We start from the raw sequence: 111,204 nt of genomic DNA, 5'->3' as shown, positions 1-111,204 counted from the left end.
CCTTGTTGCCATGACGAGCGATGTGAATTATGACATCGAAATGGTAAAAGGAATCAAAACAGCACTATTTGGCGGTGAAGGACTATTCTTCGCAACGCTTAGAGGACCAGGTACTGTTTGGATCCAATCACTTCCATTCAGCCGCCTTGCCAGCAGAGTATTTGCCGCCGCTCCACAAGGTGGAGGGCAGAACAAAGGCGAAGGCAGCGTCCTCGGCGGAGTCTTCAGAATGCTTGATGGTGAATGATCAATACAAAAAGGGATGGAATCTGTAAAAACAGAACCATCCCATTTTTATGTTCAGAAAGGCTAAGGTTCTGACTTGGCAGCCCAATGATTTCACTAATCTAGCAATCTGCTTTTACCGTTTTCACCCGTTAAGCACTTTTTCGGGCAATGCAGCGCCCCTGCTTTTACCGTTTTCACCTTCTGGGCACTATTTCGGGCAATGTTTCCAGTTCACTTATTGCCTTGCCCTTCCAATGGAATATATCCAATTTCCTCAACCAGCTTTTGGCCCTGAGTCCCCTGCATCCATTCAAGCATAGGCTGCACCGATTTTTTCGGATTATCCTTCACGGTGATGGCATATAGGTTGACTACGTAAGGATATTTTTCGGACGCGATATTTTCAGGTGTTGGCTCAATTCCATCCAGTGAGACTAACTTGATTTTTTCATTTGGATTCATGCCGGTTGTGAAAAAGCGGAATGAGTAGCCGAGTGAGTTATTGTAGTTGCGGTAACTGGCAACCTCCTCCATCAAATCACCCATTCCGGCCACTTCTTCTTTCAGCGCCGGCATCAATGGTGTATTTCCCATGAATTTTTCCATGATCGTTTGACTTCCGGAGTCTGCCGGCCGCTGGAAAGCGATAATCTTATTATTCTCCCCGCCCACTTTATTCCAATTGGTGATTTTACCTGAGTAAATTGATTTTAGTTCTTCTGAAGTCAGGTTTTCGACAGGATTTTTCTTATTTACAAAAAAAACAAATGCTTCTTTTCCAATTGGAGTTAGCACGAGCTCCTTACCCTTGCTTTCTGCCAGGCTTTGTTGCGAAGCAGAAGGCTGGGCGCCAAAAAATATATCCACCTCTCCTGACACCAGTCTTTCAAAGGCATAAATTGTGTTCGTAAAACTAACAATCTCTTCACCAGTCGGCAGCGCGTTTTTGTTTCTGATATCCTGGTATGTCGCATTCGCAAATGCCGCATAAACTGGATAAGCAGCTTCCGCTCCATCCAAAATCGGCATTTCACTTTGAGTATCCACACTAAAACTCGCCGGGCCTTCCAGCTTAGGCAATTTATTATTTGGATTCGTCACATAATACGGTTCAAGGTCAACGCTCGAGAAGCCATTGCCATAATCAAACCCATAGGACGGCGGAAGGATATGCTTGCTCCGTTCAATATAGATTGTACCCATCACAGCCAATAGCAGGATTATGACACCCATTCCCGCGAATAGATTCCTTTTTCTGATGATCACTTTCGTCTTGCTTCTCCGTTCAGACACAATGAAACCAATCAAAAAGAATAAATAATAAGCAAAAGGAACAGCAAATGCGTGAATGAATTCCCCCATCAGTGCTGAAATAAAGGAATTGGGTAAAAACGGGAACAGCGCGAATACGAATATTCCCCAAACCTGATGACCGAAAAATCCTTTGGAAATAATCATCCCTATCGCAGCAAGTAGCACCGTCAAAAGCAGCGGTATATATACAGGTAGGTACCTGCTATAAAATGAGGCCGCCTGCGGTCTTTTACCGTAACGAAACCCTATAACCAGTGCCACTAAAGAGATTATGACTAACATTACCAGCGGACCGAACTTCTCAATCGGCAAAACCGCAAACCCCAAAAAAGATAGAAAAAGAGGAACAAGCATTAAGTAAATCGCTAAAAACCCAATATCCTTTTTCATGCCAAAGACCCCCAAGACCCATTATTATTTAGTGTAATTTTACACTAAATGAATAATTTAGTAAATATATAATTATTAATCTTTTTAAAAACAGAAGAAGATGGACAAGAGCATTTTAATATTGACCATTAGCGACATAAATTAAGAGAATAGCTGTAAAACGGATGACAAGAAGCTCTATTGGTGACCTGAATATCCAGATTTTGAGAAAACAAGGCACCAATAAACGCTATTGGAGACCCAAATTTCCAGTTTTTGATAAAACAGGGCACCAATGAGCACTATTGGTCACCTAAATTTCCATTTTTCGAGAAAATAGGGCACCAATGAGCCCTATTGGTGACCTAAATTTCCAGTTTTCGAGAAAATAGGGCACCAATGAGCCCTATTGGTGACCTAAATAATAAGGAAACGAAAAAATTGGTCACCAATGAAACCCCGACCCCACAAAAAAGAGAGGAACCATATAGAATACGCTCCTCCCCCATTATCAAACAGTTCTATTAAGAATTAAATCCTTCCTCCGATATACACTCAGAACGACTCCCATAATAAATACATTAAATATCATCGGAATAAATCCATAACTAATGAATGGCAATGACATGGACGTCAAAGGAAGCAGCCCAACCATCATTCCAACATTATAGATGAATTGGACGAGAAACAAGGTAACCCCGCCAACAAGCAACAGGTGTCCGAAACGTGAGTTGATCTGTAAGGAAATCATGACAATCCTCGCTGCAAACAGCGAAAGGATCACGAAAAGTCCAATTGCGAATAAATAACCGTAGTGATAAGTCAAATTGACAAAGGCGTAATCTGTGTGTTCAAATGGCAAGGCTGCACTTTTAGCTGCAGAACCGAACCAGCCGGCAGAAGCTAAACGTTCTTTCAGCTTCAGGTATGTATATCCCCATGTGGACGGATATTTTTCAGGATGGAGGAAGCCTAATATCCTGGCAAACTGATATACTTGTACAGTTGACCAGGCAAAAATACCAAACAAGGCAGCTCCCAAAACCGATATTACCGTTATTATGGCGGCGGCTTTCCGGCTGATCCTGCTCCACCACATCATGACAAATACCATCACAATATAAATGAAACTAACGACCAAATTCGGTACAGCCATTAATAAAAGCAGGGGTAATGCAAATAAGATGAAGTGCTGCCAGAGCTTGATTTTCGGGTTGTTGAAAAATGAAGCCCAGCCCAGAAACAAAAATGGCAGTGCATAGTAGCTCTCAATCTGGAACGGGCCAATCATAAAATATGGGACTCCATTTATGATTGTATTTGGGATCGTTATTAATAAAAATAAAAATACTACTCCGATTGAATAAAATACCCAGCCTTTGTTTTCATATTTTCGATAATCAATAAACATCATAGCTGCTGCAATCATTACACCTAGTAACACATGAATAGCTTTCATCACTAAATAACCATCTGATAACTCATCACCCAATGTGACCAACGGCAAAAAGCTCAATCCCATCGTTATCGCCAGCAAACCAATCAGCCACCAGTCAATCTTCGGTTTATGAAGTTTATTCATTTCATGTCCAAGCTTGGACGGACTTCCCATTTGGTTTACCGCTTTTTCCTCCGCCTCTGCTTCACTTAAGCCCTTCCCCATCCATTCCTTCTTCACCTGCTCGAGATGATATTCCAACTCAGACGCTACAAATCTCTTCGCTTCCTTAGAGCGGATGTGATTCGTCACTTCACTTAAAAAATGGTTCCATCTATTATTCATAGCACTGTCACTCCTCCAGCAATCCTTTCATGACGATTCGACCGGCAGCCGAAGTTTTCTCCTGCTTACGAAGATACTTCCTCCCTTTGTCGATGATCTGGTAAAATTTTGTTCCTTCACTATCCCAGCAGGAAGCAATCAACCGTTTTTGTTCCAGCATATGGAGAATGGTATATAAGGAACCTTCATTGTCCTCAAACTTTTTGAAGCCTCTGGACCTTAGCAGCCCGGTCAATTCATAGCCAGTTTTTTCTTGAAGAAGCAGTTGAAGGATGGCTAATGTGATTACCTCATCACCCTCAGCTGGCATGTTAATTTGTTTATGAATCTCTTTTCTCATTCTTTCTGAAAAACTTAATTCTTTAAAAGTAGACTTCTCCATGGATTTTCGGAGCTTACTCAACCGGTTTTCCATTTACATTTCCTCCAATCTTTCCTTCAGGAGTTCTTTTGCCCGTTTCAAACGGGTTTTAATGGTATTTTCTTTCACCTCTGTCACGAGGGAAATTTCCCTGATTGACATCTCTTCAAAATAGAACAGGTAAATCACTTCCCGATAATTTACCGGCAGCTCCATGACCGCTGATGCCAGCTGATCATCTTCTTCATCCTGAATGACGGTTTGCTCGACACTATCACTCTGGATGGAATCATAGAGAGGCTGATAATCGGTCGTGAAAACATTCTTGTTATACCAGCTCTTCAAATAGTCCTTGCAATGATTAGAAGCTATTCTCCAGAGCCAGGTGCGGAACTTCGATTTCCCGCTGTATGTATGAAGCGATTTATAACATTTTACGAAAATCTCCTGAGTTAAATCTTCAGCGATTTGCTTATTTTTCACATAAGAAAACGAGAGCTGCAGAATCTCTTGCCCGTATCTATTCATAATTTCATCTATTGCCTCTGCACCATTCTCGATTACGTTGATCTCTGCTGTTATTTCATCCACAACCGTTCCCCCTTCGTAGTTATAGACGACACTCCGTTAAAAAGGTTTTAGGAATATAATACAGGATAAAAGTTCTAATTTTTAAAAATTTGCAATAATATTCGTTCCAAATCTCTTTCATCTTGTAAAATAAAGAGAGGATTTCAATACCAAATACATATTTTACAGAATTAATAGTTAGGGAGGCTTTTTTATGATAAAGGAAGAAACTCAACAAGCCTATGCCCCAGAAATAAACGAAATACATGATATAAGCTTAGCACTGACCAACGCAAATGATTTTCTCTCCAGTCATTTTCTGGATGGAACCTTTACCTATGCGGCCCCATCCTGCGAGACTCTTTTAGGTTACACATCGGCCGAGCTCCATGGAAAATCCATTTTCAGCTTTTGCCATCCATTGGATCAGGATAAGCTGGAACAGTACTTTTCTTCTTATCAGTCTGGAGAGATTTTGTTTCGATTCAGAAGAAAAGAAGGGGATTATCTCTGGCTGGAATCGAGCAGCACGAGGGGTCCTTCTCAGTCCGAATTAGTACTTATTTCTAGAAATGTTACCCAGCGTGTAAATCGAGAGGGGAAATTAAAAGAACATCAAAGGAGAGATCGGTTATTCCTTGAACATTCCAAGGATACGATGGGGATCATTACTAAAAATGGAGTATGGACTTACATTAATGTGCAGGGAAAGAAATTGATGGGCGCGACCAGTTTTGATGAAATCATTGGTACATCTTTATATGATTACATTGACCCGCAAGATTATAAGCTGCTGAAAGAAAGCTTGGATTCAAGAAACTCCAGCGACTTTGAAATCAGTTTGATCCGAAAAGATAATGATTCGAAGAGGGCTGAGGTGCAGCTCATTCCGACAGTCTTCAAGAACAGGGACGTTTCCCTTATCATCATCAAGGATATTACAGAACAAAGGAAAACGGAGGACCAGCTGCAGGTAGCTGAAAAACTGTCGGTGATTGGCCAGATGGCAGCTGGGATTGCTCATGAAATCAGGAATCCGCTGACTGCTATAAAAGGCTTTACCCAGCTTTTGAGCGAGCATCCAGCAGAAGAAGCAGAAGATTATGCCGAAATCATCCTTGATGAGCTGGCCCGCATAGAGTCAATTGTCGGAGACTTACTTGTGCTAGCAAAACCACAGGCTTCCAATCTATCTCATGTAGATTTGATTTCGCTTGTAAATGGCGTTGTGAATTTGCTTAATCCCCAGGCAACACTGTCAGATGCCTTCATTAAGATTCAAACGGATACACCTGAATTATACCTGGAGTGTGAACCCGATAAAATAAAACAGGTGTTAATCAATCTTATACAGAATTCACTCGAGGCCATGACAAAATCAGGAGAAATTCTCGTTGACATCTCAAAAGATTGTGGACATGCTTCGATAAAGGTCATCGACCAGGGCACTGGAATTCCGGAAGACCGGCTGAACAAACTAGGTGAACCCTTTTATAGCACAAAGGAAAAGGGCACCGGACTCGGCTTGATGATTTGCCAGAAAATCATCAAAAACCATGGCGGCAAAATCGAGTTCACAAGCATCGTCGATGAAGGAACAACCGTTATGATTACTTTGCCAATTAAAGATAACCCCTTCGGCCACGAGGAGCCAGCCGAATTTGAAGATACCTTGTAAACTGTATAATAAAAGCCAAAACGAGTTCGGCTTTTAAGAAAAAAAGGCGACTAGCGGAATGTTTGATCTTCCCTTAAACTTTCCGCTTCGCCTTTTACCATGTCTATGTAATGCTCCTTTTTAAAAGGGTGAGTGTACTTACGAATCCTTCTAAGGCTCCCTCTTGTTACTGTTTTATTATTATGAATATCCACGATAACAGTTAAATAGATTTCCCCGTCATGTTTTACTATTCCCGTGACTTGGCTCTTTTCCATGTCCACTTTATATTCAGGGATAATTTTTAATGGGGCAAAAGAAGTCCAGCCTGCACTATTCGGTTTTATTCTAAACAACCTGAATCGGAAACTCCTATAGAATTCTTTAAGTTTGTTCATATAAATCCACCTTGTATTCCTCTTTTATACTCATAAAGAAACAGTCCAATTCTTTTTCGAATGAGGACTGCTTTTTGTTAGGATCAGTTAATTTTCTGTTCTGAACAGCTAAAGGATTTACTTTTCTCAAACGATTCTGCGGCCGCTTTTACCAAGGGCATAGTAAATGCCATGCTGAAGAGTTTGCATGCATTCATATTTTTTCAGGTGAGTCAGTGTGTGGGATATTGTCATGGCCAATTCTGCCGATATTCCGACCAGGATGACTTCTACACCGAGGAGGCGTGCAGCTGATCCCAATTTATCGATTAATTCTGCCGTGTAACTAGAAATGTCTTTATTCAACCCTGTTAAATCGAGAAGAACGTATCTTGCCTGGTATGTCGGCAAATGGTTCAATGTGTTCTGAATCAGGTCTTCCGCTCGATCTTCATCATATCTTCCAATCAAAGGAACCACGACGATTCCATCAAGTACCGGGATTAGCGGTGAAGAAAGCTCTTTTACCAGATTTTGAAGTGCTCTCGTTTTTTCTTCTACCAGTGCCTCAAGCTGCATAATTTGTTCAGCCTCTTGCTTCCTGGCCATGTTCCGGATATTTTGCTGAATATCGACCTCAGATGGGAAGTATTCGACAATTGTATATTCATTATTGGCACTTTGATGCTGAATTATTTTATACCAAAACTTCATCCCAAATAGACCTGTAAATACACCAGCATAATGTGCGGGCACAAAAATACCGTCTTTGGGCTGTTCACTCAGATTATTCATTTTATATTCCCAGTCATCCTTGATATATAAAGTGAATGCATTATTTTCCTGATCGATTTCATTAACTTTCACATATCCCCAACCAGCAGGAACATACGTGTTTGACAGCCAATCGACTACATTGGAGGTATCAATATTTTTCATTTCCTTGAACCCTTCGCCCACTATGATTCCCTGACGGAAACCTGTGGCTTCAAGAACAAGGTTCGTAGCTTCTTCACCAGAAATTTCATTAATTGTATCGAAGAAGGTTTTCATGGCAGACACCCAGAAAAATACGACATCCCCTCCTTCAAACAATACCTTTCCACTCGCTAAATCCCACTTCAATTCCACACCGCCAACAACAAGACTCTTTTGCATCTCCATTTCATTCACCTACTAGTAATAGAATTATGTAAAAAAGAAAATTGAGATTTATTATCAATCATTTATTCGACTTATTATCTTTCAATTCCTCCCAAATTCCTCAATTTTGCCGGAGTATGTATGAAACGCAACCATCAAAGCGTAAATAACTTTTGAAATAAAAAAGCATGAGATGGATTCCCATGCTTACGTCACGATCCTGTTACCTGTCCCCCATTTACATGGAGTGTCTGCCCCGTGACGAAACGCGAATCGTCGGATGCCAGGTATACGAAGGTCGGTGCAATTTCGAATGGCTGGCCTTGACGTTCCATCGGATTTCCGGCAAGAGCTACCTGGTCTGCCGAAAAGCTTGATGGAATCAATGGCGTCCAGAACCTTCCTGGTGCAACAGAATTAACTCGAATGCCCCTATCAACCAGGTTATTGGCCAATGCTCTCGTAAAACCGACATTCGCAGCTTTTGTTGCACTGTAATCAATCAGCTGGTCGTGACCGTAATAGGCAACGACCGAAGCCGTGTTAATGATGGAACTTCCTGCTTTTAAATGGGGCAGAGCAGCCCTGGTCGTATAAAAATGAGAGTAGATATTGACCTTGAAGGTATCATCGAACTGTTCATCTGTTATATCCAGAAGACTCATCTGTTGAAATTGGATGCCAACATGGTTGCAGAGAATATCCAGCTGATTGAATGTCTCAACTGTTTTCTCAACAATGTCGATACATTGCTGTTTGTTCCGCAAATCACCTGGCAAAAGCAAGCAGCGCTGGCCGACCTCTTCAATTCTTGTCTTCGTGCGGCTGGCATCTTCATGTTCATCCAAGTAGGCAATTGCCACATCAGCCCCCTCTTTCGCAAAAGCGATCGCGACTGCCGCCCCCATTCCACTGTCCCCACCGGTAATCAGCGCGACCTTTCCTTTTAGTTTCCCGCTCCCTTTGTAATGGGGATTTTCAACAATCGGCCGTGGAATCATCAGACTCTCCACACCAGGCTGACGCAGCTGCCTCTGTTCAGGAACCGTAAGGGCCACTTCCACATATTGAGTAATCTTGCCGTAATTCGGATGCATCGGGTAGGTTTGCTTTTCATCGTTCGACATCAGTAACCTCCTGAGACTTTACATTCTGAATCAGGATATGTTGGGCAGATGCCTATCGTGCTTGGCAATGAAAGGTGTCAAACTTGCTGTTGCTGAATAATGTGAAGTGAAGCTGTAGCGAGGAGGAGAATGATATGCAGAACTCACAATACACTCCGGAGGTAAAATTGTTGTTACTCAATCAGTCCAACGAGAAGGTGAAAGTCCTTTATAATGACAATAGTGTAAGGTTCGAGATGCCCAAAATTGGATTGCGGCCGCCTTATTATGCCTACCCACGATATGAACAGTATTATCCGATTATTTAATGAGGCAGAATCCCTTTTAAGAAATTTAAATGAAAAAGCTGCACAGAGATATAACTCTATGCAGCCTTTTTACATTAGTAAGGGCCCGTTTCGCGGCTTTTCTTCACAGCATCTTTTGTTGCTTCGTTGGCTGATAATGATCCTTGTCCACCTTGTCCATACTTCGAGTTGCCAGATTCCCGGCCTGGAACATTGTCTTCCTTGGCCATTTCTTTCAGTTCCTTCACACGCATTTCAATCCCTTCCTTCACGCGGCGGCCATAATCTTCATCCGCTTGAGTGAAGTGCTCGATCATTGCGTCCTGGATTTTCTTGTTGCATGCCGCCAGGGCTTCAGAGAGGTTTTTGATCACTCGTCACGCTCCCAATCATCAAAACTGCGATATGTGTGACCAGCTTGTCCGTAGTTGATTGGACGATCAATTGGCTCACTAACTACCGCTGCATTGTAAGATGGCTGATGTGGCGGATGCCCTTCATTACCCGTTTCCTCGAAGCCTCCGAGCATGGATGGTTCATAGTTGATATGTGGATTGTCCCCAGACTCTTTCGGGTCGCGTGTATCCATCTGGCCGCGATGCTGGTTCGTACGTACAGGCGCTTTCGGTGCATTCACCGGCAATTTCAGATAGTTGGCACCAATGCGGTATCGCTGTGTATCTGAGTAAGAGAAGGTACGGCCCTGCAGCATTTTATCATCCGAGAAGTCCATTCCATCAACCAGCACTCCAGTACCAAAGGCAGCTTGCTCAATTTCAGAATGAAAGTCAACTGGATTGCGATCAAGAACCATACGTCCGACTGGAAGCCATGGGAACTGATCCTCTGGCCATAGTTTCGTGTCATCGAGCGGATCGAAATCAAGTTCTGGATGGTAATTATCCTCCATGATCTGGACAAAGAGCTCCCATTCCGGATAGTCGCCGCGTTCAATCGCTTCATATAGATCCTGGGTTGCATGGCCGACATTTTTCGCCTGGATTTCATTGGCTTCTTCCTGAGTCAGGTTCCGGATCCCTTGCTTCGGCTCCCAGTGATACTTTACGAGCACAGCCTCGCCTTTCTCATTTACCCATTTATAAGTATTTACACCAGAACCCTGCATATGGCGATATGTAGCTGGAATACCCCATGGCGAGAATACGAAGGTAATCATATGTGTAGCTTCAGGTTTTCTTGAGACAAAATCAAACATCCGCTCAGGATTCGGCACATTGGATGCTGGATCAGCCTTAAAGGCGTGAATCATGTCGGGAAATTTCATCGCATCACGGATGAAGAAAATCTTAAGGTTATTGCCGACTAAATCCCAGTTTCCATCTTCTGTATACATTTTAGCGGCAAAGCCACGAGGATCACGTGCTGTTTCCGGTGAATCCTTTGCTCCTGCAACGGTTGAGAAACGGACCATAAGAGGAGTCTTTTTCCCCGCACCTGAAAAAACTTTCGCACGAGTATACTTCTCAACTGGCTCATTTCCCACTTTTCCGTAGGTCTCAAAATAACCGAATGCACCAGAACCACGTGCATGCACCACACGTTCAGGTACTTCCTCGCGATCAAAATGAGAAATTTTTTCGATAAAATGATAATTCTCAAGAGTCGCCGGACCACGATTGCCAACAGTACGGATGTTTTGGTTATCTCTAACAGGATGTCCCTGGCGTGTCGTCAACTTCTCACGCTTCATTTCTTCACCGTTCGAAGTGTTTTTATCCTTGCTCTCAGCCAAATTGAAAAACCTCCTTAAATTCGTCACCCTTATCGTATCTCCCGTTGGGAAATTTATACAGTCACTGTTTCATTTTAATAAAATGAATTCATTGATTGAAAATTGTGTTCCAGGTATTATGTATGAATCAATCGTTATAAGTCATTAAATGAAACTGCCATATTTTCCTATTACATTACCCTTAAGTGTACTAACTAAACTAGCCCCAAAAATAAAAAACGCGCTGACTCCGCAGAATCAACGCGCTCACCTAATCTATGATCATTCACCAAGAATCTTCATTTCTTTTAGCGGATAAAAAACAAACTTTGTCGTCCCCACTATACTATCAATTGGGACCGCTCCAATATGGCGGCTATCCCTGCTATTTCTTCTGTTATCCCCTAGCACAAAAACATGTCCCTCTGGAACAACTTCACTGCCAACAGGTGTTTCGCTTAAGGTAAAAGAACCCGTGAGCAGTCCATAAGGAATTTGCTTTTTACTTTCATTTAGATATGGTTCGTCATATGGCTTTCCATTTATATATAACACATCATCTTTGTATTCAACCCGATCGCCAGGAAGCCCGATGACCCGTTTGATATAATCCTTGTCCTCGGTTGCATGGAAAACAACGATATCAAACCGTTTCGGTTCACCGATTTTTGTTACGAACATCCTTTCCTGACTATGTAAAGTTGGCTCCATAGAGGCACCTTTTACCTCGATTGGCGTCATTAAAAAGCTTCTAACAACAAAAGCTAATACAATCGCGATAAGAAAGGCCTTCATCCATTCCCACATCTCACTGCGCTCTTTTACCATATGGCACATCCTTTCCAAACTATTCTATTGGATTCTATTTCCACATAGAACATTGGAAATCCTTCTTCTTTAAAAGTCAAAACAAAAAAGAGGCAGAAGCCTCTTTTTAATAAGATGGATTATTTTTTCACATACTCCATCAGCGTATCCGGATCAAAACCAAGAACCCAGTTGCCATTCACCTTCGTTTGCGGCACACCCAACTGGCCAGTTTCTTCAACCAGTTTTTGCGCAGCATCTTGATCGTATTGTACATTTACCTCTTTGTAGTTTAATCCTTGACCCTCAAGGAATTGTTTCATCATTGTGCAGTAAGGTCAAGTATTGGTGGTGTAAACCGTGATATCGTTCATTATAAATGCCTCCTTATAGTTTATATACCCTATAATGTATTATCCCAGAACTGCTAAATTTATGCAAAAGAGAAGTTCCGGGATACGTATGTTTTTCCCTATTTTACTGAAAAAAAACAGGATGGGAGGTATACATGCAGATCCAATCTACTGTATTTCTTTTTCAACTTCCTCTCCCCCCTTTACTGCCTTGGAGCAAACAGCATGACCGAAACACCTATTATACATATCCCTGCGCCAAGCCAATCGTATAGATCCGGTGTTTTCTTATCAATGCCCCATCCCCATAGTACAGACAAAACGATGAAGACACCACCGTAGGCAGCGTAAACCCTGCCAAATGACGGAAAGGATTGAAACGTTGCGATCACCCCGTAGATGGCAAGTGCCAGTCCTCCTCCAATTCCCCAATAAACGGGTTTTCCCTCCCTAAGCCACAGCCAGACCATATAACCCCCGCCAATCTCAGCAATTCCAGCTAAAATGAATAACATAATCGCACTAAAGATGACCATCACTTCCCTATATTGTTATGTAACTGCATTATATCGTAATTATAAGATATCAATTAAGGTGCTCAGCCTATTGCGTGCCTGTTTTAATTCATTTACGATAACGGAAAAATTTTATATAGCGGAAAGTTTATTATTATAGCGAGTTTCTCGTTTTTATAGCGACATTTTGATTTTTATAGCGAGTTTCCCTTTTATATAGCGATTTTTTCATTTTTATAGCGAATTGGAAATTTTCGAGGTTTTTTTCCAGTTGGATTTGATAGAATAAAGAAAATGGTTATGTCAGGCGGTATGGAAATATGTTGAATTGGCAATATGTCAGAAGTGTCAGTCTTAAAAGAGAGGAAGTGCCCTCCTTTCAGGAATATCCGTTCAATCTCCCTAGCTTCAAAGCTTTGGACGAGTTGACGCTGCATCCAAAGGTCACTTTTTTGATAGGCGAAAATGGGATGGGCAAATCGACTTTACTTGAAGCGATTGCAGTTGGACTCGGTTTTAACCCTGAAGGCGGTTCATATAATTTCAATTTCTCGACCTATGACTCTCATTCCGATTTAGGGAATTATTTGCGGATCGTAAAAGGAATAGAAAGGCCACAGGATGGATTTTTCCTGCGTGCTGAAAGTTTTTACAATGTTGCTTCGAATATAGAAGAGTTGGATCGCGAGGGATTCGGCCCAAGGATCATTGACTCATTCGGCGGAGAATCCTTACACGAACAGTCGCACGGTGAAGCCTTTTTCTCCACTTTCCTGCATCGATTTCGGGGCAATGGTATTTATATTTTGGATGAACCTGAAGCAGCGCTTTCCCCTTTGAGGCAGATGTCGATGCTGACTCGGATCCATGATCTTATCAATGACAACTCCCAGCTGATCATCGCCACGCACTCCCCGATCATCATGGCCTATCCAGATGCAGCGATCTATGAATTCAGTAATGAAGGCATTTTTAAAAGAAAGCTGGAAGAAACGAACCATTATCGCATCATGAAGCAATTTTTCGAAAACACGCCAAGGATGATTCATCATTTATTGGAGGACTAAGAGGGCATCAGTAGTTGTAGGAGCGCGAATATCAGGTTTTATTTTTCCACAAAAGCATTTCCGACGCGCAGCTCCCTAACTAACAGGAAGACACCAGAGAGAATACTTTTTTACAATCATAACTTTAAATAATCTGCATACTCTGTGATAGACTATTTTTATAGAAACCAACATGAGAATGATAGAAATAGATATAAGGGGGAGTTGTCGTGTTTAGCAGTGGTCTGATTCTTGAAGGTGGAGGCATGAGAGGTGTCTACACTGCGGGGGTACTTGAGTATTTTTTGGAAAATGAACTATTTTTCCCGTATGTCATCGGGGTTTCCGCTGGTGCATGCCAGGGATCTTCCTATGTTGCCAGGCAGCCGGGCCGCAACAGGCAAGTTACGATCGATTATGTTCAGCATCGTGATTACATATCCTATCGGAACTTATTTTTAAAAAAGGAATTATTCGGGATGGACTTCATTTTCGATAAGCTGCCAAATGAGATTGTTCCATTTGATTTTGAGACATTCAACAACGCGACGGAAAGGTTTCTTGTCGGCACAACGGATTGCATCACCGGTGAACCCATTTACTTTGATAAAAACGTTGTTCCTGAAGATTTCCTCAAAATTATCAGAGCCTCAAGTACATTGCCATTCATGGCGCCGGCCATCGAGTTCCAGGGAAGGACGCTTATGGATGGCGGCATCGCCGATCCAATACCTGTAAGGAAAGCAAAGGCTGATGGTGTGCTAAAAAATGTCATTGTCCTGACTAAACCAAAAGGATATCGCAAGAAAAAATCATCCTTTTCCTGGCTTCCGAGGTATATGTATAAGGAATTCACAGGGCTTCACACTGCACTCGAAACCCGCTATAAGATGTATAATGAAACGCTTGATTATATCGAGGAACTAGAAGCCAAAGAAGAAGTTTTCGTCATCAGGCCTTCCAAAGATCTTAAAGTAGGACGAGTTGAACGCAATCCTGAAAAACTGACCAAATTGTACGAGGTTGGATATGAGGATACGAGGGACAGTTTTGAGGCACTGAAGAACTGGTTGGGAGAGTAAATGATGCTGGTAAATGATGCACTGCAAGTTTTATCGAACAGCCTTAAACAAGATAAAAGAGTACAAGCTATTTTTGTAAAAGGATCTGTCGGACGCGGTGAACAGGACGAACATTCCGATTTAGATTTATACTGCCTTGTTGATGAAAAAGATCTGGATGATTTCCTTCAGAGTCGGATCGGCCATCTGGAGTCATATGGGAAATTGCTCTTTCATGATGACATCTTCATCGTTGCACCTCAGATTCTCGCCGTTTATGAAGATATGCTTCATGTGGATTTGTTCACAGTAACAGTGGAGACGTTCATTGAGAAAGACTTCTTCAAAGTCATTTATGACCCTAAGGATTTACTGTCAAAATTCATGACTACCCAAAACCTCAGGTTATCAGAAAGCGAATTTCAGGATGCAGTTGACGACATTGCCTGGTTTCTTTTTCAGTTTAAAAAAATGGCTACCCGAGGCAACGACTTATGGTCAGTGAATATGCTCAATCATGTCATGTTGAATCTCTCAAGAGTAATGCTGCATAAATATAACCCAGGACGAGCTCAATTAGGATTGAAGACAGCTGCAGCCTCACTGTCCGAAGAAGTCCTTAAAGAGTTGAGCGGTATCCAGGAACATATCACTCCAAGCAAGCATAGTATCGCCGCTGAGCTTCTTAGTGGTCTTATGAAACGCGAATCTGGCTGGATTCTTAGCGAAGTGGCAAATCCTGATAAGATTATATCTTTATGGAACAAGGTGTTAGATCAATAGTTGAAATTTGTACGACATAAAAAAGTGCGGCAATCCATTATGATTGCACGCACTTTTTGCTTATTCTAAAGAATTTTCTTCACTCTTCGTTTTTTTTGCCGGAGCAAACCATCCGACTAGGGCAATTGTTATCAATACCCCATAGAAGATTGTTGTCCAAAGTGTACTATGCGGGAAATCGTGATGTAAGACCGCGATGTCTTCATGCGCAAGTGTAATAACTGCGAGCTTCACACCGACCCATGCGACGATAGCATACGCAGTTGTTTCCAATGCTGGTCGCTGATCAAGCAGCTTGACGAACCATGTAGCTGCGTATTTAATCAGGATCAGACCGGCTATTCCGCCTAGAAGAACGACCAGGAATTTACCGCCGTCCATGCCGCCGAAATCTCCTAGTGGTGAATCTGGAAGGCCAAGAGCAAGAGCAACTGCTGCCAGAATGGAATCAATCGCAAACGCAAGGTCAGCTAAACCGATTTTACCAACTGTCGGCCAGAAACCCATTCCTCTAGCTTCCTTCTCTTCTTCCTTACGGATATTTTCATTTTCCTTACCAAACTTAGCCTGGATGACATGCTTCAGACCAAGATAGAGCAAGTACGCCGCACCAATGGCCTGTACCTGCCAGACGTTTGCAATGAATGAAATAGCAAATAACGCCCCAAACCTGAATACAAACGCCATGAGTATTCCATAATTGATTGCCTTTTTCTTTTGATCATCAGGTAAATGTTTTGCAATGATTGCCAGGACAAGTGCATTGTCAGCCGATAGCAAACCTTCAAGACCGATCAATATCAATAATGCCCAGGCATATTCGAGCCAAATGGACTCCATCAACCTCTCTCCTTCCTCTTCCATAACGCTTATGTAAATTTCTCATTAACAATAGAATTACCCATTAAGCCCTACACAATCCACATGAATATTGCGTATTTTTCTGAGTGTCATTCTATGTCCATACATCTCCATATACCTTTTACAGTCAAAAGATAAACTTACCAATATGTAAATGATAGAGACTATAATACTCTATATTTTTTCGTGAAAATATTCAACATTTTTGTTTTTCAGAATCAAAAAATAAACAGACAATTTGTCCGTTTACTACGGCCTGGCAATGTATAACCCCGACCTTTCCCCTGCTTTTCATGAAGAATATCGTAAGGATATCAATGGCTATAAAGGCAATGGCAGAAAGCGAGGCTTGGTGCATACGCTTTCCCTATTACTACTCTTTTTTCACACTTCCCAATTATACCACTTTTTCTCGAAAGTATAGAAATAAACTGCCAAGCTTGGCAGCTCAACCTGTAGTGATTTCTTGTTTTCTTGACAACTTTTCTCCATTTACAGCCAAACCTGTCATGATTCCTTTGTTTTCTTGACAGCTTTTCTTCATTTGCATTCAAACCTGTCAAGATTCCTTTGTTTTCTTGACAGCCTTTTCTTTAATCACCACAATGTTGTCTGAATTCAGCGCTTCTTCTAACAGCTTTTCCTCGGATCCCAGCAAAGTTGTCTGAAGTCATTACTTCTTCTGGCAGTTACCTCATCGCCCTAACACAATACTGTCCGAACTCTGGTCTAATTCTCCTCAACAAAAACAGCTGCCACTTCTGACAGCTGTCTGAGAAAAAACATCATTAATACTCATCTTGTGCTTGATAAGCCTGCCTATTTTTGAGTTTTGTTAACCTGTGGTTATGGTTGTAGCCTTTTAATGTTGATGTATGGGAGTGGGAAATATTGTGTTTTCTTTCTTTTTTCCAGTCATGATCGTCTTCGTCAAATTCATGGAGTAAATGGGCGGACCTCATTTCTTTTTTTGCAGTAATCACACGTTTCGATGGACGTTTTTTTCCTGATTGACCTCTTGAAACCATCACTGCACCCCCTGAATTCACAGTTTCTCTCTATTATTTTACCATGGTTAAAATTGTCCTATTATGAACAACAGATTATATTTTCTTGAATTTTTTATATTTTTTTCCTAAAAAACCCTTTTATTTAGTGTAAATTTACACTATATTGTATGTATGGTAAATAAATCAGAAAATTTCCAAAGGGGGAGCACTATGAATAAAAAAAAATCCCTAATAGGAGCCATAACTATAGTTGCTTTGATGTTGATATCAAGTATCAGCTATCTGTTATTGAGTGATCGGGATTCGTACAAGTATTATACAGGACTTGGGAGTGGTCTGGCGGTATCAGATGATGATCAGCGCATCGCCTTTTCCTATTTCAATAATGGGAGTTCAGCGATTTTTACAGCGAGACAGGATGGATCAGATGTTAAAAGAATAAGCAATCCGAATGAGGTTTATCACACTAACCCGAAGTTCTCACCAGACAGTAGCAGGATCTTATATTTATCACGAAACAAAGATCGAGTTCAGTCCCTATACACTGCCCATGTCGACGGGACCAATCCTAAAAAACTTTCAGATGGCGCACAGCATGTATCCGAGGCCGTTTTTTCTGATGACAACGAAACGATTTTCTTTTCGAGCACGCCAGCAGAAGAATTGCATAAGTCTGAGGGAGAGTCTCAGGAAGGCTATGACCTTTTTTCTGTAAAAATCGATGGAACCTCGATGCAGCAGTTGACTGACAGAGACTTCAATACAATGGAGAGCCTTGTCTATGCTGCTGAAAAAAAGAAAATCATCTTCAAGGATTTTGAAGATTTAAATGCTTTTGACCTGGAAGATCAAAGGGTGTATGCAGCGGATTTCAATGGGAAGTTGCCAAATGATATTTTCTATTTAACTTTATCACCTGAAAAAAATGCTGTTGCTTTTACGACAATAGCTGAAGAATCAAAAGACACTTCCCTGTTTGAATACGATTTATTTTTCAAGGATTTGCAAACTGGGGATACCGAAAGGCTCACCAACATGAATTCATCTGTCGTTTCACCGGTGTTTTTTAACCAGAAAAATGAAATTCTCTTCCTGGAGTATTTCAATTGGCCAAAAGAGCCAGAGAAATATAAATTACGGACAGTGAGCCTCGAAACGCAGAAGGTAAAAGAGGTTAAACTTGAAATGCCCGAACTTGAAACCAGCAACTTTGCGGTGAAAGCCGTGGATTACACGGTCAATAGCTGGACGGTTGGTATGTTGTATACGGTGCTATTAATGCTGGTCACAGTTTACGTTTTTCCTGGGAAAGTGTTTTTGCCGTCAATCATCAGCCTGTCTATCGGAATGCTCACCATAGCCGCCAGCTTTGTTGTTGCTGCCATGTACGATCCGTGGGCAGGAATTGGCGTAGGCATGCTGGCCACCGGAATTTTGGTCTGCACCATTATTGTATTTCTCTTCGCCCTTGCTCTTAAATTTTTCCGAAAAGGGGTGAGAAAATAATGTCCGATGCTGTTGGAACCGTCTTGACCCTTTTGTTGAACATTGCCCTTTTTGGCATTACGAATTATTTCGCCGTTAAACACTCCGTCAGGAATATAAAAAAACGGATTATTGCCGGATTCCTCTTTCTCATGTGCACCCCAGTCATATTTTTCAGCACCCTTTACTTTTGTTTTACATGGGACGACAGCGGCTGGGGTGCCGGAATCCTGGCCGTGATATTTACTGGGCTGTATCTGCTGAATGGATTGATCCTGTTGTTGTCCGCGCTTCATATTTATTTCAGAAAATAATCTCAGGCTGTTCGGTTGTTAGCTGCCGGACAGCTTTTCCCCGCAAAAATCAAAAAAGCTGCCAATGGCAGCTTTGATCAACTCTTCTTATCTTGGTCGTTTTCCCTGATTTCCTTTTTTATGTCATCAGTCAGTCCACTTGTTGCGTTCTTGAATTCTCTCATCGACTTGCCGACTGCTCGTCCGATTTCCGGCAGTTTGTTAGGCCCAAAGATGATCAGTGCAATCACGAGAATCAAGATTAACCCTGGAAATCCTATATTTGAAAGCATTGTATCTCTCCTATTGAAAAAAGTTACGTCTATTATATCGAATAACCATAGCAAATTAAACCCATATCCGTTTTTAGTATTAAATTCCCTTCTATGAAAATAATAAGGTTGACCATTTTTCAAAAGGAGTGTTTTTACAATGAAATTAAAATTAATGAGTGTAGTTGCATTCATGTTTCTCTTCATCAGTTTTTCCGGTCCAGCACAGGCACAAACAGAGCTGCCTGCTGACTTCGGTGCCAAGGGTGCTTTAAAGGATAATTCAATCACATTCGATGAAGCTTTAGTATACGCCATCCAGGACGAATACCTCGCCCAGGCCCGTTACGATGCAGTCATCGGGAAATTCGGCAACATCCGGCCATTCAGCAATATAAAGGCAGCCGAACAGCAGCATATCAGTGCCCTTGTTGCTTTATTTCAGAAATACAACAAACCGATTCCCGAAGACAACGCAAAACAATACGTTACAGCACCAGGTACATTGAAGGAAGCATTTAATGACGGAGTCCAGGCCGAGATCGACAATATTGCCATGTATGATAAGTTAAAAACCATCCCTGCCCTGCCTGAGGATGCAAAAATGGTTTTTACCCAATTAGGAAATGCTTCGAAAAACCACCTGAGAGCTTTTCAGAGAGGCGCCGGGCGGAATTAATAAAAGAGATTGGATCAAAGTCCAATCTCTTTTCCTTTTTCTAAAAACCTACAAATTTTTCGGTGGCAACTTCCCTGGCGGAGGTGTGCCATGCATATGAGTTGGTGCCGGAGCCAATTCCGGGATTTGTCCCATCGCTTCAGGATTTTCGATATATTCGAATTGTGCTTTTCCGTCTGGTGTGGCACCGGAAGCCCATTTTCCTTCAGCACTTTCCGTACCCTTTGAGAAGTTCATGAAAGAGTGGCTCACTTCCTGCTTTTCATACTGCTGGTTGAAGGTGCTTGGAACGACAAGCCCTTCTTTTTCCTCAAGCTCTGAAATGGCCGCAATCCATTGTAGCTGATGCATATGGTCTCTCGCTATCAGGAAGGAAAGCATGTCCCTGACTCCCGGATCATCAGTCATTTCATACAATCTAACCGCTTGAAGCCTTCCCTGCGTCTCAGCATTTAAATTCGCACGGAAATCCGCCAGCATATTGCCGCTTGCGATCGTATAACGTGCATTCCACGGATAGCCCTGGCTGTCATCCGGCCTTGCGCCAAGCCCGCCGACAATTGCATGCTGAGGATTCATGCCGCCCATGGCTGCAAGAATAATTGGGTCCTTCGCAGCAGCTTCTTGTTCCTCCACAGGTGCACCATCGAGCAGCTGGGCAATCATCGTCGCAAGCATCTCTACATGAGCAATTTCCTCCGTACCGATATCCAACAGCATATCGCGATATTTCTTTTCACCACGACAATTCCAACCTTGGAAAAGGTATTGGATCATGACGCTCATTTCTCCATATTGCCCACCGAGGATTTCCTGGAGCTTCTTCGCATAAACAGGATCGGGACGGTCCGGCCTGGCATTATATTGCAACTCTTTTATATGATAGAACATCTGCTAACCTCCAATGATTTTTTTCAATCGTGGTTAACATTTCCTTTCCAGAACAAAAATATGTACGTACCAAAAAGAGCAGTGCCCAACGGGACTGCCCTTTAACTAACTATGAAGCTTTCCTCTCAGCTTCCGTTTTATAATCTTCTTTCTTGACAAACTCCAGTTTGAAACCGAATAATGCAAAGATTATCGATAAAATTGGTACTGTGAAATTGAGCACAGCGTATGGCGCATATTCGAATGGATGGACAGAAAGCGCGGAGATAATGAACACGGCACATGTATTCCATGGTACCAGTGGCGATGTCACGGTTCCGCCATCCTCAATTGCGCGCGATAGATTTTTAGAATGAAGACCTTTGTCTTCATATGCTTTTTTGTACATTCGTCCTGGTAAAAGGACAGACAAGTATTGCTCCCCTGCAGCCACATTTGTTAAAAACGAGGTTGCGATCGTAGAGACAACCAGGCTTCGTGCTGTCCTGGCAAGCTTGAGAATTTTCTCTACTATTGACTGAAGCATTCCAGTCTGCTCCATGACTCCAGCAAAAGCCATTGCAATCAAAGCAAGGGAAACGGTATACATCATATCCTGAATCCCGCCTCTGCTGAATAATTCGTCTACAGAAGCGTTCCCAGTTTCAAGCGTAAAACCGTTTTGAAGTGTATTAACTGCATCTGCTATTGCGCCGCCTTGCACGGTAAATTGGGCGATCCACCCCATGAACACCCCAACGATAAGAGCTGGAAGTGCTGGTACCTTAAAGGCAACCAGTAGAATTACTGCTGCTGGAACTAAAAGCAGCCAAGGTGATACGATAAAATTTGATTGAATCACATTCATGATTTCAAGGATTTCTTGATTATCGACTCCGGCATTGCTAAAGTCTCTTCCAAGATACCAGTAGACTCCCAGTGCAATCACAAATGCGGGAATGGTTGTGTAAATCATATGGCGGATATGGGCGAACAGATCCGTTCCCGTTATCCCTGCCGCAAGATTTGTCGTATCAGATAATGGCGACATTTTATCACCAAAGCAAGAGCCTGAAATGATCGCTCCTGCTACCATTGGTGCTGGGATTCCCATGCTCATGCCAATTCCCATGCCTGCAACGCCGATCGTCCCCATTGTGGACCATGAACTTCCTATTGCCAGAGTGATCAAAGCTGTAATCACACTAATCGATACAAGGAACATGGATGGACTCATGATTTTAAGGCCATAGTATACCATTGTCGCGACAATTCCGCCGCCAATCCACGATCCGATGATCATTCCAACTGTAATAATGATTAGAATAGCTGGCAACGCCATTTTAATCCCTTTATAAATTCCTTCTTCAATGAAATTCCATTTAAAGCCTGCGAACCAGGCAACAAGACCTGCCACCACCGTTCCGATAATCAAAGGTATATGAGGGTCTCCTTCAAACTTCACTATCGTTACTGCCATTGCTACTACCATAACGAACAAAGGGATAATGGCAAGTCCAAATGGCACCTTTCTCTCGATACTTCTACCCATTTGTTTTCCTCCTTGCTGTCTCGTTAGCTGTCTTTACCCTAAAATCCATACAGTTAGACAAGCAAGAATTTGGAAACTAGAAGGATTCTGCATCTTATGTAGCTAATTAAGTATTATAAAAAGGAGGTAGACACCTTGAATCCATTTGTTTTTGCATGTATTGCCCCCCATGGAGGTGAAATCATTCCTGAATTGCAAGGATCCATTCCCGAGCGTATGGACTCCACCAGAAAAAGCATGGAGCTGCTCGGACAAAAAATGGCAGCTGCCAGCCCTGATTGTATCGTCGTGCTCAGTCCTCACGGTACAAGGATCAATGGACGATTTTCGATAACCGATTCTGAACGTCTGGAAGGAAGTTGGACTGAGAACGAGGCAACTATTAAAATGAAAAAAAGAGTAGAACAAGACTTAGCGCGAAAAATTAACGATGAAGCGATAAAAAACGGACTCCCATCGTCTATCATAAATTTCGGAACTGCAGCAGGCCCAATCTCATGCCTGCAATTGGACTGGGGTGCTATTGTCCCTCTCCGTTTCATGCCGGATGTTCCAGTCGTAGTGATTACACCATCAAGAGATCTTTCCTTCCAGGAGCATCTTGAATTCGGTGAATCTCTTCGTTCGGCAGTCGCTCAATACGACAAGAAAGTCGGATTAATTGCGAGCTGTGACTGGGCTCATGCTCATGACGAACAAGGTCCATATGGGTTTGACCCAGCGGCCAAAGAACTGGATGAACAAGCAGTACAGTTGATAAAAACCAATGAACTCGAAAAAATGGCGAACTTTGACGCAGATTTCATCGAAGCCGCTAAACCAGACGGAATCTGGCAAACACTCATCCTTGCTGGTGCAATACCACCCGAAGAGAGGCATATAGAATTCCTCTCCTACGAAGCACCAACATACTTCGGGCTAATCTGTGCAGAGGTTTTAACAAAAAGAAAAATCTAGTCATGAACTAGATTTTCTTTTTGATGTCTTCTTTTATAGAATTCAACAGATTCTCAGAAAGATTAGCCGGCAATGTGGTTCCATCCTCCACACTCCAGGCATTCATCAATTCCAAGTCTGACTTTTGAAAAGTGATGATATAATTCTGTTGCCCCAATGTCAATTCAACTGTTACATGTTCCTCACCATAAGATTCATCATCAATTATCATATTTGTCACTTCATATGATTTCATAGACTAACTCCTTTACTTATTATTTCTTGTTATAATAATCTAAAAGTAAAAATTTATTCTGGTTAACATAATATTTTTACGTACTACTAAATCAATGCAAAACGTGCCAAAATAACTCTGGGACGTAACTTCATAATTCTGTTATAGCCTTTATGAAAAATTCTAAACTACTACACTTTTACATGATCGGTTTACAATAAAATGCTTCTTCTCGACACAATTGAGGAATACTTCATGCGAGGATGTTTTTGAGGTGCAGTGGAATTCATTCTTAAGGTAAGGTTATCTAAAAACAGGACAGTATCTTGACGAAGTCATTTTTTCTATAAAAAACCTAATGGTAGTTAACATAATAATATTATTAATAACGTACGGGTTTAATCGCAAAAGATGAATCCTTCTGCCCTCTTTCCGTAATGAATTTTAAATGAACTCATATACTAGATTAATAGTCTCTCCAAAGGAGTAATCTCATGAAAAAATGGAAGAAACCTTTGTTTGTTTTGCTGCTCTCAACTGTCGGTCTGCTGGTGGTGTTGGTCGCTGGAGCGGTAATGTATGCTAATTTTTATGTGAATGATGAGGATATCACTGTTTCAGAGGAACTTTTTCCTGAAGGTGACCCGAAAAAGATTATGGCAATCTTTGCTCATCCGGATGATGAAATCATGATTGCGGGGACATACCACAAATTGAATAAGGATAAAGATGTTACCTCTGTCCTCGCTACTTTTACCAGAGGTGAAGCTGGCGGAACTGGCGGGCTTGTGCCTAAGGAAAAACTGGGCGAAACACGGACGAAGGAACTGGAGAAATCAGCGGGCATCCTCAATATTGATCATCTTGAAGTTTATGATTATCCTGACAGCGGCCTGGCTGATGCGGATCATGAGGACATCAAGAAAACAATTAAAAAACTAATTGATCAATATAAGCCTACAACTGTCATTACCTACGATGATGTAGTCGGTTTATACGGACATCCTGATCATGTAGTGATGAGCAAGTTGACAAGAGAAGTCGTGACGGAGGAAATGGAAAAAGAAGATTCCTCCGTGAAGAGGCTATATTTCGCCACACTTCCACAGCCAATGATTGACCTTGCACTCAAGCTATCCCCTACTTTCAAAGAGCGTTACCCACGGGATAAAGGCTTGCCTGAACCAACAATCGCCTTCCCGATGGCTTCCGAGGCATCTGCACGCAAACATGTACTGCTTGCACATGAAACACAATGGAAAACCGTTGCAAGCGTACAGCCGTACCATGACAAAGTCCCTTCATGGATTTATTACCGAATCTTCGACCGCGAGTATTATCATTTGGTCAAATCTAAATAATTTCAGAAATTGAATTAGGCATTTTTGAAAACTACTATGTTATAGAAATTGATAACATCTAAAAAACCTCTCATTTAAGCTTGGAGTCTAAAAAAGCTCCAAGCTTAAGCCCGCTTATTACGCTGCATACAAAAAAAGCGTCAATCCCTTTGGACCAACGCCGCTACTTAGGTAAAGTTAGACCTCAACATCTTCCCATCCACGATACATCTTCAAAACCTTGCATTTCACTTTTCCAGATGGTACTGACATAACCGTTTCGTCACCAATTTTCAGCCCTATCAATTTTTTAGCAACAGGTGTGTCATAGAAGATTTTGTTCTCCTCTACATTCGATTCGCCGTAACCGACGATCTCGTACACTTCTTCTTCGGTAAAATCGGGGTACTCAAACGAGCACTTCACGATTGATCCAATTTCTACTTCTTCAGTATTAGGCTCATCAACCTTAATCAGTTCCGCTGTCTTATACACATGCTGAATCTCCTGAATCCGTTCAACTAATATACGCTCATCCTGCTCCAATTTATGAAAATTAGGGTTAGCAATCTTATCGTCCCCACACGCATTGAAGGCAATATTTTTATCAAACCGCACTTGCTTCAGCTCTTGTTCCAAATTGTCAATTTGCTGGAGAACCAGCTGCTCTCCCTTAGCCGTTATTTTAAATGACATAATACTCTCCCCTATAAGTCAATAGAAATCCCTTTGGATATTTCTAATATACCCTGAAACTGCGTGAAAGAGTAACAATACATTCGTTTTAAGCTAGCTATACTCTTTTATCACATCAAACCTCCTGATTAGTTCATATGGTCTTGCTTTAAATGCTTCATAAGGAATGTAGTTTGCGTCCATTGCGTCAAGAGCCCTGTCCCTAAATTGTTTTCTTGTAATAAATTGTTCTATATTTTCTCTCGTTAATTTAGTGAAAAAGACTTCTGAAGTTTCTCCCTCTGCTGTTCTTACTTCACCAGATTGATACTCACCTCTGAAGACTACACATGTAACCCCGATCGTTACGTTTTGATAAATACCGGTTATTCCAAGTAAATTCACAGTAATTCCCGTTTCTTCGAATACTTCGCGATGAATGGCCGCCTCCAATGTTTCGCCTTCCTCAACCTGGCCGCCAGGCATTTCCATAGTGTCTGAACGGTGAAAATTCCTGACAAGAAGAACTTCTCCATCTTGATTTGTGACATACCCACTAACAGACAATAAATGTTTAGGTGGATGATAAGCCGAAGGGTATGGGGCAGTGGAAGACATGAAATCTTCGTCTGCATCTGTGTAAAAATCCATATCGTAAGGTTTCACACTTTTGAGTAGACTTTCGATTCTTTCATATTGCTCCTTGCTGGTATATTCCCAGATAACCAAAATCTCGTTCTTGGTGTCATTCACCCAGCGACCTATTAATTTTGCTCCATTTTTAATTTGAATCGGATAAATATGTGTATGAAAGAACCTATTAATATCATCTAATCTTTCAGGCTTGGCCTGGTAAGTATATCTTTTAATCATTTTTATCTCTCCTTTCACTTCCTTTAATTTCCACATCGATGAAGAAAAACCCTTCACTTTTTAAAGGGACCGTTCAGTTTTTTAGAAATTTATCAAGAAACCGACAAGGGATTCGCCTATTTTGATATCTTATTTATAGATATTATTTTGAGGTGAGAAAAGTGGAGATCAAGGGTATTAACCATTTATTATTTTCTGTTTCTGATCTAGAAAGATCAATTGCTTTTTACAAGAACGTATTTAATGCAAAATTATTAGTAAAAGGTAAAACTACCGCTTACTTCGATCTTAATGGTATATGGCTTGCCCTGAATGTTGAGAATGACATACCTGGTAAAGAAATTAACCAATCCTATACACATATAGCTTTTTCAATCAATGAAGAAGATTTTGAACCAATGTATAAAAGGTTAAAAGATTTAGAAGTGAACATTTTACCAGGCCGGATAAGAAATGAAAAAGATAAAATGTCTATTTATTTTACGGATCCAGATGGGCATAAATTCGAGTTCCATACGGGGACCTTACAGGATAGAATTGACTATTACAAACAAGAAAAAGGACATATGGAGTTTTTCGATTAGGACATAAAGTATCCTAAGATTGTTCTAGAGGATATCTTCCTATTTTGTTCGAAGTTGCCTGGGGTTCGGAAAAATTCCCGGCTGTTTCCTCCGGTTTTGTCCGAAGTTGCTTGGGGTTCGGAAAAATTTCCGGCTGCTTCCTCTGGTTTTGTCTGAAGTTGCTTTGGGTTCAGACAAAACCAATACAGTTTTCTCTAATCTTGCCTGGTTCACACAACAAGGAATTTCTACTCGCCTACAAATAAACAAAGCCGCCAAGATTGGCGGCTCTAAATGATTAACTATTATTCTGCTTAGCAACCCGTCCTTCAACTGATGCTTTCTTATCGCCGATCGACAGCCAGGTCACGAAGATTAGCATGATCATCGCTCCCATCAGCTGGACGCTTTTGAGCATCGTATCAAACCATATCACTGAAATGACCATTACGGTTAAAGGCTCAACACTTGATAGAATGCTAGTTTCAACAGCGGTTATATAGTTCATGCTGCCTAAGAACAGCAGGAAGGCCAGTGTGCCGAAGAAAATCGAGATCGTCATGATGAAAATAATCTTTGGCTGAGTTAAAATAAGCCATTCATTGCTCATCCAAACTCGGTTGATTACTCCCAGGACAATTCCGCCAAACAACATGCTCCAGCCAACAATCGCCAATACGCTCCATTCCTTCATTAAGCGAGCCGGATAAAGTGTATAGAAAGCAAATGTTAGTCCTACTGCGATTCCCCATAGCAAGGCGGCCGGACTGACCAGCAGATTGCTTAAGGAACCGTTCGTCAATAACAGGAACAGCCCGGCCAATGTACCGGCGATGCCAAGCATCTGATAGCGCGGCGGCCATTTTTTATGATTAAAAGAAACATAGAGTACCACAAAGATTGGAGCGGAAAATTGCAACAAGGTTGCCACGACAGCATTGCTCGCTTCAATGGCCATCGTAAAAGTGTATTGCAATCCGACCATTCCAATAATGCTGAATACGATAAGCTGATTCCGCCAGTATGGCGTTTTCACCACGGTGAAAATATCTTCTTTTTTGATTGCCAGGAACACAAGGATACTGCTTCCTGCAATCATCATCCGGATTGACAGGATAAAAGGTACTGATAATTCAGTATTTGCGAGCATCCACTCCATGATCGACCCCGTCATCCCCCAGAGCATGGCTCCAATGACAATCATAAGTATTCCTTTTAAACGTAACATCGCCAACGCTCCTACATTCTTTGACTTGAAATATGTAAAATCGAAAATCACCATTCAGATTCAAATCCATCTCATTAAATATTATATTACCATAAAAATAACAAAAGCCATTCATAAATAGCCAATTTACTAGACTTGCTGTCCCTTATTTTACCAACCCATAATCAACAGACATTCTATTAGAACGTCATTACTTTGGGTAAATAGTAAAAAACTCAAGGTGGTGGATGAATGAATAATGAGACCCAATTGCAAACATTAAGATCATATCGAACTGGCAAAATATTGCCGATTGCTGCTCTAGGCATTGCTGGGACACTATATGCTGTCAAATGGAATCGCCGGCGCAAGACTGCTGCTTCTTCCCACTCAAGGATGCTTAAAAATATTGAGCAAGCTGCAACACATATTAAGCTTGAATGGAAAGGTGTTGACAGGCCATATCGTGTTTTTCGAAGTAATAAACTCGTATACGAAGGACTGGAACCGAAGCTGGTGGATCAAAACCTTGTTCCGGGGACACTTTACACATACTGTATAGAAACCCTTGATGATCATGGCAATGCAATGGACAGAATGCGAATCCAAACAACTACTGCAGTGGATTTCAAGGAAAGAGAGAATGTTCTCGAGGATTTGCTAATTACCACGATTGTTATTCCTGGTCAAATTAGTTTTGAATGGGAACCGATCGAGGGTGTTTCGGAATATAGTATTTTCAGGAACGGGGTAAAGCTTGGAACAGTAACTTCCTGCGCTTTTACCGATAAAGAAATCGACGATGATAAGGATCATACTTACAGAATCGAAGCCAGGCGGCCTTTGCAGCGTTCCGATCAGGTAAAATGGGAGCTGAAATCGGTTATCGCCAATGCGGTGGGGGTAATCAAGAAAGATTCTTCTACTGAAATGGCGGCTGATGAAGAATTTACTATCACCAAAAGGATTGGACCAATAAACGGATTGTTGAAATCTCCGCAGGAAAGCAAACTTAAGCCAGGAAACTGGCAGCTTAGATACACAACATTTTTAAAAGAAGAATGGCTTAAGAATCCGAATGCCGCTTCACAGGATCAAATTTTTAAAGGCGATCATCGCTCATTCGATCCTGAGTCCTCAGAATTCAGGACAAGGGGCGACATATTTATCGACACTGATAATCCGTCTGCACTTTTAAGCAAGGCTACCGGTAAAACAGAGGCATTCAATAGTGAACAGGAACCAATAGAAACAGCGAGGGCATCTGACGAAGGAATTCAATTGGATAAGGTGCTTACAGACGATGACAGAGTCAAGTTTCACCTGAACCATTCTGTCAGCAATCCGCTCGTCGTTTCCCCTGCCATTGACTACCATGTTTGCGGAACCTTTTATAAAGACAACGAATACGATCTGGTCGGAATCCACGATCAGGCCCCTGAACACGAGGTTTATCTTAAGGAGCCGGGAACAGATGAATGGCAAGTCATCCACCAGGCTCACAGCAAAGGGCTCGAAATGATGGCAGATCCAATGGCCAATCATTACTGGCGCTACTCTACCTTCACTAGCTAAAAAAACGGAAAAGCTGACATTCAGCTTTTCCGTTTTTTACTTTATAAAAATCTCTTCCGCACATTGGGCGGAGGCAGCATACAGCTGTCCTTCTGGCCGAACCATTTGATACGGTTTTTGGCAATTAGGTCATACACCACATTCCTGATTGGAGGCGGAACGATCATAAAAACATATAGAAGCTTCCATGCCCCGCGCAAATGTCGACTAATTCTCAAAGCGGCGGAAGATTTATAATAAACCTTCCCATCCTCAATCAGAATCATGCTGTCCACATCATCAGGCACATTATATTCCTTCAGCAATTCCTGTCCGGCATCACTCTGGAGCGATGCGAAACGGAATAACTCTTTTTCGTCACGGTCTAGAATAAATTGGACACTCGCATCACAAAAGTTACAAACTCCATCGAATAAAATCACTGGCTGCATGGAAATCCCTCCTTACTCTAGCTATCTTTATATTACCATTTATCCTCTTTGATCAAAATGAAACAAAAACCCACTACAAAAAGCTCCCCTATGTTCATTATTCTGCTGGCTCTAATACATAAAACTGGGTTGCTGCCCATTTGTCCCGGGACATCTCCCCCACGAGCCTCATTTTGAATATAGTGTAGAAGCTATTGGAGGTGACTATGATGAATGGCTTGTATACACATGGTTCCTCCTCCCGAGGTGAGTTGCTGGAATGGGAAAAGCAAGCACTTAAAAAATTCTTTCTGAAAATGAGTGATAAAGAAAAACCTTTCCCCTGCATACCTGCAACGATTGGATTTTCAACGAATCAGCTTAGATATGGATTTGTTGGAAATCCAAGGAGGGACACGACGATCAAAGAGCTTGCAAGCTTATTGACTACCTATACAGAACAATCAAGGGAGTTTGGCAATTACACTTCTTTGATTATTTTCTATGAAACACCAGAGTCGATGAAGAATGCGCCTGTCGAGGAATATGAACAAATTTTCTGGGAGCATCTTTCAGGCTTAACTGCATTGGATGCATTTGAATGGCCCAATGATATCCCACAAGACCCGCACGACCCAGTCTGGGAATTCTGCTTCAATGGAGAGAAATATTTTATGTATTGTGCAACCCCTGCACATAAAAACCGCAAGAGCAGACATTTTGACGTGATGATGCTTGCGATTACTCCGCGCTGGGTTCTGCAGGAATTCAATAAATCTCAAAGCTATGCCAAGAGAATTAAGTCTCAGGTAAGAAAAAGGCTAGCGAAATACGATAGCATCTCAATTCATCCTGACCTGAACACATACGGAGCACAGGATAATTTTGAGTGGCGCCAATATTTTCTTCGGGATGACGATACTTCCCTATCGAAATGCCCTTACCATCGGTTCCTGAAACTTTTGGGCAAAAACACTTAAGAAGCGCAGGAAGCTCCTGCGCTTTACTTTTGATTCAGTTGTCTAATCAGGTCATTGGCAGTAACGATCGTAGCAAACTCCTTCTGAAGCATCGCCAATTCATGGTCCTGGATGGAATCCGCAGTGTGCTTCACTCCCTTGTGGTCCGTGATTTCAAAAGCGGCAATTGCGTCAGACACAAGGAAACTATTGAAGCCGAGGTTTCCGCTCATCCTGGTCGTTGTCGAGACACAGTGTTGAGTTGATAATCCGGTAATCACCACTGACTTTATCTTGTTTTGTCTCAAGTACGATTCCAGCTCGGTTCCAATGAAGCCGCTGTTCACGTTTTTCGTAAAAATAACCTCCCCTTCCAAGGGTTTTACGACATCCTTGAATTCAGTACCCTGTGGCTTTCGGTGATGCAAAGGAGAGGCCGGGTCAAGCGAAAGATGCTTCGTATAGATGACATGGCCTTTTCTATTCCGCCATTCTGTCAATAAACTTGCGATATTCCCTTCCGCTTCGGGGTTATTCCGCTTTCCCCAATATGGATCGTCAAACCCCTTTTGAACATCCAAAACAAGCAGTGCAGGAAGTTCCATCATATTCATAGTCATTCCTCCTTAGTCACTGCTCATTTTTTGTCATTCGGGAAGTTTTTACTCATGATAGTAATCTTCCATGGAAATTACTTCAAATCTATTCACGAATCATGTTAAACTCTATGAAGATGTTTTTACATAGGCGAAAACTTGATGAGGAGGATTTTTGTGAAACGGTATTCGCTGTTATTCATGTTATTCACGTCACTCGTTCTTTCTGCGTGCAGCAGTGATGAACCTGATGAGAAAGTGGTAGCCGAACAACCGGCTAAGGAAGTTGTCAAAAAGGAAGAAACAAAGCGGAGTAACCTTGATCACTTGAAGAATATAAGTTTAGAAGTAACAGAAGAAAGCCTTCTAGCCCTGGAGCCCGGCTCGATGATGGTCGACCTGAGCTATGAAAAAGATATAGAGGATATCGGTTTCAATACCCCAGAACTGGATCCAGAGTTGAAAAACAAACTGCCGGCAAAGCTTGAACAGCTTGCTAACGAAACCGATGATTTAGAGACGATTAAAAAAGGACTTGTTTCCCTTTTAGCCAGTCCACACTACAAAAAGATTATCGAGAATGCCAGGGACTATGAACCGCATTTCGAGGAGCCTTTCCTGCCTGACCCGACAAAGTCTGAAAGTACAGATGATGAAACGAAGGCTTCAGATAAAGCGATCATCCTTCTTGATGCAAGCTCAAGTATGCTTCAACAAGTGGATGGGCGGGCAAAAATGGAGATCGCCAAAGACGCTGTAAAAAGCTTCGCCAAAACAATCGGCCAGTCCAGTGAGATTTCACTGCTTGTTTATGGTCATAAAGGAACCGATTCAGATGCCGATAAAGGAGCTTCCTGTTCAGGAATTGAGGAAGTGTATCCTATAGGAAAATACGAAAAAGAAGTTTTCCACGGAGCGGTCGATTCCTTTGACAGCAAAGGCTGGACACCACTTGCAGGTGCCATTCATAAAGCCGCAGAAATGAGCAGCAGCTATGAGGGCAACACGACGATTTACATTGTTAGTGACGGAGCGGAGACCTGTGATGGAGATCCCGTCCAGGCAAGCAAGGACCTGATTGCCAAGAATGCTGAAAGTACGGTCAATATCATTGGGTTTGATGTTGATGGCGAAACAGAGAATCAGTTAAAGGCAGTTGCTGAAGCCGGAAACGGAGAATACTTCAAAGCTGATAGCCCTGAGGAATTGAAAAATACGATCCAGTACGAGTGGCTCCCCTCCACCCTTGACCTGGCATTTGCCTTTACGATGGCACCAGACGGATGGGATATGGTCGCTGAATATAAAGTTGCAGAAAAGTCCCCGCTTGAGTTATGGACCGTTGGAAGAAAGGAAGCACACCGGATCATCGACGCAGCCGCCATCATGTCCGAGAACGGCTGGGTCACAGATGAACAATATTCCGAGTTAAGGGATTGGGGCTTCGAACGCAGCGAGGCCATGAAAGAACTTCATTATGCCATGAGCAAAACCAATCGCGAAAAAGCAGACACAGAAAGCAAGGAAATCAGGCAAAGAGTGGATGACTGGGTCGAGAAAATGAAAGAACTGAAAAAAGAGCGCGGAGATACTTGGTAAAACGCCTCGTTTTAACTGTCATTTTAAACAACTGGCCCTCAGATAGAGGGCCAGTTGTTCCGTTCACATATTATCCTTGTTTTGTTCATTTATCTCTCACTTTTTTGCCAGCCTAAAGCTTCCTTGTGCACGTATAATTAGCCTGTAATCCTCTTCAAGGAGCTGGTAAAAATGCGAGAGAAAACAATAGATTACATTTTAGGCTTCACCCTATTTTGCATCGAATGGACAATCCTGCTTTTACTTTGCGGTAAGGAAAAAGCTTAATATCAATTACCCAAAAACTCTTGCCCAGCAAGAGTTTTTTATTCTATCGCCATTCCATGGCTAGTAATCATAAGTTTTATTTTCCTGTGTTGTTGTGCTCCATCATAAACAGATTTGTTCACAACCATTTTTTCTCCGTTAAGTTGAATCCAGTATTTTCGTTCCTCTGCAAAATTCCCATAGATATTTTTGGTCGATATACTTATCCCTTTATCTTCAACAACTCCCACTGCAGAATCCACCTTAAAATTTACATAGAGATAATCATCATACGCAAATGCCAAAAGAACAATGCAGCAGGCCCAAATCATACAATAGAGTATTTTTTTCATCCTTATCACCTATAGATAGTCTGCGATAAATCAGAGGGATATACTCATAAAATTTGTCCCATAGTATCGGTTAAACTGCCCCTATACTATGGGACAAAATGATTGACACTTTATTTTAAAAATTATTTCTTATCATTCCAAACTCCGGCTCCAAAACCGACAGCCAGGACACTGAAGATACTTCCAATCAATATTATAATTGCAGTCAGTCCAAACTCCTCCTTTGAAAATCACCAGTGCTTTGGCCTTTTTAAATTCGAAGGTAATCTTGTTTCAGCATTTCCTTTCGCTGAGTTTATTTGAGCCTGAGTCAGGTAAAAGCTGCCTTTCAGGTTTGCTCCGCTTAAGTCAGCGTCCCTCAGGTCTGCACCTATAAAATCACACACCCTCATGTCAGCTCCTTTTAGGTCAGCTGCAATCATCATTGCGCCGCGCAAATCGGAACCTCTAAGATCAGCACCTTTTAACCTTGCTCCAAATAGGTTCTTTCCTCTAGGATGCTTTCTGTTTTTTACTTTCGAACGCACCAATTCACTCGTTTTTAAGAACAGCTCGTTTACCTTAACTCGATGTGCAGGAATATCCAAACACAGAATCTCGGCTCCTTCAAGATTTGTTAGCTCCTCTGTTTCTTCATAGACTTCCCTAAGAAGATTGTATAGAGGTTTCGCCTCTTCTAGTGACATCGATTCTTCCAGGTAACACAGCATTTCATGAAGCTGCTGCATAACCGGAAAAACATCAAACATTTCCTTTGCTGTCTCTGGCTGGACTCTCCAGTCTTGTCCCTTATAAGTAATCTGCGAAACCTTCTGCCCAGCACCGAAGCATTCATAAACCGTACATCCTTTGAAGCCTTCATCCCGAAGTTGGTTATGAATCCCACAGCGGTAGTCCTTCTGCAAGTTCTGACAAGGCACCCCGGCATCTTTATCAAAAGCAAAGTCAGCTGAATTTGCATAAGGCAAAGCCACACAGCATAATCCAAAGCAGCTTTCACAATCAGCACTTAATTTATTCTTCAACATATGACCATTCATTTCTCTTAATCTCCCGCAGTAAAATTCCATCTTTTGTTAATTATAGTTTATCACATTATTCCTCAAAAAAAGCAAAAAAGCAGGGGGATTCCCTGCTATCTTGTCACTATCCCATACTTCGCATCAAGCTCTTTCCTTAAAAAACTTGCCAGCTCGAGCATGCCGAACTTCCCTGCCTTTGCTTCGGCATCTGAATTGTAATTGGTATTCGTGTTGATATCATAAGTAAAAATTTCACCAGACTCATTTCTGATAAATTCGATTCCGGCAACATTAATATTGTTTGATTCTAGTACTCTCTTATATTTTTCAATAACAGGGTCGTTGAACCCTTCAATCACCTGGAATTTTGGCTTTTCTTCAACCTCTTCTCCTACAGGGCAGAACAGGTCCCCAATCTGGCAGGCATCTGCCGGGCACAATTCAAATCCCTCCGAAGTATCGACTCTCACTGCATAGACAAATTCGCCGCCGACGAACTCGCATCTAGTAATATAGCTTTCCGGGGACTGAATATATTCTTGAATGAGCGTCACACCATCAACCGGTTCTTCGAAAGAAGGTCCGCTAACATATGATTTCAATGCATCAATCGATTGAAACAGCTGAACCCCCAGACCTTTACCTGCACGATTGTGTTTCGTTATAAATGCCTTCCCGTCAAATTCCTTTGCAGCATCCAACAGCTGTTTTTTACCAACAGTCGCAATTGTTCTCGGAGTCCTTACTCCATGCTTGGTCAGCTCAAGATATTGCTTGACCTTGCTGACTTCCAGTTCCAGCGCACGCGATCCGTTGAAAACTTTGCGGCCGTGAGCCTCCAGCCAGGCTAAAACCTGGGCAGTATATTCCGGAGCGAAACGGTGGCCCCTTGTGTGAGACGAAGCACTCATCCTGCTATAAAAAATCCCTTCTGGCGGTTCCTTCGATAAATCCAGCAGGCCTTCGTCCAGATGCCATTCTTCATATGGGATTCCCTGCTCTTCAAGCCGCTTTGTTAAATGTATTGTCCATTCACTATTTTCATGTATGATGTATACTTTGGTCATTTTAATCCATCTCCTTCATGTAGATCAAGCAATCTCTTGCTTTCTTTTTGCCTCAACAAGCGGCATTACCTGCTTTGCGAAACGTTCCATTTCCTCGAGCTGCGGAGAAAATTGCAATAACAGCAACCCTAGACCTGCTTCTTCGTACTGTAAAATCCGCTCGGCAATTTGCTCTGGAGTGCCAACCAAATTCGGGCGCAATCCCCTGTTGGATACAGAATAATCCTGCAGCTGGATTTGCTGTTCTAACTGGGATTTGCTCGTAAAATCTTTAAAGCCGGCATAGGCACTTGATTCTTTCACAGTCGTGATACGTTCCAATTCTGCAAATGCTTCTTCCACAGTGTCTCTGCAAATCACATAGGCAGCCATTCCGAACTCCGACAGTTCTTGATTAGACGTAGCGGCTCTACGGTCTTTCATGTCTGTTATTTTCCGTTCAATTTCTTCTACTGTCCCGCCATGCATGACATAGGCATCGCATTTTTCAACAATGGTCTGTTTTCCTTTTGGACTTTCCCCGCCGGCATAAAGAACCGGATTCGGCCGCTGAACCGGTTTCGGGAACAGCTTCGTATCCTTGAGCTGATAATATTTGCCTTCATATGAAAAGTTGTCTTCACTCCAAAGGCCCTTGAGTACATCGATGAACTCTGTAGTCCGGTCATAACGCTCATCATGCTCGGTAAAAATCCCGCCGTACTGGCGCGCTTCTTCCTCCCACCATGCTGAAACCACATTAAGAGTGAATCGCCCGTTGCTAAGCTGATCAATGTTCGCTGCCATTTTTGCCGTGATGGCAGGATTGTGGAAGCCCGGTCTTACTGCAGCCATGATTTCAATTTTTTCTGTTACCGAAGCGAGTGCTGCAGCAGTTGTCCAGGCTTCAAGAGAATCGCGCTCTGGACCTTTTATATCATTTAAGTATAATTCTGCAATTAATGTTGTAGAGTAGCCCCATTGCTCTGCTGATTGAATCACTTTCTTTGTATAGTCAAAGGTAGGTGGCATGTTTTCGTCCTCTACATTCCTAAGCCATCCGCCAAAGATTGGCAGCCAAAATCCGTATTTCATCCTGATCTCTCCTCCGCTCAATTAAACTAACTTTTCCAACCCGTTAAGTTGGTATTACACAAAAAACATAGAGACTTATGAATAAGCCTCTTAAAAAAGCTCCCTTCATAAAGAAGAGAGCTCTTGAATACTCTCTCCTCATCTTTCAGACCTTTAGTCCGCAGGAATTGGCACAGTATTCTTTCAGAACCTGTTGCCGAGGTTTCGCAGGGCCTTTCCCTCCACCTCTCTTGATAAGAAGACATTTAGTATTTAATTTTAGTGCGATAAAGTGATAATATTCTAAATTCATTCAAAAGTCAATTCGTTTATCGAAATATTTTATATTCCAACCGGAAACCCAGACAGAAATTTATTTACCCTTTGAGATGCTTCGATCAGTCTTTCTGGCGGCTGAACCATGGCAATTCTTACATAGCCTTCACCTTGTTTGCCAAAAGCATCACCAGGAACGACGACTATTCCTTCCTCATCAATTAGCTTGAAGGCGAAATCGCGTGATTTCCAGCCAGCAGGAATTTTAGCCCATACGAACATCGTTGCCGGAGAATTGGCCACTTGCCATCCGCTGCTCCTAAACCCTGAAACCAAAGCATCTCGTCGCGCCTCATACTGCTTTAGCTGATCCTTCAAAAAAGAATAGTCAGAAGTCAATGCCGCAATCGCTGCTTTTTGGATCGGGTAAAAAATACCGTAATCGATATGCGATTTGAAGGAAGCAAGAATGCTGATCACCTGCGAATTTCCAGCGACATAGCCAATGCGGCAGCCCGCCATATTGAAAGTTTTGGAGAGTGAATTGAACTCAACCCCAACATCCTTTGCACCCGGTACGGATAAGAAACTAATTTGCGGATTCCCATCATAAATCAATTCAGAATATGCGAAATCATGGACGATCAGGATATTATGTACTTTTGCGAATTCGACCACCTGTGCAAAAAAGCTTCGGTCAGCCAGAGCGGTGACAGGATTTCCCGGATAACTCAAAATCATCATCTTCGTCTTTTCTAATATTTCAAGAGGAATCTCATCCAGCTGCGGCAGGAATTTATTTTTCTCCAGTAAAGGCATTGGATAAATAGTCCCGCCTGCAATCGTCACGCTAGCTTCATAGATTGGGTAACCTGGATCTGGAACAAGTACATAATCACCTGGGTCAATGATCGCAGTAGCAAGATGCGCAAGTCCATCCTGTGAGCCCATTAGCTGCAGAACTTCCGATTTTTCATCAAGCTCAACCGAATAACGCTGCTTGTAAAAATACGTAACCGCCTCATTGAATTCACTAATTCCCTTTAATGTGTATCCATATCTCCCTGGATCCATCGAATATCTAGCAAGCTCCTCCATGACAAATGAAGGCGGCCCAAAATCCGGACTCCCTATACTCAGGTCAATCACATCTTTCCCGTTCATCAGGACAGCCTGCTTTCGGTCAACCACTTCCTGAAAGATACTGGACGTCATTTTTCTAATCTTTTCTGATCCGTAGATATTCATGGACATTCCCCTTTACTGTTCATTAATTCATGATGTTTTCATGGAGGTTGATTCCTCTGAATTTTTAAAATATAAATTCGATTATAACAGTTTCGTTTGATCAGTTCTAGAAAAAAATCAAAAATGACTTGCTGGGCCCACTAACCAGCAGCTGTTAATGCTTTTTGCGGGTAATACCAGTTGGCCAAGATTTAATACCAGTTGAAGCACTTTTAATACTAGTTGAAAACTTTTTAATACCAGTTGTCGACGAAATAATACCAGTTGATCATTACTGTTGGAATTGCAAAAAAACTTTATGAAAACTATTAAACAAAAAGAGCTGCCAGTGGCAGCTCTCCATTAAGTCCGTGTAATAATCTTATCAATAATCCCGTATTCCAAAGCTTCCTGGGCACTCATGAAATAATCCCTGTCAGTATCTTTTGCGATTTTATCCACAGGCTGGCCAGTTCTCTCAGATATAATTTGATTCACGTGATCACGTAGCTTAAGGATTCTTTTTGCTGAAATTTCAATTTCCGTCGCCTGGCCCCTTGCCCCGCCCAAAGGCTGGTGAATCATGATCTCACTGTTTGGCAGTGCAAATCTTTTCCCTTTTGTACCGGCAAGCAACAGCATGGCACCAAAAGATGCGGCCATTCCGATACAGATGGTGCTGATATCGGGCTTGATGTATTCCATCGTATCAAAAATCGCGAATCCTGCTGTGGTTGAACCTCCAGGACTATTAATATAGATCGAGATATCCTTTTCAGGATTATCTGCCTCAAGAAACAGAAGCTGAGCAATAACGCTGTTTGCCACCTGGTCATTGATTTCATCTCCAAGCATGATAATCCGATCTTTTAACAGCCGGGAATAAATATCGTATGAACGCTCTCCCCGGTTTGATTGTTCGATGACATAAGGAATTGTACTCACTATGGTCCTCCCTTTCCTGCTTACGCAGCCATTTTGAAAGTAGAGAGAGGGGAACGGGCGTGCAAAGACATCTCCGGTGAACAGGGAGCAAGTGAAGCGATCTCCTGGATGCTTTCAAGCAGCACAGTCGGATCCTCAGACTGAAGTGATTCACAAAGCAAGTCTGACAGCAGCTTTTCTTCATCCTCGTTGAGTTCCTGATCCACTTGTCGAAGGTTTCCATCGCGTTCGAGCCGTTTTCTGGCCCGGTGAAGTGATGCTTTTATGGCCATTTCCGTTGTCTCCATTAGCTCAGCAATTTCCCGTGATTGAAAACGGAATGCTTCCTTCAACACGAAAATAACAGCCTGCTTCGGCGTCAATTTGGACAAAATCATCTCGACTGTATCGATTACGTTGCCATGAGTGAATGAAGCGAGATCTTCCGATATTCCCGTAATCTCACGGCTGCGCTTCCTGACCGTATCAACCCAATGGTTGTAAGCCATCTTTTTCAACAATGCCGAGCTGATCTGTGAAGGCTCATAATGGCGAATCGCCTTAACTGTCACTTCCTGCAGAAGGTCTTCACCATCCCAGCTGCTCTGCGTTAAAAACCGGCAATATCTCTTAAGATTGTCATAATGGTCCATGACACCGGTATCCTCTGCTATATCCATTTTTCTGAGCTTGTCGATCGACATCCTGTTCACTCCTTTGAACCTCTCTGCCCCTTAAACGGATTGAGGGAGGGGAAAGATACGGCCTGCAAAAATTTTTTATTCTTTCTTCAATATATGCTGGGACCGGATTTAGCCAACTTCTTCAGTCGTTTAATTTTTCTCAACCTAAACAGTGCTACAACTATTGCTATTGTGGTAATTGGTATCAAAGCTAAATATAGCCGGGACACTGGCGGATTTTCGGGAAAACGGTCAGGATAAGTTTTCTTTAAATGCTGGATGAGCAATACTTCAAACTCACTAATTGAGATGCCTTCCGTACTGACTCCCCATTCCTCAAAAAGGCGGACTATACCACCAACAGGACGAATGTTATCCCTGGAGGGAGCATATCCTAAATCGAAATTATACTGAACATTGGTAAGAAGATATTCGTCCGGCTTTAACTGTAAAGGTGGAAAGGATTTTGAATAACCAAATTCGACGATTTCATACCTTCCCTCAGATGGTTGAGACACTCTCATTGAACCTATGATTACTCCATTGTATAGTACAGGCGCAATCCACAAATCGATAGGTCTTATCGTCAAATTCAATTTATTGTCGATTACTAATTGGTTTTCAGCAACAAACTGTCCGATTCTCCATTCTTCCCGATTTCCATCGTTGAAAACAAATGAAAGAAATTCTCTATAATTATCCTTTGCAGTCTCGACAACTTCAGGCGGGACATGACGGTCCACTTCAATCGAGCTAAAACCCATCAACACCATACCCACTAGTATAACTAAGCCTCTTTTTATCATGACCATTACTCCTTTTATTGCCAACTGTCTCCTTAAATAGATATAAGACATATGGTTCCAATCCACATTATTAAGCTGTGGCTTTCGATTTCGCAGTATCTTTGGCTCGGCTTATGTGATTCTATCCATTCTCTGACAAGGATGACAATTTCACTCTCTCTTTAAACGTCCAGTTCACCAGGAAAATTCCTGTGAAAATCAGCGCTCCGCCAGCATACACGTACCATTCAACGACTTCATCTAGCAGTACCCAGCCAGTTAGCACACCAAAAAACGGTGCAAGGAACAAGAAAGCACTCGTCTTGCCAGGGTCGCCCTGATTGATCAAGTAAAACCAAATGGCAAACTGGACGATCGAGGCCATGATCGCCAGCCATAGAATAACCGAGATTGAAATTGGAGTAATCGTCAGCTTTGGTGTTTCCAACGTGATCCCCATTATTAAGAGGAGAATCCCTCCGAAGAGCATTTGATAAGCAGTCAGCACCCAGACATTGAAGCGGCTGCCCCATTGTTTGATCAGGATTGTTCCGATTGACCAGAACACAGCTGCCCCCAAGCCGAAAAGTGTACCAACTGTCAGCTGCAGATGGAAACCTAATGTGTTGAATACACCGATGAACCCTATAATCGCTCCAAGCCATTGAAGAAGCCTGTATCGAATCCCCAGGAAAATCGTCCCCATGATCACAACCATTAATGGATTGGTAAAGGTTAATATCGAGGACTCGCCCGCAGTAATGGTACGTAAACTCAAGAAAATACAGCCCATGACCCCGGCAGTCTGCACTAAACCGATGGTGAAAATCCTTCCCCAGTCAGCCAGCTTATTTGGCTTAACCATTTTCCTGACAAGCACCGCCATCAGCAAACCGGCGATCGAAAATCTTAATCCAACCAATAACAATGGAGAGACATAGCTCAAACCAATTTTGCCTACGGTAAAAGAAGAGCCCATTAGAAAAGTAGTGACAATGACTAGGGCAAAGAACATCAACGGATGAAGATTTTGGTTTTTCACAACGGCCCCTCCTTTTTACAGAAATATATTCTGCTTTAGAGCCCAGATATCCTTTAAGACTCTTTCATGAGTTCACATGCTTCATAAGTTGGTATGAGTATTCACAAATCGTTATTAAACGGCTTAAAAAAACTAATACATCAGCTTTTCTTCTACTCGATATGACACAATTTCTTTTACTTTTGCACTTTTTCCAGCGCTCGAAAATTTATAGACTTCACAGAAAGATAGTGTGGAATGATCATCAAATACGAAGATTCCATTTACCGCACCAGTCGAACCATGTGTAATGATGTTTTGAATCTGTAGCTGAATTAACGAATTGATAGTTTTTTGATTCAAAGCATCCTTTAAGGCCTCTTTTCCAAAAAAGCTCTTATGGCCAGCAATCTTCCAGCGAATGTCATCCGCCATATTTTCGCACAGGCCAATATAATCTCTCGTCGCCAGAGCAACCGTGATTTCCTTTAATATCACCTTTTTGGGTGCATTGCCACAATCTTTTGGGCAATCAATCTTAAGACTTAGAGGTATTTCCACGTTCGTCTCTCCTTCACAAAATGCTTCTAATTCGAATAGAGCCTCATCTATTGCCTCACTAGAATAATAGACCCTTAAAAGTGGTTACCCATATGAACATTCTAATCCATTTCATTCAAGTGAAGTGAATTTCGTGGCTAGAGTGCACATCTGCAAACCAGCGCATTGTTCCATTGTGATGGTTGATGATTTGCTGTGCTGTCAATTCTTCATTGGGCCATGTGCTATGTAAATCGGAAACCAAAGTAAGCTTATATCCTTTACTGAATGCGCTTCTGCATGTTGTATCTACACAAATTTCTGTTTGAATGCCAACTAGATAGAGATGTTCAATCCCCTTTTCTTTCAACTTTTTGTCAAGGCTTGTTTTTAAGAAGGAGTCCGATGTGGTTTTTTGAATAATCATGTCTCCCTTTTCTGGGTAAATTTTCGAATGGATTTGCCAACCATATGTTCCGCTTTCCAATGGATATCCTGATGTTTCATTATGTTGGATATATACAACTGGTATTTTGGCAGAACGAGCACGGGCTATCAGATCCTTGATCCCTTTCAGCAGCTCATCTCCATTGAAAACCGATTCCCCTTCCAGAAACATTCCGTTCTGAACGTCAATGATCACTAATGCTTTGTTTACCATTCTCATTCCCCCAGTATTTTCTTCAGCTTCTTTACGGCGTTTTCACTGGCAACACATTGAAAATGATTCAAAAGGTATTCTCTTGCCTTTCCTTTTTCCACAGCCACCACTTCGACTTTATTTTTACTAGACCAGGAATCGTAAGTTTCAAAGGATGTGCTGCTCCAGCCATTCTTTTCACCTTCCGCATTTGTCTTTTCCTTGATTCCTGAAATGACAATATCCATCGTTCCCTGCAGTTCCAATAAAGCATTGTCAAACACCTTTTTGTGCTCTTTCTCTCTTAATCCCGCCAGAGTCCTCAACTCTCTTGTATCTATGACCCCTTGTTCACTAATGGTTCGGTATAGTGTCAAAGCTTCTCTCGATACATTTCCTTTTTGGTATCGTTCTTCAACTTTTTCATAACTGCCTAAAACAGCCTTGAAAAATGGCAGTAAATCACGTGAAATCAGAACGGACTTTTTCTTAATGAACTTTCCATAGCCTGCGACACCCTCAACAGCAAATCTTGTCCGCCAAATCCACGGGTCAAATTCTGTATCTGAATGCCACGACTCAGGAGCAGTAATTGTATTAAGCGCGGGGAATTCAGGTACCAATCGAGCCAGCGGGAGAAAACCAACTTCTTCTATAACCTGAATCGCTTCTTCATATGTTTTTATACTGTAATCCTTCAATTCTGACAGCTCCTTCAAATATTAACCTGCCTTGTATTTCTATAACCTGAATATATCCCTTCAACTAAGAGAAAACGGTACTTCAGCAATCAGAAGCACCGCTAAAAATTCACCTTATTTTTTTAACATGCTCACTATTTTCAATCGTGATCAGCCTTTTCGCCATATTTACATACAAACCATTTACTAACACGTACTTACAGATAGCGAAACGCGGAATTTTGGATCATCATGCGCCCATACAATCCTCGCAGTATTTTTCGCAACAAATGGCTATTCTCGTAAACTTCAAGCTTGGCACAAGCCCGGATAATTTCCTGAGTTTAGTCTTCTGACTTCAATATCCATTAATCCCCCATTTATAAACTTACATTCTGATTGAAATATCTTTCTCTGCAATTGTCCATTCTTTCTTTACCACTTTTGCTTCCTTCATCAGCCAGAACAATGTAATAGAATAAACAATGATAAGTGAAAAAGGAATGAGTGAATAAGCTTGGTCCATCCAGCCGAAACCGATCACAGAGGCAGCCAGGACAGTGGCAACCGTTTGGAATATATATCCCTTGCTTCGGTAAATGGCTACATACGGCAAAAAATGGGCACCCGTTAAAACACCGACAACGAACGGAATCCAATCCGGCTGCTGGTATGCTATAAGAATGATGAGCGGCGCGAAGAAGATTTGGATACCACCCACTAACCCGCCGATAGTTGAAAGCGGATTATGTGTGGCGAGAAAATTTACGTGTACAACTTTTGAAACCAAAATTCCTAGAGGCAATACCAGACCTATGCCGAACAGATAAATCCAAACCATGATTTGATGTGGCACAAAAAGTCCTCCAACTCCCATCAACAGCCAGAAAATAATTCCCGCGATAAACATGGGATACCCTTTGCCAGCCTCCGCTGATAATTCCGTCCTAAGTTTTTCAAAGTTCAAATGAGAAACATCCTGGTTCATAACCGAATAGCCCCCTTCAAAGGAGAATGTTTTAATAACCTATCCTAAATATAAATTACAGAATGTTCTTTTAAAAGAATTATTTTCCATGTCCCTCGATCATCTCCACAGCGACAATATCCTTGAACTTCATGGAAACTGCACTTCCATCATCTGTCACCATTCGTACTTCCTTCCTTATTGGATCAAGATAATGGACATGGCCTTTTTCTTCATATGTAAATCCATCATCCCACTTTGTGATCTGCACTAGGTATGTATATTCCATGGCGCGGCAAATTTCATTTTCCATTTCCTGAATTTCGTATTCGTCGAGCATTGGCCGTGGCTGCCGCAGGTCATCACGTGCTAGTTCCCTTAATAATGCCCGATGTTCCGGCATAAAGTGGGCAGGCATAAATTTCATCTTTCCTCTGTCTCGTATTCTCATGCTGACCATCCTTTCGGGAGTACTTAACATTATTATATCCCGAACAAACGTTCGCAAACTAGATAAATTTATTTTTTCCGTAAAAAAAACCGGCCTGAGCCAGTTATGCAATCACTTCATGATATTTAAAATAAGTCGAGAGTTTGGAATCAACGTGATCCTTCCACCCATCCAATGGTACATTCAAATTCTTAAGTATTTTATAGGCATGGACCCATGCACTCATTTCAGCCGTAATACGATAAGACCAGTCATTCAGCCATTTTTCATAGTCGAGCTCGTCATTGACAAAATCAATACAATGGCCAATTTCGTGAGCAAAGGCATATACATTTTCCAACGTGGTTGATAATGGAATCGTTATGGACATGTTTGGGTTAAAATTGATTTTCTTCTTAGAGTCATAAATCACTTTGCAGTTCAACTTCTCCGCCTCTTCTACTAAAAGTAAAAAAGTGCCGTACGTAACCATACCATTTTCCCCTTTATTCTTTATAGTTTTCTACCTATTATATACGAAATGAGGAAAATGCATACCCCTTTTTCTCAATTTTCAGAATTTGTTACGTTGAAAATAGGACATCTTTTTGCCGCATATGTTGTTAAGAGGTAGTATTACTAAGGGGCTGATTTACTATGAAAATACATGTCGTTAGACAAGGAGATACTCTTTGGAGACTTGTCCAGGGATACCAAACAACCATCAACCAAATCATTCTAGGGAATGAACTCGATAATCCGAATGTGCTGGTGGTAGGTCAATCGCTTGTTATACCTGAAAATAATCGGGAATATATCGTCCAGCAGGGTGATAGCTTATGGTCCATTGCCTCTCGCTACGGAGTCACCGTACAGGAAATTGCAAGCTATAATAATATCTCGGATCCTTCTCTTATTTTTGTCGGACAAATGCTTCAAATGCCGTATCTGCTTCATACCATCCAGTCTGGCGAAACCCTGTGGGCGATTGCCCAGAGATATGGGGTAACTGTGAACCAAATAGAAGCCGCCAATAATATTTCTAATCCAGCTGTCATTTATCCCGGTGGTGTTCTAAGGATTCCAGCGCCTGCAAAGCCTGTAGTTGAAGTGAATGCATATATTACGAGGATGGATGATATAGGCAGAAGAAATGTGCTTTCTCGTGGCCACCTTTTCACCTATCTTGCTCCTTTTTCATATAAAACGGGCGAAGATGGATCACTGATGAATCTACAGGATACAAATGTTCTTCAAGCGGCAACTAGGACCAACACTTCACCATTGCTGACAATTACTAATGAAGCGGATGGCTCTTTCAGCTCGGACCGGGCAGCTGCTATCCTTCGGAATCCAGATGTCCAGGACACACTGTTAACCAATATCCTCGCTAAAATGAAGGAAAAAGGCTATACCGGCTTGAATATCGATTTCGAATACGTCTATCCAGAAGACCGCGAAAACTATAACAACTTTTTAAGAAAAACCGTCGCTCGCTTGCATCCTGAAGGCTATACCGTTTCGACTGCTCTGGCTCCAAAACAAAGAGCCGATCAGGAGGGCCTTCTGTATGAAGCACATGATTATGATGCTCACGGCGAGATTGTCGATTTCGTTGTGATCATGACATATGAATGGGGATGGTCCGGCGGAAGGCCTTGGGCAATCGCACCGCTCAGTGAAGTAAGAAAAGTATTGGACTATGCCGTAACAGCCATTCCGCGAGATAAAATCATGATGGGTGTTCCGCTATACGGGCGTGACTGGCGAATACCATGGGTACAGGGCACCTACGCCAGGACCGTCAGCCCAAAAGGAGCCGTCGAACTGGCTGCACAGCAGGGCGTCAATATCCAATATCACGATACTTATCAGTCACCATTTTTCCGCTACACCGACGCAGACGGCCAGCAGCATGAAGTCTGGTATGAAGACGCAAGAAGCGTCCAGGCCAAATACGATACTGTAAAAGAGTACGGACTTCGCGGTGTAAGCTTCTGGGTGCTAGGACCCTCCTTCCCGCAGAACTGGCCCGTGCTGCACAGCAATTTCAGGGTTAGGAAGCTATAAGTACAGAAAATCCTGCGATTTAGCATCGCAGGATTTTTATATGCCATCAAATATTGACCTCGCAAGGAACCTGAAAAGATAGAAAACCAGTCGGAACGGGAGAACGATCAACTCCGGAATCCAGAATAAAATATCAAAAACCAAATCCCAAAAAGTATAGCTGCCATCATGCTTCTTTTTCCTTCTCTTTTCTGACCGTTTTTCAACAAACATCCCAGGTTCCTCCCGTAAATTTACTTATTCAAGCACACTTCGCAAATTATTTTTCCTTGATACTTGATAAATGCCTTGATCTCCGTCATCCCCTTTGTTTCCGGGTACCTCATTTTCACGAAAATCTCTTCATTCGCTTGAATTTCCTTCTTGCATACCGAGCACTGCGGCGTGATTTTGAACATGCACCTCACCTCGGTTTTTAATACGTTCATAGCTGCAAAAAAGTTTCAACCTTTTGCAAAATTCAAAAAAACATGTCAACCGGTGATAAAATTACTACAACCGTACGTAAATTCTGTCTAACCGGCGAAAAAACTGCCGCAGCCGTTAATATATTCTTCCCAACCGTTAAAAAAAAGCCGCAACCCTTAAATTACCGTTAGATTATCTGCTGAAACAATTCCCTACCCCATAAAATCACCAAAACCCTGGCCAAAAAGGCCAGGGTAAACACATTTTAATATATATCCTGCCTGATAAAGACAGCAAACGAAACAATCAACGCTGCCAATCCCCAAATGGTCAAAATCACTAGCGAAAATCCTAGCGTCATCCCTTCAATTGGCGGTGCCTGCCCGGACAGGTATCCGGTCAGATTCAGGTTGATCATGAACAAGTATTTTGCTTGCTCCCAGGAGGAAACCATATTGCTGAGAATGGCTCCGGATATCAGCGCGGCGAGCATGACGCCCATCCCGGCTGGCGTATTCCGGATCAACACAGATAGCATAAATGTGATCGTCCCGACAATCAGCGCCACAAACCACACTAAGCTGAATTCCATCAACAAATACTGCCACTGAGGGATCATCTGTACAGCGTTTGTATTCAGTTCATTGCCTTCGACATTGAATCCGGTTATAACAGGGGCCGACCATCCTTGGTAGCCAAAAATGAGACCAGATATCAAGTAGGATAGAATCCCAAACAGAAGCACGATGATCGAGACGGATAATACCAAGGTGATGTATTTACTCATCAAGATTCTCCAGCGCTTCACCGGTCGTGTCAGCAAAAGTTTCACTGTGCCCGCACTGCGTTCCGAAGAAACAATGTCGGCTGCGACCACCATGATCATCAATGGCAGGAACAGGTTGATTGAATGCTCAGCAAACACCCTTGCAAAGCTAGGTGCACCCGGCTCCATTGGATTCACATTGTTATCAAGATAATATTGCTGCTGTTGGATTCGCAGCTGCAGTTCGCTTTTCCACTCATCAGAAATTCCGCTGCTTGTGATTCGGTTTTGTGTATCGATGATTTGCTGCTGCAGGGTCGTTCGCCAGTCTATATCTCCAAAACGCTCAAGCCTTCTTTCAATTTCCCTGTATTGTGAGTATGTAAAAAGAGCTACAAGCACTGCAATGATTCCCGCCACCACTAGAATCCTTTTTTTACGGACAATCTTCAGCATTTCATTCCTGACGAGGTTAATCAATTGACTCACCTCCAGTCAGTTCGAGGAAAAGGTCTTCAAGTGCAGGCAGCTTTCTGTTCATTTCGTTCACCTGTACCCCTTTTTCGATCAGCATCCGATTCCAAGTTGCGGCTTCGTTTTCAATATAGGGTGTGACCAATGCATCGTCAGGTCCATCCGAGACTGTCGTCACACCAGCTAAAATCTCTTTTGCCATATCACGTGGTACGGCTTGCCAGATGACTTTTTCCTGCAGGGCCAAAAGGTTTTCAACATAGTCCACTTTGATAACGGAACCCTTTGAAATAATCGCAACCCGGTCGCACATTAATTGTATTTCACTCAATAGATGGCTTGATACCAATACGGTCAATCCTTCTTCTTCCGCCAGGTAACGAATGAAATTACGCATCTCCCTTATCCCCATTGGATCCAATCCGTTAGTCGGCTCATCCAGAATTAGGACCTTTGGTTTCCCCAGCAAAGCTTGGGCAATGCCGAGACGCTGCCTCATTCCAAGCGAATACGTACTGACACGATCATGAATCCGTTCATCCAATCGCACCAGTTCCACAACATAATTCATATGCGCACGATCCACTTCAGGAAGCATCCTCGCAAAATGCTCGAGATTCTCCCATCCTGTCAGATAGGAATAGAGCTCAGGGTTTTCGACGATACATCCCATCTGCGCCATCGCCTTCGTAAAATTCTTCCGGACATTGTAGCCGCCAATCTCAATCGTACCCGAACTAGGTTTGATCAATCCTACAAGCATACGGATTGTTGTCGTTTTTCCTGCACCATTTGGGCCAAGAAATCCGAAGACTTCGCCTCGTTTCAAATCAAAATCGATTCCTTTGATAATCTCCTTTTTGCCGATTGTCTTTTTCAGCCCTTTTACAGACAGCGTAATCTCACTCATACTTCTCCCCCCTTACCATGTAATCAAAGATGCGACCCGTTCCGCGATCAGCTTGTAGCCTTCAGCATTCGGGTGGAATTTATCTGTGTATAAATAATCGTTCACACTGAGCTGGAATAAATCAAAGGTCGGCACATAGACGGCTCTTTCATTCTGGTCAAGCAGCTGATTCGTATCGTAATTCCAATCGCGGACGATTTTCGTTGTCAGTTCGGAATCATTCAAATCAATGAACGGATTGTATAATCCAATATGAAAAATGACAGCCGAATCATTAATGGTCCGCAATTCTTTTAAAATGGATCCAAGGTTATTCAGATAACTTTCTTTCGCCTGGGCAATTTGCTTCTCATCCATTTGCAAAAACGTTTGCCCACTCTGGAACAAATCATTTCCGCCAATTGTTATTAAAATATAATCTGCGTCCTTAATTTTCCTCTGGATTTCTCCTTGTTTCAGCTGGTCTAACAGCTGATTCGAACGGTAGCCTTTAACCCCGTAGTTATGTATCGTGATTTTTTCTTTCGATTTATCCTCTAGCTCTTCAACGAGATAGCCAATATAGCCTTTGCCTGAATCATCCCCTGTTCCGCGGGTCAGCGAATCTCCAAGGGCCACAACTACCTTACTGTCTTTATCACCCTCATTTTCAACTGGCTTTTCCTGCTCGATCGCTCCAGTTGCTCCTTTGCTGAAAAATTGATTTTGGATTGTCCACCCTAGGCCAAACAGCATCAATATCAATGAAAGCATTGAAAAAACCAGAGTCAAACTTACCGAATACTTCTTCACCTGACCACCCTCGTTCCACTAATTGGTAAGCTTTATTTTATAATAATTTCTTCAGGAATAAAAATGATAATACTGTGGCGAATGTGCTGGTTGGGTGTGCAACGTTTAGAACGCAAAAAAGCGCGCAGCTTTCTAGGCTGTACGCGCTTTTAAATGGCAAATGCATGTTTTCCAATCGTTTTTACGACATCACGGGTGAAAATCCACTGGCTTGTCGCTGTATCCGGATTATAAAAATAAAGGCAATCAATATTATTTTCATTCTCAAGGGCATCTTCAACTGCTTCAATTGCTTCCTCACTTGCCGGTTTGTTAATCGCACCATTTTGGACCGGCTGGAATGCATTACGCTGGTAAATGACCTCTTTTACTGAATCAGGAAACTGTTCGTGTTCGACTCGGTTCAGCACGACTTCTGCAACTGCAACCTTGCCTTCATATGGTTCACCTTTTGCTTCCGCATGGACCAGGCGGGCTAGCAGCTTCACTTCTTCTTCCTTGATGAAGCGTTTGTCAGTGACCGAAGACTCCTTCACATCAACATCTACCTTTTTGGCTGTCAAAGTTTCAGCTGGTTTGTTCGTTTTCGTTGATTCAGCATAAACTGTATATGAACCAATTACTAATGTAAGAATTGAAACTAGCATGATAATTTTTTTCATTGTAAACCTCCTGTTTGGTTTATTAGACTGAACAGGCCCATAAGTAGGCTAACAGGTTTACAATTGTACTACACTAGTGAAACATTGGGTTATTCTTAAACTTATACCAAAGCGGGTAAAAACTGTATCTATTATTACGGAAAAAGCTTAGTTCGTAAACTTTGTTACAAAATTAACATGTCATTACTCGATTTTTCCTCGGTTTGTACAGCAAAAAGTGCACTCAAATTTTTCAGTGTGTGGATTCGGGCTGTCAGGATAAACAAGTCTGAATGATGATATTCAACATATTCATCAATGATCCGAAGGCCTTTCGTAAATCTTTCCACCAGCAAAAATGTGTATTTTTCATCCCACTCAAACATGTTGATTCTCGCAAGCTCGTCAGCGAGCTGGTTGAACTTATATTCCTCAACCCAGAGCTTAACCTGATAAAGCTTATCATGATTTAAAATCAACCCTGATTTATTGTTATAACACCCCTGGACAAACACCGCAAACCCCTTGATATTCTCAGCCAGCAGGTTGGCTTTTTGCATGTCGAAATTCATTTGCACCAACTCCTTCTATTAAAAAATATGTTTTAAGAAGGATTTTTAAAACTCCGCCATTTCAGATGGATATTTATGTTAAAATTTACTTAAGGGGGAATTCTTAATGAAGTCCAATTTCCAAACAAGAAGAATCCAAAAGAAGTATCAGGAGAATGTCAGTACTAACTCCCAAAAAGAACGCTCCCCTTTATGGGTCAATTTTATTGCCTTTGTTGTTCTTGTCATTTGGATCCTAAATTTATATATTGACTGGTTATAGACGAAAGGAGGAAAACCGATGCTGTGGTTAGCGATAATGTCCCCATTAATTGTTTTGATTCCCCTTGCTATTTATATGGATAAAAAGAAAGGAACCGGTGACCCGAAACTGGATTCAGAAAATCACCGAATCGAGCAAGATCAAGCACTGCATGACAAGTCTTTCATTTTCCCAGGTGGAAATGGTCCAACTGACGGCCAATAAAAAAAAGCATCGAGCACGATGCTTATCAATCTATATAATCAGCCATTTTCTTAAGCAACTCGTCCGAATCCTCGGCGCTAACAAAATCGCCATTGACGATAGCATACGGAGACAGCCTGCATTCTTTGCATCGGCTCTGGCATTCGAATTCCTTGTAGGCTACATTTTTGCGGCTCAAGAATTCGTTATAGGCCGCATAGTTCTCTTCTTGTAAAAACTGCTCCAAATTTCGCTGGCAGAATTCAATCTTTGCCTTTTTTGGTTTTGAAAAAAGCTTTTGGATGACATTCATTTTGAAACTTCCTTTACTAGTAAAGTCCGTTCTAACTTTAAAATTATAACATTTTTAACTCATATGCTAAACATTTATAAAATCGGGGGAATAAGCATGATCATTCATGAACGGGAGAAAGATTTTATCATGGTTGCCCAACATGACCATGCCCTTGTTTCTCGGGATGCTGCAAAATGCTGGAGAGATGATTATTTTTTCGGAATTGAAAAGAAAGATTCTGTGGTATTAGCCGTACGGGAACACGACCGCTGCTGGATTGAGCCCGATAAAGAACCCTTATGGAATGAAGATACGCAGCAGCCCTACTCCTTTATGGATTACCCGGGTAGTCCGAAGCTTGTATTTTATAAAGAAGGAATTGATGAGGTGGCACAGATGGATTCATATGCCGGCCTTCTTTGCAGTCTCCACTACGCCTCATTTCTTCAAGATGCTACAAGCATGATCGGGAAGAATTTTTGGTCCGCCGAAAAACAAAGGCAGCAGAAGTTGCTGAAGGAATTAGAGATTGAGGATGACAACATCCTTTCTTTCCATTTAAACTTATTGAAATTCTGTGATAACCTGTCATTGTATATTTGCCTGAATGAACCTGGAACGCCAAAGGAACAAGAGCATTATTTTTACAAAAAAGGCTTTCCGCAGAAATTCTCATTCATGAATGATCAAACCATCCATGCAGAGTGGCTCGATCAAGAAACTGTCTCCCTCTCACATTCACCTTTTTCAAAAAAACTTCAAGTCATTTTCCTCTTTAAGGCAGTTGAAAAGCAGCTTATCAATGAAATTGGGTTGGCTCCAGCTTACCTGGATAGCCCAGTTGAATATAGAGAAGTAACTTTTCTCTAACCGTACAGAATGACTCGTTGTACGGTTTTTATTTGTGTTGTAAAGAGAATTTCAAACAATTGTAATCTCATCTACAAGAAGCTGAAATGAAATTATGTGATAATGACCACTTCTGGTAAAAAGGAAAGTTGAGCCCAGGTGGTGTAATAATGAAAGAAAAGAGAGGCAAAAGAGTAAGATGGGGAAGAGTGATCGGCGCCCTGCTGCTCCTTGGAATCTTCATGGTTGGTCTTTTTACCATATTTCAGTACATAGAAGGAACGTACAAAGCAATTAATCAACCATTTCAAAAAGCTGAAGCAGATTCCTTTCAAGGAGAGAAGAGTACCACGGAGGAAGTAAATATTCTGTTACTCGGGAGCGACTCGCGCGGAGAAGAAAGTGCGCGAACAGATTCAATCATGGTCGCCCATTACAACCCGCAAACCCATAAAGTAAAACTGATCTCCCTTATGCGCGATATGTATGTGAATATCCCTGGCCACGGACAGCAAAAACTAAATGCTGCCTATTCCTTTGGCGGCTCCGAATTGCTCAGGGAAACGATCAAATTGAATTTAGGCCTGGACATTCACCACTATGCGATTGTCGACTTTAAAGGCTTTGTAAAAGCAGTCGACCTCCTCGTCCCTGACGGAATTGAAGTAGACATCCCATACGAAATGTCCGATGGAATTGGGATGACATTAGAAAAAGGAACCCAACAGCTCCATGGCGAAGAACTGCTAGGCTACGTCCGCTTCCGCCAGGACCGATTAAGCGATTTCGGACGAGTCCAAAGACAGCAAGAAGTCGTATCAAAGTTGAAAAAAGAAGCCGTATCGCTCAACAGCGTCACCAAGCTCCCAGAACTGTTAGACCTATTAAGTACATACGTCGAAACCAATATCGACACACCCACACTCCTGACAATCGGAAAAGACATACTCACCAACGAAACAGGAGAAATCCAAACCATCCGAATTCCCGAAGACGGCAGCTTTGAGAATGAAACTTATGAAGGAGTTGGGGAGGTTTTGGAGGTGGATTTGGATATTAATAAAGAGGCGTTGAATGAGTTTTTAGGGAAATAAGCAGAAAAAACCGCACCAAGTGTGCGGTTTTACTACTATAGCGATGTGCTGCAAATTACACCCGTTATCTATGCCCTATGCCAGTAGCAGAATCTTTACAATTCATTTTATCAAATGACCGATCTCTTCCATAATAATTGATTTCATATCTTCTTTCGATTGAACGGACTTCACATCTTCAAAAGCCACGTCCACGTAATAGATACTTGAATCCAACAATTCCACCTGAACGCGGTGGATGTTCAGAGTGGATGACTTTAATTTTTGGACCATCTGCCACCATTTCTCCAACCCTTCTTCTGTCACAATGGCTTTATAGTTATCATTTTCGATTCCAATTGCTAAGAATAATATATAATCTTGGCATTCCGTTAGATTGATTCTTTCTAATTCATCATTCTGAAGGTTATTTTCACAAGACAAAAAATGCGCATCATACGAATTCTCATCCCTTTTGAATCCTAAAGACTCAATATCAGTTATCGTATCCTCGAACACCGGATAATCCCTTTTAAAAAAATGCTTCTTAACTAGCGTATCCGTATTCAGTGAACCGTAATAATGGTCATTATGTATGAGATTTTTCAAGTCTGATGCTGAATGGATATCAGCTAAATCATTTCGAACTGGAACCTCTATTTCAAACTTTTGAGCGGAAGAATTATCGTATTCGTACATATTCTTGAACTCAGAGTACTCTTCGCCATTCACAATGATCTTTTCTAAGCTATAATTAGCTGCCGATAGCAATTCTTGAATACTTAGAATAGAAGGCATCGCTTCAAAAAGCATCTGATAATCTGAATCTTGCAATGCAAAACCATCCTCTTTAAAAAGATAAAGCGTTGCCTTCTTTTCGTTTTCATCATAGTCATGAGAATAAAATGTACTATCAACAAGCTTTGAGTGAAGAAATCCCGCGTCCTTAAACTCACCGTACAACGGCGAGTTTTGGTAATCCTTATTCAACTTATTGAATGCTGATTTTTCTTTATAGCTATCGCCTGAAATGCTACTAAAAAACGGACCTATACCAGATTGAAAAAACACTTCAAACTGTAGAGTTGGGTCATCTTTACTTATTACAGTAGTTGAACCAGATGGACTCTTAGCCCCCAAGGTTGGTTCTCGGGGAACCTCCACTTTTATCTCGTGCTCTCTCTGAACATACCGCTTGATATCTCCTTTATCCAGGCCCACCGAACAGCCACTTACCAAAACGCCCAAAACAATGAGCATAACAACCGTACCTCTCCTCATTAACACACCCCTAATTTCTTTTCTATTATTATATCAAGTTGCTGTCGTTTTTCCCTTCATGTATATAAGGTTCCTATAATAAATAAGGTAATGCAAAATTGGCCGTTGAACCATTATATACGATATGGGCCAAACACTCTCCAGCCCCTGTATCTCAGAAGCCAGAGACCTTATGCTTCTTATTAGAAAAAGGCACTTCACTTTGGATCAGCTATTCTTTATACAAAAAACCGCACAGATTGACAACTGTGCGGCAACAAGATGTATTTTGGCGGGGACAGCGTGGAAATCGAACCACCTGACCTTTCTCGCAGGTCACAAGCGGTTTTGAGATTTGCTTGCATCTGCATTAAAGAGTTTTATCATCAACTGTATTCAAATAAGCTTCAATCTCATCAATAACAGATTTCACACACTCATCTTCAAATGGAGAAATTAAGTTCGCTTCTTTGACAAGTTCTGTGAATGACTGGCTTCCACCTTGCTTACAAAGGTGCAGATAATCTTTCCAAGCATCCTCTGTATTTTCCTGCGTACGTTTCCAGAATTGCAACGCACAAATTTGTGCTAGTGTGTAATCAATATAATAGAATGGAACCTTGTAAATATGTCCCTGTTGCTGCCAGAAACCACCGTTTTCCAAGAAGTCATTTCCTTCATAATCGCGATGTGGCAGGTACTTCTTCTCGACTTCTCTCCATGCTTGCTTGCGCTCAGCTGGTGTTGCTTCCGGGTTGGCATACACAAAATGCTGGAATTCATCGACTGCTACACCATAAGGGATAAATAGGACTGCTTCACTTAAATGAGAGAACTTGTATTTATCCGTATCTTCCTCGAAGAAAAGATCCATCCAAGGCCAAGCAAAGAATTCCATACTCATTGAGTGGATTTCACACGCTTCTAGTGTAGGGAACCCGTACTCAGGCACTTCAAACACACGACTTTCAAATACTTGGAACGCATGTCCTACTTCATGCTTCAATACACGCACATCGCCTTTTGTTCCATTAAAGTTTGCGAAAATGTATGGTGACTTATGTTTGCTGATATAGGTGCAATATCCACCGCCAGCCTTACCTGCTTTACTTAATAGGTCCATTAGGTTGTTTTCTACCATATATGTGTAAAACTCATTCGTTTCAGGTGACATTTCTTCGTACATTTTCTTTGCTTGATTGACTATCCACTCCGCATCTCCTTTAGGATCAGGATTTCCTGTCTTAAAGCTGAAGCTGTCATCGTAATATTTAAATGTATCGACACCAATTCGTTCCTGCTGTCTTTTTTTTAGTTTCGTAGCTAAAGGCACGATGTACTCTTTCACCTGGTCACGGAACTTTGCTACCATTTCAGCATCATAATCAGTACGAGAAAGTCGAGCATACGCTAACTCTGTAAAAGAAGAGAATCCTAGCTTCTTAGCAATACTAGTACGTACTTTTACAAGCTTGTCGTATAAATCATCTAATTTATCGGCATGCTCAACGAAAAAGTTGTACTTCGCTTCATTTGATTCCTTCCTAATGGTACGATCAGGTGATTGGTGATAAGGAACTAACTGAGCAAGGTTTTTTACTTCCCCATCAAACGGAATTTTAGCTGAAGCAAGTAAATCAACATACTCACTAACTAGTTTGTTTTCTTCTTGCATGTCTTTCAACACATCAGGAGAGAACGTCTTTAATTGACTGTCTGCTAATGAAAATAATTGTTTACCCCACTTTTCTTCTAACTGAGAACGGAATTTTGAACCTGTAAGTGCCTTGTAATATTTAGTGATTAGACCCTTGTAGGCTGGTCCCACTTCATTGAAAAAATCCTTTTCTTTCTTATAAAACTCATCCGTTGTATCAATCGTCTGACGAATTTGAACAATCTGCCTCATGCTTTCAAACTCAGAGCGCAACTCATTGATTTCTTTCATTACCCCGTTCTGAACCTCAAAGGACTCAGCAGATTGGAACCTCTCTAGTAATTGATTAAAGTTCCCCTCCACCTCTTCAATATTTGGTCTTGTATATGGATAATCGTTAAACTGCATGAAAGAATCCTCCTGTTTTAAAAAAATTTCGTGTATAGAAACTATTTCGACAAATTGAAACAATCTCCTCTTAATTTCAGAAAAAAACTTCGTTATTCGAAATATAAATTTTATTGCGGTTCTAGAGGAGACTTACCATTCAATTCTCATTTCTAATTAGAAAATCTTAATCTTAATTTTTTTCTAATTAAATTGTTCCTTTGCTAACTGAACCCCTGAGGTAAAAACCTTTAGTGAGTAACCTGTCCCCACCCAGTAAAGATATTATCTAGATACAAAAAAACCGCCCAGCATTCTGAGCGGTTACTAAGTAAGGATCCTATTCAATCTTAATCTGTGATTTACTATATAATTATTTTAATATATTACCGGAACCTCCAATAACCATCCATCATTTCAAAGAAGTGGCTTTGATTAGTGTCAATCAGGTTCACTAAAAAAGGAGTCTCCCCTTTTTCTTTTAATACTTTAGCAGCCGGCCCATCTCCAATTGGTGTAAAAAATAATAAATTAGTTCTGTTCAATTTTAAGCTTCTGCAACGGGCATTGAGTTCCGGATCAATATACTCTTCTCCTAGTTTAAGGCCAAACAATTTACTCCAAATTTCTAGTGTTTTTTCCAAATCATCTACGACAAATCCGACACTTTCTAATTTTGGTTGGCCAAATATGTGTGATTCTATGACTCCTTGTTCCTCTAATTCCGAATACCTTTCTTCATCTGATTTTTCCCATTGAATAAAAAACGGTAAAGAAACCTCTTTTCCCGCGTATTCAGGGAATAACAATGACCACCTGATTACTTGACCATCAGCACGAACTCTCTCCCCAGTTAGCGGCCCATATACTGTAAGTCCTTCTGTCTTAAGATTTATTGCAAGTTCTTCTATTTGATTTGTTCGGATCGCTACTGTCGCAGGACCTTCCCGATTTTCTTTTGCCAACTGTTCAACAATTTGGGTAATCAATCGATTTTCATCATGCTTTTCAGCTATTGATAAATTTTCAATTCCTAAAAATTCAATATAACTTAAGCCAAAATAAGTTAGGGTATTATATGTTCCCCAAGACTCATGACGGCCACCCTTCACAACATGTAGTCCTCTCTCGTTTAAGGAAGAAATTGCTTTCTCTGGTTCCTTAAAGAACCAAACAAGGTGATCAAAGAAAAACTGCATTATTGTACCCCTTTCTATAAAAGTAATAAATATTAGTAATATTAGAATAATTCCTCCTATTATACTATAAAGGAAGAAGAGGGACGTACCTTTTGCTTCCAAATAGAAAGAGACGCTTCACCTTTCCAAGTAATAAAAAAACCGCCCAGCAATTCTGAGCGGTTGCGAATTTATGTATTTTGGCGGGACCGCCTGGGAATCGAACCCAGCTAACCTGGCACGCAGGTCACAAGCGGTTTTGAAGACCGTGGGGGACACCAGTACCCCATTCAGCCCCGTTTTGAAGAACAAGGTCTATTATACTTAGAAGCTGTCGATTTTACAAGAGTGTTACTCAAATTGTCACAAGACTTGTCTTCTTCTGACTGCTGGTACTATAATAAGGAAAGATATTAGAAATGCGTGGGTGAAGGGTTAATGTATCAGCTTGAAGGTTGGTTTTTGTGGTTTATTTTGTTCTGGGTCGTTGTTTTGGTTGGTTTATTCGCGATTGGCGGATATTTCATGTTCCGCAAGTTTTTGAAAAAGCTCCCTAAGGACGATGGAAAATCGGATATGGACTGGGAAGAGTATTATGTAAACCAGACGAGGCATCTATGGCCTGATGATCAGAAGGCATTGCTTGAAGATTTGGTGAGTCCTGTTCCTGAATTGTTCAGGGATGTAGCAAGGCATAAGATTGCCGGTAAAATTGGCGAGCTTGCGCTGAACGAAAAAGCGGACAGGATCACACAGGAACTTGTTATCCGCGGCTATATCCTGGCAACGCCAAAACGTGACCATAAATTTTTACGAAAGCGGCTTGCTGAAAAGCAAATCAGCACCGCACCATTTGAGAGTTTGTTCTAAAACTGCCTTTGGTTAAAAGGCAGTTTTTTAATATTAGCCTACCTTTCTTTTCCGCTTTGTGAAAAGCTTGAAGACATCGTCATTTTTAGTGAGTATGATGACTTTGTCTTTGTATGGCTTCATCATCTTGATTGCCTGTACCAGATTGTTCCCGTCATACTGATGATTCCATTTCAGCAAGGCGATCAGCGTCTTCAGATTCTCTTTTCGCGGAGAAGAAACCAGTTTCACTTTTCTAAGGATAAACCTTTTCAGTATTCTCAAGTCACGCACATAGACATTCGTTTTGAGCACGAAAATATAATCTGCCTGATGGAAACTTTCCTCAATCCAGCTATGATATACTCCCTCGATGATCCATTTGTCCTGCGAAATCACTCTCGCCAGCTTTTCAGCCCTTTTTACCGGAGGGGTTTGCGAACCGAAATAATCGGACTCGTAATCCCAAAAGAAGTTGTCCAATTCATGCTTAGGCAGTCCCAGCATTTTTGAAAGTTTAGCTGCTATGTATGATTTCCCGCTACCGGGCCCGCCAATTATATGTATTTTCGTCACTGTCTTTCACCCTGTTATTCAATCTTTATCGAGGTCATTATCAAATACGGAAGGCTTGCGCTCGTCCTTGATTCCCAAATGAGTTTTAATTATCGCCAAATCCTTTAAGATAATCCTCGAATTCAGCCAGGCTCCGATTGTCGCAAGTATGGCAATTACAAGAATCACCGTTACCCAAATATTGATTACTACCAAACTACTCACCTCACTAAAATTTTACCACAATCTAACAGGCATTCTAGATAAAAAAATGATAGAATTCCTTGGGGAGGTTATTTCTATGAATGAAATCTTATTTTGGATCATCTATTATTTATTGTTAATGACAATCTTTGTCAGGGCTATTTATAGTGTGATAAAGAAAAAACAGATTCCCCTGGCCATGATTGCGATCCTAGTCATTATTTCGGTTCCTATGGTCAGTCTTATGAATAGTATCGGCAGGCCTTTGGAGATGAATGAATTCGAATTTTTAGCGAGGGAATTCAAGCAAGGAGCTCTTTGGGCTATTTTCACCATTGCAGGTTACCTTTATTTGCTGGTGTGGTTCATTCTTTCATTAAAAAAATAACGAGTTTCAGTTGCTGAAACTCGTTCCTCATCTCCTAAACCTTCTCCGGCTAACATAAGCGCCGTTCCGCATAGCCTTCGCCTCAAACACATTCCCGACAATCAATAAAACTACTCCAATGGCGATTAAGCTGAACATTACCGCTGGAGAAATGGTTGCAATATATCCCATACCCTTCATGAACATTGGCACCAGGAAAACGGCAAGGCCCGCCGTTTTAAGTAAAATAGCATACACCTTCAATGACATTCCGAATCCTCCTGACTGAATCAAGTGGTTTTTTCATTGTATTCAATCAGGCTTGTCGCAATTCACAAAAAATTCAATATTTTTATATCGGTAAAATAGTATGATTAAGTAGACTACAATCGGAAGGAAGATGGATGTGGCTTTTAAGGAGCGAACCGAACCTATTATTTTATCAAAGCTGCGAATCTTGAATAAAAGAATGCAGTTGTCAGATGAGGAAAAAAGGTATCTTTCAAACCTCGATAAGGGATATAAAGGCGAATTACAATTCGATGCCATGACGGAAACACTGACAAGCAGCTGCTTAATCCTGAACGAACTGCTGCTCGAAGTTGAGAAAACAACCTTTCAAATCGATGCTCTAATTATATTTTCCGGCACTTTATATATTTTCGAAATTAAGAACAACCAGGGAGATTACCTCTACAAACAAGACGCTCTAACCTCGATAACAACCGGAGTAACAATCAAGAATCCCCTCGACCAACTCAACCGTACACGGCTGCTTTTCAAGAAACTAATAAATCAACTAGGCTATAACTTTAAAATCCAAGGCTCCGTCGTTTTTGTTAACCCCGAGTTCACCCTGTATCATGCACAACCAGACCTCCCATTCATTTTCCCTACCCAGATCAAACGACTCCACGAAAACCTTAACAATCAGCCCGGAAGCATATCAACCAATCATTACAAACTCGCAGCAAAACTAGTCTCCCTTCATCAGATTGAGTCATCCAACTCTAAATTGCCTGCCTTCTCTTACGATGAATTAAAGAAAGGTGTTACCTGTTTGGCATGTGAGTCTTTTGAGGTGAGGGTGGATGGGCATAAATTATTTTGTACAATGTGTGGCCATAATGAAAAAGTAGAACTTGCTGTCCTACGAAGTATTTATGAAATTCAATTATTGTTACCAGAGCAACCCCTAACTACTCCTATTGTACAAGAATGGTGCAATGTAATTACGGATGGCAAAAGAATTAGCCGAATACTAGCAAAACATTTCAATTATTCAAATCCAAAAAAAGGAAGAACCTATACAAATCCTAAGTATCCAACTATGTAACAGTCATCTCCCTTCCATATTACTGATCTAAATCATTTAATAGACAATTTGAGCGTGTTTCCTCTCTGAAATGTCTATTAAACCCACTTTCTTAGACATTTTGGCGCTGCTTCCTCTCTGAAATGTCTATTAAACCCACTTTCTTAGACATTTTGAAACTGTTTCATCTCTGAAATGTCCATTAAACCTACTTTCTTAGACATTTTGGCGCTGCTTCCTCTCTGAAATGTCTATTAAACCCACTTTCTTAGACATTTTGGCGCTGCTTCCTCTCTGAAATGTCTATTAAACCCACTTTCTTAGACATTTTGAGCTAATTCCTCTCTGAAATGTCTATTAAATCCACTTTCTTAGACATTTTAGGGCTGCTTCCTCTCTGAAATGTCTATTAAGAACATTCATAGACATTTATGGATGTTTCCTCTAGAAATAATGTCGTCAAACAAAAAAAGCAACCAGCCCCACCTTCGCTGATTGCCTCGATAGCCACACTTGCTATCCTGCCTAGTATTTATATTAATAGAGAAATATAAAGTTCTTTGCCTTGATTTGTTAAGACTTTTTTAAAGTATGTTAAAGCAGATAGAAGTGGGCACATACCAATAAGAAATTTATGATGACTTTTTTAATCATCGCCAACACTCCTTATATTCATAAGTTCCCTTACATCTATACTTTAACACAGTATTGTAAAGATGAAATAAATCAAATTCGGCTATTTTGTAAACTTTTTACCGTTTTTTCTATTAATATGTAGTTAAGTTAGAGGATACCAATTTCAAGGCTTAAACCAGATCCACATCATCTTCCACGATATCAACCCATCTTCCTGCACGACATCATCAGCACCAGCGGAATTCTCATCCTCCGCTCATACTCTTCCCGGCTGGAAAAATTATGGACGCTAGGGGTTCCCTCACTTAAATCCTCAACCATGAACCCAGCTGCCAATAAAAGCTTGAAGTACTCCTCAACGGTCCGATGGTATTTGATCACCTTTTTTCCGATCCACGGCTCGACACGTTCTCCCTGGTTAAAATAATCATCCACAACCCAATCTGTCCTCTTGCCCGAACCTTCTGCACTTTTCGTAGAGGAAGTGAGAACCGGATGCTGAACGCTGAATATTAACTTTCCGCCAGGCACCAACGAGTCATGGACCTTTGTAAAAACGCTGCTTAAATCGGCTAAGTAATGGAGTACAAAACGAGAAATCACAAAGTCATATTGTCCCGGCACTGGCTGCCATTCTTCAATCGAAGAGTGTAAAATCTGACCAGTTGTTCCCTCCAGGTTTCCGGCTGCAGCTTCAACCATCTTCCTTGAGCCTTCCACTCCTAGGTAAGAAGCTCCGCCTCGTTGTAAAAGCTCAACCCCAATTTCCGCATCACCGCATCCTAAATCGAGAATCCTTTGTCCAGCCACATTTCCGAGCAACTCTAGTAAAATTGGCTTCTCAATGATATTGTTTGGACTTTCCGGCCGATTTCTTCGCTTCGTAAAATTTTCATAAAAATCACCCTCGTCGTAAACAGAGGCACCTCTAAACTCCATCCTATCCCCTCCACCTTCTAAAGAAAGACAAATCTAAAATAGATTACCATATACGGAAGAAATTGTCTTAGATTTTCACAGGAATATATATTTCTACTTCTTCTACATCATTTTCCATAGGATGGTAGGTTTCTATAATAAACTCCTTAAAAGTGTCCCTCTCATAACCTTCTTCATCAATCCATTGATCCAGCAGTGAATATAAGCTGCCCATCTCTGATTCTTTTCCCCGAATCATACCATATGAATGTTGGATATCTAGAAATTCCGCTCCTTCGGGTAAGGTATCCACCTCATCATTTACCAATACCCCTACAAAGAAAGTTCCCTCAATATGGCTCTCACTCGCTTTAGGCTCGTACACGGTAACCTCAGTTCCCGCTAGATTTGGCGCACTCCTCAAAAATTGCTGTGCTGCCTTCGGTACCAACTCTGCATAATCTTTGTACAGCCCTGTATGTTTCTTAGCAATGATTTTAAAATCCTTTTTAACAACCTGGCACATATTTAGCCTCCTTAAAAAAACTCATAATTTTATACACTTCCGAGGTACATCCTTGTTCTGGAAGCTTAACGACCTCGATTATCTCACCCAGAATTATGGAAAATAGCTCGACCCTACTGTCCATAATTCTGTTTTGGCCCCCAGCCCCCGCTACTATCCGGCAGTAACTCAAAAAGTGACCAAATACTGCAGTAATCATCTCCGGGTCCGAAAGAAGCTTTAGTGTAGTGTTTGATGTTTCCGTCTTCTTCCTTTAACAGTATCGAAACTCCTGGCCAGAATCCCTCCACATTTTTAAAGCCAAGGTCCTCTTTAAAAGTTGGCCCCATGGTCGAAACGCTTTTGAATGCCCAGCCTCGTTCCATTGAAAAATCCGCTAATGTCTTGTAGTCATCAGGACTTGTCAAAACGAATGCTGCCCTGTTCTCAAGGTGGCTGGTAAAACCGCTGAACCCGTCAGCCCATAGTGTGCAATAGGCACATGACTTTCCCATATTGTGTATAATGATCAATTCTTTTTTATCGTTAAAGAGCTCACTTAACAGCACCTTCCTGCCTTCGGTGTCGGTCAGTTCATAGTTGGCAACTTCAAAAGAAGGATGCTGTTTTCTCAATGTAGCCAATTCCAGTTTTACACGGTTGAGCTCTTTCTCTTTTTCTTGAATTTTTTGTTCTAATAGTTTACTTGATTCCATACGACTCTCCCCCTATCATCATAAATTGAAATAGTCTCTAATTCGTCTGGCAACCTCTGATGCAGTCAAATTCGTGTTATTAATCCGGAAATAGTTGGCTTTTTGGATTTCACCTTCATGCGAATTCAATCGATACTGCTTCATAGACGCAAGCAAATCTCTTTCTGACCGTTTTAGATTCCGCTTGGACGGCTTGTGCTCTAACCGGTGGGCACTTCTGTTTCGTGCCAGCCTTTCTTCCAAATCTGCTTCCAATTCAACAAAATAGACTTTCCCGCCTTCTGACTCGAAAATTCCACAAACTTTTTCTACTTACGCCCAGTCTTCCTTCATATCAAACGCCCATACATATGTGAAGATCATTCCGCCCTGGTCACTTTTGGCCATCGCTTTGAATAATTCTTCTCTAAACAAGCGAACTAGCCTCTTCCCCTCCTTTGTACCGTAGTCAAAAAAAGGATTAACCAGTTCAATCGTCATATGGTTATGAAAAAGCTTTAAATCCGTTATTTTTTCCAGTTCATGCCCGACTGTCATCTTCCCTGTAGCCTGAGGGCCAAATATCAAAACAAACTTCATTCTTCCTCGCCCACGAGCCTTTCTTTATACAGTGGACTCAGCTCACTCCATACATCGAATTTGTTTCCGACGAGATCATAAAATACAAAATTCCTGCCTGCATGACCTCTGTTTTCAATCTCACCGACTTTAATTCCTCTTTCCCTAAACTCATTATGTAATGTTATAAGAGCATCAAGTCCATCCACTTCATAGGTAAGGAGAAACCTTTCCTCTCCATTGAAGTCCGTGAAATTTGAACTCTGTCCTTGGGCCTTCACCAAAAACAGACTGACATCAGCCATATCCATGATTGCCTTGTCTTCATCCAGATAATTCAACTTGGCGTTAAGCTTTTCTTTATACCACTTCGAGGATTCTGTTGGATCCTCTACTGGTATATAAATTGTCCCTACCCTGATTAATTGTTTTTTCAATGTACTCACCTCTGTATAAAGATTCTCTATTTCCTGGAATTCACCTTCTTATTTGTCTATATTTTCCTATCTAAATAAATGTCTGTTCCCAGCTAATAAATGAAGCACCCCCTAGTTCGGGAGTGCTTTATGACGGTCCTTCTTTTCCAACCATAGAATCCACTTGTAAAAACCAAGTAAACAGCATAGAAGAATCGGGTCGATGAGTGCTGAATACCAGATTTTCCACCAGCCATAATGGAAATAGCCCCAGGGCTCCGGAAGCAAGGTCGCCAGTTCATACATTAAGATTGCGACTACAAAGCATATAATAAAAGCAATTTTAATCTTTACACTTTTACCAAAAGGATATAGATTTAAGAAGATGAGATTTACTGGCGGGAGCAATACAGTTCTTGGAATCAGTCCCTCCCAGTCAACTCCCATTCCAAAGTACCAATAGCTGTGGAATTTGAACTCAATGATCAAGTCAAAAAGCATCTGGACGGCGATTGTGAATGTCCAAATTTGCACAATATGGGTAAGGGTAAGCCTTTTATTCATTTTGAATGCAATTATGTTAAAAATAACGACAGACAAAAGCAGTCCAATCATAAGCAAATTCCTTCACTCTTTGTCTTTCCCCTTTATTTTCTCTCTGAGATTTTCTAACTCCTCAATTGAAAGATCACCAAGTGCTTTTGATATTTCCTCTTCAATCTTTTTTCTGTTTCTTTCACGGTATTGGTCCCACCAGTCCCGGAGACCTTCCGTATTGTTGAGCAAATAATCAATATCAATGACCTCAACTTCATCATCGGAAATATAGTTAAGCACTGCTGCCAACATATGATTTAGTTTTTCGATTTCTTCCTTTGATATGTCCTTCTGTGGTATAATATCCAGCTGTTCACTTTCTTTTCCCTCAGGATTATCAGCGGTTTTTCGCGGCAAGGTCTCACCTTCTTTTTTATCTGTTAAATGAATTATTCCCTCAATCGCGATTTTTATTGAAAGAGATTGGCATACATAAATTATCTCCATTGTTACAAGTTAATGATGAGGTGGTACTCTTGCGCAAAAAACAAAGAACATTATCTGTCGGATTTCTTTATACTTTAACAATCATAGGTATTTTCCTATTACCCTTTGCGATCGTAAAACGTTCATTCAAAGATTGGGTCATCGTATATCTTGTCAGCATTATTGGCAACTCATGGGCAGACCGGTACCTCGTCTCCAGAGGCTATCTGAAATACGATATCAGACCCTTTAAGAAAAGTTTCAAGATCCACTTACCTTTTGACTATGTCCATTACCCATTAATGCTTCTTTATTACAACCAATGGACACTTAATAGCAAACCGAGCGGGATCATCCTAAAACTTTTTCCGTTCCTAATTCCTCAAGTATTAGTTGAAACCTTCGCTGCCAAAAAGACAAATTTAATCACCTGGAAAAGAGGATGGAGCTGGCAGCACTCATTGATCAGTTTAGCTATTAAAATGCTGGTGTGCAGGGGAATTATCTCCACCATCCGTATGATCAACAAGGACGATCTATCCGTGGATTAGCACAAAAAGACCAAATCCGAAAATGATTTGGTCTTTTTAACATTAACGATGTCTTGTAAAACCTAGATAAAGTAAACATAAAATCCCCTGGTGCTTCTACCATAATTCATCCACTCCCAATTAAAGCAATTCTGTATCTCTTTACGTTAAGGAATGGGGAAAGATTCAAACTTATCCAATTTATCCTATAGTATCCATAAGTTCAACATCGATATCATGAGAATCTGTCCATGTATGAAACACTTCCAAATGCCCTTTGTCCGTTAGCCTCTTGTATCCATTTTCCTGTATCCATTGATGGAGCTCGCTATATGCTTCCCTGATTTTTTCATTAGAGCCTTTATGCCGCAAAACGGCATATCTTTGTGACGGAATTGTCAGGCTCACCATGTCCGAAGGGATATTCTCATAATCAGATACTTCCACGCAAACCCAATAACCATCATCTTTCTCTGAGTGATTATCCACAACAAATGCCCCGTGCTGCAGTGATCGGTTCACCACGTTTGTTATTTCGTCACTTCGCTCGCTCAACTGCCTGGAGGCTTTCGGGATTTCTTCGAGATACTCATCACCTTGGCATAACATCCGGATGCCTACCAGTTTTATTTCAGTACAATGTTTTATTTCTGGCATTGTCCACTCCTCCTTTTTAAAAATTGCTTTAATCCTGAACTTCATTTAGGAACAGATGATATATATACATTTCTCCTTCTCTTCCCATTGCTCGTCTTCCCTGATCTACAAAACCACCTTTTTTATATACATTTTGCGCAAGGATATTTGAGTGGTTCACAGTCAAGATAATTTCGTCCACTTGAGGGAAATGTTCTTTTACAAAGTTCTTCAATAGCAGGATGGACTTTGAAGCAATTCCCTTTCCCTGAAAAGAAAGATTAATGGAATACGCTCTTAACAGCATTGCATTCTGGTTGTCACTGTAATCCTTCACCCCCGACCTGCCATGAAGTACAAAAAAGCCAGCCGGCTGATTGTCATAAAGAATCACAACAGGGTGCCTCTCCGGATCTTCTTTACATTTTGCCAGTGCATCTTCAGGCAAAGCGGTGAATCTCCTCTGTTCTTCAAGCAAGTCATAATTCAATAAGGCTTTCTTGAATTCAGGTATATAAAACTCCAGGGATACTGTTTCTTTTGACATAAAATACTCCTTCATTCATTTAAGAAAGGTTATGTTTTCTTAATGGAAACCCTGCCTTCTTTATTCATTTCATGGTCCCATGTAACTTGTATTTCAAAAGATCCTTCTTCAAAAAACAATGGAAACCTTCTTCTGACAGAATCCTGCATAGGCAAATGGCATGCGTCTGCTATGTTTACCCAAACAGCCTTTCCTTCTGGACTGTCCTCAAGGAGCTCTCCTTTAAAATCACTTGTTATGTAATTAAAAATCATGTAGCGGTCCCCTACGGCAGGATTGACATATTCATAAAGACCTTTATAGGTTAAATTGTTAACCTCCAGACCCGTTTCTTCTTTTACTTCCCGAACGGCGCTTTCCACTATGCTTTCTGGAAAATCCACTTTGCCTCCTGGAGGTATAAAACCCTTGAAATGATCATGCTGGCGGTCGAGAAGCAACACTTTATTTCCATTTTTATCATGCACATTGTCCAAATTTTATAGTTGACTGGATTGCTCATTTGTTCTCCTTCTGTGAGACTCCTATGTTAAGTTCTTTTTACTTCTGACCGAAATTACCAGGTGCCACTGCGTATTCCCCACTTCATCACCTGCTGCATATACTTTTTATTAGGCCATGAACCTATAAAAAAAGGAGAGATCAGGTTGCAGATTAGAAAGAATGGAACAACGAGTTTACCCGTTCCTTCACGCTGGGGGATTGATGCGCAAATTGCTGGAAAACCGATTATCCGAGGCACCATTACCATCAATGCTTTGTCAGGCAATAGCTTCACTGGAACTGCTAACTTCCGTGGGAACCCCATACCAATCCAGGGGACCTGGGGTGAAAGTGCAAATCAACTGCGCTTCGATTCACCTTATGCTTCGTTCACAGGTCGATTGAGTATTTTTGATGACCCAGGGATACGCGTCCGTCACCACGTTCTAAATGGACAGTTCCTGATGAAGCCACCATCATTGCAAGCAGGCGAATTCGGCAATTGGATTGCCACGACGGATACAGCCCTGATTGGTGCACCAATCAATACTGGATCATTGCCTCCGGTAGGAGTTTTTTTAACTTCCGATATACTCTATAACGGCGGTAGAAGTCGACAATATTGATCGCCACGATCCAATCTTCAGATTCAGTATCTGAAGATTCCCCCTTCTATGCTTAAGACAAGCCTTATTGCTTGCTGACGATTCCTAACAGCAGTTTGAAATTTCTATGGTTCTTATGTACTTTTTTAAAACCTTCCCTGGAATCTAGGATGATTACCGTTTTACGGAACCACAATCGTATATAGACAGAATGAAAAAGTATCGGCCCTTGGATTCCTCGGACCTCATATTCAATTCCGTTCTCTATTTCAATTTCCGTTCTTACCGCCCATGTGTTTCCGATTCCTGCCTCAATGAATTTCAACAGCTGTTGCAACCCCTTTATCCCTTGCTTCCCATGATGGAAGTGATTCTTTCCTGCATTTCTGTCTTATCAATGTATTCAAACAGACCAATTTGATTTCCCCATGGGTCGGAAAACGTCGCCCACTTTACAGGGACTTCCTCTCTTGCAAAAATTTCAAATGATTGAACATCCAGCTCTCTGATTAATCTGATGCGTTCATCTTCTAGCGATCTGATCCCCAATCGCAAGGGACCGCTCCCTTCCGCAGTTGTTCCCTCAGCCAGCTGCAGCCACGCCCCAGGAATCAATTCCCATTCAGCAAACCCCTCATGAGGTGTAAAATCCGGCTCTTTATCCAAGAAAGTTCGATACCATTGCAACCCTTCGTTAAACTGCGGCACCCGCAACTGATAGGTCATTTCGAAAATCAATTTTTTACGCCTCCTTCTGCTCTCGGTAAATATTCATTTTCCCAGCATGAATCTATTCATCAAACTTTTTTCTTTTTCTAAGAGTTCATGTAAAAATAACAGCTGCGGAAAAGGCTTTAAAGTCAATTCCTGGTTCATATCTTTTTTTATTAATACGGAACCGCCATGCTTTATAAACTCTTTCAGTGTCAACCGTTGCTCGCAGATACGTTTGATGTCATCGGGAGTTAACAGGAGCAGGCCATTTGTCTCTGCCGAAGGAACTGGTTCACTTTCTGAGTAAGCAAGATACATTGCTGTAGAACCTTCAGGGTCCGTCCCTTTTATTAGAATAGGTGCAACGTCCTCATTTGTTTTTATTCTTCTTGCCACACCATCCCAATCCTTTTTGAAAAAAGTGATCGGAGAGTGGAAGAAATTTATTTTCATTCTTGCTTCTTCATAGACTTCACGGAATGCAGTATCAAATGCCGTTTCATTTCCTTCCCGATGACCCCCAAGCCTCACCACGCCCAGTTTATCCCCTATTCGGGTTGGCCCGACCTGGAAGGGAAATAATCCGTTATAAAGAATATAAGCCCCGGATGTTCGGACATGTTTTGTATCCATAAATATCCTCCAATTTTTTATAGAAGGATTCTGTATTAACATTGGATAATCCTTCTTTTTAAAAAAAGAATCGTACCTCGTCAAGAAGTACGACTAAATTTATCGTATGATTTTTACACTTCGTACCCAAGGATCCAGTCCAGTCTTTTGATTTTCAACTCATCTGGCATTTTCCGTAACAATTGATTTCTGGCTTTGATTGCCAACGGATTCTCCAGTTGCATCATTCTCGCCATCATTCTGGATCCCCCTACAATTTCATCAACACGCGGAATTCTGACTTGCTCATAATGACTTAATGCTTTCTCGACATCTTGGGGAAATCTCTTGAGATATCGTGCGAGCATTAAAGCGTCCTCCATCGCCTGTGCTCCACCCTGTCCCAGATTAGGCAGCATCGGATGGGCTGCATCTCCCAACAGTGTCACTCTTCCTTTATGCCATTTCTTGATTGTCTTACGATCAAATATTTCATGCACAAGGATATTTTCCTCATCGGTAGATTCAATGACATCAGGAATCTGGCCCCACCAGCTTTTGAAATTCTCTAAAACAACTTGTTTCTTGTTTTTAGCAGCAAGGAGTGTCCCTTGAGGAGCGTTGATCGCAGCGAACCAAAACACGCGGCCTTTTCCTAAATGCGAGAAACCAAATCTCTTTCCCTTGCCCCACGCTTCGAAACCTCCTCCCAACTCAGCAGGAAAACGATTATCTTCAAAGCAGGTGATTCCTCTGAAAGCTGTGAATCCTGAATAACGCAACGGAGTGTCCTCAAAAATATTCTGTCTTACTCGCGAATGAACTCCATCCGCCCCGATTACGATTTTTGATTTTAACGCTTCTCCATCTTCAAACATGCTAGTTATATACTCACTATCCTGTTCCAGCACTATAAACTTTTTATCATGCTTTACAGTATCGGGTTCTAATTTTTCATATAAAATTCTCTGCAAGTAAGGCCGGTATATTAAATAACTGTAGGTGCCATATCGTTCTGCCTGCTTGTGCACCGGCATATTGACAAGAAGTTTGCCATCCGGAGTCCTGATTTCCGCCTTCTTCACAGGCGAACCAGCCTGGCGCACCTGGTCCGCAACCCCCAGCTTTTCCAATGCCTTGATTGCGTTGGCGGACAATACAATACCGGCGCCCATTTCCTTGAGCTCCGAAGCTCTCTCATAAACTTTCACTTTTTGGCCAATCTGCTGCAAGGCAATCGCGGCGGAAAGTCCACCAATGCCAGCACCGATAATGGCTGTATCTGTATTGTCTAATGTCTTGACCAACTGTCCAGCCCCTTTCTATCGGATAGTTATTGTTTTCCACCTTTTTGTTTGTTCGGTAGACTCCTTCTATTGGACATTTTTCTCGGTTCCTGCATTCCATTTGGCCGATAGAGCCCTTCTATCGGACACTTTCCTTGGTCCCTGCCTTCCATTTGGCCGATAGAGCCCTTCTATCGGACACTTTCCTTGGTCCCTGCCTTCCGTTTGGCCAATAGAACACTTCTATCGGCCAATTTTTTCCAATACCAACATCTCATTGTCCGATAGAGTGTTCTAATATTTAAAAATATAGTAAAACCCCTATATTATTAATAGCGAGGTGGATACTTTCTTGACTAGACCAAGAGCATTTGCTGCTATCATCAAAAATAATTATATACTTATGACCAAACATGTCTATCCTGATGGGTCGTTTTGGACGCTTCCAGGCGGAGGGCTTGAAGCAGGCGAAACATTTGAAGACGCAGTTGTCCGGGAAGTAAAAGAAGAAGTGAATTTGGATGTGGAAGTTGTTGACTATCTATTTACCGGTCAATACAGCCGCGGTGAGGAAAGATGTTTTTTAGTCCGCCCATTAAACGACAAGGAAGCCTCGGTCGGTTACGATCCTGAACTTGGCGACAGACAAACATTAAAAGAAGTAAAATGGCATTCACTTAAATCGATGAAGAATGACCTTCATGTTTCAAAAGTATTAGAAGCTTTGAAGCTGGTAGTATAAGAGGGTTAAGTAAGTTTGTAATCGACAGCCACCATGCATCCAATGGCTGGTGGCTGCTCATTCAGTTATTCAAAAGGTTTATTCGTTCACATGATGGGCTATTGTCTCTTTCAATCGTGTAAAGACAATGTATTCCACCAATTCTAAATACTATATTTATGAACAACAAGATGCTGCGGAGCCTCTGGCAATTCCCTCAAAGATGTCCTGATAAACTCAGGGTAAAGTTTGATATCCTCAAGACTGCTGATTGGAACCCACTGATAAATCAAGCGATCCCCCTCTTCTCCAAAAAACTCTTCCGTGTGAAAATTAAACTCACCATTCAGAGGAGAAACTTGATAATACAGTCCAATTTCGTGATAATTTTTATTGTTATAGTCAAAGAAGTTCTCTGTAAACCAGAGCAAACGGTCCACCTTCACATCTATTCCTAACTCTTCTTTTACTTCTCTCACAACGCTTGTTTGTGAATCTTCCAATAGCTCGACTCTGCCACCTGGCAATGCCCAGTGCTCGTCCTTCGCTTGTTTATGGATCAGAACATGGTGGTCAACGATCATAACTGCCGCTACCCGGTAATTAAAAACAGCCTTTTCCATATAAAAAGTTGCATCCATTGTTGGTCCCCCTTATTTTAAAAAGCTATCTAATTCTTTTGCCAATCTAGATCTGCGAAAGCCCTTCTGCCTCTTCAGTTCCTTTATATCTTCTACAGTTTGATATGATAGGCGAACATAATAGTAATTAATATGTTCAATCACAGCAAAAAGAAATAGAAAAACAAACCAATAGAATTCAATTGGCTTGCTGATAATTTGATAAATTGACACAAACACTCCTATTAGAAGCAATCCCTCATTTACTCTTTTAAGATTCGCAAAAGTTCTCAACTGACGATCAGGCAGAAGTACTAATTCATGATTTTGAATTTGTTTTAGTTTCAAATACCAATAGTAGCTTCCTTGCAGCAAAATAAACTCCAGCAGAATGAACGCATATAGAGACGAATAGGAGGTTAAGTAAGGGACAGACCATTCAAAAAGCAGAATATACAGGACCCACATCAGAGCAAAAATAAAGACGGCAAACAATTCCCCTGTATATAGACTGACTAATTTCTTTTTTACTCGTTTTTGCATTTATACTGATACCGTAAATTGCTTCATTAGATTCTTTATCAACGGATTCAGCTTATCAGGTAATTCATTTACACTAAAAAAGCGGGCTTCAGAGGTTTCTACACCATCTGCTTGGAGCTCTCCACCCAGGATATCCCTTGTTACATAGGCCACAGTAACCGGATAAAATTCATCCCCATTCGGCAGTTTTACATGGTGTTGCTTCCCGGAAAAAACACCAATCAGTTCCACCTTTCCGATTTCAAGCCCGGTTTCTTCAAGGACTTCCCTTCTGCCTGCATCCTCCGTAGATTCGCCTAACTCAATAAATCCACCTGGAACTCCCCATTGACCATCCTGGCGTTTCTGCAATAAGAATTGTCCTGTCTCGTTTATAACTGCTACTGCGACCCCCACCAAAATCAGAGGCTGGTGGCCAATGACCTTTCGCAAATCCTCTATGTATCCCATAGTTCCTCCTGATTAGTAAAATTTTCTAGTTAAACAAAATTCGACAGAAGCAGTTCATTTCCTTCTTTTTTCCAAAAACTAAAAGCGTTTCTTTAAAAACCGTTTCCGTGTAATATGACGGACACTTCCTCTCTCATTCCCATTCTTTCTGTCCGTCATCACATCAATTTCCAGACCGTTTTCTAATATATATGAAAATCACTATTAAAAAGCTAACCAACGGAAGCCAGATATAGATGTAGCGTATAACTGGGCTTCGTAATTGTTCTCTCAAATCCACTTCCTCAGTTGGCGTCGCCCCTGTTCCCAGTGTCGCTAAATCTTCCCCTGCACTGCTTAACTCCCTGGTTCGGTCACATATATCCGTTGTTAATTCACCCTGGAATTCATGGGCATAAACCAAGTAAGTTTCTCCCTCAAAAAAATCAGTTGAACAGCTGGACCATTCATCTTCCAGTATGATTTCTGTTTGTGATACACCTTTCCACGTATCCTCAACCTCAAATAATATTTTTCTATTATTATTCTCGTTTTTAATCTCTATGACCTTCCCGCTGAATACCGCTTTGGAGCTATCCAATTCATCTTCAACAGTCTTTTCTTCCACACATTTGCAAGCATGGCTGGCTGTTGGGAATGTAGTTAATCCTACTGCCAAAAGAATGACTGCCATAGAAAAAGTTATTAACCTAATTTTCACCATGGATCTGCCTCCATTTTTTCAAAATTGAACAAGCACTGCCTTATAAAAGCAGTGCTAACCCAATCATTTCTTCATAATCTGTATCACTCCGCCACAATGGGAAATAGGAAGGAAGTCCAGTATGCAGCTATCCTCTAAATCAGAACTGATTTCATTGAAAACGAAGTAAAATTCATTATCATCCCAGAATTCTTTGCTGTCATTTTTACAGAATTCGAGCTGCTGTCTCGTTTCAAAGGCAATATCCCCGATTAGGATTTTGCCGCCATCCGTTAGCAAGGACATTAATTCCCTAATAAAAGTAACCTTCTCTGCGTCAGTTAAATGATGCATAGCGTAGGTGCTTACAATGTACTCATACCTTTTCGTTTTTACTTCTGCAGGCAAACCGTTAGCAATATCCCATTCTATTAGATTGGCTTGCGGCATTTTAGGCTGTGCCAGGGCGATCATTCTCTCTGAAAAATCGATTCCATCAATATGATGGCCATTTTCATACAGCTTTGATGTTAAAACACCTGTACCAAAGCCGATATCCAGGACTCTCGCATTTTCTTTTTCCATCACTTCATTAAAAATTCTATTCAAGATGGCACGATACCCCGCAAATGGGTATACACCATTTTCTTCACTAACCTGTACGGTTTTGTCATAGCCTACTGCCCACAAATCAAAACCTTGTTTATTTAACATGAATGTCCCTCCAAATTATTTGAGAACATCGAGCACTCCCTCACAATTCACGCTGCGATGTTCTCCATTATTTTTCTGGTGTCCATAATCATTCTTGCCTTTTCCATCTCAATCGCCACCCTTCATAGAGTTCATTTACCTATAGTAATCAAGTACCTCTTGTTCGAATTCAGCGATCGGCTTTCCAGTGATTTTTTCCAAAACTGTATAAAATCCCTCGGTATCGTTCGTTTTTTGGATTAATTCCACCAATATATCCTTGCCATACACCTGTATCAGATAGCTTACTGACAAATAACTTTGCATATAAGGGTCAGCTGTTTCGATTTGGCGTGCTTCCTTCCAGCCATCTCCCCAGGTGATGCTTTCAAGAGGCAGGATTTTGTATTGGTTTATATCATAATGTACCTCAGTCCGATCGCTCGCAACATATTCTGCAATCCCCTCAATGAACCATTGCGGAAACAAATCAGGAAATGCTCCGGCTTCCTCTATTTTTCTGAAGGTTGCAAAGTGCGCGTATTCATGCAGAATCGGTCTTTGAAAATTATTAAGCGGTGTTTCTAAAATGCTCTCCACATTGTCAGGGTGAACATGAATCCCCATTACTTTATCAAAATTGGAATAAAATCCGGATACACCATCTAAATCAGAAAGTTTTTGCAGGTGCTCTCTATCCATAAAAATTAGATCGGTAGGCCTTTTTTCATAACTACCAAGAATTCCACTGGAAACCTCTTCTGCCCACTCAAGCGTCTCAACTGTCAGCGGAATAAACTTTTCATTTTGTTCCTGATAAAAAATAGAAACATGTTGGTACTCATGCTTCATGCTTTCAGCTTTCAGTTTTCTCTCTAAATCACTGTCATAATTCAAAGTGAAAAAAGCTTTATCTGTTGTATAAAGAGTTTCATTTTTTCCGGTCCTTTCATTCAGCTCCTTTTGGAACACCTTAAGGATTCCGAAAACACTAACCAAAAATATGATTAGTATGAAAGAAAAAATTAGCATCCAAACTCTTATATTCCTCAGACTCATTCCTTCCCTCTTTTCACCATATCCTCAAGCAGGGAAATGATTTGATCATTTTGCTCAATCATTTTCTCATTTTGCTTTCTCAGCTTTGTAAAATCGATCATAAATCCAAACAAAAGAATGGCTATAATGACCGTCACTTCTTTACCCCTCCCTCAATATCCAGCTTATAGCTTCATTTAAATCCTCGGCGATAAAATCTGGATGAACTTGACCCCATCGCCCAAAATACTGCTTGTTTATGTATTTATCGCAGGCTTCCTGGCCGCTGCCCGTTTTGACTAAAATCTTTAAACAGCCAGCATCGTCAGCAGCAAGCAAGTCAGTCCACCGGTCCCCAATCACTGCACATCGGCTTAAATCGAGGGCATTTTCTTCAGCAGCTTTTTTCAGCATGCCAACAGAAGGCTTCCTGCAAATGCAGCCTTCATCATGGCGGTGTGGACATATGTACACTTTATTGAACCCAAATGATTTTAATTCATAATCGAACTGATCAACAGTAGCTTCCCCAATCGCAATACCTGGCTGGTTCGTAAAAGAAAAGACTAATAAATGGTTGGCTTTTAAAAGATTGATTGAATCCTGGACACCGGGAAATAACTCAAAATCCCCAGGATAAATAACTGTGTCACTTCCCCCCAGTGTTCCGTCTCGATCTATAAAAACTGCCTGGATATCTAACACAATATCTCTCCTTTCAAAAACGAACATCTCATTACTCGGCATCTACATTTTTGAAAATTCAATCAGATTCATCATATCATTAAATAAAATACATTTATATCCAAAATTTCCATTACAAACAAAAAGACAAAAAACCCTTGCATTCTGGCAAGGGTTTCTGATTAATTCATATTTGTTCCACTATTCAATTCATTTTGAAGTTTTTTGAACTGCAAATACATTGCTACACGCCAAGGAACGATCATTCCAAAAGCAAGAATCCAGAACATGCCGCCCAGTTCACCTACATCGAATGAGCTGCTTAACACCAGTTTAGCGATTACACGTACGATCAACAGACCGATTAAGATGAAGGCAAATGCCTTGGATCTCTTTAAAAAGATTTCCCTGCCTCGTACTTCAAATTTAGAGGTCTTGATCAGCAGAATCGAAAATAACATTCCAACTGTCAGTGCCTCTATGACCTGTAAGGAATGTACCCGGAACATCGGAAAAATGAACATGAGCGCACCAGTGCTCATGAAGATTGGCGGTAAGATAATTTTCTTGGCTGATGCAGGTTTTTTGGCAGCCTTCATTCTCATGAATGTCACAAAAATGGCCATGCCAATTGCTCCTACGGTTGACGCCAGAACATAATTCATTCGTTATTTCATCCCTTATTATTATTTTCCACATTATTATAATGAAAAAAAGCCATTTAAGATAGACTTAAAGGCTTTTTTTATCTTAATACTCTTGATACGGAATCAACTACCTGTGAATCATCAAATGGCTTAACGATGAAATCCTTCGCTCCGGCCTCGATGGCATCAACCACCATTTTTTGCTGGCCCATGGCTGAGCACATGATGATTTTTGCATCATTATAATCCTTTTTGATTTCTTTTACGGCATCCAGCCCGCTCATTTCCGGCATCGTAATGTCCATTGTGACTAGGTCGGGCTTCAGTTCGCGATACAGCGCGACTGCTTCTCTTCCATTTTCAGCTTCCCCTACGATCTCGTGATTCGCTTTCTTCAGAATATTGGTTAAGGTGATTCTCATAAATTTTGCGTCGTCAACTATCAAAATTCTGGCCATCGCTGTATCCTCCCCGACAATCACAACAAGTATATTAATCTGTTAAATTCTTCCCTCAATTACTATATAACTATATTTAACCATTATTTTCAATGTAAAGATACCGACAAAATTTTCACATCGAAAAAATACCTGTGAGGATCAGCTTATATAGCTCCAGAACTCATTTTAAAAACCTGTAAAATCGCCAAAAAACACGGACAGTACCGAAATAAGCTTCGTCATCCAGTCGAAGAACAACATGATTCCGACTGCTATCATGATATAGCCGCCGATTTTAACAATTTTCACATTATGCTTGCGGATCCACTGCATTTTTCCGATGAAGAAAGAAAGAATGAAGAAAGGAATCGCAAAACCAAGTGTATAGGCAATCATATACAGCATACCTGACCCAGGGTTGGAGCTCGCAAGCAGAATGACCGAAGCAAGGATTGGACCAGTACATGGCGTCCATCCGGCCGCAAATGCCATACCGATCAAAGAGGACCCAAAATAGCCTGATGGCCGGTTCTTGAATTCAATTTTCCGGTCTTTCATCAGAAATTCAGGCTTAAAGAAACCAATGACCATCAACCCGAATGCAACAATGAAAATCGCACCCAGTTGACGGATGAGATCCTGGTACTGAATGAAAAATTGTCCTACAAATGATGTGCCGAAGCCAATCGCAATGAAAATCACCGAAAAGCCCAGAAGGAAAAATAATGTGTGGAGCAGGCTGCGCTTTTGCAGCATTGCATTTTCGCTCTTCAGTTCTCCGACGGACATCCCGGTAATATAAGATAAAAATGCCGGATAAAGGGGCAAGCAGCATGGAGAAATAAAGCTAAGGAAGCCCGCGCCCATAGCAATGAAAATATTTATATCTGTCATCGTTCCATCTCCAGTCCATATTCGTTAGTCCCATTCTAACAAAACCATTTACTATTATTATAGTTTAACTGTGAACAATTTATTAATTTCTATTAAAAAGGTGTTTACCTGCTAAAAAACTGGGTAATAAAAAATGGTGTATATTTTTTACAGGAAAATATTTTACAAATGTTTCTTTTGAAATTTGGCAGTATATGCTATATACTAATATAGCACTTGTAATAATTTCTATATTTATAACGATTTTACATAAGCTTGTTTAATATACTGCCGAGAGATAAAACAAGAAAGGATTTTCACATTGTCTAAAGAGCAACTGATCACCCTCATTGAAAAAAAACGCGAAGAGCTGATCCTAATCGCTTCCCAGAACGGCCTCAATTCTTCCATAGCCATTACTTACAGCCAGGAACTTGATGAACTGCTAAATGAATATAACCGGGTTTATATAAAAAAGATAGCAGCCCACTAAAAAACAGCTAAACGCCCTATGCGTTGTAGCTGTTTTATTTTTGTCTATTCAAGATTTATTCCCTGACAAAACCTAAAACTTTTTCATTACTTTTCCGATTATTTTACCTGCACTCTTTCCCGCTTTCTTTGTTATTTGCTTCTTCACTTGTTTTTTAATTTCCTTCTTGATTATACTCTTCAATCCCATCTTTTTCCCTCTTCCTGAATAACATTAATGGATGATCAATAATAGTACGATTCTTAAGACGAAAAGTTTCATCTGCCCAGATTTTATCATATTGAGCGTTGTGCTCTAAACTTGCCGGTCAACATTTTTAGATTATTCATAAGATAGTATTCACATATTCATATAATAATCATAGCGAATAAAAAATAATGACGATTACCTTTTAGTAATCGCCACTTTACATAATATAATTATTTATCCAACAACATCTTCCAATCGTTCGACTGAACCATTCTGCAGGAGATACATCTTATGGTAAAGCCCCTGTTGGGTAAGCAATTCCTGATGTGTTCCGCGCTCAACGATTTCCCCATGATGAAGGACGATTATCTGGTCTGCGTCCTGGATCGTGGAGAGTCTATGGGCAATGGCGATTGTCGTCCTGCCCTTTCGCATCTTGGCAAGTCCCGTCTGAATGGCCTCTTCGGTTTCGGTATCAATGTTTGCAGTCGCTTCATCGAGAACAAGGATTTTCGGATTAGCTGCAATCGTCCTGGCAAAAGCGATCAATTGCCTCTGCCCGCTCGAAAAAGTCGAGCCTCTCTCCGTCACTTTTTGTACGTATCCATCTTCCAATTTTTCAATGAAAGAATCCGCCTGGACAAATTCTGCTGCCTTTTTTATATCCTCTTCGGTCAGATCGCTGTTGTGCAGCCTGATATTATCTCCGATTGTTCCATAAAACAAAAACGGATCCTGCAGCACCAGCCCCATTTTCTGGCGCAGCTCTTTTACCGGATAGTTTTTTATCGAATGATCATCAATTAAAATATCCCCGCGCTCAAATTCATAAAAACGCATCAGCAGATTGATGATTGAGCTTTTCCCGCTTCCGGTATGGCCGACGAAGGCAAGAGTTTCCCCTGGGTTGACGGTGAAACTGATGTTCTTCAGTACATCCCTTTTGCCATCATATGAAAAACTGACATCTTTGAATTCAATTTTACCTTCATTGATTTTATCCGCCTCCGTCCCAGTTTGGCCAGGAGCCAGTTCCTCTTCATCAAGCAGTTTGAAAACACGTGAGGCAGCAACAATGGCCTGCTGGTACATGGAAAGGCGCATCATCATATTGTTCACCGGCTCGAAAAAGCGATCAAGATAATTGATGAACGCATACAGCACCCCTATCTCAATCGGACTGTCGAAGGAAGTAATCCCAAAAAAGCTCAGTACAATAATAAGAGCTAAAATATAGACAAGGTCAACCGCCGGGCGCAGCAGAAGTCCGTCTGCTTTGATGTTGCGCATCCCCGCATCAAAGTGCTTGTCATTAATATCTCCGAATTCTTTTTTCAGTCTTTCTTCCTGCCGGAACATCTGGATGATCGACATTCCCTGAAGAGATTCACTTAGCTTTGCATTCAGCTGACTCAGACGTTCACGCATATCCTGGTAAAATCTTGAACTAAGCTTGCGGTACAAGCTCATGATGAACACGATGAACGGTAAAATCAGCATCGTGAACAATGCCAGCTTTACATTCAGGATGAACATCGCGACAAAGATCCCGAACAGCAGGAAGCCGCTTTGGATAAATGTCGCAATGACGCTGACGAACATATCCTTGATCGCCTCGGTATCATTCGTAACCCTTGATACAAGTGAACCGGCAGGCGTTTTATCGAAATATTTCAAGCCAAGCTGCTGCACCTTCGTAAATACATCAATCCTCATTTGCTGGATGATTTTCAGCGCAATCTCCTGGAACTTCAACAGCTGAAAATAAGAGACAAGCACATTGAGAATCTGGATTCCAATATAAGCTGCTCCAAGCATCAACAGCGGCTCGAACGGCATGTAGCCTTCCCTCAAGTAATCATCGATGAAGATTTTCACCAAAATCGGACCAAGCACGTCACCCACAGTTGCGAGCAAAAGGAATCCGAAAGCGACAAAAATCATTTTTAAATGCGGCTTTCCATATGCAAGAAGCCGAAACAGCACGGAACGCTGCTCTTTCGCGTTTAATACAGGCGTTTTTTCCATTGGTCACCCTCCCTGCTCGACAAGCTCTTCAAGCTGCTGTCTCAAATACATATCCTTGTACCAGCCGTCATGCTCCATCAATTGATCGTGAGTTCCGCGCTCAGCAATTCGGCCCTCTTCAAGGACGACGATCAGATCAGCATGGTGAATAGCGCTCAACCTGTGTGCCGTGATAATGGTTGTCTTGTCTTTTCGATTTTCTTTCAAAGCTGATAAGATTTGCTCCTCCGTTTTCGCGTCGACCGCCGATAGGGAATCGTCGAGAATGAGGATTTCCGGATTCATCACCAGGGCACGAGCAATCGAGATTCGCTGCTTCTGCCCGCCTGAGAGTGATACCCCTCGTTCTCCTACAACCGTTTGATAGCCTTCCGTAAATTCCAGAATATCATCATGGATGTTTGCCACTCTGGCGGAACTATAGATGACCTCCTCATCGACAGCAGGATCTGCGAAGGCAATGTTATCCCGGACTGTCGCTGAAAAAAGGAAATGATCCTGCGGGACGTATCCAATCGCCTGCCTCAATCGATCCATCTTATAGTCCCTGATGCTTCTTCCTCCAATGCTGATGCTGCCTTCCGAGAGGTCGAATTCACGGATCAGCAGCTTCAATAAAGTCGTTTTCCCCGCACCCGTCTTTCCGACGATTCCGAGCGTTTGCCCTTTCCCAAGCCCAAACTTGATATCTTTCAATAAAGCTTCCTGATCTCCAGGATAAGTGAAAGACGCAATATCATATCTAATGTCACCATTTGGCACCATATCAAGAGCATCCGGTTTATCCTGGATGTCGATTTTTTCATCAAGCAAAGCAGAAACACGATCATAAGAGGCCCTTCCGCGTTCCACGATATTGAAAAACCATCCAAATGCGAGCATCGGCCAAACCAGCAAGCCGAGGTAGGATGTAAAGGATACCAGCTGTCCAATTGTCAATTCCCCATTCAATACATACCTTGCACCAAAAGCAATCGACAAGAAGAATGAAATGCCTACAATGATGGAAATCGTCGGGTCAAATAAAGCATCAACCTTTGCGACAGAAATATTTTTTTTCACAACATCCTCAGATTGTTTGCGAAAATCCTCAATATCTTCTTTTTCCTGGCCAAAGGTTTTAATGACCTTAATTCCCGTGATGCTTTCCTGTGTCTTATCATTCAAATCAGAGAATGCTTCCTGGGCTTTATGGAACCTTTTATGAAGCATCGTTCCGTACCAGCTTGTCAGCATTGCCATGAACGGCATTGGAATCAAAGCGATCAAGGTCAGCTTCCAGCTGATTGTCGCAGCCATCGCGATGATGACGAAGCCGCCGGTTGAGACAGAATCAACGAACGTCAGGACACCGGCACCTGCTGTCTGCTGGATTGCCGATAGATCGTTTGTGGCATGAGCCATCAGGTCCCCTGTCCTTCTCTTTTGGTAAAAAGACTGCGACATACTCGTAAAGTGGGCATAAAGCCGATTCCTTAATAATCGGGACAGCTTTACCGCCGAACCAAAGATCATGATCCTCCAATAATACCGAAGTGAATACATCGCAAGCCCTGAAGCCGTTAACACTAAAATCCATTTCCCTCGTTTACCGGCCGTCAGCGTCCCATTGGTTATCTCATCAACTATTATTCCAATAACGCGCGGCGGCACAAGCTGGAGCAGTGCGACAAATAACAGTAGTGAAATCCCTGTCAAATAAGCCTTTTTCTCCGACTTGAAATACCATAATAAATCCTTGAATACGCTCATATGTATATCCCCCAAACCCCTCAAATGCTTAAATAGTTTATCAAATATTTGTAAAATGGGGAAGATTTTTATTTTTATCAATTAAATAACCAAAGGCGAATAATAAAAATAAAGATGATAATTTCGTTCGGTTTTTTCTGTATTATCTGTTGAATCAAATTAAAATAGTGATATAATATTTATAAATTAAACATTCACTCATATAATCGCGGGGATATGGCCTGCAAGTTTCTACCGGATTACCGTAAATAATCCGACTATGAGTGAGCAGTGCAGGGGTCATCCAAACCTCTATTTGCCAGCAGCTAATTCAACAGCCCAAGGCCATTGCTTCACTCATTTTATGATGTGAATGCAGGGTTTTGGGCTTTTTTATGCTTCAGGGCCCTCATTTATGAGGAGGAATACGATGGAATTGCTTATTGAAAAGATTAAGAATGAAGGAACTGTCCTGTCATCGTCAGTGCTAAAGGTGGATTCATTCCTTAACCACCAGATTGACCCGAGGCTGATGGATGAGATTGGAAAGGAATTTGCCGGGCGGTTTGCTCATTCCGGCATTACTAAAATCCTGACAATTGAATCCTCCGGAATCGCTCCTGCGGTGATGACTGGACTTCGGCTCAATGTGCCAGTTGTTTTCGCCAGAAAAAGAAAATCTTTGACTCTTGTAAATGACTTGATCACAGCATCTGTCTACTCTTTTACCAAGGAAGAGAACAGTGAAATTTCCGTTTCTAGTCATTACCTTTCGGAAGACGATAGGGTGCTAATCATAGACGATTTTCTTGCCAATGGACAAGCGGCACTCGGTCTCGCAGAAATAGCAAACAAGGCAAAAGCCACTGTTGCAGGAATCGGAATTTTGATAGAAAAAGGATTCCAGGATGGTGGTTCCACTCTGAGGGAAAAGGGCTACCGGGTCGAATCATTGGCGATTATCAGCTCTCTGGAAAATGGTTTAGTCAGCTTTGAACAACCTACTACTGAGACAAAGGTGGAATTGACACGATGAAACAGAATCCTTTTAAGATAGCTTCATTAGGAATTCAGCATGTACTTGCGATGTATGCTGGAGCCGTGATTGTTCCTCTGATTGTTGGAGGAGCTCTCGGTTTGACAGGAGAACAGTTGACTTACTTAGTTTCGATTGATATTTTCATGTGCGGTATTGCAACGCTTCTGCAGGTATGGAGAAATCAATTTTTCGGTATCGGTCTTCCAGTCGTTCTTGGCTGCACCTTCACAGCCGTAGGACCTATGATCGCTATTGGCGGACAATATGGTATATCAGCAATTTACGGATCCATCCTTGTTTCAGGGATATTTGTGGTCGCGATTTCAAAATTCTTTGGAAAGCTAGTCAGGTTCTTCCCTCCAGTTGTAACCGGATCTGTTGTAACGATAATTGGGATCACTTTAATCCCTGTTGCGATGAATAACATGGCAGGCGGCCAGGGCAGTCCTGACTTTGGCTCTCTTTCCAATATCGGACTCGCCTTTGGTACTTTGCTGTTCATTATTGTGCTATTCCGTTTCTTTAAAGGATTTGTTCGTTCTATAGCTATTTTGTTAGGATTAGTCGCTGGAACGGCAGTTGCATATTTTATGGGAATGGTGAATTTCACAGCAGTCGCAGACGCTTCCTGGCTTCATATGCCAGCTCCATTCTACTTCGGCCTGCCAACCTTTGAAGTATCAGCAATCCTGACGATGGTCCTGGTTGCCATGGTTAGTCTTGTTGAGTCAACAGGAGTATACTTTGCTCTTGGTGATATTTGTGAAGAAAAGCTGGAAGAGAAAGATCTTGCTAGCGGGTATCGCGCCGAGGGACTTGCGATTATCCTCGGAGCATTCTTTAATGCTTTTCCTTATACCACTTATTCACAAAACGTTGGACTTCTTCAGCTGTCCGGAGTCAAAACAAAGAATGTGATCTACACAGCAGGAGCCTTCCTTGTACTGCTTGGACTTGTGCCGAAAATCGGCGCATTAACCACCATCATACCAACCCCTGTTCTTGGAGGGGCTATGATTGCCATGTTCGGTATGGTCGTTGCATATGGAATTAAGATGCTAAGCAAAGTAGATTTTGCATCACAGGAAAATCTATTGATCATTGCTTGCTCGGTTGGAATGGGACTCGGTGTGACAGCCGTGCCGAAATTATTCTCACAAATGCCTTCAAGCATCAGAATCCTGACAGATAACGGAATCGTTGCAGGGAGCTTAACAGCGATTGCCTTGAATTTAGTGTTCAATGTGTTCAAAGCTAATAAAGCTGCACATAAGGTTTCTTTTGCTGAGCAGAAGGCCTCTTAAAAAGAGGAACATAAATAAGGCACCGGAGGAAAATCCGGTGCCTCTTTTCATTCTCTAATCCTATTGCTGACCTATTTCTCATAAATCTCGGTTTTTTGGTCACCAATAGACTGTATTGGTGACCTATTTTTAGCGAATCTTGTTTTTCAGGGCGCCAATCGGCTGCATTGGTTACCTATTTTTCGCAAATCTCGGTTTTTTGGACGCCAATAGACTGTATTGGTGACCTATTTTTCACAAATCTCGGTTTTTTGGGCGTCAATAGACTGTATTGGTGACCTATTTTTCACAAATCTCGGTTTTTTGGGCGTCAATCGGCTACATTGGTTACCTACTTTACCTAATATCTGGTTTTTCAGCAATCCAATCAGCTTCATTGGTTACCTATTTTGCACACATGGCGCCAATTTGCTCACTCTCTCTATTGCAATGCCTGTTTCAAATCCTCTATCAGGTCTTCTGCATCTTCAATACCGACGGAAATGCGGATTAACCCATTAGTAATGCCCAGTTCCGCTCTGCGCTCAGCAGGTATGGATGCATGGGTCATTTTGGCCGGAACAGATATTAAGCTTTCCACTGCGCCGAGACTCTCAGCAAGTGTGAAGTATTTTACTTTGCATAACACCTCAGCCGCTTTTTCAGCGCTTCCAACGTCAAAGCTGACCATGCCTCCGAATCCTCCTGCCTGTTCTTTTGCGATGGCATGCTGAGGATGCGTTTCCAGACCGGGATAATAGATCTTTTCAACACCTTTGTGATCTGAGAGAAACTCGACAATTTTCTTCGTGTTTGCCTCGTGCGCTTCCATCCGGAGGCCCAAAGTTTTAATACCCCGTATTAGCAGCCAGGAATCCTGCGGCCCAAGAATCCCGCCGGTAGAGTTTTGGACAAAATGCAGGTCCTCAGCCAGCTGGTCATCATTCACGACGACCAATCCTGCCACTACATCACTGTGGCCGCCTAGATACTTAGTCGCAGAATGAAGGACCATATCAGCACCAAGAGTGAGCGGCGTCTGCCAGTATGGCGTGCTGAATGTATTGTCGACAATGGTCAGCAATCCATGTTCTTTTGCCAGCTCTGCACAGGCTTTAATGTCCGTTACTTTTAAAAGCGGATTTGTAGGTGTCTCGATATATAGTGCCTTTGTATTTGGCTGAATCGCAGCCTTTACTGCTTCAAGGTCTGTAGTATCCACAAATGTTGACTCAATGCCAATCCGGTTAAGGACCTTGTTCATCACCCTGTAAGTCCCGCCATAAACATCATCAGTCAAAATGATGTGGTCTCCTGAATTAAAGAGCATCATCACGGCTGTGATTGCCGCCATTCCAGAACCAAAGGCAAATCCTCTTTTCCCTTCCTCCAGATCCTTGATCAACTCCTCTAAAGCAAACCTGGTTGGATTACCTGTCCGTGAATATTCATATCCTTTATGGACTCCTACATCATCTTGTTTGTAAGTACTTACCTGATAAATTGGAAATGAAACCGCGCCTGTCGTTTTATCTCCGGGAATACCGCCGTGTATCATTTTAGTTTTACGTTTCATTTAAATTCCCCCCTCATAGATTTTTTTGCTTAAGTAACGCTCACTGCCGTCCGGAAAGACGGTAACGATGTTTGTGCCAGGAGGGGCTTTTCGTGCTTCTTGTAAAGCTGCGTGAAGAACTGCGCCAGACGAGCTTGCAGCAAGTATTCCCTCTCTAGCCGAGAGCTCCTTCACGGTGTCAAATGCATCTTTATCCGAAATGGTATAGATCTCATTGAATAAAGCAGAGTCCATATATGGCGGAAGGAATTCCATTCCGATTCCTTCTGTTTTATGGGGACCAGACTCTCCTCCATTTAGAATTGATCCTTCTGGTTCAACAATGACGGTCTTTATCATTGGATTTTTCTCTTTTAAAAACTTTGCAGTACCCATAAATGTTCCTCCGGTTCCCGCTCCTGCTATGAAAATATTAATTCTGCCATCCAAGTCTTTCCAAATCTCTGGTCCCAGCGTTTTATAATAAGTTTCTGGATTTGACGGATTGGAAAATTGAGATGGTGAGTAGGAATTAGGGATTTCTGCAAGCAATTGTTCCGTTTTGCGGATTGCTCCTTCCATCCCATCCGATGTAGGTGTATGGATGATGTTTGCACCGAGAGCCCTCATCACCGTTTGTTTTTCAATGCTGAATTTTTCTGGCACTACAAAGATAACATCAATGCCTTTGTTGATTGCTGCCAACGCCAGCCCGATCCCCGTGTTCCCAGCAGTTGGCTCAATCAGAGTGCCGCCTTTTTCCAACTTGCCTGTACGTAATGCCTCGTCGAGCATCTCTACTCCCAGCCGGTCTTTAATGCTGCCTCCTGGGTTTAAGTATTCCAGCTTTGCGTATAAGCGGACATCGTTTGGCAAATGGAATTGGGTAAGTTCAACCATAGGTGTATTGCCTATCAATTCATGGATACTGCGGTAAACCGTCATTGCATTTAACTCTCCTTATTCAGCAAATACCTGGCGCCATTCATCTTTCTTTTCCAGCATTTTTGCTGCAATTTCTTTTGCTCCCTCAAGGCTGTGGCTTGCTGCCCATCCGCACTGGATTTCATTGCAGGCAGGAACCTCATCCGCTTCAAGCACATCTTTAAGAGTTTCTTCTAATACTTCTAAAATATTGTCGTAGTCATCATGGTTGATCACTGACAAATAAAAACCAGTCTGGCAGCCCATTGGACTAATATCAACGACACTTCCATGGTGATTGCGAATGTTTTCTGCCATTAAATGTTCTAGTGAGTGAAGGCCAGGCATCTCCATATGCTCCTTGTTCGGCTGGCAGAAGCGAATATCATATTTGTGGATGACATCGCCATTGGCACCCTGTGTTGTTCCTGCCAAACGGATATATGGTGCAACCACCTTCGTGTGATCTAAATTAAAACTTTCAACATTCATTTTCTTTACCATTACTTCTTCAACTCCTCTAACATTAGTAAAATCAGTTCTGCGGAATTTTTCGCTGCTGTTTCCAAGAATTGGTCAAATGAAATATTCGACTCTTTGCCGGCAATATCGGAGAGCGACCTGATAATGACAAATGGTTTTTCAAATTGATATGCTACCTGCGCGATTGCTGCTGCCTCCATTTCGGCAGCATACAAATCGGGCAGTTTTGTCCTGATGAATTCAACCCTCTCTGGATCATTCATAAAGGAATCGCCAGATGCGATCAATCCATTAACAACCTGGATACCATCAATTTGTTCTGCGCTCTTTACTGCTGCAGCTACAAGCTTATCATCCGGAGCAAAATATGCTGGCATCCTCGGGACCTGGCCATATTCATACCCAAAAATCGTAACATCAACGTCATGGTGTCTCACTTCAGTAGAAATGACCACATCCCCTACATTGAGATCCTTGTGGAAGCCGCCTGCAGATCCAGTATTGATAATGACATTCGGCTCGAATTTCTCAATCAACAATGCCGTTCCCAATGCCGCGTTCACTTTTCCGATGCCAGATTTCAAAAGCACAACTTCTAAACTATCAATCTTCCCTTGATAAAATTCGCTTCCTGCTAGAATCGTATCTTCCCGATCCTCTAGCTTGCTGCGCAGTAAATCAACCTCTTCATCCATTGCTCCGATTATTCCAACTCTCATTGCTGCAACTCTCCAATACCATGTTAAATTTTACTTACTCTAACAGCTTCCATCAGCCAAACATAAGAGTTCATTTTTTCAAAAGAAACCTGAAATCCGTTTTTCTCGAAAAGCCTCTCCAAAATTTCGAGCGTTGTATAGTACTCTCTTTTTAGATCAGCAAACAGATTTTCATATCCCTGCTCTTTTACGATTCGATGCTGTTCTTCCCGGTGTTCTTCATTTACAAAAGCAGTATCAGCAAACACAATTTTCCCTTGGTCACCCAAGAGTGTGCTGTACAACTTGAGGGCTGTATCCTTTTCTTCATCTGTTAAATGATGGAATGCATACGTGCTTACGATCGAATCTACTTTTCCACGAAGCTCCGGGAAGTTTAGGAAATCCCCATCGTATAAATGCAAATCCTTGAAACGTTCTTTTGTTTTTTCTCTCATCACTTTGGAAGGCTCTACTCCATATACAACTCTTCCTAATGAAATCAGCTTTTCGGTCAGATTCCCTGTACCTACTCCAAACTCCAAAACTGTATTGTTAGACTTTATGGCAACTGTTTCTAATATTTTATCATAATTTTCAAATACCTCTCTGTATTCAATATCAAGCCCAGACACTGTGTTCTCGTAAAATTCTGCCCAATCATCAAATAAGGGGATAAATTCCCGACCCATTTTCATTCACTCCGATTTAATTATTATAATTCCTATAAGTATAGTATGAATTAAATCATTATAGGTCACATATTATCACGTTCATTTTTCAAAATCAATTTTTTTATGTGGATTAATTTCCCACGCCATTGAAGAAAACAACTCATCAATAGTGTATACTTACAATTAACAAAGACATTTCAGGGGGAAAACATGGGAAAGAGAGTGCTAGTTGCTGAGGACGAACAAAGAATTAGCCAATTATTAAAAATGTACTTAGAAAGAGAATCGTTTGTGGTTGAAGTTGCAGACAACGGAGAAGCAGCTTTGGAGATCGCGATGAAGGAACCCTTTGACGTCATCATTCTGGACATATTAATGCCTGGAATGAATGGTTTTTCAGTGTTGGAGGAAATCAGGAAGACAAAGGACACACCAGTCATCATGCTTTCTGCTAAAGGAGAAGCCAATGACCTTAAACGAGGAGAAGAATTAGGAGCCAGCGAATACATTTTAAAACCGTTCAGCCCAAAAGATGTTGTTTCGAAAATTAAAGGACTAATCTAGTTTAGACCTCTATCGGACACTTTTTGCGGCTTATGCCTTCTGTTTATCCGATAGAGCTCTTCTATCGGACACTTTTTCCGGCTTATGCCTTCTGTTTGTCCGATAGAGCTCTTCTATCGGACACTTTTTGCGGCTTATGCCTTCTGTTTGTCCGATAGAGCCTTTCTATCGGACATTTTTTACGGCTTATACCTTCTGTTTGTCCGATAGAGCCTTTCTATCGGACATTTTTTACGGCTTATACCTTTTGTTTGTCCGATAGAGCTCTTCTATCGGACATTTTTTACGGCTTATACCTTCTGTTTGTCCTATAGAGCTCTTCTATCGGACATTTTTACTGTCTGATGACCTTTGTTTGTCCGATATACCCCCTCTATCGGTCCCTTTTTTCGGCTTACACCTGATGTTTGTCCAATAGAGCATTGTATATCATCCATTTATAGCCATGCACCTTTTCGGATTTCTTTTATATCACCGTAAAACTCGACCTTGCCTCCATCAATGATAATTCCATCACCATCATTACATGTAAAAATGCTCTCTTCCTGGTAAAGCGAATAGTTGGACAGTGCGTCTTGCTGACCTTTCTCTCTATTCCAATGTGGCATGAATTCAAAATTCACCATTCCTAACCCAGTTAAGTCCGATAGCTGGACTTCATTTTGATCATGGAATTCGGCAATCTTGATACTCTTGGACATAATTATACTTCCGGCACTGACTCCGATTAAGAGCTTCCCTTTTTCCACCATTTCCGTAATAAACGAAACGATTTTCTTTTCCTGCAAGTTTTTCAAAAATAGATACGTATTCCCCCCTGACAGAAAAATGCCGTCACAGTTTTTAAACTCTTCAATCTGAGACCAATCAAACTCTTGGTCAACATCAAAATAAAAGAATTCCGTAATACCCAATTCTTTAAACTCTGGCTTGGCTTTTTCAAAATACCATCTCTCTTTATCCGTTTGCGATGGGATATAAGCCAATTTAAAAGACTTCTGGCTTGTTAATTCATTGATTTTTTTCTTTAAATCGCTATGAAGATATCTTAAATCACTCAAAATCACTAATTTACTCATCAAGACCAACTCTTTCTGCAAATTTTCAACAAAACAAGTTCGGCAAAGGCGATGTAAAAACCTGCAAATTGCCCAAAGAAAAGAGCCTGAAATAATCCAGACCCTTAGCATCATTACATTTATTTTTTATTTGACCATATTACAAATGGTATCAATACTAATGCCAGCACTCCTCCTGCAAGCGACAGAAAGGCAAAGCTTGAATTCGCAACAACCATGCCGGAAAGCATTCCGCCGGATGCCCCTGACAACGCGACTAACACATCAACAGTCCCTTGCATTTTTGCACGGTTCGTCGGATTTGTCGCATCGACAAGAAGAGCAGTTCCGCTGATTAGTCCGAAGTTCCAGCCGAGCCCGAGAAGAATGAGAGCAAGGGTGATCCAGAACATTGATTCACCAGGAGCGACAGCAGCCATAATGCCGGATAACAGCAGTGTGACACCTGAAGCTACCGCCATTGTCGCACGCCCGATTTTATCAACAAGAACACCAGTCAATAAAGACGGCAGATACATTGCACCGATGTGGAATCCAATGACCATACCAACGGCGCTTAAACCATGTCCATGACTGCCCATATGGACTGGAGTCATCGTCATGATCGCTACCATCACCATTTGAGTGAGCACCATAATAAGCGCTGCAACTCCTATTCCACGCTTATCTGTAACGAGGGTTTCTTCTACATAATCAGGCGAACTGGTTTTAGCATTTCGCTCAGCTACTGCAATCGCCCTGGCAACCACAAAAGGATCTGGCCGAAGGAAGACCAATAATACCAAGCCTGCTACAATATAGGCGGCAGCTGCGAGAATGAATGGCCCTGACAGTGCCGGAACTCCTACAGATAGCGCAAATCGCCCCATTGCCTCTACAAGGTTAGGGCCTGCTACAGCACCGAACGTAGTCGAAACCATTGCAATACTGACTGCAGTCGCTCGCTGTTTTGAACTGGCCAGGTCCGTCCCTGCATAGCGTGCCTGTAAATTTGTCGCACTTCCCGCACCATAAACCAATAGTGACGCAAAAAGCAAAAAGATATTATTTGTCACTGCGGCTATGATGACACCAATCGCACCGATTCCACCAGTTAAGAATCCAGAGGCAAGACCAGCTCGCCTGCCATATCGTTGTGACAGGCGTCCGACAATGAGTGCTGCCCCGGCAGAACCTAATGTGAAAAGCGCAGTCGGCAGACCGGCCACTGTGTCAGTGCCAAGCATATCCTTCGCCAATAAGGCCCCGACCGTTATCCCGGCGGCAAGGCCTGCTCCACCGAAAATCTGTGATAAAACCACGATTAATAATGTTCTTTTATATAAGGCTTTTTGTTTTTCTGGTGATTCTACATAAGGCTGCAGCCACCCCTGTTTACTTTCAACCGCAGCTGCCTCATCAGTTTGACGTGTCATATCCAAAACTCACTTTCTGAAATCAAGATGCTCAAATTATACCACATTGGGTATGTTTAATATATTGTTTATATCCATCTTTTTTTAATTAGTACTTCTCCAGCTCCTCTTCAATATCTTCACGCAGCGTATCCACATCCATTACAGCAGAGTCTGTGTCGGTTGGGAAAATGGATGGCTTAACTCCATCAGACTTCATCCCTGGAAGCCACTTTTCAAGGAAATACTCCAATTCAATTTTCTTAGGCCTGCAGCCTTCCCATTCATATTTAGCAAAGGCTTCTGCGAACTGCTCATTAGGGTACAAAGGAATCAGAACATTGCCTTTGTCATCTTGAGCAGATGCCCAACCTTCATTATAAAGCCCCCATATTTCTTCATAATCTACTACCTTTTTGATGAAGTATTCATACCTGATATTTGCTGGCTGCCGTATGACTACTTCAAATTCATGTTGATTCAATGACAGCACTCCTATCTGTGTCCGTCTTTACGTGCTTGGATAAACCCATAATACGCGCAGGTTCCATTTTGAGAAGGATCCTTTACCTCAAAACCGCATTTCTCATAAAAGCTGAAATTATTAGCAGATGTATGGGCAAACCAGTCTCCATGTGGGAGTTTTTGTACGCAAAGCTGTACAAGCTTCTGGCCAATCCCTTTTCCCTGGTAATCTGATAAAACTGCCAGGTCCAAAATGTTCGCAGCCATAATTCTGTCCGAGATGACCCTTACCATCCCGACCATTTCGTTTTGATCCCAGACTGTAAAAGCCCAGGTTGAATTATTGAACATCAGTGAGTACTTTTCTTTTTGCCATACGGGAGTTTTCCGCGCCCACCCTGCGTCTTCAAAAAGTTTCTCCACTTTTTCTGCCGGTACCCCTTCTGTGCCTTCGCGAATGACCAGCCGGTTGAAATATTGATACATTTGAATAATCCCCTTTTTAAAATATCTTTGGTTTCTTATTCTGTATTTGCTAATAGATGTCCTGCCATAGATTAACAAATGGCTAGCGGATTAATTCGGTCTGTGATAACAAAGTCTAAATACAGGAGGTGAGCTTACTATGGTAAGAATCCATAATCCGGTTAAAGGTGATAAAAACAAAGTTGGTGCCGACGGCCAGCTTCATGGAGGCGTAATGGAAACCGCTGACGAATTTTTCGATTCCATCTTCCAGCAAGGTACAAAAGATCAGTCCTCTGATAAAGCGCCCAAGCAAAAATAACGCCCTTTTCCAGCGTTATTTTTTCGATTCGATTTATTGGTTTCTGATAAAATTCTTTTCTCTCCCTCAATACGCTGTAAAATTTCTATTAAAGCCTTCTTCTTAGTCATTTTGATTTTAACCCATAAGTCAAAATGTCTATAGATGTCTGTTTATTAGACATTTTAATCTCACCCATATTTCAAACTGTCTAGTAAAGCCCGTTTATTAGACATTTTAATCTTAGCCATTCTTTAAAATGTCTATTAAAACCTATTTCTTAGACATTTTGAACTCTGCTGCTCTTTAAAATGTCTATTAAAGCCTATTTCTTAGACATTTTGCATTCATCCACACTTCAAAGTGTCCATTAAAGTCCGTTTCTTAGACATTTTGACCCCATCCCCAGCTCAAAATGTCTATTACTTCCTTCTTCAATATCCTGTTCTCCCTAAAACTTTACCCAAAATAAGAAAAGCACTCACATAAAATGAGTGCTTGTCCGTTGTTATTTTCCTGTCTGCTTGTTCATTGCTGACATCATTTGATTGATCTTCTTCTGGGATGGTTTCATTCCCATTTGCATCATCATCATTTTAAGCATTTGTTCGTTGATTGGCGGATTTTTCTTCAAGTAGCTCTCCATGTATTTACGAGCAATGAAAAATCCTAGCGCTACACCGACAATTAGTGCCAGTATACCAACTAGAATATACGTCCACATAAAAACTTCCTCCTTCATGTTGTCTAACATACAGTGTACTAAACCAACAGTTATTATACAATATCTGCAGGTTTTTTTCTCTATTAAAACAATTCAATTTCAAAACTTTTTGTATTAATCCGCCTTTAGTTAAAATCATCAATAGTAATATCTGCATTAACTAGACATATTTCCGTTCTTTTATCGGCTTAAGCCAGCCATATTTATTTGATTCAAGGTCGATGGCCAGGAAGGATGATTCACATTTTCGAAGGATCTCAAAAAAGACAGTTTCTGCGTCTACTTGTCCATGGGATTCCAACTCCAGCCATCTTTCATGCACTTTAAGTGTGGCAGAGCTATTATTTGATTTGTTTTCATAAATATATATGCCATTCTCAACATGGAATCCCTTTGCCTTGGAAAGCTGTTGATGAAGGAGCTGATGGATACGAAGTACAGGAATGGCTTTCGTAACGAATTTGACTTGCTTGGCGATGATTGATTTAAGATCATGGTTTGCTTGGCTATATTCCAAAAACAATTGATAAAACATCCGTTCTCTTCCGAAATAATGGGAGGCAAATTCATCTTCTATTAGATATAGCTGGTAGGATCTCACCTGATCCCCTCCTCTGCAGACAAGCTTTTGTCTTTATTATAGGAAAACGTTTGGTCTGCGTTTGTCTAAAGATGCCGAGAAAATCCACTAATTATGTCGAATTCAAAACTTTCTTACTTTTTATTATAAAATTCCAAATTTCAATTGTCACGAAATTAGAGGTTTGTTAAAAATTTTGCCATATAAGGAATACCAGTCGGTAATGGGGGGAATATATCAATGTTGATAAGAAAAAGAAAGGATGACTATGCATGGCTACAGTACTTTACATTACAGCGAATCCAAAACCGGTTGAGGAATCTTTCAGTTTATCGGTGGGCGAGGAGTTCATTAAAGCTTACCGTGAAAAAAATCCAGACGATGAGGTAATTAGACTGGATCTATATAAAATGGATGTTCCATTTATCGATACAGATGTCTTTAGCGGCTGGGGCAAATTACAGCAAGGTTCCGCTTTTGACCAGCTTAGCGACGATGAAAAACATAAAGTGAGCGCAATCAATAAACTGACGGATCAGTTTGTTGCCGGAGATAAATATATCTTTGTCACGCCATTCTGGAACTTCAGCTTCCCGCCAAAAATGAAAGCCTATATTGATAACATTGCGATTGCAGGAAAAACATTCAAGTATACGGCAGAAGGTCCGGTTGGTTTGCTTGGAGGCAAGAAGGCTCTTCATATTCAAGCCCGTGGCGGCATTTACTCAGAAGGTCCTGCGAAGGATTTGGAATTCGGTGATCGCTACCTGCGTGCGGTTTTGGCGTTCATGGGTATTACCGATGCTGAAACATTGGCAATCGAAGGAATGGCAGCTATGCCTGATAAAGCTCAGGAAATTAAGCAACAAGCCATCCAGCGTGCGAACGAACTTGCAAAACAATTTTAACACAGCAAAAAAGCCTGTTATTCAGGCTTTTTTACTGCTTATTTCACACCGTCCAATGGAATATCCATTCGGTGGTCGAAGCTGAAAACAGCACCTTCCGAAATTTCCTTTTCATCCATGTTTCCTGGCTGAACTCCCTGTTTTACAGCTGCACCGTCCAGTGGAATTTCCTTACCATATTCAAACATTTGTACACACCTCCTAATTATTAGTATTGGGTATTTATTACTAATATATTTACCGTGCTCATTCTTTTTTCCTGCCTGCGGAAGAATTTTTAAAAATAAAAAAACATCCTAAGACACGGATGTTCAAATTAATTATTTGCTATATTTTTCAACTTAAAAGGAGCGCTTTGAATTTTCCTCCCCAAAATTATCTGGAATACTGACTGTAATGGATTCCATATGTTTTGCTACCTTGGTGCTATAGGTGAAATCACCATAGCAATAGGGATAGCGGAAATTATTTTTATCGCCGCCGCAATCATAGGTTTGCGGATTTTTTTCAACTTGGATCATGGAGAACTTTTTTGCCAGCTCCTCGCTATGTTTTCCCCCATTTTTTGCGATAAAATCAATATAGCCGATTCCCATGTTGTATGACTGGATGATTGTTGGAAAATCCACTTGCATTTTATTGCCGTGATTCACAACACGCTGATAGTACTTTACACCTTGCTGGATGCTTTGCTGGGGATCCTGGATACTGTTAGGAGCTAACCCCAAAGATTCAGAAGCTTGCATAGGGTCGCCGCCCTTCCCCCTGCTTTCCTGCATCATCAATGCAGCCACCGTGACGGTGTGACCTTCAAGTCCAACCTTTTTCAATTCACCCTCTATGATTGGCGTATATTTGGCTACCTCTCCTATCGAACTATTCACACTAACATTCATTTTTTTTAGACTTTCATTATATAATTCCAGGAATCTATCAAGCAGAAAAAAACCAATGAAACTGATAAACAGTAAGATGGCCAGATTGAAATTTCTCTGGACTTGCTTTTTCTTTTTGGGTTTCTTTTTTGTGTATTTCATTCATGATTTCTCTCCCAAATTTCGTTCTCTTCCCTCCTATAATATAAAAAATAACGAAAATTTAAAAGGGAGCTGCAATCAATATGCCCGCTCCCTCATTTAGTTTAATCTTCATAGATCATCTTACGTGTCATTCCTCCATCAATTACAAGATCCTGTCCATTAATAAAATCGTTCTCCGGGTCAGCTAAATAGAGGCATGCTTTGGCTATATCCTCTGGCTTCCCGACTCGGTTGGACCAGTGCTGAAGATGGTCTTTTTCACGTAATCCATCATAATCTTCTGTCTGGATCCAGCCTGGACTTATAGAGTTGACTGTGATTCCCTTCTCTTGAAGCGAAGCGGCAAGTGCATGTGTCAAGGCAACAATTCCTCCTTTAGAGGAAGCATAAGCCTCGGAATTAGGTTCAGACATGGTTGCCCTTGTTGATGCTATATTGATGATCCTTCCACCTTCATCCATTCTTCTGGCAGCCTCACGGGATCCAATGAATGCACTTCTGAGATTGGTAAAAACAACATCTTCCCATTCCTTAGTTGTGAGCTCAAATAATGGCTTGAATCTAGACACCCCGGCATTATTGACCAATATATCAATCCGACCAAAGTCATTGATGACACCTTCCACCAGGGAGAGAAGGTCGTCTTCTTTCCTGACATCTGTTTGGTAAAAGGCAGCTTGTCCACCTAACTTTTCTAAGGTAGTAATTAGTTCTTTCCCCTTTACCTCATCTATATCCGCTATGCACACATTACCATACTCTTTTGCAAAAGCTTCCGCAATTCCTTTTCCAATCCCATTCGATCCACCGGTTATGATGACCGTCTTTCCTTCAAATTTGCCTGACATGGTACAGACCTCCCATTAGACCAAAGTAATATTATCATTGATTCCACATCTAATATGATTTCAATCCTTGTAATTAAAATAAGCCAGACTGCCTTAACAGTCCAGCTTAGGAATTATTTCTTCTCTTCAGTTGATACTTGCCACTCGACCCCAAACTTATCAGTCACCTGGCCGTAAGCCGGGCTCCAGAATGTTTCCTGAAGTGGCATTGTTACTTTTCCGTCTACCTGGAGCTTTTCGAAAATTCCTTTTGCTTCAGAAGCGTTATCCACCAAGAGTGCAATCGTCACCTGAGATCCAAGCTGAAATGGGTGTCCTGGAAATGTATCAGATAGCATCAGTTTCGCATTTCCAATGTTCATCTGAGCGTTCAATACTCGGTTCTTTGCTTCTTCGGGAAGTGGATATTCAGGATTTGGAGGCATATCACCAAATGTTTGGAGACTAACTACTTCGGCTCCTAAAGCCTCCTGATAAAACTTCACTGCTTCCTGACCATTTCCATTTGTGACTAGATAAGGGACAATTCCTGTAATCATCTAAGCACCTCTTTCATAAAATTAGGAACACCAGTTCGTAACTATTTTAACATTATCCGTTATTGGGTGCAATTTTATACATGGATAAAAAAGCGGATACTCCTCTTTTTTAATACAACATGAATACCCATTATTTTTTGCCAAACAAAATAGAGCACGAAACCATCAATGGTTCCGTGCTCTTTACAATTATTTAGTTTTGCTCTAGCAATGCTTTTACGCGTGCAACTACATTGTTCACGGAGAATCCGTACTCTTCCATGATCTTTTCTCCTGGAGCTGATGCACCGAATGTATCGATTGCAAGAACTTCCCCTTCGTCACCAACGTAACGATGCCATCCTAGTGAAGATCCCATCTCAATTCCAAGACGCTTCTTGACAGACTTAGGAATGACGCTTTCTTTATATTCCTTGGACTGTTGTTCGAAGCGGTCCCATGAAGGCATACTTACAACAGCTACATCAATACCCTCAGAAGCCAAAGCTTCCTGTGCCTTAACGGCTAGGCCAACTTCCGACCCTGCAGCAAGAAGCAATGCATCAGCATTGTCTTTTCCAGCTGGAGAAATGACGTAAGCACCTTTAGATACGCCTTCATATGCGTTCTTATCAGTATCTTTAATCGTCGGTAAGTTTTGGCGTGTCAACACAAGTGCCGTAGGCGTCTTTGTAGATTCAATAGAAAGCTTCCAAGCAGCGGCTGTCTCGTTGCCATCTGCAGGACGAATCACTGACAAGTTCGGCATTGCACGCAGTCCCGCTAGCTGCTCAACTGGTTCGTGAGTAGGTCCATCTTCTCCTACTGCAATACTGTCATGAGTGAAGACGTATGTTACAGGCAAGCCCATTAATGCTGCAAGTCTGATTGCCGGCTTTAAGTAGTCAGAGAACACAAAGAATGTTCCGCCAAAAATCTTAAGTCCACCGTGTAAAGCTATACCGTTCATTGCAGCACCCATGGCGAACTCACGAACACCAAACCAGATGTTACGGCCTTCGAATGAACCTGGGAAGAAGTCGCCTGTTCCCTTGATCATTGTTTTGTTTGATCCAGCAAGGTCAGCGGACCCGCCGATTAAGTAAGGAAGATTTTTCGCAATACCGTTAAGTGCTTCACCAGAAGATGCACGGCTCGCGAGGCTCTTGCCTTCTTCATATACTGGAATGTCTTTATCCCATCCTTCTACTAACTCACCCTTCATTGATTTTTCAAGCTGGGCTCCTAGTTCAGGATATTCGCTCTTATATTTTGCAAAAAGTTCGTTCCATGCCTGTTCTGTCTGTTCACCTTTTTCAGCGATTTGCTGTTTGAAGTGCTCATAAACTTCGCTTGGTACATGGAAGTCCTCTTCAAAAGTCCACTTATAGGCTTCCTTCGTAAGCTTCAGTTCATCAGCACCCAGTGGAGCTCCATGAACATCTGACTTACCTGAAAGGTTAGGTGAACCGTATCCGATGATCGTTTTCACTTCGATCATTGTTGGACGATCTGCATCCGTTTTTGCTTCCTCGATCGCTTTAGCGATTTCCTCAAGGTTGTTACCATCTTCAACTCGGATATACTGCCAGCCATATGACTTGAAACGGCCTTCAACACTTTCGGAGAATGATTTATCAAGGTCGCCATCAAGAGAAATATCGTTTGAATCATAAAGAACGATCATTTTGCCTAATTTTAGGTGGGCTGCAAGAGATGCCGCTTCAGCAGAAACACCTTCCATTAGATCGCCGTCACCGCAAATGGTGTATGTATAGTGATCAACAAGATTATAGTTATCCTTGTTGTAGACAGCAGCAAGATGGCGCTCCGCCATAGCCATGCCGACTGCCATAGCAATTCCCTGGCCAAGTGGTCCAGTTGTTGCGTCTACACCGGCAGTGTGTCCGAACTCAGGATGACCTGGAGTCTTGCTTCCCCACTGACGGAACTGTTTAATATCGTCCATCGTTAAGTCATAACCTGCAAGGTGCAGCAAGCTGTATAGCAGCATTGAACCATGACCAGCAGATAGAACGAAACGATCTCGGTTGAACCATTCAGGATTCTTAGGATTGATGTTCATATAACGAGTCCACAGTGTGTAAGCCATCGGTGCTGCCCCCATCGGCATACCTGGGTGGCCGGAGTTAGCTTTTTCAATTGCATCAATTGATAATGTTCGAATGGAATCAATTGAAAGCATATCAATTTCTTTAAACATTATATACATCCTTTCTATAGGTACTAGCTACATCCTTAATATTATAGCGAGAGAAATTATTATACAACAAATTGTGCCTGAAAGAGACAGAAAAGGCCGTATTGTTATTTATTTTGACACAAACTCACTGATGATATGTAAATGCACGACTCTGCAGGTGAAAAAAATATAGATGCTAAGACGTGCTTTTACAGTTCGAAGACAGAGTAATGTCTATCCACTTTAGTCTAATTTCCACTAAATCAGGAGATGAAACAAGCAGATTACACCCTATCTACAATTCCTTCTTTAGTATTAAGAAATATGCTAAAAATAAAAAGGGAATACATTCTGTATGTATTCCAAATTCGCATATATTTAATGAAGCTTGTTCTTCGCTTTTTCGTCTTTGAGTTTTTCAGGCGTAACATCATTTCCTTCTGGGTCCACAATGGTAACACCTTTAAGTGTATTAAGCATAGAAGAGCGGAAAGACTGTAGATATTCTGCTCTAAGCTTTGTCTGTTCCTTTGCTTCTTCTTCTGTCAATTTAGATGATTTTGCTTTCCTTGCCAGTTCGTTGATTCTAGCAATTTTATCACTTGATAGCATTGTAAAGCTCCTTTGTAAAAAATTACGTCAAATGTCATCTTACTAAAATTGTTGGGATTTTACAAGAATTGAGCTTTTATTCTTCTGCTTCTACGTGCTCAAGATATCTTCGGTTTACAGTTGCTTTTGATACATTATATCCAAATCCCCTAAGAGTAGCAGCGATTTCTGCAAAGGTTAGCCCATTATTGCGCAGCCTGACTATTTCCTCAATCGGCATCTCTTTTCGTTCCCGTCCGGAATGATCACCCTGGTTTTTCAAATTGCGCTGGGGTTTGTATCCGTGCTCAATCGCTCGTTTCATTCCCCGCTTAATTTTAATATTATGGATTTTCCTTTGATACTCTTCAACCATACTGACAATTTGGAGCACCATGGAATCTGATTCAGAAAGCTGCAACTCTCCACTGTGGGAGACACTATATAATTTCACATTTTCTTTGAGGATACAATGAAGGATCGCAACTTTAGCATTTCCTCTTCCAAGTCTCGTTTCATCCTGGATCAGCAGTGCCCCTATCTTTTTGTCCTTTATCAATTCCAGCAGTTCAAGTATTCCTTCTCTTTCGAGGTCATAACCGCTGGCCTGTTCTTTTATAATACTGGCCACTTCAAAGCCATAACTGCCTGCCAGGCGAAGCAACTCTTCTTCCTGCCTGGCAAGGGAAGATTCCTGTGTTTCTTTTGTTGTACTTACACGGCAATAAATGATTGCTTTCATATTGTCACCTTATTCTATTCCAATCTACTTTTCCGCTCCGGCAATCTGAGTAGGTTCGATCTGTTCAGCCACAACTGGAATCACCAGCTCGTCACCAGGAATGACCATTTCTCCGACAATTCCATTTTTCTTTTCTACCCAGCTTACAAATTCATTTTCAGATAAATTGTGTTCGCTGGCAAATGATTCAGCAATCTTCCATAGCGATTGTCCTTCTTCTATAGTAACAGTTATGTATGCCTCTTCATTATTTAATTGAGCTTTTGCCACCATTGTGAAGATTAAGCTAACAGCAAGCAAGATCATTGCATATGAATAGTTTTCCCATAATTTTTTCATTTCGGCACCCCTTAACGAATATATGTTCGGTTTGTTGAGTTTATTATAAAGCGAACATTTGTTTTGTGTCAACTCAGAAATTCGAACTTATGTTTGTATCTATGAAAAAGACATGGTATAATTAGGACAAGAAAATATACGAGGTGCGTGAATATGACAAAGTTATCTAAGCGGCAACAAGATATATTTGAATTCATAAAAGGCGAAGTAAAGAAAAAAGGGTATCCGCCATCCGTCCGCGAAATAGGTGAAGCAGTTGGACTTGCTTCCAGCTCCACTGTACATGGACACCTTGCCAGGCTTGAGAGCAAAGGCTTGATTCGACGCGATCCTACTAAGCCGCGTGCAATAGAAATTCTCGAGATAGAAGATGATGCCCGTATTCCGAAGTATAATGTCGTTAATGTACCTGTTGTTGGTAAAGTAACAGCGGGTATGCCGATTACCGCCATTGAAAATGTTGAAGAGTACTTCCCTCTCCCTGATCGCCTTGTTCCACATGATGAGCAGGTTTTCATGCTCGAAATCATGGGTGACAGTATGATCGAAGCGGGAATCCTTGACGGGGACTATGTGATTGTCAAGCAGCAAAAGACTGCTAATAATGGTGATATTGTTGTAGCGATGACTGAGGACGATGAGGCAACAGTAAAGCGCTTCTTTAAGGAAAAGGATTATTTCAGGCTGCAGCCGGAAAACCCAACGATGGATCCAATTATCCTTCGTAATGTATCCATTCTTGGTAAAGTTATCGGTGTCTACCGCCATATGCATTAAAAAAGCAAGCGTCTTCGCTTGCTTTTTTTATTTTCTATGAAACTGCTAAGCAGCATATTTATGAGACTAGCACATTTATGAAAGGAATAGGTAGAAACCCTAACAACTTGTCCGTCTCCACATAAGATATTGTGTAAGTATCTTCATGATGGAAAGGAGTTGAGTTTCTAATGGGATACAATCGTAATAACAATGATGTCGCTGGCGTATTTTACCCTAACCGTGACAGAGACAGAGTCAGAGCCACAATCGATTTTGATGATCTCTGCCGTGCCGTGCGCCGTTGTATTATCGATGATTTAGTAGCTGGCGCTCAGGATGATCGGGATGACGATCGTGACCGCCGCCACAGAAAGTGTGGTTGCAGATTTTAACTAAAAAAAATCCCGAAAGGTTTCGGCCTTTCGGGATTTTTCTATTTCCAATGTATGGGTTGAACAGGCAGCACATCTTTTAATTTTTCAAAGTGTGCAGCTTTTTGATTTTGAGTTAGCCAAATATGCACGGTACCGCTGTCTTGATTGGTTCTGATCAACCGCCCCATCCCTTGTCTTAGGCGAAGGAGCATATACGGAATATCTACCTCTTGCGCCGGATTTTGTGCATGTTTTCTTTTCGCCTGGAAGACTGGGTCATGAGGCGGGAATGGCAAGGAAGCAATGATAACTTGAATCAATGACTCTCCTGGAACGTCCAATCCTTCCCATAGACTGTAGGAACATAAAACCGTCTCAATGTCAGTCTGGAATTCTTTGACTGTTTCACTGATTTCACGGTCACCCTCAAACAAGATAGTGAAGCTCCATTCTTGGTTTTCAGACCATGCCCGGAATCGCTCCATTTCCTCCATAGACGAGAACAGAACAAGCGAGCTGCCCTTCTTACTAATAAGGTCATCCCCTATCTTGCACCACTTCTTCACTTCATCATCCTCGATGTGTGCGACCAGTTCCATTTGCTCTTCATAATCAAATGGGGACGCTACAGTAAAGGAAGTATATTTTTCAATCCCCAGGCTTTTCGCTATATAGCTGAAATCTCCAGCCTGTGACAAGGTAGCAGAAGAAAATACAAATGGGATGTTCTGTGAAAATACTTCTTTTTTCAATATATCCTCAACCAGCCGAGGCATGATGACTAGCGAAGTTTGCACTTCATTTTCTTCAAGCCAGAAAATCCCTTCATCATTCTTCAAGAAAATTGAAATACCATATGCGAAAAACTCGAGATACTCCTCCATGATTTTTAAATGGTACTCGTCAATCAGGAACATTTCCGCATCAAAAACTAGTTGGTCCATTAAATCGCTAACCTTTTTCTCAAGTGTTTCCGCAGTTTTCCTGATACTTGACAGCATTGGTACTTCTTTTCGATTAGAGCCTTCGACAGAAGATGAATTTTCAACTAAGAGGTCAAACCATGTATCATGGAGTTCTAAAATATCCTCGATTAAATAAAGAGACTCCTCTCGGACGTCCTGGTGCATATACCCCGTCAGGACAGTGGTCAAGGTTTGTGAGTTGAACCGGTATGTTAGTCCCTTTTGCGCTGCGAATTCAAGCAAATGGCCCTCATCAAAAATCACCGTACTAGCATCTGGAAGCAATGGCATCTGCCCTTCCCGTTTACGTGAATCTTTCGTCCATACATGCTCCATGTAAAAGTCATGGGAGCAAATAATCAAATCGCCTGCATGACGATAGTAATCACGATTCAATGTTTGGCCGCAACGGTGGCGCCAGCTGCATGTTGAGCATTGCTGGAGCGGGTCCCAGGCCATTGATGACCATTTTTCATTCGTGACCCATGGGTATTCCTTTCGATCTCCATAGCGAGTGAAGGAATTCATAGAAATTCCTTCATCAAAGATGAAATCTGGCAGCCGGTCATGGACATCAAGGATTTCTATATCGTTCGATGTATTTGAAAGGTCATCTAGCTTCTTTACACAAACATACTGCTCTCTTGCTTTTGCCAGGCGGACATCGACCTTCAAGTCTAAGGCCTTTTCGAGTTTCTCGATATCACCGCCCTCTTTTACGAGTTGCTCGATCAGTGTCTCATCCGAGCAGGAGACAATCGCAGGCTTTCCCATGTATCTTGCGTATAAAATGGCATAAATAAGATAGACGAAGGTTTTACCGGTACCGACGCCTGCTTCTGCGAAAACAATCCCTTTATTCTTAAAGGCCTGCTCCACCTGGAAAGCCATATAAATCTGTTCATCGCGCAGCTCATAGCCCTTTTCAGGCAATATATCATAAAAGACATCACCAATATAATCCCCTAATAACTCGAAGAACGTATCATTCTTGGTAATGGTAAATGGAAGGTTATTTTTCATTCAGGTTCTCCTCATAAATGTAATTCCCGGCAAAAAGCCAGCTTTTATCATAACAGAAAACGTGTGTTTTAGTGAAAGAAAATGAAATATAAAATATAGGCAAAAATACTAATTCCATTATTAGGCATTTATTGCTAAAATAATCCTAAATTGTCTTAAGGGGCGTTTTCATGAAATCGAGACGAGTAATTTACCTTAATTATGCTGTCATTGCATTACTTCTTTTCATTACTATTTACCAGTACAACAGAATTGCAGATTTTAAGAGTCAATTGGGGCTTGAATTTCAACACACAGTTCGGGGCTCTATTTTTCTATTGGAGAATGATGGCGACCCAAATATATGGATCAGACATATGAAAGAAAAAGAAGGGGAATTCTGGTTAGCGGCCCACATTGGAGAGATAACTATATTAAGCAGACAATACTATATGATGAACGGGAAAATATCACTGATTGGAGACATGCTAGATTCCCTTGCAAATCAGTACCGCGAATTGGCCATGAATCTAAAGAACGGCAGAGATTATAGACAGAATGAAGCGCAAATAAATGAGGATCTTGAATTTCTCATTTCGTTGTTTAATGAAATTGATTCCATTTCAGGTGAAAATGAAAGACGTTATTATAAGGAATTTACGAATACAGAATCCAACACATCCAACCTTGTATGGAAGGAGTATAAAAAATATGAAAAACGCTAGTTATATCATCCGCCCAGAAAACAACACTGATGTTACAGGAATAAGGGAATTGAATGTATTAGCTTTCGACAATGGAGAAAATGAAGCTTCTTTGGTTGAACTTATAAGGGAATCGGAACAATTCGTCCCTAAGCTGAGCCTGGTAGCAGCGAAAGAAGACGGTGAAATTATTGGCCATATCCTTTTCAGTGTCATCCACCTTGTTACCCAACATGGGACTTTCCCTACTATAGGTCTTGCACCAATGGCAGTGAAACCAGACTATCAATATAGCGGAATCGGTTCTGCGCTTGTTAGCGAAGGAATCAAAGCATGCAAGGATTTAGGATATGAACATGTCTTTGTCCTTGGGCACCCAAACTTTTATCCTCGTTTTGGCTTTACACCAGCCAGCCAATTTGGCATAAAAGCTCCTTTCCCTGTTCCTGACGAAGTATTCATGGCTCTCGAGCTAAAGAAAGGCTCATTAACTGCATTACAGGGACAAATTGAGTATCCGCCTGCCTTCAATGCAGTGAGTTAACTGTTAGTATTAAAAATGAGGAGAAATGGATCAATTCCTTTTCTCCTCATTTTTTTGCATTAGACCATAAATACCAATAGCCAGTCCAAAGGGAGTTCCAAAGTTCAAAGGAATATGGCGTATCTATAACTGTTAATATGATGGATATCGTTACAAGCAGGAACATAAGGTAAAAAGGGATTGTCATCCACTTTTGTTTTTTAGTTTTCATTGCCATTCCCCTATTCCTCGGAAAGCAACTCAGATTCAAGAAGAGAAATCTGCGCTTTATCTGTTAACCTTCCATAACCCTCATTTTCTTTTTCGCTGATAAGCGTAGCCGTTTCGCCTTCAAACCAAATCCGATATTGATACAATCTTTCAGGCATGTTCTTTTCTTCCTGGATGAAAAACGTCGCTAGTACATCCTCTTTCCTGGACATTTCAGCTTTTGTCTTTGGAGACCATTTGACTTCTTCCAAGGATTTCTGGATTTTAATCAGCCTTTCCTTTGATGCAATGATCTGTTCTTCCCCATCATTCATGCCCTCTTCTGTCATTTTTTGCACATCAATCCTGGTCAGCTCAGGCTCGAAATTATTACAGCCTGCTCCAAAAGCAATTAAAACGATTAATCCAATAAAAAATTTTCTCATCTAAAATCTCCAATTCTATTCATATAACTACTTTTCATGGAAATCAATCAGTTGATGGTTTTCTTCAGACAATTCTTCAAGTGAGGTAATCACATCAAGAAACCGACTGTACAATACCTGGATTTCAGGCTGCTGGTCTACCGTAGACACAGCGTCAATGTAACTCTTCTTATCCGGATAGAAATGTATTTCCTGCCAGATCTCCTTGTCGTCATGGTTTTGTAAAAACAAACTCTGCTTATCGATGAAGCTCGAATAAATTCGTTCGGCTTCGTTTTGTATTTCGAGGTATTCCTGCTCCTTACCCGGCTTTAAGCGGTATCTATATATTTTTACAAACATGTTCATCCCTTCCATCTTCATTTACTTAGTTGCAGAACGCATCAAATCAACCAGGTATCCATTTAAATCACTCATATAAATCTCCCATGTTATTGGTTAGGGGAATATTGTTTTCCTGCAGTTTCTCCATGATTTTGAATTTGTTGTTCTGTACCTTGGTGTTATAAGGCAGTTCGATTACTTCTCCGGATTTGTTGATCAGAGTTAAATGGTCAAGGACAGTTGCTCCGTTGCTTTTCACGAAAATCTCTTTCGCTTCTTTAATATCGTCCCAATAATAAGAGTCAATTGTATTGAACGTTTTATGCTCATTAAAATGCATACCCTTGTCATCAAGGTAGTAATAGTTAGACACACCAAACATGAAAAATGGAATGCTGCCTGAGATTAGGAGAAGTGAAACCCACTTTAGGCTTTTCCAATCAAACTTCCACTTTAAAAATAAATGCAGCAATAAACTTACCGCTACCCAAAGCATCCCGATCATGAAAATGATATAAGCAGAAGGTGGCGTAACGTAAAACCATTTATCAGCTGACAGATAAAGATAATCCTGTATAAAATAAACAAAAACGAGTGGCATGAACAAACTGCTGATCATTATTATAATCGCGGATACGAGGATTAGATTCGATGTATTTTCCGAATTGAAACTTAAACGTTTCATAACTTTCACCCCTTTTTGCATTATAGTAAGTACTACGCAAGTCAGGCGGGAAGGTTTCAAATAATCTGATTATTTACACACCCAAACGTTTATTTCTTCTTAAAAATGCCTTTCCATGGGCTCCTTACAATGTGTGTAGCCGTTTCTTCCATAAAACTCGATGCCTGCATCACTGGGCCAGACGATGATAAATTCAAACTTCATTTCCTCAGCCCATTCATTGACACATGATAGCAGCTTGCTGCCTATCCCTTTTCCCCTATGTCCGGGAACAGTATATACATTTGTCATATAAGCAAAGGGATTTGTGGTCCTGCCAGGACGCGGAACTTTTTGAATCAATTCTATATAGATATGTGAAACGATTTTCCCGTTGTTTTCGGCCACCCAAACAAACCACTTCCCGCTCTGTATAGCAGTTTCAAGGAACTCTCTGCATTCTTTTTCAAAGGAACCATACTCCACGCCCTCCCCCATTTCGGGGTAATCTTCAAGCGTGAAATCCCATCTCATTCTAATTAATTGATCAATATCACTTTTCTTAGCTATTCGAAATTCCATATGATCCTCCATAATTAAAAAATGTATCAAAGTCACTGTATGCTGTTATCTCGTAGACTTCTGCATTCTCGCCATATAATAACTCAAGCCAAATGGGAGCAATGGAACAAGGGCCAAACTCCTAAACCAATTCTCGGCTCCCAAAAAATAGAGAGACGGAAGAGTCACAGCAAGTCCGCTCATAAAAAGAAACTTCCATGATTTATTGATCAAGCCGCCAATAAACAGGAAGCCAAATGCTAATACCAACAGCCAAAATATTGTTCCAGCCATGCATCCCCCTCCTAAAAAACTTCATGAGTGGTTTTCTTCAAAGCACCTAAATCATAATCACTTGTCCAGCAGCCATAGGCCCCCGATGTTAACCCCGCTGAATACCTTTATATTGCCATCTTCATCTTTCAAAGTCAGACCTCCTCTGGCAAATAGCATATACCAATCAAATGAATAACCTTGAATGGATAAAGTTTTTATCTCAGTCTTCAATTCATCATTAACATGCACTTCAGAGACTTTCACGCACTCAATTCTTAGACATTCGTATTCTGTATGATCACTAATATGATTTATAAACGATTGTTGATGGGTCGGTACACCAGCTCCTGAAAAAATCAAGAGAATCATAAAGATACTGCTTAGGTATGAAAAGTTAAACTGATGCTCCACCAGCAAAATCCATAATGCAACTGCAGAGAAAAAACTAATCCATAAAAGCCATCCTATGTCAAAAAAC

General features: G+C 41.4%; 137 protein-coding genes, 1 tRNA gene, 3 pseudogenes and 2 riboswitches (2 of these 143 running past the window's edge). Of the genes and pseudogenes, 35 read left to right on the top strand and 106 right to left on the bottom strand.

Translation table 11 applies throughout. The annotated features are described in order from the left end of the window. Window positions 1-247, top strand: the 3' end of a protein-coding gene (locus RH061_RS09845; protein WP_311075723.1) for a TIGR00266 family protein. 545 nt of this gene lie to the left of the window's left edge; the window shows 247 of its 792 coding nt (coding positions 546-792); its start codon lies beyond the left edge, outside the window; its stop codon occupies window positions 245-247. Window positions 248-459: 212 nt separating this feature from the next. On the opposite strand, the gene RH061_RS09840 is transcribed toward RH061_RS09845, so the two are convergent. From RH061_RS09840 to RH061_RS09825, 4 genes are all read right to left on the bottom strand, one after another. Next, the gene (locus RH061_RS09840; protein WP_311075721.1) at window positions 460-1,932 is read right to left on the bottom strand and encodes a substrate-binding domain-containing protein; all 1,473 of its coding nucleotides are present in this window, start codon (window positions 1,930-1,932) and stop codon (window positions 460-462) included. Between the two features lie 490 nt (window positions 1,933-2,422). Beyond that, complete coding sequence (locus RH061_RS09835) at window positions 2,423-3,694, bottom strand: FtsW/RodA/SpoVE family cell cycle protein (RefSeq protein ID WP_311075720.1); 1,272 nt, start codon at window positions 3,692-3,694, stop codon at window positions 2,423-2,425. Window positions 3,695-3,701: 7 nt separating this feature from the next. Continuing rightward, a complete protein-coding gene (locus RH061_RS09830; protein ID WP_311075719.1) occupies window positions 3,702-4,109 on the bottom strand; it encodes a PadR family transcriptional regulator in 408 nt (135 codons plus the stop codon). Then, window positions 4,110-4,646, bottom strand: coding sequence for a sigma-70 family RNA polymerase sigma factor (locus RH061_RS09825; RefSeq protein ID WP_311075718.1), 537 nt, complete (start codon window positions 4,644-4,646; stop codon window positions 4,110-4,112). Between the two features lie 193 nt (window positions 4,647-4,839). Here RH061_RS09825 and RH061_RS09820 point away from each other — a divergent pair, with 193 nt between their 5' ends. Continuing rightward, the gene (locus RH061_RS09820) at window positions 4,840-6,303 is read left to right on the top strand and encodes an ATP-binding protein (protein ID WP_311075715.1); all 1,464 of its coding nucleotides are present in this window, start codon (window positions 4,840-4,842) and stop codon (window positions 6,301-6,303) included. A 50-nt stretch (window positions 6,304-6,353) separates the two neighbouring features. On the opposite strand, the gene RH061_RS09815 is transcribed toward RH061_RS09820, so the two are convergent. The 3 genes from RH061_RS09815 to RH061_RS09805 all read right to left on the bottom strand — a co-directional run bounded on the left by RH061_RS09815 (window position 6,354) and on the right by RH061_RS09805 (window position 8,929). Continuing rightward, window positions 6,354-6,680: a hypothetical protein gene (locus RH061_RS09815; protein ID WP_311075714.1), complete on the bottom strand. Its 327-nt coding sequence runs from the start codon at window positions 6,678-6,680 to the stop codon at window positions 6,354-6,356. 126 nt (window positions 6,681-6,806) lie between these two features. Continuing rightward, window positions 6,807-7,823: an STAS domain-containing protein gene (locus RH061_RS09810; protein WP_311075711.1), complete on the bottom strand. Its 1,017-nt coding sequence runs from the start codon at window positions 7,821-7,823 to the stop codon at window positions 6,807-6,809. Between the two features lie 191 nt (window positions 7,824-8,014). Beyond that, window positions 8,015-8,929, bottom strand: a complete 915-nt coding sequence (locus RH061_RS09805; protein WP_311075709.1) for an SDR family oxidoreductase — start codon at window positions 8,927-8,929, stop codon at window positions 8,015-8,017. A gap of 134 nt (window positions 8,930-9,063) precedes the next feature. On the opposite strand from RH061_RS09805, the gene RH061_RS09800 reads away from it, so the two are divergent. Next, window positions 9,064-9,237 carry a hypothetical protein gene (locus RH061_RS09800; protein ID WP_311075708.1) on the top strand — a complete coding sequence of 58 codons (174 nt, stop codon included), beginning with the start codon at window positions 9,064-9,066 and terminating at the stop codon, window positions 9,235-9,237. Window positions 9,238-9,311: 74 nt separating this feature from the next. On the opposite strand, the pseudogene RH061_RS09795 reads toward RH061_RS09800, so the two are convergent. The 4 genes and pseudogenes from RH061_RS09795 to RH061_RS09780 all read right to left on the bottom strand — a co-directional run bounded on the left by RH061_RS09795 (window position 9,312) and on the right by RH061_RS09780 (window position 12,644). After that, window positions 9,312-10,927: pseudogene (locus tag RH061_RS09795) on the bottom strand (catalase). A gap of 303 nt (window positions 10,928-11,230) precedes the next feature. Then, the gene (lepB, locus tag RH061_RS09790; protein WP_311075706.1) at window positions 11,231-11,776 is read right to left on the bottom strand and encodes a signal peptidase I; all 546 of its coding nucleotides are present in this window, start codon (window positions 11,774-11,776) and stop codon (window positions 11,231-11,233) included. A 119-nt stretch (window positions 11,777-11,895) separates the two neighbouring features. Continuing rightward, the gene (locus RH061_RS09785) at window positions 11,896-12,129 is read right to left on the bottom strand and encodes a glutaredoxin family protein (RefSeq protein WP_311075705.1); all 234 of its coding nucleotides are present in this window, start codon (window positions 12,127-12,129) and stop codon (window positions 11,896-11,898) included. Between the two features lie 182 nt (window positions 12,130-12,311). Beyond that, window positions 12,312-12,644 carry a YnfA family protein gene (locus tag RH061_RS09780; protein WP_311075703.1) on the bottom strand — a complete coding sequence of 111 codons (333 nt, stop codon included), beginning with the start codon at window positions 12,642-12,644 and terminating at the stop codon, window positions 12,312-12,314. 299 nt (window positions 12,645-12,943) lie between these two features. Between RH061_RS09780 and RH061_RS09775 the strand changes: the two genes are divergently transcribed. The 3 genes from RH061_RS09775 to RH061_RS09765 all read left to right on the top strand — a co-directional run bounded on the left by RH061_RS09775 (window position 12,944) and on the right by RH061_RS09765 (window position 15,513). Then, on the top strand, window positions 12,944-13,690 hold the full coding sequence (locus RH061_RS09775) for an AAA family ATPase (RefSeq protein ID WP_311075701.1): 747 nt from the start codon (window positions 12,944-12,946) through the stop codon (window positions 13,688-13,690). Between the two features lie 209 nt (window positions 13,691-13,899). Further along, window positions 13,900-14,751, top strand: coding sequence for a patatin-like phospholipase family protein (locus RH061_RS09770; RefSeq protein ID WP_311075699.1), 852 nt, complete (start codon window positions 13,900-13,902; stop codon window positions 14,749-14,751). Continuing rightward, window positions 14,752-15,513 carry a nucleotidyltransferase domain-containing protein gene (locus tag RH061_RS09765; RefSeq protein ID WP_311075697.1) on the top strand — a complete coding sequence of 254 codons (762 nt, stop codon included), beginning with the start codon at window positions 14,752-14,754 and terminating at the stop codon, window positions 15,511-15,513. A gap of 60 nt (window positions 15,514-15,573) precedes the next feature. Here RH061_RS09765 and RH061_RS09760 read toward each other — a convergent pair whose 3' ends face one another. Further along, window positions 15,574-16,353 carry a TerC family protein gene (locus tag RH061_RS09760; RefSeq protein ID WP_311075695.1) on the bottom strand — a complete coding sequence of 260 codons (780 nt, stop codon included), beginning with the start codon at window positions 16,351-16,353 and terminating at the stop codon, window positions 15,574-15,576. Between the two features lie 809 nt (window positions 16,354-17,162). Further along, complete coding sequence (locus RH061_RS09755; RefSeq protein ID WP_311075694.1) at window positions 17,163-17,402, bottom strand: hypothetical protein; 240 nt, start codon at window positions 17,400-17,402, stop codon at window positions 17,163-17,165. 192 nt (window positions 17,403-17,594) lie between these two features. On the opposite strand from RH061_RS09755, the gene RH061_RS09750 reads away from it, so the two are divergent. Together RH061_RS09750 and RH061_RS09745 are read left to right on the top strand one after the other, a co-directional pair. After that, window positions 17,595-18,890 (top strand): TolB family protein, encoded by a 1,296-nt coding sequence (locus RH061_RS09750; protein WP_311075692.1) that lies wholly within the window; start codon window positions 17,595-17,597, stop codon window positions 18,888-18,890. After that, on the top strand, window positions 18,890-19,183 hold the full coding sequence (locus RH061_RS09745; protein WP_311075691.1) for a hypothetical protein: 294 nt from the start codon (window positions 18,890-18,892) through the stop codon (window positions 19,181-19,183). Before RH061_RS09750 ends, RH061_RS09745 begins: the two co-directional genes overlap by 1 nt. A gap of 77 nt (window positions 19,184-19,260) precedes the next feature. Here the strand turns inward: RH061_RS09745 and RH061_RS09740 are convergent, their stop codons facing one another. Then, on the bottom strand, window positions 19,261-19,455 hold the full coding sequence (locus RH061_RS09740; RefSeq protein WP_311075690.1) for a twin-arginine translocase TatA/TatE family subunit: 195 nt from the start codon (window positions 19,453-19,455) through the stop codon (window positions 19,261-19,263). 139 nt (window positions 19,456-19,594) lie between these two features. Between RH061_RS09740 and RH061_RS09735 the strand changes: the two genes are divergently transcribed. Further along, window positions 19,595-20,113: a DUF2202 domain-containing protein gene (locus tag RH061_RS09735; protein ID WP_311075689.1), complete on the top strand. Its 519-nt coding sequence runs from the start codon at window positions 19,595-19,597 to the stop codon at window positions 20,111-20,113. Between the two features lie 48 nt (window positions 20,114-20,161). Here RH061_RS09735 and RH061_RS09730 read toward each other — a convergent pair whose 3' ends face one another. Further along, entirely contained in the window at window positions 20,162-21,004 is an 843-nt protein-coding gene (locus tag RH061_RS09730; RefSeq protein WP_311075688.1) for a manganese catalase, read from the bottom strand. A 109-nt stretch (window positions 21,005-21,113) separates the two neighbouring features. Further along, the gene (nhaC, locus tag RH061_RS09725) at window positions 21,114-22,523 is read right to left on the bottom strand and encodes a Na+/H+ antiporter NhaC (RefSeq protein WP_311076343.1); all 1,410 of its coding nucleotides are present in this window, start codon (window positions 22,521-22,523) and stop codon (window positions 21,114-21,116) included. A gap of 147 nt (window positions 22,524-22,670) precedes the next feature. Between nhaC and RH061_RS09720 the strand changes: the two genes are divergently transcribed. Then, the gene (locus RH061_RS09720; RefSeq protein WP_311075686.1) at window positions 22,671-23,492 is read left to right on the top strand and encodes a DODA-type extradiol aromatic ring-opening family dioxygenase; all 822 of its coding nucleotides are present in this window, start codon (window positions 22,671-22,673) and stop codon (window positions 23,490-23,492) included. A gap of 7 nt (window positions 23,493-23,499) precedes the next feature. Here RH061_RS09720 and RH061_RS09715 read toward each other — a convergent pair whose 3' ends face one another. Beyond that, window positions 23,500-23,727: a hypothetical protein gene (locus RH061_RS09715; RefSeq protein ID WP_311075685.1), complete on the bottom strand. Its 228-nt coding sequence runs from the start codon at window positions 23,725-23,727 to the stop codon at window positions 23,500-23,502. A 473-nt stretch (window positions 23,728-24,200) separates the two neighbouring features. Between RH061_RS09715 and RH061_RS09710 the strand changes: the two genes are divergently transcribed. Then, window positions 24,201-25,067 carry a PIG-L deacetylase family protein gene (locus RH061_RS09710; protein ID WP_311075683.1) on the top strand — a complete coding sequence of 289 codons (867 nt, stop codon included), beginning with the start codon at window positions 24,201-24,203 and terminating at the stop codon, window positions 25,065-25,067. A 177-nt stretch (window positions 25,068-25,244) separates the two neighbouring features. On the opposite strand, the gene RH061_RS09705 is transcribed toward RH061_RS09710, so the two are convergent. After that, the gene (locus tag RH061_RS09705) at window positions 25,245-25,742 is read right to left on the bottom strand and encodes a GreA/GreB family elongation factor (RefSeq protein WP_311075681.1); all 498 of its coding nucleotides are present in this window, start codon (window positions 25,740-25,742) and stop codon (window positions 25,245-25,247) included. A 93-nt stretch (window positions 25,743-25,835) separates the two neighbouring features. Then, window positions 25,836-26,594, bottom strand: a complete 759-nt coding sequence (locus RH061_RS09700) for an NUDIX domain-containing protein (RefSeq protein WP_311075679.1) — start codon at window positions 26,592-26,594, stop codon at window positions 25,836-25,838. A gap of 161 nt (window positions 26,595-26,755) precedes the next feature. Between RH061_RS09700 and fosM the strand changes: the two genes are divergently transcribed. Further along, window positions 26,756-27,178 carry a FosM family fosfomycin resistance protein gene (gene fosM, locus RH061_RS09695; RefSeq protein WP_311075678.1) on the top strand — a complete coding sequence of 141 codons (423 nt, stop codon included), beginning with the start codon at window positions 26,756-26,758 and terminating at the stop codon, window positions 27,176-27,178. A 277-nt stretch (window positions 27,179-27,455) separates the two neighbouring features. Here the strand turns inward: fosM and RH061_RS09690 are convergent, their stop codons facing one another. Then, complete coding sequence (locus RH061_RS09690; protein WP_311075676.1) at window positions 27,456-28,385, bottom strand: DMT family transporter; 930 nt, start codon at window positions 28,383-28,385, stop codon at window positions 27,456-27,458. Window positions 28,386-28,616: 231 nt separating this feature from the next. Here RH061_RS09690 and RH061_RS09685 point away from each other — a divergent pair, with 231 nt between their 5' ends. Continuing rightward, complete coding sequence (locus RH061_RS09685) at window positions 28,617-29,939, top strand: DUF3238 domain-containing protein (RefSeq protein WP_311075675.1); 1,323 nt, start codon at window positions 28,617-28,619, stop codon at window positions 29,937-29,939. Window positions 29,940-29,980: 41 nt separating this feature from the next. Here the strand turns inward: RH061_RS09685 and RH061_RS09680 are convergent, their stop codons facing one another. Next, window positions 29,981-30,370 (bottom strand): thiol-disulfide oxidoreductase DCC family protein, encoded by a 390-nt coding sequence (locus tag RH061_RS09680; protein WP_311075673.1) that lies wholly within the window; start codon window positions 30,368-30,370, stop codon window positions 29,981-29,983. Window positions 30,371-30,579: 209 nt separating this feature from the next. Between RH061_RS09680 and RH061_RS09675 the strand changes: the two genes are divergently transcribed. Then, complete coding sequence (locus tag RH061_RS09675) at window positions 30,580-31,329, top strand: YqcI/YcgG family protein (protein WP_311076342.1); 750 nt, start codon at window positions 30,580-30,582, stop codon at window positions 31,327-31,329. Window positions 31,330-31,352: 23 nt separating this feature from the next. On the opposite strand, the gene RH061_RS09670 is transcribed toward RH061_RS09675, so the two are convergent. Further along, window positions 31,353-31,916: a cysteine hydrolase family protein gene (locus RH061_RS09670; protein WP_311076340.1), complete on the bottom strand. Its 564-nt coding sequence runs from the start codon at window positions 31,914-31,916 to the stop codon at window positions 31,353-31,355. A 165-nt stretch (window positions 31,917-32,081) separates the two neighbouring features. Between RH061_RS09670 and RH061_RS09665 the strand changes: the two genes are divergently transcribed. Further along, complete coding sequence (locus tag RH061_RS09665) at window positions 32,082-33,503, top strand: VWA domain-containing protein (RefSeq protein WP_311075671.1); 1,422 nt, start codon at window positions 32,082-32,084, stop codon at window positions 33,501-33,503. 305 nt (window positions 33,504-33,808) lie between these two features. Here RH061_RS09665 and RH061_RS09660 read toward each other — a convergent pair whose 3' ends face one another. The 15 genes from RH061_RS09660 to RH061_RS09590 form a co-directional block, all read right to left on the bottom strand. Continuing rightward, complete coding sequence (locus tag RH061_RS09660; RefSeq protein WP_311075670.1) at window positions 33,809-34,102, bottom strand: hypothetical protein; 294 nt, start codon at window positions 34,100-34,102, stop codon at window positions 33,809-33,811. A gap of 230 nt (window positions 34,103-34,332) precedes the next feature. Then, a complete protein-coding gene (locus tag RH061_RS09655; RefSeq protein WP_311075668.1) occupies window positions 34,333-35,142 on the bottom strand; it encodes a pentapeptide repeat-containing protein in 810 nt (269 codons plus the stop codon). A gap of 95 nt (window positions 35,143-35,237) precedes the next feature. Beyond that, a complete protein-coding gene (locus RH061_RS09650; protein WP_311075666.1) occupies window positions 35,238-36,191 on the bottom strand; it encodes an ATP-grasp domain-containing protein in 954 nt (317 codons plus the stop codon). A 24-nt stretch (window positions 36,192-36,215) separates the two neighbouring features. Next, entirely contained in the window at window positions 36,216-37,265 is a 1,050-nt protein-coding gene (locus tag RH061_RS09645; RefSeq protein ID WP_311075664.1) for an LLM class flavin-dependent oxidoreductase, read from the bottom strand. A gap of 135 nt (window positions 37,266-37,400) precedes the next feature. After that, window positions 37,401-37,505: riboswitch (SAM riboswitch) on the bottom strand. Window positions 37,506-37,586: 81 nt separating this feature from the next. Next, window positions 37,587-38,768, bottom strand: coding sequence for an LL-diaminopimelate aminotransferase (locus tag RH061_RS09640; RefSeq protein ID WP_311075663.1), 1,182 nt, complete (start codon window positions 38,766-38,768; stop codon window positions 37,587-37,589). Between the two features lie 342 nt (window positions 38,769-39,110). Further along, window positions 39,111-39,692, bottom strand: a complete 582-nt coding sequence (gene clpP / locus RH061_RS09635; protein ID WP_311075662.1) for an ATP-dependent Clp endopeptidase proteolytic subunit ClpP — start codon at window positions 39,690-39,692, stop codon at window positions 39,111-39,113. 20 nt (window positions 39,693-39,712) lie between these two features. Beyond that, window positions 39,713-40,375, bottom strand: coding sequence for a sigma-70 family RNA polymerase sigma factor (locus RH061_RS09630; RefSeq protein ID WP_311075660.1), 663 nt, complete (start codon window positions 40,373-40,375; stop codon window positions 39,713-39,715). A gap of 86 nt (window positions 40,376-40,461) precedes the next feature. Beyond that, window positions 40,462-41,160 carry a hypothetical protein gene (locus tag RH061_RS09625; protein ID WP_311075658.1) on the bottom strand — a complete coding sequence of 233 codons (699 nt, stop codon included), beginning with the start codon at window positions 41,158-41,160 and terminating at the stop codon, window positions 40,462-40,464. A gap of 121 nt (window positions 41,161-41,281) precedes the next feature. After that, window positions 41,282-42,154, bottom strand: a complete 873-nt coding sequence (locus RH061_RS09620) for a DMT family transporter (protein WP_311076338.1) — start codon at window positions 42,152-42,154, stop codon at window positions 41,282-41,284. 159 nt (window positions 42,155-42,313) lie between these two features. Next, the gene (locus RH061_RS09615) at window positions 42,314-42,721 is read right to left on the bottom strand and encodes a nuclear transport factor 2-like protein (RefSeq protein WP_311075656.1); all 408 of its coding nucleotides are present in this window, start codon (window positions 42,719-42,721) and stop codon (window positions 42,314-42,316) included. Window positions 42,722-42,836: 115 nt separating this feature from the next. Beyond that, a complete protein-coding gene (locus RH061_RS09610) occupies window positions 42,837-43,361 on the bottom strand; it encodes a cysteine hydrolase family protein (protein WP_311075655.1) in 525 nt (174 codons plus the stop codon). 2 nt (window positions 43,362-43,363) lie between these two features. Further along, entirely contained in the window at window positions 43,364-44,059 is a 696-nt protein-coding gene (locus tag RH061_RS09605) for an AlkZ-related protein (protein WP_311075654.1), read from the bottom strand. A 349-nt stretch (window positions 44,060-44,408) separates the two neighbouring features. Then, on the bottom strand, window positions 44,409-45,008 hold the full coding sequence (locus RH061_RS09600) for a DUF7010 family protein (protein ID WP_311075653.1): 600 nt from the start codon (window positions 45,006-45,008) through the stop codon (window positions 44,409-44,411). A 79-nt stretch (window positions 45,009-45,087) separates the two neighbouring features. Beyond that, window positions 45,088-45,438, bottom strand: coding sequence for a YolD-like family protein (locus tag RH061_RS09595; RefSeq protein WP_311075652.1), 351 nt, complete (start codon window positions 45,436-45,438; stop codon window positions 45,088-45,090). 103 nt (window positions 45,439-45,541) lie between these two features. Further along, window positions 45,542-45,910: a hypothetical protein gene (locus RH061_RS09590; RefSeq protein WP_311075650.1), complete on the bottom strand. Its 369-nt coding sequence runs from the start codon at window positions 45,908-45,910 to the stop codon at window positions 45,542-45,544. A gap of 164 nt (window positions 45,911-46,074) precedes the next feature. On the opposite strand from RH061_RS09590, the gene RH061_RS09585 reads away from it, so the two are divergent. Beyond that, window positions 46,075-47,487 carry a LysM peptidoglycan-binding domain-containing protein gene (locus tag RH061_RS09585; protein ID WP_311075649.1) on the top strand — a complete coding sequence of 471 codons (1,413 nt, stop codon included), beginning with the start codon at window positions 46,075-46,077 and terminating at the stop codon, window positions 47,485-47,487. Window positions 47,488-47,523: 36 nt separating this feature from the next. Here RH061_RS09585 and RH061_RS09580 read toward each other — a convergent pair whose 3' ends face one another. The 7 genes from RH061_RS09580 to RH061_RS09550 form a co-directional block, all read right to left on the bottom strand. After that, complete coding sequence (locus tag RH061_RS09580; RefSeq protein ID WP_311075648.1) at window positions 47,524-47,700, bottom strand: hypothetical protein; 177 nt, start codon at window positions 47,698-47,700, stop codon at window positions 47,524-47,526. 20 nt (window positions 47,701-47,720) lie between these two features. Beyond that, window positions 47,721-47,885: a Fe3+ hydroxamate ABC transporter substrate-binding protein gene (locus RH061_RS09575; RefSeq protein ID WP_311075647.1), complete on the bottom strand. Its 165-nt coding sequence runs from the start codon at window positions 47,883-47,885 to the stop codon at window positions 47,721-47,723. A 275-nt stretch (window positions 47,886-48,160) separates the two neighbouring features. After that, window positions 48,161-49,141 carry a DUF2705 family protein gene (locus RH061_RS09570; protein ID WP_311075645.1) on the bottom strand — a complete coding sequence of 327 codons (981 nt, stop codon included), beginning with the start codon at window positions 49,139-49,141 and terminating at the stop codon, window positions 48,161-48,163. Next, window positions 49,134-50,045, bottom strand: coding sequence for an ABC transporter ATP-binding protein (locus RH061_RS09565; protein WP_311075644.1), 912 nt, complete (start codon window positions 50,043-50,045; stop codon window positions 49,134-49,136). The genes RH061_RS09570 and RH061_RS09565 overlap by 8 nt, the downstream gene beginning before the upstream one ends. Before the next feature lie 12 nt (window positions 50,046-50,057). Next, window positions 50,058-50,837, bottom strand: a complete 780-nt coding sequence (locus RH061_RS09560; protein WP_311075643.1) for an SGNH/GDSL hydrolase family protein — start codon at window positions 50,835-50,837, stop codon at window positions 50,058-50,060. Between the two features lie 149 nt (window positions 50,838-50,986). Next, complete coding sequence (locus RH061_RS09555; RefSeq protein ID WP_311075642.1) at window positions 50,987-51,499, bottom strand: cell wall hydrolase; 513 nt, start codon at window positions 51,497-51,499, stop codon at window positions 50,987-50,989. A 164-nt stretch (window positions 51,500-51,663) separates the two neighbouring features. Further along, window positions 51,664-52,050 carry a hypothetical protein gene (locus RH061_RS09550; RefSeq protein WP_311075641.1) on the bottom strand — a complete coding sequence of 129 codons (387 nt, stop codon included), beginning with the start codon at window positions 52,048-52,050 and terminating at the stop codon, window positions 51,664-51,666. Window positions 52,051-52,156: 106 nt separating this feature from the next. Between RH061_RS09550 and RH061_RS09545 the strand changes: the two genes are divergently transcribed. Further along, entirely contained in the window at window positions 52,157-52,312 is a 156-nt protein-coding gene (locus tag RH061_RS09545; protein WP_311075639.1) for a hypothetical protein, read from the top strand. A gap of 18 nt (window positions 52,313-52,330) precedes the next feature. After that, a complete protein-coding gene (locus RH061_RS09540) occupies window positions 52,331-52,516 on the top strand; it encodes a hypothetical protein (RefSeq protein WP_311075637.1) in 186 nt (61 codons plus the stop codon). A gap of 25 nt (window positions 52,517-52,541) precedes the next feature. On the opposite strand, the gene RH061_RS09535 is transcribed toward RH061_RS09540, so the two are convergent. Continuing rightward, window positions 52,542-52,808, bottom strand: coding sequence for a DUF1450 domain-containing protein (locus tag RH061_RS09535; protein WP_311075636.1), 267 nt, complete (start codon window positions 52,806-52,808; stop codon window positions 52,542-52,544). Window positions 52,809-52,904: 96 nt separating this feature from the next. On the opposite strand from RH061_RS09535, the gene RH061_RS09530 reads away from it, so the two are divergent. Both RH061_RS09530 and RH061_RS09525 read left to right on the top strand, forming a co-directional pair. Further along, window positions 52,905-53,660 carry a DUF3891 family protein gene (locus RH061_RS09530; protein ID WP_311075634.1) on the top strand — a complete coding sequence of 252 codons (756 nt, stop codon included), beginning with the start codon at window positions 52,905-52,907 and terminating at the stop codon, window positions 53,658-53,660. 149 nt (window positions 53,661-53,809) lie between these two features. Next, window positions 53,810-54,733: an LCP family protein gene (locus RH061_RS09525; protein ID WP_311075633.1), complete on the top strand. Its 924-nt coding sequence runs from the start codon at window positions 53,810-53,812 to the stop codon at window positions 54,731-54,733. Between the two features lie 102 nt (window positions 54,734-54,835). Here RH061_RS09525 and RH061_RS09520 read toward each other — a convergent pair whose 3' ends face one another. The 4 genes from RH061_RS09520 to RH061_RS09505 form a co-directional block, all read right to left on the bottom strand. After that, window positions 54,836-55,993: a hypothetical protein gene (locus RH061_RS09520; RefSeq protein WP_311075632.1), complete on the bottom strand. Its 1,158-nt coding sequence runs from the start codon at window positions 55,991-55,993 to the stop codon at window positions 54,836-54,838. Between the two features lie 349 nt (window positions 55,994-56,342). After that, window positions 56,343-58,037, bottom strand: coding sequence for a M3 family oligoendopeptidase (locus tag RH061_RS09515; protein WP_311075631.1), 1,695 nt, complete (start codon window positions 58,035-58,037; stop codon window positions 56,343-56,345). 365 nt (window positions 58,038-58,402) lie between these two features. Then, the gene (locus tag RH061_RS09510) at window positions 58,403-59,215 is read right to left on the bottom strand and encodes a VOC family protein (RefSeq protein WP_311075630.1); all 813 of its coding nucleotides are present in this window, start codon (window positions 59,213-59,215) and stop codon (window positions 58,403-58,405) included. A gap of 180 nt (window positions 59,216-59,395) precedes the next feature. Beyond that, a tRNA-Sec gene (locus RH061_RS09505) sits at window positions 59,396-59,492 on the bottom strand. A 140-nt stretch (window positions 59,493-59,632) separates the two neighbouring features. Here RH061_RS09505 and RH061_RS09500 point away from each other — a divergent pair. Continuing rightward, window positions 59,633-60,064: a DUF2621 domain-containing protein gene (locus RH061_RS09500; RefSeq protein WP_311075629.1), complete on the top strand. Its 432-nt coding sequence runs from the start codon at window positions 59,633-59,635 to the stop codon at window positions 60,062-60,064. Window positions 60,065-60,097: 33 nt separating this feature from the next. On the opposite strand, the gene RH061_RS09495 is transcribed toward RH061_RS09500, so the two are convergent. After that, on the bottom strand, window positions 60,098-60,619 hold the full coding sequence (locus RH061_RS09495) for a P-loop NTPase family protein (protein WP_311075628.1): 522 nt from the start codon (window positions 60,617-60,619) through the stop codon (window positions 60,098-60,100). A gap of 18 nt (window positions 60,620-60,637) precedes the next feature. After that, window positions 60,638-60,814, bottom strand: coding sequence for a hypothetical protein (locus tag RH061_RS09490; RefSeq protein ID WP_311075627.1), 177 nt, complete (start codon window positions 60,812-60,814; stop codon window positions 60,638-60,640). Window positions 60,815-60,899: 85 nt separating this feature from the next. Between RH061_RS09490 and RH061_RS09485 the strand changes: the two genes are divergently transcribed. Beyond that, window positions 60,900-61,190 (top strand): hypothetical protein, encoded by a 291-nt coding sequence (locus RH061_RS09485; RefSeq protein WP_311075626.1) that lies wholly within the window; start codon window positions 60,900-60,902, stop codon window positions 61,188-61,190. 27 nt (window positions 61,191-61,217) lie between these two features. On the opposite strand, the gene RH061_RS09480 is transcribed toward RH061_RS09485, so the two are convergent. Beyond that, complete coding sequence (locus tag RH061_RS09480) at window positions 61,218-61,439, bottom strand: hypothetical protein (RefSeq protein WP_311075625.1); 222 nt, start codon at window positions 61,437-61,439, stop codon at window positions 61,218-61,220. A 136-nt stretch (window positions 61,440-61,575) separates the two neighbouring features. On the opposite strand from RH061_RS09480, the gene RH061_RS09475 reads away from it, so the two are divergent. Continuing rightward, window positions 61,576-62,505, top strand: coding sequence for a nuclease-related domain-containing protein (locus RH061_RS09475; RefSeq protein WP_311075624.1), 930 nt, complete (start codon window positions 61,576-61,578; stop codon window positions 62,503-62,505). An 816-nt stretch (window positions 62,506-63,321) separates the two neighbouring features. On the opposite strand, the gene RH061_RS09470 is transcribed toward RH061_RS09475, so the two are convergent. From RH061_RS09470 to RH061_RS09440, 7 genes and pseudogenes are all read right to left on the bottom strand, one after another. Beyond that, the gene (locus tag RH061_RS09470; RefSeq protein WP_311075622.1) at window positions 63,322-64,059 is read right to left on the bottom strand and encodes a class I SAM-dependent DNA methyltransferase; all 738 of its coding nucleotides are present in this window, start codon (window positions 64,057-64,059) and stop codon (window positions 63,322-63,324) included. A gap of 67 nt (window positions 64,060-64,126) precedes the next feature. Further along, window positions 64,127-64,564 (bottom strand): GyrI-like domain-containing protein, encoded by a 438-nt coding sequence (locus RH061_RS09465; protein ID WP_311075621.1) that lies wholly within the window; start codon window positions 64,562-64,564, stop codon window positions 64,127-64,129. Between the two features lie 113 nt (window positions 64,565-64,677). Continuing rightward, a complete protein-coding gene (locus RH061_RS09460; protein ID WP_311075620.1) occupies window positions 64,678-65,259 on the bottom strand; it encodes a DUF899 family protein in 582 nt (193 codons plus the stop codon). Between the two features lie 18 nt (window positions 65,260-65,277). Continuing rightward, window positions 65,278-65,838, bottom strand: a pseudogene (locus RH061_RS09455) (AAA family ATPase). Continuing rightward, complete coding sequence (locus tag RH061_RS09450; protein WP_311075619.1) at window positions 65,835-66,254, bottom strand: VOC family protein; 420 nt, start codon at window positions 66,252-66,254, stop codon at window positions 65,835-65,837. The pseudogene RH061_RS09455 and the gene RH061_RS09450 overlap by 4 nt, the downstream one beginning before the upstream one ends. 111 nt (window positions 66,255-66,365) lie before the next feature. Then, window positions 66,366-66,848 (bottom strand): hypothetical protein, encoded by a 483-nt coding sequence (locus tag RH061_RS09445; RefSeq protein ID WP_311075618.1) that lies wholly within the window; start codon window positions 66,846-66,848, stop codon window positions 66,366-66,368. A gap of 12 nt (window positions 66,849-66,860) precedes the next feature. Continuing rightward, the gene (locus RH061_RS09440; RefSeq protein ID WP_311075617.1) at window positions 66,861-67,277 is read right to left on the bottom strand and encodes a hypothetical protein; all 417 of its coding nucleotides are present in this window, start codon (window positions 67,275-67,277) and stop codon (window positions 66,861-66,863) included. 29 nt (window positions 67,278-67,306) lie between these two features. Here RH061_RS09440 and RH061_RS09435 point away from each other — a divergent pair, with 29 nt between their 5' ends. Beyond that, the gene (locus tag RH061_RS09435) at window positions 67,307-67,807 is read left to right on the top strand and encodes a CBO0543 family protein (protein WP_311075616.1); all 501 of its coding nucleotides are present in this window, start codon (window positions 67,307-67,309) and stop codon (window positions 67,805-67,807) included. 180 nt (window positions 67,808-67,987) lie between these two features. Here the strand turns inward: RH061_RS09435 and RH061_RS09430 are convergent, their stop codons facing one another. The 3 genes and pseudogenes from RH061_RS09430 to RH061_RS09420 all read right to left on the bottom strand — a co-directional run bounded on the left by RH061_RS09430 (window position 67,988) and on the right by RH061_RS09420 (window position 69,471). Then, window positions 67,988-68,443, bottom strand: a complete 456-nt coding sequence (locus RH061_RS09430) for a GyrI-like domain-containing protein (RefSeq protein WP_311075615.1) — start codon at window positions 68,441-68,443, stop codon at window positions 67,988-67,990. Window positions 68,444-68,471: 28 nt separating this feature from the next. Further along, on the bottom strand, window positions 68,472-68,969 hold the full coding sequence (locus RH061_RS09425; protein ID WP_311075614.1) for a GNAT family N-acetyltransferase: 498 nt from the start codon (window positions 68,967-68,969) through the stop codon (window positions 68,472-68,474). Between the two features lie 29 nt (window positions 68,970-68,998). Continuing rightward, window positions 68,999-69,471, bottom strand: a pseudogene (locus tag RH061_RS09420) (NUDIX domain-containing protein). Window positions 69,472-69,616: 145 nt separating this feature from the next. Here RH061_RS09420 and RH061_RS09415 point away from each other — a divergent pair. Further along, window positions 69,617-70,078 (top strand): hypothetical protein, encoded by a 462-nt coding sequence (locus RH061_RS09415; RefSeq protein ID WP_311075612.1) that lies wholly within the window; start codon window positions 69,617-69,619, stop codon window positions 70,076-70,078. A gap of 64 nt (window positions 70,079-70,142) precedes the next feature. Here RH061_RS09415 and RH061_RS09410 read toward each other — a convergent pair whose 3' ends face one another. From RH061_RS09410 to RH061_RS09395, 4 genes are all read right to left on the bottom strand, one after another. After that, a complete protein-coding gene (locus RH061_RS09410) occupies window positions 70,143-70,382 on the bottom strand; it encodes a DUF3977 family protein (RefSeq protein ID WP_311075611.1) in 240 nt (79 codons plus the stop codon). A gap of 17 nt (window positions 70,383-70,399) precedes the next feature. After that, complete coding sequence (locus RH061_RS09405; RefSeq protein ID WP_311075610.1) at window positions 70,400-70,795, bottom strand: VOC family protein; 396 nt, start codon at window positions 70,793-70,795, stop codon at window positions 70,400-70,402. A gap of 33 nt (window positions 70,796-70,828) precedes the next feature. Further along, window positions 70,829-71,404, bottom strand: coding sequence for an NUDIX hydrolase (locus RH061_RS09400; RefSeq protein ID WP_311075609.1), 576 nt, complete (start codon window positions 71,402-71,404; stop codon window positions 70,829-70,831). 113 nt (window positions 71,405-71,517) lie between these two features. Further along, complete coding sequence (locus RH061_RS09395) at window positions 71,518-72,690, bottom strand: FAD-dependent monooxygenase (RefSeq protein WP_311075608.1); 1,173 nt, start codon at window positions 72,688-72,690, stop codon at window positions 71,518-71,520. 331 nt (window positions 72,691-73,021) lie between these two features. Here RH061_RS09395 and RH061_RS09390 point away from each other — a divergent pair, with 331 nt between their 5' ends. Further along, window positions 73,022-73,411: an NUDIX domain-containing protein gene (locus RH061_RS09390; RefSeq protein ID WP_311075607.1), complete on the top strand. Its 390-nt coding sequence runs from the start codon at window positions 73,022-73,024 to the stop codon at window positions 73,409-73,411. Window positions 73,412-73,554: 143 nt separating this feature from the next. Here the strand turns inward: RH061_RS09390 and RH061_RS09385 are convergent, their stop codons facing one another. The 11 genes from RH061_RS09385 to RH061_RS09335 form a co-directional block, all read right to left on the bottom strand. Next, the gene (locus RH061_RS09385) at window positions 73,555-74,031 is read right to left on the bottom strand and encodes an NUDIX hydrolase (RefSeq protein WP_311075606.1); all 477 of its coding nucleotides are present in this window, start codon (window positions 74,029-74,031) and stop codon (window positions 73,555-73,557) included. Between the two features lie 12 nt (window positions 74,032-74,043). After that, window positions 74,044-74,553 (bottom strand): hypothetical protein, encoded by a 510-nt coding sequence (locus RH061_RS09380; protein WP_311075605.1) that lies wholly within the window; start codon window positions 74,551-74,553, stop codon window positions 74,044-74,046. Further along, window positions 74,554-75,003: an NUDIX hydrolase gene (locus tag RH061_RS09375; protein ID WP_311075604.1), complete on the bottom strand. Its 450-nt coding sequence runs from the start codon at window positions 75,001-75,003 to the stop codon at window positions 74,554-74,556. Between the two features lie 163 nt (window positions 75,004-75,166). Further along, on the bottom strand, window positions 75,167-75,706 hold the full coding sequence (locus RH061_RS09370; protein WP_311075603.1) for a hypothetical protein: 540 nt from the start codon (window positions 75,704-75,706) through the stop codon (window positions 75,167-75,169). A 63-nt stretch (window positions 75,707-75,769) separates the two neighbouring features. Then, window positions 75,770-76,399 carry a class I SAM-dependent methyltransferase gene (locus tag RH061_RS09365; RefSeq protein WP_311075602.1) on the bottom strand — a complete coding sequence of 210 codons (630 nt, stop codon included), beginning with the start codon at window positions 76,397-76,399 and terminating at the stop codon, window positions 75,770-75,772. A gap of 135 nt (window positions 76,400-76,534) precedes the next feature. After that, complete coding sequence (locus RH061_RS09360; RefSeq protein ID WP_311075601.1) at window positions 76,535-77,437, bottom strand: gluzincin family metallopeptidase; 903 nt, start codon at window positions 77,435-77,437, stop codon at window positions 76,535-76,537. Continuing rightward, on the bottom strand, window positions 77,434-77,574 hold the full coding sequence (locus tag RH061_RS09355) for a hypothetical protein (protein ID WP_311075600.1): 141 nt from the start codon (window positions 77,572-77,574) through the stop codon (window positions 77,434-77,436). The genes RH061_RS09360 and RH061_RS09355 overlap by 4 nt, the downstream gene beginning before the upstream one ends. A gap of 4 nt (window positions 77,575-77,578) precedes the next feature. Next, window positions 77,579-78,148, bottom strand: a complete 570-nt coding sequence (locus RH061_RS09350; protein WP_396654867.1) for an HAD-IIIA family hydrolase — start codon at window positions 78,146-78,148, stop codon at window positions 77,579-77,581. A 134-nt stretch (window positions 78,149-78,282) separates the two neighbouring features. Beyond that, a complete protein-coding gene (locus RH061_RS09345) occupies window positions 78,283-78,765 on the bottom strand; it encodes a CcdC family protein (RefSeq protein ID WP_311075598.1) in 483 nt (160 codons plus the stop codon). A gap of 80 nt (window positions 78,766-78,845) precedes the next feature. Further along, on the bottom strand, window positions 78,846-79,205 hold the full coding sequence (locus RH061_RS09340) for a response regulator (RefSeq protein WP_311075597.1): 360 nt from the start codon (window positions 79,203-79,205) through the stop codon (window positions 78,846-78,848). Between the two features lie 168 nt (window positions 79,206-79,373). After that, entirely contained in the window at window positions 79,374-80,081 is a 708-nt protein-coding gene (locus tag RH061_RS09335) for a cytochrome c biogenesis CcdA family protein (protein ID WP_311075596.1), read from the bottom strand. Between the two features lie 301 nt (window positions 80,082-80,382). Here RH061_RS09335 and RH061_RS09330 point away from each other — a divergent pair, with 301 nt between their 5' ends. Beyond that, on the top strand, window positions 80,383-80,553 hold the full coding sequence (locus tag RH061_RS09330; protein WP_311075595.1) for an aspartyl-phosphate phosphatase Spo0E family protein: 171 nt from the start codon (window positions 80,383-80,385) through the stop codon (window positions 80,551-80,553). A 423-nt stretch (window positions 80,554-80,976) separates the two neighbouring features. On the opposite strand, the gene RH061_RS09325 is transcribed toward RH061_RS09330, so the two are convergent. Both RH061_RS09325 and RH061_RS09320 read right to left on the bottom strand, forming a co-directional pair. Next, a complete protein-coding gene (locus RH061_RS09325; protein ID WP_311075594.1) occupies window positions 80,977-82,770 on the bottom strand; it encodes an ABC transporter ATP-binding protein in 1,794 nt (597 codons plus the stop codon). A gap of 3 nt (window positions 82,771-82,773) precedes the next feature. Continuing rightward, window positions 82,774-84,522 carry an ABC transporter ATP-binding protein gene (locus RH061_RS09320; RefSeq protein ID WP_311075593.1) on the bottom strand — a complete coding sequence of 583 codons (1,749 nt, stop codon included), beginning with the start codon at window positions 84,520-84,522 and terminating at the stop codon, window positions 82,774-82,776. Between the two features lie 178 nt (window positions 84,523-84,700). Then, window positions 84,701-84,802, top strand: a riboswitch (purine riboswitch). 129 nt (window positions 84,803-84,931) lie between these two features. Here RH061_RS09320 and RH061_RS09315 point away from each other — a divergent pair. Together RH061_RS09315 and RH061_RS09310 are read left to right on the top strand one after the other, a co-directional pair. After that, window positions 84,932-85,537, top strand: coding sequence for a xanthine phosphoribosyltransferase (locus RH061_RS09315; RefSeq protein ID WP_311075592.1), 606 nt, complete (start codon window positions 84,932-84,934; stop codon window positions 85,535-85,537). Further along, on the top strand, window positions 85,534-86,844 hold the full coding sequence (locus tag RH061_RS09310) for a nucleobase:cation symporter-2 family protein (protein WP_311075591.1): 1,311 nt from the start codon (window positions 85,534-85,536) through the stop codon (window positions 86,842-86,844). Before RH061_RS09315 ends, RH061_RS09310 begins: the two co-directional genes overlap by 4 nt. A gap of 421 nt (window positions 86,845-87,265) precedes the next feature. On the opposite strand, the gene RH061_RS09305 is transcribed toward RH061_RS09310, so the two are convergent. From RH061_RS09305 to RH061_RS09285, 5 genes are read right to left on the bottom strand one after another with little or no spacing between them, the layout of a single operon-like run. Further along, the gene (locus RH061_RS09305) at window positions 87,266-88,399 is read right to left on the bottom strand and encodes a bifunctional cystathionine gamma-lyase/homocysteine desulfhydrase (RefSeq protein WP_311075590.1); all 1,134 of its coding nucleotides are present in this window, start codon (window positions 88,397-88,399) and stop codon (window positions 87,266-87,268) included. Further along, the gene (locus tag RH061_RS09300) at window positions 88,400-89,323 is read right to left on the bottom strand and encodes a PLP-dependent cysteine synthase family protein (protein ID WP_311075589.1); all 924 of its coding nucleotides are present in this window, start codon (window positions 89,321-89,323) and stop codon (window positions 88,400-88,402) included. A gap of 15 nt (window positions 89,324-89,338) precedes the next feature. Then, window positions 89,339-89,806, bottom strand: a complete 468-nt coding sequence (locus RH061_RS09295; RefSeq protein WP_311075588.1) for an S-ribosylhomocysteine lyase — start codon at window positions 89,804-89,806, stop codon at window positions 89,339-89,341. Continuing rightward, a complete protein-coding gene (gene mtnN / locus RH061_RS09290) occupies window positions 89,806-90,504 on the bottom strand; it encodes a 5'-methylthioadenosine/S-adenosylhomocysteine nucleosidase (RefSeq protein WP_311075587.1) in 699 nt (232 codons plus the stop codon). The genes RH061_RS09295 and mtnN overlap by 1 nt, the downstream gene beginning before the upstream one ends. A gap of 23 nt (window positions 90,505-90,527) precedes the next feature. After that, window positions 90,528-91,175 (bottom strand): class I SAM-dependent DNA methyltransferase, encoded by a 648-nt coding sequence (locus RH061_RS09285; protein WP_311075586.1) that lies wholly within the window; start codon window positions 91,173-91,175, stop codon window positions 90,528-90,530. Between the two features lie 192 nt (window positions 91,176-91,367). Between RH061_RS09285 and RH061_RS09280 the strand changes: the two genes are divergently transcribed. Further along, window positions 91,368-91,721 (top strand): response regulator transcription factor, encoded by a 354-nt coding sequence (locus RH061_RS09280; protein ID WP_311075585.1) that lies wholly within the window; start codon window positions 91,368-91,370, stop codon window positions 91,719-91,721. A gap of 437 nt (window positions 91,722-92,158) precedes the next feature. On the opposite strand, the gene RH061_RS09275 is transcribed toward RH061_RS09280, so the two are convergent. From RH061_RS09275 to RH061_RS09260, 4 genes are all read right to left on the bottom strand, one after another. After that, on the bottom strand, window positions 92,159-92,800 hold the full coding sequence (locus RH061_RS09275) for a Type 1 glutamine amidotransferase-like domain-containing protein (RefSeq protein ID WP_311075584.1): 642 nt from the start codon (window positions 92,798-92,800) through the stop codon (window positions 92,159-92,161). A 119-nt stretch (window positions 92,801-92,919) separates the two neighbouring features. Beyond that, on the bottom strand, window positions 92,920-94,215 hold the full coding sequence (locus RH061_RS09270; protein WP_311075583.1) for an MFS transporter: 1,296 nt from the start codon (window positions 94,213-94,215) through the stop codon (window positions 92,920-92,922). An 88-nt stretch (window positions 94,216-94,303) separates the two neighbouring features. Then, a complete protein-coding gene (locus tag RH061_RS09265) occupies window positions 94,304-94,687 on the bottom strand; it encodes a DUF2750 domain-containing protein (protein ID WP_311075582.1) in 384 nt (127 codons plus the stop codon). 2 nt (window positions 94,688-94,689) lie between these two features. Beyond that, window positions 94,690-95,145, bottom strand: coding sequence for a GNAT family N-acetyltransferase (locus RH061_RS09260; protein ID WP_311075581.1), 456 nt, complete (start codon window positions 95,143-95,145; stop codon window positions 94,690-94,692). A 139-nt stretch (window positions 95,146-95,284) separates the two neighbouring features. Between RH061_RS09260 and RH061_RS09255 the strand changes: the two genes are divergently transcribed. After that, window positions 95,285-95,446, top strand: coding sequence for a hypothetical protein (locus RH061_RS09255; RefSeq protein WP_311075580.1), 162 nt, complete (start codon window positions 95,285-95,287; stop codon window positions 95,444-95,446). 487 nt (window positions 95,447-95,933) lie between these two features. On the opposite strand, the gene RH061_RS09250 is transcribed toward RH061_RS09255, so the two are convergent. After that, window positions 95,934-96,149: a YneF family protein gene (locus RH061_RS09250; protein WP_167832979.1), complete on the bottom strand. Its 216-nt coding sequence runs from the start codon at window positions 96,147-96,149 to the stop codon at window positions 95,934-95,936. Between the two features lie 160 nt (window positions 96,150-96,309). Next, window positions 96,310-96,750 carry a sporulation inhibitor of replication protein SirA gene (gene sirA, locus RH061_RS09245; protein ID WP_311075578.1) on the bottom strand — a complete coding sequence of 147 codons (441 nt, stop codon included), beginning with the start codon at window positions 96,748-96,750 and terminating at the stop codon, window positions 96,310-96,312. Window positions 96,751-97,001: 251 nt separating this feature from the next. Between sirA and RH061_RS09240 the strand changes: the two genes are divergently transcribed. Then, window positions 97,002-97,637 carry an FMN-dependent NADH-azoreductase gene (locus tag RH061_RS09240; protein WP_311075577.1) on the top strand — a complete coding sequence of 212 codons (636 nt, stop codon included), beginning with the start codon at window positions 97,002-97,004 and terminating at the stop codon, window positions 97,635-97,637. 38 nt (window positions 97,638-97,675) lie between these two features. Here the strand turns inward: RH061_RS09240 and RH061_RS09235 are convergent, their stop codons facing one another. From RH061_RS09235 to yneA, 8 genes are all read right to left on the bottom strand, one after another. After that, window positions 97,676-97,825, bottom strand: coding sequence for a hypothetical protein (locus tag RH061_RS09235; RefSeq protein ID WP_311075576.1), 150 nt, complete (start codon window positions 97,823-97,825; stop codon window positions 97,676-97,678). A 153-nt stretch (window positions 97,826-97,978) separates the two neighbouring features. Further along, entirely contained in the window at window positions 97,979-98,674 is a 696-nt protein-coding gene (locus tag RH061_RS09230) for a lysozyme family protein (RefSeq protein ID WP_311075574.1), read from the bottom strand. A gap of 104 nt (window positions 98,675-98,778) precedes the next feature. After that, on the bottom strand, window positions 98,779-99,525 hold the full coding sequence (locus RH061_RS09225) for an SDR family NAD(P)-dependent oxidoreductase (RefSeq protein WP_311075572.1): 747 nt from the start codon (window positions 99,523-99,525) through the stop codon (window positions 98,779-98,781). Between the two features lie 113 nt (window positions 99,526-99,638). After that, window positions 99,639-100,064, bottom strand: coding sequence for a VOC family protein (locus RH061_RS09220; protein WP_311075571.1), 426 nt, complete (start codon window positions 100,062-100,064; stop codon window positions 99,639-99,641). A gap of 193 nt (window positions 100,065-100,257) precedes the next feature. Then, complete coding sequence (tkt, locus tag RH061_RS09215; protein ID WP_311075569.1) at window positions 100,258-102,267, bottom strand: transketolase; 2,010 nt, start codon at window positions 102,265-102,267, stop codon at window positions 100,258-100,260. Between the two features lie 357 nt (window positions 102,268-102,624). Beyond that, complete coding sequence (locus RH061_RS09210) at window positions 102,625-102,858, bottom strand: DUF896 domain-containing protein (RefSeq protein WP_167832968.1); 234 nt, start codon at window positions 102,856-102,858, stop codon at window positions 102,625-102,627. Window positions 102,859-102,934: 76 nt separating this feature from the next. Then, window positions 102,935-103,579, bottom strand: a complete 645-nt coding sequence (locus tag RH061_RS09205) for a YneB family resolvase-like protein (RefSeq protein WP_311075566.1) — start codon at window positions 103,577-103,579, stop codon at window positions 102,935-102,937. A 24-nt stretch (window positions 103,580-103,603) separates the two neighbouring features. Then, entirely contained in the window at window positions 103,604-103,918 is a 315-nt protein-coding gene (yneA, locus tag RH061_RS09200) for a cell division suppressor protein YneA (protein ID WP_311075565.1), read from the bottom strand. 153 nt (window positions 103,919-104,071) lie between these two features. Between yneA and lexA the strand changes: the two genes are divergently transcribed. Next, a complete protein-coding gene (gene lexA, locus RH061_RS09195; protein ID WP_167832965.1) occupies window positions 104,072-104,695 on the top strand; it encodes a transcriptional repressor LexA in 624 nt (207 codons plus the stop codon). Between the two features lie 415 nt (window positions 104,696-105,110). Here the strand turns inward: lexA and RH061_RS09190 are convergent, their stop codons facing one another. Continuing rightward, entirely contained in the window at window positions 105,111-107,039 is a 1,929-nt protein-coding gene (locus RH061_RS09190) for an ATP-dependent DNA helicase (RefSeq protein WP_311075563.1), read from the bottom strand. 170 nt (window positions 107,040-107,209) lie between these two features. On the opposite strand from RH061_RS09190, the gene RH061_RS09185 reads away from it, so the two are divergent. Next, window positions 107,210-107,743 carry a hypothetical protein gene (locus RH061_RS09185; protein WP_311075561.1) on the top strand — a complete coding sequence of 178 codons (534 nt, stop codon included), beginning with the start codon at window positions 107,210-107,212 and terminating at the stop codon, window positions 107,741-107,743. Next, window positions 107,730-108,266, top strand: a complete 537-nt coding sequence (locus tag RH061_RS09180; RefSeq protein ID WP_311075560.1) for a GNAT family N-acetyltransferase — start codon at window positions 107,730-107,732, stop codon at window positions 108,264-108,266. Before RH061_RS09185 ends, RH061_RS09180 begins: the two co-directional genes overlap by 14 nt. Before the next feature lie 46 nt (window positions 108,267-108,312). On the opposite strand, the gene RH061_RS09175 is transcribed toward RH061_RS09180, so the two are convergent. The 7 genes from RH061_RS09175 to RH061_RS09145 form a co-directional block, all read right to left on the bottom strand. Then, entirely contained in the window at window positions 108,313-108,477 is a 165-nt protein-coding gene (locus tag RH061_RS09175) for a hypothetical protein (RefSeq protein WP_311075559.1), read from the bottom strand. A gap of 10 nt (window positions 108,478-108,487) precedes the next feature. After that, window positions 108,488-108,901 (bottom strand): hypothetical protein, encoded by a 414-nt coding sequence (locus RH061_RS09170; protein ID WP_311075558.1) that lies wholly within the window; start codon window positions 108,899-108,901, stop codon window positions 108,488-108,490. A gap of 27 nt (window positions 108,902-108,928) precedes the next feature. Beyond that, window positions 108,929-109,243, bottom strand: a complete 315-nt coding sequence (locus RH061_RS09165; RefSeq protein WP_311075556.1) for a hypothetical protein — start codon at window positions 109,241-109,243, stop codon at window positions 108,929-108,931. A 67-nt stretch (window positions 109,244-109,310) separates the two neighbouring features. After that, window positions 109,311-109,910 (bottom strand): hypothetical protein, encoded by a 600-nt coding sequence (locus tag RH061_RS09160; RefSeq protein ID WP_311075554.1) that lies wholly within the window; start codon window positions 109,908-109,910, stop codon window positions 109,311-109,313. A gap of 99 nt (window positions 109,911-110,009) precedes the next feature. Beyond that, window positions 110,010-110,471: a GNAT family N-acetyltransferase gene (locus tag RH061_RS09155; protein ID WP_311075553.1), complete on the bottom strand. Its 462-nt coding sequence runs from the start codon at window positions 110,469-110,471 to the stop codon at window positions 110,010-110,012. Between the two features lie 45 nt (window positions 110,472-110,516). After that, a complete protein-coding gene (locus tag RH061_RS09150) occupies window positions 110,517-110,744 on the bottom strand; it encodes a hypothetical protein (protein WP_311075551.1) in 228 nt (75 codons plus the stop codon). 57 nt (window positions 110,745-110,801) lie between these two features. Next, on the bottom strand, window positions 110,802-111,204 hold the 3' portion of the coding sequence (locus tag RH061_RS09145; protein WP_311075547.1) for a hypothetical protein. Its footprint extends 194 nt past the window's final position; only the last 403 of its 597 coding nucleotides appear in the window; its start codon lies beyond the right edge, outside the window; the stop codon is at window positions 110,802-110,804.

This window comes from Mesobacillus jeotgali (assembly GCF_031759225.1).
Lineage (GTDB): Bacteria > Bacillota > Bacilli > Bacillales > Cytobacillaceae > Mesobacillus > Mesobacillus jeotgali_B.
Note: the sequence above shows the minus strand (reverse complement) of the source record. Positions and strands in the feature narration are given on the sequence as shown.

Bases quoted from the DNA above. Each gene is read 5' to 3' on its own strand.
- RH061_RS09190 (WP_311075563.1), bottom strand. From the start codon at position 107,039: ATGAAAAATAACCTTCCATTTACCATTACCAAGAATGATACGTTCTTC.
- RH061_RS09465 (WP_311075621.1), bottom strand. From the start codon at position 64,564: ATGTGCCAGGTTGTTAAAAAGGATTTTAAAATCATTGCTAAGAAACAT.
- RH061_RS09590 (WP_311075650.1), bottom strand. From the start codon at position 45,910: ATGGTTACGTACGGCACTTTTTTACTTTTAGTAGAAGAGGCGGAGAAG.
- RH061_RS09430 (WP_311075615.1), bottom strand. From the start codon at position 68,443: ATGCCAGAAATAAAACATTGTACTGAAATAAAACTGGTAGGCATCCGG.
- RH061_RS09300 (WP_311075589.1), bottom strand. From the start codon at position 89,323: ATGACGGTTTACCGCAGTATCCATGAATTGATAGGCAATACACCTATG.
- RH061_RS09510 (WP_311075630.1), bottom strand. From the start codon at position 59,215: ATGCAGTTTTTCTTTGATCACCTTGTTTGGTTCTTTAAGGAACCAGAG.
- RH061_RS09270 (WP_311075583.1), bottom strand. From the start codon at position 94,215: ATGACACGTCAAACTGATGAGGCAGCTGCGGTTGAAAGTAAACAGGGG.
- lexA (WP_167832965.1), top strand. From the start codon at position 104,072: ATGACAAAGTTATCTAAGCGGCAACAAGATATATTTGAATTCATAAAA.
- RH061_RS09250 (WP_167832979.1), bottom strand. From the start codon at position 96,149: ATGTGGACGTATATTCTAGTTGGTATACTGGCACTAATTGTCGGTGTA.
- RH061_RS09485 (WP_311075626.1), top strand. From the start codon at position 60,900: ATGAATGAAATCTTATTTTGGATCATCTATTATTTATTGTTAATGACA.
- RH061_RS09325 (WP_311075594.1), bottom strand. From the start codon at position 82,770: ATGGAAAAAACGCCTGTATTAAACGCGAAAGAGCAGCGTTCCGTGCTG.
- RH061_RS09350 (WP_396654867.1), bottom strand. From the start codon at position 78,148: ATGTTCGTTTTTGAAAGGAGAGATATTGTGTTAGATATCCAGGCAGTT.
- RH061_RS09705 (WP_311075681.1), bottom strand. From the start codon at position 25,742: ATGTCATTTAAAATAACGGCTAAGGGAGAGCAGCTGGTTCTCCAGCAA.
- RH061_RS09460 (WP_311075620.1), bottom strand. From the start codon at position 65,259: ATGGAATCAAGTAAACTATTAGAACAAAAAATTCAAGAAAAAGAGAAA.
- RH061_RS09425 (WP_311075614.1), bottom strand. From the start codon at position 68,969: ATGTCAAAAGAAACAGTATCCCTGGAGTTTTATATACCTGAATTCAAG.
- RH061_RS09595 (WP_311075652.1), bottom strand. From the start codon at position 45,438: ATGAGAATACGAGACAGAGGAAAGATGAAATTTATGCCTGCCCACTTT.
- RH061_RS09585 (WP_311075649.1), top strand. From the start codon at position 46,075: ATGAAAATACATGTCGTTAGACAAGGAGATACTCTTTGGAGACTTGTC.
- RH061_RS09540 (WP_311075637.1), top strand. From the start codon at position 52,331: ATGCTGTGGTTAGCGATAATGTCCCCATTAATTGTTTTGATTCCCCTT.
- RH061_RS09400 (WP_311075609.1), bottom strand. From the start codon at position 71,404: ATGGATACAAAACATGTCCGAACATCCGGGGCTTATATTCTTTATAAC.
- RH061_RS09285 (WP_311075586.1), bottom strand. From the start codon at position 91,175: ATGGGTCGGGAATTTATCCCCTTATTTGATGATTGGGCAGAATTTTAC.
- RH061_RS09150 (WP_311075551.1), bottom strand. From the start codon at position 110,744: ATGGCTGGAACAATATTTTGGCTGTTGGTATTAGCATTTGGCTTCCTG.
- RH061_RS09470 (WP_311075622.1), bottom strand. From the start codon at position 64,059: ATGGAGTTTAGAGGTGCCTCTGTTTACGACGAGGGTGATTTTTATGAA.
- RH061_RS09185 (WP_311075561.1), top strand. From the start codon at position 107,210: ATGAAATCGAGACGAGTAATTTACCTTAATTATGCTGTCATTGCATTA.
- RH061_RS09320 (WP_311075593.1), bottom strand. From the start codon at position 84,522: ATGAGCGTATTCAAGGATTTATTATGGTATTTCAAGTCGGAGAAAAAG.
- RH061_RS09530 (WP_311075634.1), top strand. From the start codon at position 52,905: ATGATCATTCATGAACGGGAGAAAGATTTTATCATGGTTGCCCAACAT.
- RH061_RS09360 (WP_311075601.1), bottom strand. From the start codon at position 77,437: ATGAGTCTGAGGAATATAAGAGTTTGGATGCTAATTTTTTCTTTCATA.
- RH061_RS09745 (WP_311075691.1), top strand. From the start codon at position 18,890: ATGTCCGATGCTGTTGGAACCGTCTTGACCCTTTTGTTGAACATTGCC.
- RH061_RS09380 (WP_311075605.1), bottom strand. From the start codon at position 74,553: ATGCAAAAACGAGTAAAAAAGAAATTAGTCAGTCTATATACAGGGGAA.
- RH061_RS09810 (WP_311075711.1), bottom strand. From the start codon at position 7,823: ATGGAGATGCAAAAGAGTCTTGTTGTTGGCGGTGTGGAATTGAAGTGG.
- RH061_RS09310 (WP_311075591.1), top strand. From the start codon at position 85,534: ATGAAACAGAATCCTTTTAAGATAGCTTCATTAGGAATTCAGCATGTA.
- RH061_RS09340 (WP_311075597.1), bottom strand. From the start codon at position 79,205: ATGGCCAGAATTTTGATAGTTGACGACGCAAAATTTATGAGAATCACC.
- RH061_RS09235 (WP_311075576.1), bottom strand. From the start codon at position 97,825: ATGTTTGAATATGGTAAGGAAATTCCACTGGACGGTGCAGCTGTAAAA.
- RH061_RS09445 (WP_311075618.1), bottom strand. From the start codon at position 66,848: ATGATTGGACTGCTTTTGTCTGTCGTTATTTTTAACATAATTGCATTC.
- RH061_RS09670 (WP_311076340.1), bottom strand. From the start codon at position 31,916: ATGATGGAACTTCCTGCACTGCTTGTTTTGGATGTTCAAAAGGGGTTT.
- RH061_RS09715 (WP_311075685.1), bottom strand. From the start codon at position 23,727: ATGAAATCATATGAAGTGACAAATATGATAATTGATGATGAATCTTAT.
- RH061_RS09370 (WP_311075603.1), bottom strand. From the start codon at position 75,706: ATGGTGAAAATTAGGTTAATAACTTTTTCTATGGCAGTCATTCTTTTG.
- RH061_RS09600 (WP_311075653.1), bottom strand. From the start codon at position 45,008: ATGAACCAGGATGTTTCTCATTTGAACTTTGAAAAACTTAGGACGGAA.
- tkt (WP_311075569.1), bottom strand. From the start codon at position 102,267: ATGTTTAAAGAAATTGATATGCTTTCAATTGATTCCATTCGAACATTA.
- RH061_RS09780 (WP_311075703.1), bottom strand. From the start codon at position 12,644: ATGGTCATCTTTAGTGCGATTATGTTATTCATTTTAGCTGGAATTGCT.
- RH061_RS09260 (WP_311075581.1), bottom strand. From the start codon at position 95,145: ATGTATCAATATTTCAACCGGCTGGTCATTCGCGAAGGCACAGAAGGG.
- RH061_RS09575 (WP_311075647.1), bottom strand. From the start codon at position 47,885: ATGTTCAAAATCACGCCGCAGTGCTCGGTATGCAAGAAGGAAATTCAA.
- RH061_RS09840 (WP_311075721.1), bottom strand. From the start codon at position 1,932: ATGAAAAAGGATATTGGGTTTTTAGCGATTTACTTAATGCTTGTTCCT.
- RH061_RS09295 (WP_311075588.1), bottom strand. From the start codon at position 89,806: ATGGTAAAGAAAATGAATGTTGAAAGTTTTAATTTAGATCACACGAAG.
- RH061_RS09830 (WP_311075719.1), bottom strand. From the start codon at position 4,109: ATGGAAAACCGGTTGAGTAAGCTCCGAAAATCCATGGAGAAGTCTACT.
- RH061_RS09225 (WP_311075572.1), bottom strand. From the start codon at position 99,525: ATGTCAGGCAAATTTGAAGGAAAGACGGTCATCATAACCGGTGGATCG.
- RH061_RS09765 (WP_311075697.1), top strand. From the start codon at position 14,752: ATGATGCTGGTAAATGATGCACTGCAAGTTTTATCGAACAGCCTTAAA.
- RH061_RS09520 (WP_311075632.1), bottom strand. From the start codon at position 55,993: ATGAGGAGAGGTACGGTTGTTATGCTCATTGTTTTGGGCGTTTTGGTA.
- RH061_RS09685 (WP_311075675.1), top strand. From the start codon at position 28,617: ATGAATAATGAGACCCAATTGCAAACATTAAGATCATATCGAACTGGC.
- RH061_RS09180 (WP_311075560.1), top strand. From the start codon at position 107,730: ATGAAAAACGCTAGTTATATCATCCGCCCAGAAAACAACACTGATGTT.
- RH061_RS09650 (WP_311075666.1), bottom strand. From the start codon at position 36,191: ATGACCAAAGTATACATCATACATGAAAATAGTGAATGGACAATACAT.
- RH061_RS09280 (WP_311075585.1), top strand. From the start codon at position 91,368: ATGGGAAAGAGAGTGCTAGTTGCTGAGGACGAACAAAGAATTAGCCAA.
- RH061_RS09205 (WP_311075566.1), bottom strand. From the start codon at position 103,579: ATGAAAGCAATCATTTATTGCCGTGTAAGTACAACAAAAGAAACACAG.
- RH061_RS09815 (WP_311075714.1), bottom strand. From the start codon at position 6,680: ATGAACAAACTTAAAGAATTCTATAGGAGTTTCCGATTCAGGTTGTTT.
- RH061_RS09160 (WP_311075554.1), bottom strand. From the start codon at position 109,910: ATGAAACGTTTAAGTTTCAATTCGGAAAATACATCGAATCTAATCCTC.
- RH061_RS09675 (WP_311076342.1), top strand. From the start codon at position 30,580: ATGAATGGCTTGTATACACATGGTTCCTCCTCCCGAGGTGAGTTGCTG.
- RH061_RS09630 (WP_311075660.1), bottom strand. From the start codon at position 40,375: ATGTCGATCGACAAGCTCAGAAAAATGGATATAGCAGAGGATACCGGT.
- RH061_RS09760 (WP_311075695.1), bottom strand. From the start codon at position 16,353: ATGGAGTCCATTTGGCTCGAATATGCCTGGGCATTATTGATATTGATC.
- RH061_RS09170 (WP_311075558.1), bottom strand. From the start codon at position 108,901: ATGAGAAAATTTTTTATTGGATTAATCGTTTTAATTGCTTTTGGAGCA.
- RH061_RS09610 (WP_311075655.1), bottom strand. From the start codon at position 43,361: ATGGTAAACAAAGCATTAGTGATCATTGACGTTCAGAACGGAATGTTT.
- RH061_RS09775 (WP_311075701.1), top strand. From the start codon at position 12,944: ATGTTGAATTGGCAATATGTCAGAAGTGTCAGTCTTAAAAGAGAGGAA.
- RH061_RS09500 (WP_311075629.1), top strand. From the start codon at position 59,633: ATGTATCAGCTTGAAGGTTGGTTTTTGTGGTTTATTTTGTTCTGGGTC.
- RH061_RS09175 (WP_311075559.1), bottom strand. From the start codon at position 108,477: ATGAAAACTAAAAAACAAAAGTGGATGACAATCCCTTTTTACCTTATG.
- RH061_RS09660 (WP_311075670.1), bottom strand. From the start codon at position 34,102: ATGAAAAAAATACTCTATTGTATGATTTGGGCCTGCTGCATTGTTCTT.
- RH061_RS09480 (WP_311075625.1), bottom strand. From the start codon at position 61,439: ATGTCATTGAAGGTGTATGCTATTTTACTTAAAACGGCGGGCCTTGCC.
- RH061_RS09365 (WP_311075602.1), bottom strand. From the start codon at position 76,399: ATGTTAAATAAACAAGGTTTTGATTTGTGGGCAGTAGGCTATGACAAA.
- RH061_RS09165 (WP_311075556.1), bottom strand. From the start codon at position 109,243: ATGTTTGTAAAAATATATAGATACCGCTTAAAGCCGGGTAAGGAGCAG.
- RH061_RS09620 (WP_311076338.1), bottom strand. From the start codon at position 42,154: ATGTTCTTTGCCCTAGTCATTGTCACTACTTTTCTAATGGGCTCTTCT.
- RH061_RS09335 (WP_311075596.1), bottom strand. From the start codon at position 80,081: ATGACAGATATAAATATTTTCATTGCTATGGGCGCGGGCTTCCTTAGC.
- RH061_RS09440 (WP_311075617.1), bottom strand. From the start codon at position 67,277: ATGGAGATAATTTATGTATGCCAATCTCTTTCAATAAAAATCGCGATT.
- RH061_RS09230 (WP_311075574.1), bottom strand. From the start codon at position 98,674: ATGAAATACACAAAAAAGAAACCCAAAAAGAAAAAGCAAGTCCAGAGA.
- RH061_RS09255 (WP_311075580.1), top strand. From the start codon at position 95,285: ATGGTAAGAATCCATAATCCGGTTAAAGGTGATAAAAACAAAGTTGGT.
- RH061_RS09210 (WP_167832968.1), bottom strand. From the start codon at position 102,858: ATGCTATCAAGTGATAAAATTGCTAGAATCAACGAACTGGCAAGGAAA.
- RH061_RS09155 (WP_311075553.1), bottom strand. From the start codon at position 110,471: ATGGAATTTCGAATAGCTAAGAAAAGTGATATTGATCAATTAATTAGA.
- RH061_RS09580 (WP_311075648.1), bottom strand. From the start codon at position 47,700: ATGTTTGTTGAAAAACGGTCAGAAAAGAGAAGGAAAAAGAAGCATGAT.
- lepB (WP_311075706.1), bottom strand. From the start codon at position 11,776: ATGGTAAAAGAGCGCAGTGAGATGTGGGAATGGATGAAGGCCTTTCTT.
- RH061_RS09710 (WP_311075683.1), top strand. From the start codon at position 24,201: ATGAAAAAATGGAAGAAACCTTTGTTTGTTTTGCTGCTCTCAACTGTC.
- RH061_RS09740 (WP_311075690.1), bottom strand. From the start codon at position 19,455: ATGCTTTCAAATATAGGATTTCCAGGGTTAATCTTGATTCTCGTGATT.
- RH061_RS09800 (WP_311075708.1), top strand. From the start codon at position 9,064: ATGCAGAACTCACAATACACTCCGGAGGTAAAATTGTTGTTACTCAAT.
- RH061_RS09305 (WP_311075590.1), bottom strand. From the start codon at position 88,399: ATGAAACGTAAAACTAAAATGATACACGGCGGTATTCCCGGAGATAAA.
- RH061_RS09700 (WP_311075679.1), bottom strand. From the start codon at position 26,594: ATGATTAAAAGATATACTTACCAGGCCAAGCCTGAAAGATTAGATGAT.
- RH061_RS09750 (WP_311075692.1), top strand. From the start codon at position 17,595: ATGAATAAAAAAAAATCCCTAATAGGAGCCATAACTATAGTTGCTTTG.
- RH061_RS09375 (WP_311075604.1), bottom strand. From the start codon at position 75,003: ATGGGATACATAGAGGATTTGCGAAAGGTCATTGGCCACCAGCCTCTG.
- RH061_RS09690 (WP_311075676.1), bottom strand. From the start codon at position 28,385: ATGTTACGTTTAAAAGGAATACTTATGATTGTCATTGGAGCCATGCTC.
- RH061_RS09515 (WP_311075631.1), bottom strand. From the start codon at position 58,037: ATGCAGTTTAACGATTATCCATATACAAGACCAAATATTGAAGAGGTG.
- RH061_RS09345 (WP_311075598.1), bottom strand. From the start codon at position 78,765: ATGAATTATGTTCTGGCGTCAACCGTAGGAGCAATTGGCATGGCCATT.
- RH061_RS09220 (WP_311075571.1), bottom strand. From the start codon at position 100,064: ATGATTACAGGAATTGTCCCTTATCTAGTCACAAATGGAAATGGTCAG.
- RH061_RS09735 (WP_311075689.1), top strand. From the start codon at position 19,595: ATGAAATTAAAATTAATGAGTGTAGTTGCATTCATGTTTCTCTTCATC.
- RH061_RS09525 (WP_311075633.1), top strand. From the start codon at position 53,810: ATGAAAGAAAAGAGAGGCAAAAGAGTAAGATGGGGAAGAGTGATCGGC.
- RH061_RS09645 (WP_311075664.1), bottom strand. From the start codon at position 37,265: ATGAAATACGGATTTTGGCTGCCAATCTTTGGCGGATGGCTTAGGAAT.
- RH061_RS09640 (WP_311075663.1), bottom strand. From the start codon at position 38,768: ATGAATATCTACGGATCAGAAAAGATTAGAAAAATGACGTCCAGTATC.
- RH061_RS09550 (WP_311075641.1), bottom strand. From the start codon at position 52,050: ATGAATTTCGACATGCAAAAAGCCAACCTGCTGGCTGAGAATATCAAG.
- mtnN (WP_311075587.1), bottom strand. From the start codon at position 90,504: ATGAGAGTTGGAATAATCGGAGCAATGGATGAAGAGGTTGATTTACTG.
- RH061_RS09755 (WP_311075694.1), bottom strand. From the start codon at position 17,402: ATGGTTTCAAGAGGTCAATCAGGAAAAAAACGTCCATCGAAACGTGTG.
- RH061_RS09535 (WP_311075636.1), bottom strand. From the start codon at position 52,808: ATGAATGTCATCCAAAAGCTTTTTTCAAAACCAAAAAAGGCAAAGATT.
- RH061_RS09680 (WP_311075673.1), bottom strand. From the start codon at position 30,370: ATGCAGCCAGTGATTTTATTCGATGGAGTTTGTAACTTTTGTGATGCG.
- RH061_RS09730 (WP_311075688.1), bottom strand. From the start codon at position 21,004: ATGTTCTATCATATAAAAGAGTTGCAATATAATGCCAGGCCGGACCGT.
- RH061_RS09315 (WP_311075592.1), top strand. From the start codon at position 84,932: ATGGAATTGCTTATTGAAAAGATTAAGAATGAAGGAACTGTCCTGTCA.
- RH061_RS09655 (WP_311075668.1), bottom strand. From the start codon at position 35,142: ATGAATGGTCATATGTTGAAGAATAAATTAAGTGCTGATTGTGAAAGC.
- RH061_RS09805 (WP_311075709.1), bottom strand. From the start codon at position 8,929: ATGTCGAACGATGAAAAGCAAACCTACCCGATGCATCCGAATTACGGC.
- RH061_RS09545 (WP_311075639.1), top strand. From the start codon at position 52,157: ATGAAGTCCAATTTCCAAACAAGAAGAATCCAAAAGAAGTATCAGGAG.
- RH061_RS09625 (WP_311075658.1), bottom strand. From the start codon at position 41,160: ATGATAAAAAGAGGCTTAGTTATACTAGTGGGTATGGTGTTGATGGGT.
- RH061_RS09565 (WP_311075644.1), bottom strand. From the start codon at position 50,045: ATGAGTGAGATTACGCTGTCTGTAAAAGGGCTGAAAAAGACAATCGGC.
- RH061_RS09555 (WP_311075642.1), bottom strand. From the start codon at position 51,499: ATGAAAAAAATTATCATGCTAGTTTCAATTCTTACATTAGTAATTGGT.
- RH061_RS09385 (WP_311075606.1), bottom strand. From the start codon at position 74,031: ATGGATGCAACTTTTTATATGGAAAAGGCTGTTTTTAATTACCGGGTA.
- RH061_RS09835 (WP_311075720.1), bottom strand. From the start codon at position 3,694: ATGAATAATAGATGGAACCATTTTTTAAGTGAAGTGACGAATCACATC.
- RH061_RS09275 (WP_311075584.1), bottom strand. From the start codon at position 92,800: ATGAGTAAATTAGTGATTTTGAGTGATTTAAGATATCTTCATAGCGAT.
- yneA (WP_311075565.1), bottom strand. From the start codon at position 103,918: ATGAAAAAATTATGGGAAAACTATTCATATGCAATGATCTTGCTTGCT.
- RH061_RS09240 (WP_311075577.1), top strand. From the start codon at position 97,002: ATGGCTACAGTACTTTACATTACAGCGAATCCAAAACCGGTTGAGGAA.
- RH061_RS09820 (WP_311075715.1), top strand. From the start codon at position 4,840: ATGATAAAGGAAGAAACTCAACAAGCCTATGCCCCAGAAATAAACGAA.